Annotated in this window: 105 protein-coding genes, 7 tRNA genes and 2 pseudogenes (1 of these 114 running past the window's edge); 68 read left to right on the forward strand and 46 right to left on the reverse strand. The window is 42.8% G+C overall.

All coding sequences use genetic code 11. The features are described 5' to 3' along the window. Positions 1-247 (forward strand): annotated as a pseudogene (locus FTU00_RS06450) (IS982 family transposase); the annotation flags it as partial. An 84-nt stretch (positions 248-331) separates the two neighbouring features. Here the strand turns inward: FTU00_RS06450 and ruvX are convergent. The 4 genes and pseudogenes from ruvX to recN all read right to left on the reverse strand — a co-directional run bounded on the left by ruvX (position 332) and on the right by recN (position 3913). Then, the gene (gene ruvX, locus FTU00_RS06455) at positions 332-775 is read right to left on the reverse strand and encodes a Holliday junction resolvase RuvX (RefSeq protein WP_034705889.1); all 444 of its coding nucleotides are present in this window, start codon (positions 773-775) and stop codon (positions 332-334) included. After that, positions 768-1322: a YqgE/AlgH family protein gene (locus tag FTU00_RS06460; RefSeq protein WP_004787233.1), complete on the reverse strand. Its 555-nt coding sequence runs from the start codon at positions 1320-1322 to the stop codon at positions 768-770. Before FTU00_RS06460 ends, ruvX begins: the two co-directional genes overlap by 8 nt. Before the next feature lie 415 nt (positions 1323-1737). Continuing rightward, positions 1738-2034 (reverse strand): annotated as a pseudogene (locus FTU00_RS06465) (IS982 family transposase); the annotation flags it as partial. Between the two features lie 217 nt (positions 2035-2251). Further along, entirely contained in the window at positions 2252-3913 is a 1662-nt protein-coding gene (recN, locus tag FTU00_RS06470; protein ID WP_180002783.1) for a DNA repair protein RecN, read from the reverse strand. 437 nt (positions 3914-4350) lie between these two features. On the opposite strand from recN, the gene FTU00_RS06475 reads away from it, so the two are divergent. The 3 genes from FTU00_RS06475 to FTU00_RS06485 all read left to right on the forward strand — a co-directional run bounded on the left by FTU00_RS06475 (position 4351) and on the right by FTU00_RS06485 (position 6527). Beyond that, positions 4351-4674, forward strand: a complete 324-nt coding sequence (locus FTU00_RS06475) for a pyrimidine/purine nucleoside phosphorylase (protein ID WP_004787221.1) — start codon at positions 4351-4353, stop codon at positions 4672-4674. A gap of 142 nt (positions 4675-4816) precedes the next feature. Continuing rightward, the gene (gene rlmB / locus FTU00_RS06480) at positions 4817-5566 is read left to right on the forward strand and encodes a 23S rRNA (guanosine(2251)-2'-O)-methyltransferase RlmB (RefSeq protein WP_005233526.1); all 750 of its coding nucleotides are present in this window, start codon (positions 4817-4819) and stop codon (positions 5564-5566) included. Positions 5567-5609: 43 nt separating this feature from the next. Next, a complete protein-coding gene (locus FTU00_RS06485; protein WP_180179368.1) occupies positions 5610-6527 on the forward strand; it encodes a DMT family transporter in 918 nt (305 codons plus the stop codon). 38 nt (positions 6528-6565) lie between these two features. Here FTU00_RS06485 and coaE read toward each other — a convergent pair whose 3' ends face one another. Genes coaE through pilB form a run of 4 tightly spaced genes read right to left on the reverse strand, consistent with a single transcriptional unit; the run spans position 6566 to position 11002 of the window. Beyond that, positions 6566-7171 carry a dephospho-CoA kinase gene (coaE, locus tag FTU00_RS06490; RefSeq protein WP_180179369.1) on the reverse strand — a complete coding sequence of 202 codons (606 nt, stop codon included), beginning with the start codon at positions 7169-7171 and terminating at the stop codon, positions 6566-6568. 1 nt (position 7172) lies between these two features. Beyond that, positions 7173-8033 carry an A24 family peptidase gene (locus tag FTU00_RS06495; protein ID WP_180179370.1) on the reverse strand — a complete coding sequence of 287 codons (861 nt, stop codon included), beginning with the start codon at positions 8031-8033 and terminating at the stop codon, positions 7173-7175. Then, positions 8033-9262: a type II secretion system F family protein gene (locus FTU00_RS06500; protein WP_180179371.1), complete on the reverse strand. Its 1230-nt coding sequence runs from the start codon at positions 9260-9262 to the stop codon at positions 8033-8035. The genes FTU00_RS06495 and FTU00_RS06500 overlap by 1 nt, the downstream gene beginning before the upstream one ends. Before the next feature lie 30 nt (positions 9263-9292). Beyond that, positions 9293-11002 (reverse strand): type IV-A pilus assembly ATPase PilB, encoded by a 1710-nt coding sequence (pilB, locus tag FTU00_RS06505; RefSeq protein ID WP_180179372.1) that lies wholly within the window; start codon positions 11000-11002, stop codon positions 9293-9295. Positions 11003-11280: 278 nt separating this feature from the next. Between pilB and tpiA the strand changes: the two genes are divergently transcribed. The 11 genes from tpiA to FTU00_RS06560 all read left to right on the forward strand — a co-directional run bounded on the left by tpiA (position 11281) and on the right by FTU00_RS06560 (position 18549). After that, complete coding sequence (gene tpiA, locus FTU00_RS06510) at positions 11281-12072, forward strand: triose-phosphate isomerase (RefSeq protein ID WP_180033709.1); 792 nt, start codon at positions 11281-11283, stop codon at positions 12070-12072. Between the two features lie 13 nt (positions 12073-12085). Continuing rightward, a complete protein-coding gene (gene secG, locus FTU00_RS06515; RefSeq protein WP_159122712.1) occupies positions 12086-12415 on the forward strand; it encodes a preprotein translocase subunit SecG in 330 nt (109 codons plus the stop codon). Positions 12416-12468: 53 nt separating this feature from the next. Then, positions 12469-12553, forward strand: a tRNA-Leu gene (locus FTU00_RS06520). A 53-nt stretch (positions 12554-12606) separates the two neighbouring features. After that, positions 12607-12683, forward strand: a tRNA-Met gene (locus tag FTU00_RS06525). A gap of 81 nt (positions 12684-12764) precedes the next feature. After that, positions 12765-12841, forward strand: a tRNA-Met gene (locus FTU00_RS06530). A gap of 71 nt (positions 12842-12912) precedes the next feature. After that, positions 12913-12989: transfer RNA gene (locus FTU00_RS06535), tRNA-Met, on the forward strand. 88 nt (positions 12990-13077) lie between these two features. Then, positions 13078-13154, forward strand: a tRNA-Met gene (locus FTU00_RS06540). A 224-nt stretch (positions 13155-13378) separates the two neighbouring features. Then, positions 13379-13903, forward strand: a complete 525-nt coding sequence (gene rimP, locus FTU00_RS06545; protein ID WP_179992192.1) for a ribosome maturation factor RimP — start codon at positions 13379-13381, stop codon at positions 13901-13903. A gap of 35 nt (positions 13904-13938) precedes the next feature. Further along, positions 13939-15423: a transcription termination factor NusA gene (gene nusA, locus FTU00_RS06550; protein ID WP_004787201.1), complete on the forward strand. Its 1485-nt coding sequence runs from the start codon at positions 13939-13941 to the stop codon at positions 15421-15423. A gap of 10 nt (positions 15424-15433) precedes the next feature. Continuing rightward, complete coding sequence (infB, locus tag FTU00_RS06555) at positions 15434-18145, forward strand: translation initiation factor IF-2 (protein WP_180011351.1); 2712 nt, start codon at positions 15434-15436, stop codon at positions 18143-18145. Continuing rightward, complete coding sequence (locus tag FTU00_RS06560; protein WP_054580942.1) at positions 18145-18549, forward strand: ribosome-binding factor A; 405 nt, start codon at positions 18145-18147, stop codon at positions 18547-18549. Before infB ends, FTU00_RS06560 begins: the two co-directional genes overlap by 1 nt. Positions 18550-18629: 80 nt before the next feature. Here FTU00_RS06560 and FTU00_RS06565 read toward each other — a convergent pair whose 3' ends face one another. From FTU00_RS06565 to FTU00_RS06615, 11 genes are all read right to left on the reverse strand, one after another. Further along, on the reverse strand, positions 18630-19028 hold the full coding sequence (locus FTU00_RS06565; protein WP_005233541.1) for a Na+/H+ antiporter subunit G: 399 nt from the start codon (positions 19026-19028) through the stop codon (positions 18630-18632). Between the two features lie 10 nt (positions 19029-19038). Continuing rightward, on the reverse strand, positions 19039-19314 hold the full coding sequence (locus FTU00_RS06570; protein WP_004787192.1) for a monovalent cation/H+ antiporter subunit F: 276 nt from the start codon (positions 19312-19314) through the stop codon (positions 19039-19041). Next, the gene (locus tag FTU00_RS06575; protein ID WP_180179373.1) at positions 19311-19829 is read right to left on the reverse strand and encodes a Na+/H+ antiporter subunit E; all 519 of its coding nucleotides are present in this window, start codon (positions 19827-19829) and stop codon (positions 19311-19313) included. The genes FTU00_RS06570 and FTU00_RS06575 overlap by 4 nt, the downstream gene beginning before the upstream one ends. After that, complete coding sequence (locus FTU00_RS06580; RefSeq protein ID WP_179992190.1) at positions 19829-21637, reverse strand: monovalent cation/H+ antiporter subunit D; 1809 nt, start codon at positions 21635-21637, stop codon at positions 19829-19831. The genes FTU00_RS06575 and FTU00_RS06580 overlap by 1 nt, the downstream gene beginning before the upstream one ends. Beyond that, positions 21637-22002, reverse strand: a complete 366-nt coding sequence (locus FTU00_RS06585) for a Na+/H+ antiporter subunit C (protein WP_004787185.1) — start codon at positions 22000-22002, stop codon at positions 21637-21639. Before FTU00_RS06585 ends, FTU00_RS06580 begins: the two co-directional genes overlap by 1 nt. A gap of 4 nt (positions 22003-22006) precedes the next feature. Next, the gene (locus tag FTU00_RS06590; RefSeq protein ID WP_180179374.1) at positions 22007-24844 is read right to left on the reverse strand and encodes a monovalent cation/H+ antiporter subunit A; all 2838 of its coding nucleotides are present in this window, start codon (positions 24842-24844) and stop codon (positions 22007-22009) included. Between the two features lie 437 nt (positions 24845-25281). Further along, positions 25282-26676, reverse strand: coding sequence for an AAA family ATPase (locus tag FTU00_RS06595; RefSeq protein ID WP_180179375.1), 1395 nt, complete (start codon positions 26674-26676; stop codon positions 25282-25284). A gap of 39 nt (positions 26677-26715) precedes the next feature. Continuing rightward, positions 26716-28218: an AAA family ATPase gene (locus FTU00_RS06600; RefSeq protein WP_180179376.1), complete on the reverse strand. Its 1503-nt coding sequence runs from the start codon at positions 28216-28218 to the stop codon at positions 26716-26718. 19 nt (positions 28219-28237) lie between these two features. Beyond that, positions 28238-29020, reverse strand: coding sequence for a bifunctional phosphoribosyl-AMP cyclohydrolase/phosphoribosyl-ATP diphosphatase HisIE (hisIE, locus tag FTU00_RS06605; protein ID WP_159122705.1), 783 nt, complete (start codon positions 29018-29020; stop codon positions 28238-28240). Between the two features lie 215 nt (positions 29021-29235). Continuing rightward, positions 29236-30123, reverse strand: a complete 888-nt coding sequence (locus tag FTU00_RS06610) for an SDR family NAD(P)-dependent oxidoreductase (protein WP_166136366.1) — start codon at positions 30121-30123, stop codon at positions 29236-29238. A 295-nt stretch (positions 30124-30418) separates the two neighbouring features. Further along, complete coding sequence (locus FTU00_RS06615; RefSeq protein WP_180016608.1) at positions 30419-31696, reverse strand: bifunctional O-acetylhomoserine aminocarboxypropyltransferase/cysteine synthase; 1278 nt, start codon at positions 31694-31696, stop codon at positions 30419-30421. Between the two features lie 319 nt (positions 31697-32015). Between FTU00_RS06615 and ettA the strand changes: the two genes are divergently transcribed. Then, positions 32016-33677 (forward strand): energy-dependent translational throttle protein EttA, encoded by a 1662-nt coding sequence (gene ettA / locus FTU00_RS06620; RefSeq protein ID WP_005233568.1) that lies wholly within the window; start codon positions 32016-32018, stop codon positions 33675-33677. A 42-nt stretch (positions 33678-33719) separates the two neighbouring features. Here the strand turns inward: ettA and FTU00_RS06625 are convergent, their stop codons facing one another. The 6 genes from FTU00_RS06625 to FTU00_RS06650 form a co-directional block, all read right to left on the reverse strand. Further along, a complete protein-coding gene (locus FTU00_RS06625; RefSeq protein ID WP_180179377.1) occupies positions 33720-34130 on the reverse strand; it encodes an SEL1-like repeat protein in 411 nt (136 codons plus the stop codon). Between the two features lie 317 nt (positions 34131-34447). Further along, positions 34448-34789: a hypothetical protein gene (locus tag FTU00_RS06630; RefSeq protein WP_004787163.1), complete on the reverse strand. Its 342-nt coding sequence runs from the start codon at positions 34787-34789 to the stop codon at positions 34448-34450. Positions 34790-34932: 143 nt separating this feature from the next. Further along, positions 34933-35008, reverse strand: a tRNA-Glu gene (locus FTU00_RS06635). A 36-nt stretch (positions 35009-35044) separates the two neighbouring features. Continuing rightward, positions 35045-35120 (reverse strand) — tRNA-Ala (locus tag FTU00_RS06640). Positions 35121-35177: 57 nt separating this feature from the next. Further along, positions 35178-36686 carry a glutamate--tRNA ligase gene (gene gltX / locus FTU00_RS06645; RefSeq protein WP_180104165.1) on the reverse strand — a complete coding sequence of 503 codons (1509 nt, stop codon included), beginning with the start codon at positions 36684-36686 and terminating at the stop codon, positions 35178-35180. Between the two features lie 139 nt (positions 36687-36825). Continuing rightward, a complete protein-coding gene (locus FTU00_RS06650) occupies positions 36826-37131 on the reverse strand; it encodes a hypothetical protein (protein WP_159122701.1) in 306 nt (101 codons plus the stop codon). A 390-nt stretch (positions 37132-37521) separates the two neighbouring features. Here FTU00_RS06650 and FTU00_RS06655 point away from each other — a divergent pair, with 390 nt between their 5' ends. The 9 genes from FTU00_RS06655 to FTU00_RS06695 all read left to right on the forward strand — a co-directional run bounded on the left by FTU00_RS06655 (position 37522) and on the right by FTU00_RS06695 (position 47973). After that, the gene (locus tag FTU00_RS06655) at positions 37522-38526 is read left to right on the forward strand and encodes a sulfate ABC transporter substrate-binding protein (RefSeq protein ID WP_180002754.1); all 1005 of its coding nucleotides are present in this window, start codon (positions 37522-37524) and stop codon (positions 38524-38526) included. Between the two features lie 242 nt (positions 38527-38768). Next, positions 38769-39788 carry a sulfate ABC transporter substrate-binding protein gene (locus FTU00_RS06660; protein WP_004787154.1) on the forward strand — a complete coding sequence of 340 codons (1020 nt, stop codon included), beginning with the start codon at positions 38769-38771 and terminating at the stop codon, positions 39786-39788. A gap of 190 nt (positions 39789-39978) precedes the next feature. Beyond that, positions 39979-40890: a 16S rRNA (cytosine(1402)-N(4))-methyltransferase RsmH gene (gene rsmH / locus FTU00_RS06665; RefSeq protein WP_180104162.1), complete on the forward strand. Its 912-nt coding sequence runs from the start codon at positions 39979-39981 to the stop codon at positions 40888-40890. A gap of 10 nt (positions 40891-40900) precedes the next feature. Continuing rightward, on the forward strand, positions 40901-41233 hold the full coding sequence (gene ftsL, locus FTU00_RS06670; protein ID WP_159122699.1) for a cell division protein FtsL: 333 nt from the start codon (positions 40901-40903) through the stop codon (positions 41231-41233). Positions 41234-41248: 15 nt separating this feature from the next. After that, entirely contained in the window at positions 41249-43072 is a 1824-nt protein-coding gene (ftsI, locus tag FTU00_RS06675; protein WP_180179378.1) for a penicillin-binding protein PBP3, read from the forward strand. A gap of 11 nt (positions 43073-43083) precedes the next feature. Then, a complete protein-coding gene (locus FTU00_RS06680; protein WP_180179379.1) occupies positions 43084-44580 on the forward strand; it encodes a UDP-N-acetylmuramoyl-L-alanyl-D-glutamate--2,6-diaminopimelate ligase in 1497 nt (498 codons plus the stop codon). Positions 44581-44588: 8 nt separating this feature from the next. After that, complete coding sequence (gene murF, locus FTU00_RS06685; protein WP_180179380.1) at positions 44589-45992, forward strand: UDP-N-acetylmuramoyl-tripeptide--D-alanyl-D-alanine ligase; 1404 nt, start codon at positions 44589-44591, stop codon at positions 45990-45992. Further along, positions 45993-47111, forward strand: a complete 1119-nt coding sequence (mraY, locus tag FTU00_RS06690; protein ID WP_159122695.1) for a phospho-N-acetylmuramoyl-pentapeptide-transferase — start codon at positions 45993-45995, stop codon at positions 47109-47111. A gap of 58 nt (positions 47112-47169) precedes the next feature. Beyond that, positions 47170-47973, forward strand: a complete 804-nt coding sequence (locus tag FTU00_RS06695; protein ID WP_180179381.1) for a putative RNA methyltransferase — start codon at positions 47170-47172, stop codon at positions 47971-47973. Positions 47974-48031: 58 nt separating this feature from the next. Here the strand turns inward: FTU00_RS06695 and ponA are convergent, their stop codons facing one another. Next, on the reverse strand, positions 48032-50560 hold the full coding sequence (gene ponA, locus FTU00_RS06700; RefSeq protein WP_180179382.1) for a penicillin-binding protein PBP1a: 2529 nt from the start codon (positions 50558-50560) through the stop codon (positions 48032-48034). 166 nt (positions 50561-50726) lie between these two features. On the opposite strand from ponA, the gene FTU00_RS06705 reads away from it, so the two are divergent. The 18 genes from FTU00_RS06705 (at position 50727) to FTU00_RS06790 (ending at position 73068) form a co-directional block, all read left to right on the forward strand. After that, positions 50727-51785 (forward strand): pilus assembly protein PilM, encoded by a 1059-nt coding sequence (locus FTU00_RS06705; RefSeq protein WP_180002742.1) that lies wholly within the window; start codon positions 50727-50729, stop codon positions 51783-51785. Continuing rightward, positions 51785-52423, forward strand: coding sequence for a PilN domain-containing protein (locus tag FTU00_RS06710; protein ID WP_180179383.1), 639 nt, complete (start codon positions 51785-51787; stop codon positions 52421-52423). The genes FTU00_RS06705 and FTU00_RS06710 overlap by 1 nt, the downstream gene beginning before the upstream one ends. Then, entirely contained in the window at positions 52420-53136 is a 717-nt protein-coding gene (locus FTU00_RS06715; protein ID WP_180002740.1) for a type 4a pilus biogenesis protein PilO, read from the forward strand. The genes FTU00_RS06710 and FTU00_RS06715 overlap by 4 nt, the downstream gene beginning before the upstream one ends. Next, positions 53136-53663: a pilus assembly protein PilP gene (locus FTU00_RS06720; protein ID WP_034169727.1), complete on the forward strand. Its 528-nt coding sequence runs from the start codon at positions 53136-53138 to the stop codon at positions 53661-53663. Before FTU00_RS06715 ends, FTU00_RS06720 begins: the two co-directional genes overlap by 1 nt. 61 nt (positions 53664-53724) lie before the next feature. Then, the gene (gene pilQ / locus FTU00_RS06725; protein ID WP_180179384.1) at positions 53725-55848 is read left to right on the forward strand and encodes a type IV pilus secretin PilQ family protein; all 2124 of its coding nucleotides are present in this window, start codon (positions 53725-53727) and stop codon (positions 55846-55848) included. Between the two features lie 36 nt (positions 55849-55884). Next, entirely contained in the window at positions 55885-56421 is a 537-nt protein-coding gene (gene aroK / locus FTU00_RS06730; RefSeq protein ID WP_005233593.1) for a shikimate kinase AroK, read from the forward strand. Between the two features lie 28 nt (positions 56422-56449). Continuing rightward, positions 56450-57529 carry a 3-dehydroquinate synthase gene (gene aroB / locus FTU00_RS06735; RefSeq protein WP_179992176.1) on the forward strand — a complete coding sequence of 360 codons (1080 nt, stop codon included), beginning with the start codon at positions 56450-56452 and terminating at the stop codon, positions 57527-57529. A 12-nt stretch (positions 57530-57541) separates the two neighbouring features. Further along, positions 57542-58393 (forward strand): hypothetical protein, encoded by an 852-nt coding sequence (locus tag FTU00_RS06740; protein ID WP_179992175.1) that lies wholly within the window; start codon positions 57542-57544, stop codon positions 58391-58393. Positions 58394-58843: 450 nt separating this feature from the next. Beyond that, complete coding sequence (gene gltB, locus FTU00_RS06745; RefSeq protein WP_180179441.1) at positions 58844-63319, forward strand: glutamate synthase large subunit; 4476 nt, start codon at positions 58844-58846, stop codon at positions 63317-63319. A gap of 72 nt (positions 63320-63391) precedes the next feature. Continuing rightward, positions 63392-64813 (forward strand): FAD-dependent oxidoreductase, encoded by a 1422-nt coding sequence (locus FTU00_RS06750; protein ID WP_180179385.1) that lies wholly within the window; start codon positions 63392-63394, stop codon positions 64811-64813. Positions 64814-65084: 271 nt separating this feature from the next. Then, positions 65085-65678, forward strand: coding sequence for a LemA family protein (locus FTU00_RS06755; protein ID WP_218945503.1), 594 nt, complete (start codon positions 65085-65087; stop codon positions 65676-65678). 37 nt (positions 65679-65715) lie between these two features. Next, positions 65716-66759, forward strand: coding sequence for a TPM domain-containing protein (locus FTU00_RS06760; protein ID WP_180179386.1), 1044 nt, complete (start codon positions 65716-65718; stop codon positions 66757-66759). Further along, positions 66753-67313 (forward strand): TPM domain-containing protein, encoded by a 561-nt coding sequence (locus FTU00_RS06765; RefSeq protein ID WP_180179387.1) that lies wholly within the window; start codon positions 66753-66755, stop codon positions 67311-67313. Before FTU00_RS06760 ends, FTU00_RS06765 begins: the two co-directional genes overlap by 7 nt. Positions 67314-67532: 219 nt before the next feature. Then, on the forward strand, positions 67533-67991 hold the full coding sequence (locus tag FTU00_RS06770; protein WP_373686179.1) for a pilin: 459 nt from the start codon (positions 67533-67535) through the stop codon (positions 67989-67991). A gap of 52 nt (positions 67992-68043) precedes the next feature. Then, positions 68044-69372 (forward strand): sulfatase-like hydrolase/transferase, encoded by a 1329-nt coding sequence (locus tag FTU00_RS06775; protein WP_180179389.1) that lies wholly within the window; start codon positions 68044-68046, stop codon positions 69370-69372. 16 nt (positions 69373-69388) lie between these two features. Beyond that, a complete protein-coding gene (locus FTU00_RS06780) occupies positions 69389-70585 on the forward strand; it encodes a serine hydrolase (protein WP_180179390.1) in 1197 nt (398 codons plus the stop codon). Between the two features lie 27 nt (positions 70586-70612). Beyond that, positions 70613-71341, forward strand: coding sequence for a TfpX/TfpZ family type IV pilin accessory protein (gene tfpZ, locus FTU00_RS06785; protein ID WP_180179391.1), 729 nt, complete (start codon positions 70613-70615; stop codon positions 71339-71341). Between the two features lie 92 nt (positions 71342-71433). Further along, positions 71434-73068 (forward strand): PglL family O-oligosaccharyltransferase, encoded by a 1635-nt coding sequence (locus FTU00_RS06790; RefSeq protein ID WP_180179392.1) that lies wholly within the window; start codon positions 71434-71436, stop codon positions 73066-73068. Between the two features lie 54 nt (positions 73069-73122). On the opposite strand, the gene bfr is transcribed toward FTU00_RS06790, so the two are convergent. From bfr to gmk, 6 genes are all read right to left on the reverse strand, one after another. Further along, a complete protein-coding gene (gene bfr, locus FTU00_RS06795; protein WP_034705394.1) occupies positions 73123-73587 on the reverse strand; it encodes a bacterioferritin in 465 nt (154 codons plus the stop codon). 226 nt (positions 73588-73813) lie between these two features. Then, on the reverse strand, positions 73814-74008 hold the full coding sequence (locus tag FTU00_RS06800; protein WP_004787097.1) for a bacterioferritin-associated ferredoxin: 195 nt from the start codon (positions 74006-74008) through the stop codon (positions 73814-73816). A 221-nt stretch (positions 74009-74229) separates the two neighbouring features. After that, positions 74230-74613, reverse strand: a complete 384-nt coding sequence (locus tag FTU00_RS06805; protein WP_180002723.1) for a RidA family protein — start codon at positions 74611-74613, stop codon at positions 74230-74232. 75 nt (positions 74614-74688) lie between these two features. Further along, positions 74689-76794 (reverse strand): bifunctional (p)ppGpp synthetase/guanosine-3',5'-bis(diphosphate) 3'-pyrophosphohydrolase, encoded by a 2106-nt coding sequence (locus FTU00_RS06810; RefSeq protein ID WP_004787093.1) that lies wholly within the window; start codon positions 76792-76794, stop codon positions 74689-74691. A 217-nt stretch (positions 76795-77011) separates the two neighbouring features. Then, positions 77012-77293 carry a DNA-directed RNA polymerase subunit omega gene (rpoZ, locus tag FTU00_RS06815; RefSeq protein ID WP_004650579.1) on the reverse strand — a complete coding sequence of 94 codons (282 nt, stop codon included), beginning with the start codon at positions 77291-77293 and terminating at the stop codon, positions 77012-77014. 77 nt (positions 77294-77370) lie between these two features. Beyond that, positions 77371-77994 carry a guanylate kinase gene (gene gmk, locus FTU00_RS06820; protein WP_180179393.1) on the reverse strand — a complete coding sequence of 208 codons (624 nt, stop codon included), beginning with the start codon at positions 77992-77994 and terminating at the stop codon, positions 77371-77373. Positions 77995-78129: 135 nt separating this feature from the next. Between gmk and ispH the strand changes: the two genes are divergently transcribed. The 12 genes from ispH to rplS all read left to right on the forward strand — a co-directional run bounded on the left by ispH (position 78130) and on the right by rplS (position 89305). Then, positions 78130-79080, forward strand: coding sequence for a 4-hydroxy-3-methylbut-2-enyl diphosphate reductase (gene ispH / locus FTU00_RS06825; RefSeq protein ID WP_180179394.1), 951 nt, complete (start codon positions 78130-78132; stop codon positions 79078-79080). A gap of 162 nt (positions 79081-79242) precedes the next feature. Beyond that, a complete protein-coding gene (locus FTU00_RS06830) occupies positions 79243-79731 on the forward strand; it encodes a GspH/FimT family pseudopilin (RefSeq protein WP_180179395.1) in 489 nt (162 codons plus the stop codon). Further along, entirely contained in the window at positions 79731-80237 is a 507-nt protein-coding gene (gene pilV, locus FTU00_RS06835; RefSeq protein ID WP_180102360.1) for a type IV pilus modification protein PilV, read from the forward strand. The genes FTU00_RS06830 and pilV overlap by 1 nt, the downstream gene beginning before the upstream one ends. 2 nt (positions 80238-80239) lie before the next feature. Then, positions 80240-81253: a PilW family protein gene (locus FTU00_RS06840; RefSeq protein ID WP_180179396.1), complete on the forward strand. Its 1014-nt coding sequence runs from the start codon at positions 80240-80242 to the stop codon at positions 81251-81253. Next, a complete protein-coding gene (locus tag FTU00_RS06845) occupies positions 81250-82011 on the forward strand; it encodes a pilus assembly protein PilX (protein ID WP_180002716.1) in 762 nt (253 codons plus the stop codon). The genes FTU00_RS06840 and FTU00_RS06845 overlap by 4 nt, the downstream gene beginning before the upstream one ends. An 18-nt stretch (positions 82012-82029) precedes the next feature. Continuing rightward, complete coding sequence (locus FTU00_RS06850) at positions 82030-86046, forward strand: pilus assembly protein PilY (RefSeq protein WP_257229791.1); 4017 nt, start codon at positions 82030-82032, stop codon at positions 86044-86046. 9 nt (positions 86047-86055) lie between these two features. Beyond that, on the forward strand, positions 86056-86517 hold the full coding sequence (locus FTU00_RS06855) for a type IV pilin protein (RefSeq protein ID WP_286396274.1): 462 nt from the start codon (positions 86056-86058) through the stop codon (positions 86515-86517). After that, positions 86511-86999, forward strand: coding sequence for a type IV pilin protein (locus FTU00_RS06860; protein ID WP_180002714.1), 489 nt, complete (start codon positions 86511-86513; stop codon positions 86997-86999). Before FTU00_RS06855 ends, FTU00_RS06860 begins: the two co-directional genes overlap by 7 nt. Before the next feature lie 142 nt (positions 87000-87141). Further along, complete coding sequence (gene rpsP / locus FTU00_RS06865) at positions 87142-87399, forward strand: 30S ribosomal protein S16 (protein ID WP_004826436.1); 258 nt, start codon at positions 87142-87144, stop codon at positions 87397-87399. Between the two features lie 21 nt (positions 87400-87420). Further along, positions 87421-87969, forward strand: a complete 549-nt coding sequence (rimM, locus tag FTU00_RS06870) for a ribosome maturation factor RimM (protein ID WP_004787070.1) — start codon at positions 87421-87423, stop codon at positions 87967-87969. A gap of 43 nt (positions 87970-88012) precedes the next feature. Beyond that, positions 88013-88762 (forward strand): tRNA (guanosine(37)-N1)-methyltransferase TrmD, encoded by a 750-nt coding sequence (trmD, locus tag FTU00_RS06875; RefSeq protein WP_034704491.1) that lies wholly within the window; start codon positions 88013-88015, stop codon positions 88760-88762. 171 nt (positions 88763-88933) lie between these two features. Next, positions 88934-89305 carry a 50S ribosomal protein L19 gene (gene rplS, locus FTU00_RS06880; protein ID WP_004787066.1) on the forward strand — a complete coding sequence of 124 codons (372 nt, stop codon included), beginning with the start codon at positions 88934-88936 and terminating at the stop codon, positions 89303-89305. 523 nt (positions 89306-89828) lie between these two features. Here the strand turns inward: rplS and FTU00_RS06885 are convergent. From FTU00_RS06885 to FTU00_RS06895, 3 genes are all read right to left on the reverse strand, one after another. Then, positions 89829-90797, reverse strand: a complete 969-nt coding sequence (locus tag FTU00_RS06885) for a triacylglycerol lipase (RefSeq protein WP_034704494.1) — start codon at positions 90795-90797, stop codon at positions 89829-89831. 169 nt (positions 90798-90966) lie between these two features. Continuing rightward, positions 90967-91977, reverse strand: a complete 1011-nt coding sequence (locus tag FTU00_RS06890; protein ID WP_180179397.1) for a triacylglycerol lipase — start codon at positions 91975-91977, stop codon at positions 90967-90969. A 505-nt stretch (positions 91978-92482) separates the two neighbouring features. After that, complete coding sequence (locus FTU00_RS06895; RefSeq protein WP_180179398.1) at positions 92483-93511, reverse strand: lipase secretion chaperone; 1029 nt, start codon at positions 93509-93511, stop codon at positions 92483-92485. A 153-nt stretch (positions 93512-93664) separates the two neighbouring features. Here FTU00_RS06895 and truB point away from each other — a divergent pair, with 153 nt between their 5' ends. The 3 genes from truB to FTU00_RS06910 all read left to right on the forward strand — a co-directional run bounded on the left by truB (position 93665) and on the right by FTU00_RS06910 (position 95948). Further along, positions 93665-94570, forward strand: coding sequence for a tRNA pseudouridine(55) synthase TruB (gene truB, locus FTU00_RS06900; protein WP_180179399.1), 906 nt, complete (start codon positions 93665-93667; stop codon positions 94568-94570). Between the two features lie 15 nt (positions 94571-94585). Next, the gene (locus FTU00_RS06905) at positions 94586-95353 is read left to right on the forward strand and encodes a TSUP family transporter (RefSeq protein WP_180179400.1); all 768 of its coding nucleotides are present in this window, start codon (positions 94586-94588) and stop codon (positions 95351-95353) included. A 127-nt stretch (positions 95354-95480) separates the two neighbouring features. Then, complete coding sequence (locus FTU00_RS06910; RefSeq protein ID WP_180179401.1) at positions 95481-95948, forward strand: hemerythrin domain-containing protein; 468 nt, start codon at positions 95481-95483, stop codon at positions 95946-95948. A 71-nt stretch (positions 95949-96019) separates the two neighbouring features. Here the strand turns inward: FTU00_RS06910 and FTU00_RS06915 are convergent, their stop codons facing one another. After that, entirely contained in the window at positions 96020-96904 is an 885-nt protein-coding gene (locus FTU00_RS06915; protein ID WP_180179402.1) for a DMT family transporter, read from the reverse strand. Between the two features lie 332 nt (positions 96905-97236). On the opposite strand from FTU00_RS06915, the gene FTU00_RS06920 reads away from it, so the two are divergent. Then, positions 97237-98367 carry a hypothetical protein gene (locus tag FTU00_RS06920; RefSeq protein WP_180179403.1) on the forward strand — a complete coding sequence of 377 codons (1131 nt, stop codon included), beginning with the start codon at positions 97237-97239 and terminating at the stop codon, positions 98365-98367. A 45-nt stretch (positions 98368-98412) separates the two neighbouring features. Here the strand turns inward: FTU00_RS06920 and FTU00_RS06925 are convergent, their stop codons facing one another. Continuing rightward, positions 98413-99279 (reverse strand): DMT family transporter, encoded by an 867-nt coding sequence (locus FTU00_RS06925; RefSeq protein ID WP_180179404.1) that lies wholly within the window; start codon positions 99277-99279, stop codon positions 98413-98415. A 126-nt stretch (positions 99280-99405) separates the two neighbouring features. Further along, positions 99406-100638, reverse strand: coding sequence for a phosphoglycerate dehydrogenase (gene serA, locus FTU00_RS06930; RefSeq protein WP_180179405.1), 1233 nt, complete (start codon positions 100636-100638; stop codon positions 99406-99408). A 354-nt stretch (positions 100639-100992) separates the two neighbouring features. Here serA and FTU00_RS06935 point away from each other — a divergent pair, with 354 nt between their 5' ends. The 5 genes from FTU00_RS06935 (at position 100993) to FTU00_RS06955 (ending at position 105995) form a co-directional block, all read left to right on the forward strand. Beyond that, on the forward strand, positions 100993-102402 hold the full coding sequence (locus FTU00_RS06935) for an FAD-binding oxidoreductase (protein WP_180179406.1): 1410 nt from the start codon (positions 100993-100995) through the stop codon (positions 102400-102402). 142 nt (positions 102403-102544) lie between these two features. Then, positions 102545-102922, forward strand: a complete 378-nt coding sequence (locus tag FTU00_RS06940; RefSeq protein ID WP_179992152.1) for a hypothetical protein — start codon at positions 102545-102547, stop codon at positions 102920-102922. Positions 102923-102994: 72 nt separating this feature from the next. Then, positions 102995-103993: a hypothetical protein gene (locus FTU00_RS06945; protein WP_218951771.1), complete on the forward strand. Its 999-nt coding sequence runs from the start codon at positions 102995-102997 to the stop codon at positions 103991-103993. Positions 103994-103995: 2 nt separating this feature from the next. Further along, positions 103996-104628 (forward strand): NADAR family protein, encoded by a 633-nt coding sequence (locus FTU00_RS06950; RefSeq protein ID WP_166138021.1) that lies wholly within the window; start codon positions 103996-103998, stop codon positions 104626-104628. A gap of 137 nt (positions 104629-104765) precedes the next feature. Next, the gene (locus tag FTU00_RS06955; protein WP_180016564.1) at positions 104766-105995 is read left to right on the forward strand and encodes an MFS transporter; all 1230 of its coding nucleotides are present in this window, start codon (positions 104766-104768) and stop codon (positions 105993-105995) included. A gap of 211 nt (positions 105996-106206) precedes the next feature. Here the strand turns inward: FTU00_RS06955 and FTU00_RS06960 are convergent, their stop codons facing one another. The 5 genes from FTU00_RS06960 to FTU00_RS06980 all read right to left on the reverse strand — a co-directional run bounded on the left by FTU00_RS06960 (position 106207) and on the right by FTU00_RS06980 (position 111516). Next, entirely contained in the window at positions 106207-106503 is a 297-nt protein-coding gene (locus FTU00_RS06960) for a DUF3817 domain-containing protein (protein ID WP_004787034.1), read from the reverse strand. A gap of 127 nt (positions 106504-106630) precedes the next feature. Beyond that, complete coding sequence (gene yccS / locus FTU00_RS06965; protein WP_257229798.1) at positions 106631-108733, reverse strand: YccS family putative transporter; 2103 nt, start codon at positions 108731-108733, stop codon at positions 106631-106633. Between the two features lie 205 nt (positions 108734-108938). Beyond that, positions 108939-109481, reverse strand: coding sequence for a superoxide dismutase family protein (gene sodC, locus FTU00_RS06970; protein ID WP_180179409.1), 543 nt, complete (start codon positions 109479-109481; stop codon positions 108939-108941). 110 nt (positions 109482-109591) lie between these two features. Further along, the gene (locus FTU00_RS06975) at positions 109592-110740 is read right to left on the reverse strand and encodes an AI-2E family transporter (RefSeq protein WP_180179410.1); all 1149 of its coding nucleotides are present in this window, start codon (positions 110738-110740) and stop codon (positions 109592-109594) included. Positions 110741-110871: 131 nt separating this feature from the next. Then, the gene (locus FTU00_RS06980) at positions 110872-111516 is read right to left on the reverse strand and encodes a ParA family protein (protein ID WP_180179411.1); all 645 of its coding nucleotides are present in this window, start codon (positions 111514-111516) and stop codon (positions 110872-110874) included. Positions 111517-111639: 123 nt separating this feature from the next. On the opposite strand from FTU00_RS06980, the gene FTU00_RS06985 reads away from it, so the two are divergent. Both FTU00_RS06985 and FTU00_RS06990 read left to right on the forward strand, forming a co-directional pair. Continuing rightward, positions 111640-112107, forward strand: coding sequence for a Holliday junction resolvase-like protein (locus tag FTU00_RS06985; RefSeq protein WP_004787020.1), 468 nt, complete (start codon positions 111640-111642; stop codon positions 112105-112107). A 26-nt stretch (positions 112108-112133) separates the two neighbouring features. After that, positions 112134-112718, forward strand: coding sequence for a hypothetical protein (locus FTU00_RS06990; RefSeq protein ID WP_180179412.1), 585 nt, complete (start codon positions 112134-112136; stop codon positions 112716-112718). Here the strand turns inward: FTU00_RS06990 and FTU00_RS06995 are convergent. After that, positions 112715-113341 carry a class I SAM-dependent methyltransferase gene (locus FTU00_RS06995; protein WP_180179413.1) on the reverse strand — a complete coding sequence of 209 codons (627 nt, stop codon included), beginning with the start codon at positions 113339-113341 and terminating at the stop codon, positions 112715-112717. The genes FTU00_RS06990 and FTU00_RS06995 overlap by 4 nt on opposite strands. 180 nt (positions 113342-113521) lie before the next feature. Between FTU00_RS06995 and FTU00_RS07000 the strand changes: the two genes are divergently transcribed. After that, positions 113522-114085 (forward strand): hypothetical protein, encoded by a 564-nt coding sequence (locus FTU00_RS07000; RefSeq protein WP_004787012.1) that lies wholly within the window; start codon positions 113522-113524, stop codon positions 114083-114085. Positions 114086-114308: 223 nt separating this feature from the next. Here the strand turns inward: FTU00_RS07000 and FTU00_RS07005 are convergent, their stop codons facing one another. Continuing rightward, the gene (locus FTU00_RS07005; protein ID WP_180032186.1) at positions 114309-114641 is read right to left on the reverse strand and encodes a HopJ type III effector protein; all 333 of its coding nucleotides are present in this window, start codon (positions 114639-114641) and stop codon (positions 114309-114311) included. Between the two features lie 165 nt (positions 114642-114806). On the opposite strand from FTU00_RS07005, the gene crcB reads away from it, so the two are divergent. After that, positions 114807-115187, forward strand: coding sequence for a fluoride efflux transporter CrcB (gene crcB, locus FTU00_RS07010; protein ID WP_180179414.1), 381 nt, complete (start codon positions 114807-114809; stop codon positions 115185-115187). 77 nt (positions 115188-115264) lie between these two features. Here crcB and FTU00_RS07015 read toward each other — a convergent pair whose 3' ends face one another. Further along, on the reverse strand, positions 115265-115343 hold the end of the coding sequence (locus FTU00_RS07015; RefSeq protein ID WP_004787006.1) for a type B 50S ribosomal protein L31. 173 nt of this gene lie beyond the right edge of the window; the window shows 79 of its 252 coding nt (coding positions 174-252); its start codon lies off the right edge, out of view — the gene reads right to left on this strand; it ends in the stop codon at positions 115265-115267.

Consider the following 115343-nt stretch of genomic DNA (forward strand, 5'->3'; position numbering starts at 1 on the left):
TGATTTAATTACCTATCATCGAAAAAATATGCAGGCTATACAACTTTCTGAGTCAGATAAATATCACTTAAAACAGCGCAATAAGATAGAGACTTTATTCAGTTTATTGAAAGGTCAGTACAATTTAGTGACAAGCAAAGCACGTAGTGTTCATGGATTTCTAGGAGGGATTTACGCGTCCTTGTGTGCATATCAACTGATCCATAAAAATAAGCCAACAATTCAAATTATGAAGTCATCGGCTTAAGCAGGATTCGGGTTAAAAAAGAGATTCTTTAATTCAAAAAAAATAGCATCTCGAAAGATGCTATTACTGATATTTAAAAGAAAGTTAAGGTTGCAGTCCAGCCGGATGCCGATACCAGCTTTCAATCAAGAGGGCAGCAGCAATACTATCCGCAGACAATTTTTTGCCACGACCTTGTGCCTGATAATGATCTAGTTCATCCCGTGCTTCACGAGTGGTCAGGCGTTCATCCACCATCAAGGTTTCAATATTGGTCTGATGACGTAAACGGCGGGCAAATTTACGTGCCCGTGTCGACAGTTCAGATTCACTATCATCCATATTCAGTGGCAGTCCCACTAAAAATAAGCCTGGCTGATGGCTTTTTACGATTTTCAGTAACTCATCCCAGTTCGGGATCCCATCTTTCATGGGGAATAAAGGGAGGGGATTGGCACTTTCAATCAGGGATTGGCCGACTGCCATTCCCATTTTCTGTGTACCAAAATCAAACGCCATAATAGTGTTTGGCGCGTTTACATCAGGCATGTCCAATCTCGGAAGATAACCAGGTTCGGTCTACGCCCATTTTTTTATAGGCAGCATCCCAGCGGTCGTTATAAGGTAAGTTAAAAATCAGGTCCATATCGGATTCACAGATTAGCCAGTCACCCCGGGCAATCTCTTCTTCAAGCTGATGTTTGCCCCAGCTCGCATAACCCAATGCGATCTGATAGCGGCCTACACCTTCATTATGCGCAATCGCATCCAGAATATCTTTAGATGTGGTAATACAAACATTTTCACCCACAGCAATAGAGGAATGCCAGGTCGGCTGACCGGTATGCAGAACAAAACCAGCCTCAGGTCGCAAAGGTCCACCTTGCAACACTTCATGGGGATTGACATTATCCGCCTCAATATCCAGATCATTCAGCAATTCTTTAATTTGAATACCAGCAGGGCGGTTAATAATGATCCCTTGAGCACCATCTTCATCATGACGGGCCAAATAAATGACCGTATGCGCAAAAAAATCGTCACTTGCATGGGGTGGCGCAATCAGACAACGATGAGTCAGATATTGTTTAGTCACCTGAGCGGCTCTCCAAAAGTCTATATCGTTTGTGATCGTGGTAGATGATTTATCAGGGCAAAAGACTGGATTTTCAATTTGCAAATTGTCTATTCCTTTATTTACTTATCCCACAAAAATGTATCACTGACAACTTAGCTTTGTAGATACTGGGTATAAAAAAACTACAAATAGGTATTTTTTTTATTTTTTCAATAAATCAATAAAATTAGTTTTATTTTATTGAATGGTAAATTCTCGGGCTTATTTATTATCGACTAAGAATATAAAATAAATTTAAGAAGGAATAAGTTTATATATTTTTAATTGTTTAATAATCAAACTAAATAATTAAATAACCCGAATCCTGCTTAAGCCGATGACTTCATAATTTGAATTGTTGGCTTATTTTTATGGATCAGTTGATATGCACACAATGTAAAGCGTGTAGAGCTAATTGATGTCTATTAATCAGATGAATCATCCGTTGGTAACAGGGTAAGCTTTTAAATAAATGATTTTTATCCTGTTTCAACCATGTGAAAAATGCTTTGAAATTAGTGAAATGAGAACATTTATACCAGATCGCGATAAAAGTGATTTCTGAGATACTCAAGTGAGCGGTTCGGACTCTGGAGAAACGACGACTTTGTTTAAGGAAATTCCAGTAGGTTGCTTCAAATTTAAGAAAGAAATCATCAATTACGCAAAATAATTCGGTACTATTAAACATCGGGACTAGAGTTTTAAGTTTTGTGTGGTAACTCAACTGATGGCTCTAGTCCTCTTATTTTTTAAGTCAATTTTTTATCCGCGATTCGAGTTAAATAGAAGAAAATATTAAATTTTATATTTAAAGCGGAGTGCTTTATTTTTTATAAGTTGTTTTAAACTAAAAGCTGTTCATAAAAAAATCCCTGCAATAGTCAGGGATTTTTATTAAGCATGATTTATGCTTGCTGAAACTTTAACTGTCTTAACTGACGTGCATGCTGCAAGGTGGTTTCATTAATTTCCACGCCACCCGTCATACGTGCAAGTTCCTGTACAATTTCACTTTCTTCCAAATTAATAATGGTACTGCTGGCCGGATCAGTCTGGCGTTTTTTCACTAATAAATGCTGGTCGGACTGTGCAGCCACCTGCGCCTGATGGGTAATACAAAGAATTTGTACATGCTGTGCCAGATCAGCCAATAAGCGACCCACGATTTCCGCAGTTCCGCCACTGATCCCGACGTCGATTTCATCAAAGACCAATACTTCAGCTTCGGTTTTTTCTGCATTCATCACCTGCATCACCAAGGCGATACGGGATAATTCACCGCCTGAAGCCACGCGTGCCAGAGGTTGTGCTGGTATGCCCTTGTTGGCAGTAAACAGAAGCTGAATAAAACTCAAACCTTCACTTGATGGATGTTCCAAAGGCTCAAATTTAAATTCAAAATGCGCTTCAGGTAGGGCAAGCTGTTTCACCTGTTCGGTCAGTTTTTTCGCCAGCGGTTCGGCTGCATCACGGCGAATCTGGTCCAGATGTTGAGCTTTGCTTAGAAACTCCTGATAAGAGACCTCGACCTGTTCAGCCAGAGTTTCTGGGTCTTCTAGCTGATGCAATTGTTCAAGTTCAGTCTGCCAGGCCTCATATTCTTCTTTCAGCAATTCTGGCTGGGTGCGGTATTTGCGTGCTAAACGGTGAAATACTTCCAGTTTGGAATTCAGTTCTTCCATACGCTCTGGATCAAAGCTTTGCCGATCCATAAACTGGCGTAAGGTCGCCGTCGCATCTTCGAGTTCGCTTTGGGCATTCAGTAAAGAGGTATAAATCTGGGAAAGCTGCTCGCTACGACCGGCATGCGATTCCATACGGCGTAAAATTGAAGCCAGTTCCTGCGAAATATTCTGTTCACCTTCATCCAGGCCATTCAGGCTATAGACACAATCCTGCATGATGGCTTCATGATGTGAAAGGCGGTCAAATTCCTGCTCAATTTCCTGATAATCCGTCTGGACGACTTCTTCCAGTTCTTCAAGTTGCAGCTCCAGAGTTTCCATACGTTGCTTACGGGTTGCTTGTGCATCCAGCGCGGCCTGATGCTGGCGAATATTTTTATGCCAGGTGCTATAAGCGTCACGTACTTCCTGAGCTGGTGCATAAAAATTGCTATAGCGATCCAGCCAGTGTTTGGGATAAGGTGGTTCTAGAAGTTGCTGCTGACTATGCTGGCTATAAAGCTGAACCAGTAGTCGGCCAATTTCTTTCAGTTCAGACAGACTACTGGGACGACCATTGATCCAGGCCTTACTGCGGCCAGTGGCAAAGATCACCCGGCGTAAATGAATCTCCCCCGACTCATCATCCAGTTCATGCTCTTTTAACCAGCTCGCTTCAGGGCTGTCTTCCTGATAACTAAAGGTTGCTGTTACATCCGCTTTTTCGGTGCCATAACGCACATAATTGGTATCGGTTCGCTCCCCCAGACAGGCAGACAGAGCATCCAGTAACAGGGATTTACCTGCACCGGTTTCACCAGTAAGAACGTTAAAACCTTTATCAATATCAATAGCAAGATGCTCGGCCAAAGCAAAATTGATCAGAGTTAAATGTGTCAGCATAAACGCATCCGGGCTGCGAAAAGTTTGAATGAAATAGCATGTCAGTTGCTTCAGTCTAGCAACGCGGCTGTTATTATAAATCAGGATAAATCGATTTCATTCTATCTTAAATTTCAGGGATTAATACACGCTTATTTGAATGTTGTGTCACAGGAACCAAGATCAGGCCACTGAAGTTGCAAAAGATATTTTCATTTTTCTGACATGCTTGAAAGTTAAATTAAATCAGGTCGGAATATATTTTGCTTATAAATGACGGGAAAAATCACGGCATTTTCCAGGATCTGCCGAAATCACTTAAACAGGCTCAAATCAAGGCAAGCAGGGGGCACCAATAATTTCATTCAAGTCCGATAAACTTCGATTGATTAGTTGCGGGTGCACATTTAAACTACAGCAATCAAAATATTACAAAATGCTTTATCTGGAGAAATGGCATGTCAGCTCAGTTTGATCATGTATCAGTACTTAAAAAATCGAATGTGTATTTTGGCGGGTTATGCATTAGCCATGTGGTGCAATTTGAAGATGGCACTAAAAAAACCTTAGGGGTAATTTTACCTTCAGAAAATGCATTAACTTTTGAAACACATGTGCCTGAGCGTATGGAAATCATCTCAGGTGAATGCCGTGTGCAAATCGCTGACAGCGAAGAAAAAGAACTGTTCCGTGCTGGTCAGTCGTTCTATGTGCCAGGCAATAGCCGTTTCAAAATCGAAACTGATGATGTGCTGGACTATGTTTGCCATTTTGAAGGCTAAACAGACCTACAGATGAGCTGTAACCGATCAAGAAATTTTGTTCTGAATCGGTTAAACTAAGCTTAATACAGAATCCTGTGAAGTTGGCTTTGCAGGATTTTTCTTTTGCTGCCTATTTCCCAATTTATTTTCGAGGTCGTTCATGGCTAAACCTGAGTATTATTATGGCGTCCATTCAGTAGAATCACTGCTGGAGCTTGAGCCTGAACGTGTCTTGACTCTTTTTACCCTGAAAGGCCGTGATGATCAGCGCCTGAAACGTGTGCTGGAATTGGCTGAGCCTTTTGGCATTAGTGTCCAGCAGGCTAGTCGTGACAAGCTGGAAAAACTGGCTGGTTTGCCTTTTCACCAAGGCGTTGTAGCGGCAGTTCGCCCGCATCCAACCTTAAATGAAAAGGATCTGGAAGATCTATTGAAACAAGATTCTCAAGTACTTCTATTAGCACTCGATCAGGTAACTGATCCACATAACCTGGGTGCTTGTATTCGTACTGCCGCAGCGATGGGTGTAGCGGCTGTGATTGTACCGCGTGACCGTTCAGCAAGCCTGACGCCGACTGCACGTAAAGTGGCAGCAGGTGGTGCAGAAAAAGTGAAGTTTATTCAGGTGACCAATCTGGCGCGTACTTTGGGTCAAATCAAAGATGAATTTAATGTACGTGTGGTTGGTACGATGCTGGATGAAAAAGCTTTACCTATCCAGAAATTTGATTTTACTGGTACAGGTGTATGCGTGGTGATGGGTGCGGAAGATACCGGTTTGCGTCCAATTACCCAAAGCCAATGTGACCAGACGGTTTATATTCCGATGGCAGGAAATCTGCAAAGTCTGAATGTGAGCGTGGCAACAGGGATGGCTCTTTATGAAGCCTGTCGTCAGCGTCAAGCTTAAGTCCTTTTTATTATTTACCTAAATACTGTTAAAGAAGAAGTCTATGTCTCCCCGAACGCAAGGTTATGCCTTTGTCTTAATTACCATGTGTATTTGGGGAGGTTTTACCTTAAGCACGCGCTTAAGTGCCCAGTGGGGGATTAGTGCCTGGGATCTGGTGGGATTACGTTTTCTATTGGCTTTTCTGATTCTGATGCCAGTCCTGATTTATAAAAAGGACACAGCCTTTTTGTGGAGTAAGGAATCCTTTCTCTTAGCCATGATTGGCGGGGTAGGGTATTGCCTGACTGCTTATACTGCTTTCCATTATGCACCTGCAGCTCATGCTGCCGTATTTCTAAATGGCTGTATTCCACTTTGTACCGCAGTGGCTGCTTTTGTGTTATTTAAACAGGGGTTTGACCGACATACCTGGATCAGTATGGTGATTATGCTGCTTGCGATTGGCAGTATGAGTTGGCTGATGTTCCGAGAGTCCGGTGTGGCCTTGGGATTAGGCGATCTGCTATTTTTCATCAGTGCAATGTGGTGGGGTGTATTCACTGTACTGCTACGTCAATGGAAGCTATCTGCTTGGCATTCTATGGCCAGTGTAGCGATCTGGTCAGCCATCGTTTATGTGCCAATTTATCTGCTATTCTTCCCCAAACATCTGGATGCTGCTGAACCTTGGCAAATGGCTTCCCAGGTACTCTTTCACGGTGTTTTTGTGGTGATTGTAGCGACACTAACTTATGTGGAAGCGATTAAGCGTTTAGGTGCATTTAAAGCGGGTAGTATCGTGACTCTCGCACCATTTATTGCTGCCATACTGGCTGTGCCGCTTCTAGATGAACGTCTAAGTCTCGCGATTGTCTCTGGTTTAGTAGGTATGGCAATTGGTGCCATACAGCCTTGGCGTTGGTTGATGCATCAAGATAGCTTGAGTCAAAAACTGGAAGAACAAAAAAAGCAGTCCTAACAAGGCTGCTTTTTATTTTAGTTTTAAATAGGTTTGGATTAATTATTTTGAGCAGCCATTTGAAGATATTTTTCATGTAATGGCGTGAGATGGGCATAAAGATGTTCCAGCTCACCATCATTCAGTACAATATCATTAGCCATAGCACACTTTTGTTCACGTGGCATTTGTGCGGCAATGATCTTCTGAATTTGCTCCATATTTTGTCCATCACGCTGTGAAGCCCGTTGAATTTGCAGTTCAATAGCAGCATCAATTAATAACGTATGTTGTGTCAGTTCATGCTGATTTGTTTCAAACAATAAAGGAGAAACTAAAATCGCATAAGGACTTTGTGCTGCATGCAACTGTTGAATAATTGAAGTGCGAATAGCAGGGTGAGTGATATTTTCCAGCGTTTTGCGTGCTTCTGGAGACTGGAAAATATGTTCACGTAAAGCACGGCGATTCAATGAACCATCCTCAAGCAAAACCCAATCGCCGAAAGCTTGCTGAATCTGCTGTAGGGCTGGTTGACCGATATCAACGACTTCACGGGCGACAATATCCGCATCTACGACAGCAATCCCTTGAGCTTCAAACCATTGGCTGGCAGCAGACTTGCCACTACCAATTCCACCAGTTAAACCGAGTACAAATTTCACTTTACTGACCTAAATAGATTTTCATGATCTGCTCACCCCATAAAAAGGCAATCCAGCCGGCAATGGCAATATAAGGGCCAAAGGCAAAGGGCTGATTTTCTTTACGGACTTTAAGCAGAATAATCCCAATAATCGCGCCCACCAATGATGACAATAATACAATGAGTGGTAGGAGCATAGGCCCCATCCAGGCACCTAAGGCAGCTAGTAATTTGAAATCTCCATAGCCCATACCTTCCTTGCCAGTCACCAGCTTAAACAGATAGTACACCACCCACAAGCATAAGAATCCAATGATATAGCCCCAGATGGCAGAATCAGGGGTAGTATAAATCGCATAACTATTAATGCCCAGGCCGAGTGCAGCCAGCGGCAGGGTATAGCGATCGGGTAATAACTGGGTATCGAAATCAATAAAGGTGAGGGCAATCAGGATATAGGTAAAAACCAGCCCAAACAGCATCTGTACTGTAGGTCCAAATATTGCCAGCACTATCAGTGCACAAGCAGCTGTGAGAAGTTCAATAAATGGATAGCGGATACTGATTGGATTCTGACAGTTACCACATTTACCACGTAATAAGATCCAGCTAATCACCGGAATGTTCTGATACCAGCGAATAGGAGTCTGACATTTCGGGCAGGTGGAAACTGGTTTGCTTAAAGTAATTTTGTTCTCATCAATGATGGGCTGGTCTGGATGCAAAAACAGCTGGCAATCTGTACGCCATTCCTGTTCCATCATTTTAGGGGTACGGTAAATGACAACGTTTAAAAAGCTACCAATACAAAGACTAAAAAGCCCAACTGCGAGATAAAGCGCAGTTGGGTTTTGACTGAAATATGAAATAAAATCTTGCATTAAACCACGGAGCCCATTTGGAAGATTGGAAGATACATGGCCACCACCAGGCCGCCGACAAGGACACCGAGAATTGCCATAATCAAGGGTTCCATCATCGAGGTTAAACCGTCGACCGCATTGTCGACTTCGTTTTCATAATGGGTTGCAACTTTATCCAGCATGGCATCCAATGCACCAGATTCTTCACCAATTGCGACCATCTGTACGGCCATAGAAGGGAATTTATCGGTGACACGCATGGCAAATTGAAGCTGTTGACCGGTTGCTACGTCTTCCTTGATTCTTAATACTGCCTCTTCATAGACTACGTTATTGGTCGCACCAGCAGTCGATTCAAGCGCATCAATTAATGGCACACCGGCAGCAAAAGTGGTGGCGAGAGTGCGGCTATAACGAGCAATAATCGCTTTATAGACCAGGTCACCAAAGATGGGGGCTTTGAGTGCGGCTTTATCAAGCAAATCACGGAATTTTTTACTACGTTTTTTTGCTTCAAGAAAGGCCGTAATCACAACACCAATCCCGAGAATTAACAGAAACCAGTATGCCTGCATCCAGTTAGACATATTTACGACCATTTGGGTAAATGCAGGTAAGTCAGCACCAAATGAAGAGAATAAGTCCTGGAATACAGGGACTACTTTCACCATCAGAATAATTGTTACGATCACAGCTACTACAATTACTGTAGCTGGATATTTCATGGCTTTTTTAATTTTTTGCTTTAAAAGCTCACTTTTTTCTTTATAAATCGCGACACGATCCAGCATGGTTTCCAGAGCACCAGATTGCTCGCCAGATTCGACCAAAGAGCAGAATAGATTATCGAAATATTGTGGGTATTTTCGTAATGCTCCCGCAAAAGTATTTCCCCCTTCAACTTCGCCTTTAATTCCAAGCACAACCTCGCGCATAGATGGATTTTCTAAACCTTCTGCAACAATTTCAAAGCCTTGTACTAAAGGCACCCCGGCTTTCATCATGGTGGCTAACTGACGGGTGAAGATGGTGATATCCAGCGTGGAAACTTTTTTCTTCATCAAACCTTCGAGAATATTTTTTTTCTTTTCCCGGATGGTTTTGATCGTAATGCCTTGTTTGCGCAAGTTCACTTTTGCCAAGGCCATATTTCGTGCCGGCAATTCCCCCTTGATCTTGGCGCCTTTGCGATCAACCCCTTCATAACTGAAGATCGGTGTCATCTGGCCTTTTTTTACTGCTGCCATAGCTTTATCCTTATTTTATATTCAGCACGATCATTCGCTGGTTACACGATTGACTTCCTGTAAAGAAGTCACCCCCTGCATAACCTTCACTAACCCTGATCGGCGTAAATTGTTAAATCCTGCACGTGCGGAAGCTTCAGCAATTTCAATGGCATTGCCATCTTCCATAATAATTCTTGAAATCTCAGGTGTTACCTTCATAACTTCATAAATACCGACCCGGCCCTTATAACCTTCACGACATTCATTACAGCCGACTGGCTCATAAATCTGAAATTCAGGGCTTTGTAAATCTGCTTCGGTAAAGCCCATCTCCAGTAAGCTTTGCTTTGGAATGTCAGCCGGTTTTTTACATTGTGAACACAAGCGACGGGCCAGACGCTGCGCAATCACCAGATTGACTGAAGTCGCGATATTGAAAGAAGGTACGCCCATATTACGTAAACGGGTCAAAGTTTCCGGAGCACTGTTGGTGTGCAGAGTTGACATCACCATATGACCTGTTTGCGCTGCTTTGATTGCAATTTCAGCTGTTTCCAGATCACGGATCTCACCGACCATGACAATATCAGGATCCTGACGCAGAAAGGATTTTAAAGCAGCTGCAAACGTCAGGCCAACTTTATTATTGACGTTCACCTGATTAATCCCTTGCAGGTTAATCTCGACTGGGTCTTCCGCAGTAGAAATATTGGTATCTTCACGGTTTAAAATGTTTAAGCCCGTATAAAGCGATACGGTTTTACCGGAACCAGTAGGACCGGTAATCAGTAACATCCCTTGCGGTTTATCTAAGGCTTCCATGAATAACTCTTTCTGCTCAGGTTCATAACCTAAAGCATCAATTCCCAGCATGGCACTAGACGGATCTAAAATACGTAGAACCAGTTTTTCGCCAAACAGGGTAGGGAGCGAGTTAACACGGAAGTCGATGGCTTTGTTTTTTGAGAGCTTTAATTTAATACGGCCGTCTTGAGGCACGCGTTTCTCAGAAATGTCCATCTGCGACATGACTTTCAAACGCGACGCCAAACGGTTTGCCAGTTGTAGGGGCGGGGTTGCAATCTGACGTAAAACCCCATCGACACGATAGCGCACCCGATACATTTTTTCATAAGGTTCAAAATGGAGATCCGAAGCGCCCATACGAATAGCATCAATCAGTAACTTATTAATATATTTAACAATAGGGGCTTCTTCACCCTTGTCTTTTTCGTCTTCTTCTTGAGTCGGATCGGCTGTATCGACATTTACATCCAGATCGAAATCATCATCAAAATCGAAAGTACTTTCTTCAGTAAAGTTTTGCTCAATCAGTTTTTCAAGTTTATTGTGTTCAACAATAACAGTTTCGATATTCAGTTTAGTCGCAAAGCGGATGGCATCCGTTGCTTCGATATTGGTTGGATTGCTCGTGGCAATATACAGAACATTGGAGTTCTTATAAATTGGCAGAATACGATGCTTGGTAATCAGCTTTTCATCAATATCTTCACGCAGGATTTGTCCCGGATCATAAGCACCAATATCAAATAGAGGCTCACCAAATTCTACTGAGATCGTTTCAGCAATGGTAGTAGGGGAAAGATTATGATGACTGACCAAATAGGCCACGATATCTGTTTTTTCCTGTTTGGCATTGGCTAAAGCAGTCCGCATATCTTCAGCTGATAATACCCCTTCATCGACCAGGCGACGAATAAACCCCGTAAATCTTGGTGACCCCTGCAATGCTGTCATGCTTCAAATGCCTATCAATTCAATTTTTTTAATTTGCTATTCTAAAATTATACGTTTGTTATACAAAAATACCATAGCTGAGAATGCTGCAATCTTCGTGATATTCAGTAAAAGCTTGAACTGGTCGGAAGAACCGGGCATTTTTTTCAGTGATAACAAAAAATAACCATTTTGAATAGTCTAAACTGAGAAATAGGATGAATAAAACTATTCTTTAAATTTTACAATTCCGTGTAGAATGTGCCCAATTCAAGATATGTCAGTGAAATAGGTTATTTATGTCGGTTTCGACGATTACCCCTTGGGTGGTGGGCAACTGGAAAATGAATCCAATGCAGGCAGATGCCCAAGCTTTGGTTCAGAATTTAAAAGACTTGCTTGAGTCTGCACCAGTTTCAACAGAGAAATGTCATTTGGGTGTGGCGCCGACAACCCTTGCCTTAACTCAAATTCAAACTGCATTTGCTTCAGCTAATCGTCCTGTATATACCGTAGCACAAGATGTATCACGTATTTCAGGGACAGGCGCTTATACTGGGGAAGTGAGTGCTGAATTATTGGCTGATAGCCAGATTCACTATGTATTGATTGGGCACTCTGAACGTCGTGAAATTTTTGCTGAAAGTTCACAGATTTTAAATACTAAAATCAAGAATGCCTTAAATGCCGGTTTAACCGTAATTTACTGTGTGGGCGAAAGTCTGGAACAGCGTGAAGCAGGGCAGGCAGAAGCGGTGGTTCTCCAACAGATTTGCGATATCGCGACTGTGGTAGAAGATGAACAGTGGAAAAATATTGTGATTGCTTATGAGCCAATCTGGGCCATTGGTACCGGTAAAACAGCTTCTCCAGAAGATGCGCAGGCCATGCATGCCCAGATCCGTCAGGGTTTGAGCCAGATTACAGGTTATGCTGCGACTATGGCAATCTTATATGGTGGTAGTGTAAAACCGGAAAATGCAGTAGAGTTAGCAGCCTGCCCTGACATTAACGGGGCATTGGTGGGTGGTGCATCACTCAATGCTGAGTCGTTCCATCAAATTGCTCAAGCATTTGCAAATACACAATAATTAGGAGTTCAGCATGCAAACTTTTGTGCTGGTAGTACATATTATCTTAGCGATTTTGATGATTGTCTTGATTTTAGTTCAGCATGGTAAAGGTGCGGATGCAGGTGCATCATTTGGCGGCGGCGGTGCGGCAACGATCTTTGGTGCCTCAGGTTCGGGTAATTTCATGACCCGTTTGACGGCAGTTTTTACCGCATTGTTCTTTGTGACCAGTATTACTTTGGCGATTCTTGCCAAGAAACAAACCACGAATGCGTACAGTTTATCGTCAATTCAATCAGCACCAACTGCGCCTGCGCAACCGGTTGAAACTTCACCAACTGCACCACAAACGACCGAATAATTTTAATTAAACCTTTCTTTTTTTCAGTGATGCGACTAGAATGCGTCACAGCTGCGGTGGTGGTGGAATTGGTAGACACGCTACCTTGAGGTGGTAGTGCTTTCGGGCGTGGGGGTTCAAGTCCCCCCTTCCGCACCAACTTATAATCCAGAATATAAGTTGGTGTATGCAGCTAAAAAAACTTCTGTTGATGCGGGATGGAGCAGTCTGGTAGCTCGTCGGGCTCATAACCCGAAGGTCGTTGGTTCAAATCCAGCTCCCGCTACCAATCAATCCTTTTTTAAAGACGCAAACTTTTAAAAGGCAGCTTAAATCTGATTTAAGTTGAGAAGAATTATTTGCATGTTGTTGCGGGGTGGAGCAGTCTGGTAGCTCGTCGGGCTCATAACCCGAAGGTCGTTGGTTCAAATCCAGCCCCCGCTACCAATCCTTTAAAGCTGCAAACTTTAAAGGCAGTTTAGTGTAAAATATTAAGCTGAATGTTATTTGTATGCTGATGCGGGATGGAGCAGTCTGGTAGCTCGTCGGGCTCATAACCCGAAGGTCGTTGGTTCAAATCCAGCTCCCGCTACCAATTTTTCAGTAACAGATAACAAATATGCAGAATGATGTGGTTGTGATTGAAAAGTTCGCATCTTTTGTATATAATTTTTGCACGTTGATGCGGGATGGAGCAGTCTGGTAGCTCGTCGGGCTCATAACCCGAAGGTCGTTGGTTCAAATCCAGCTCCCGCTACCAAGTTTCTTAAAAGAGGCTCACAACTATGGTGGGCCTTTTTGCACAGTGGGATTTGAAAAAAGTTCAAATTGTGCATTAATTGGGGCGATTTACGCCCTTTTTTATTGGCTATCGTGTAGTGTCGACAATATTTGGTCAAATCTCCATGTTTCACTACTACTATAGTTTGTATTGGTTTGTAGTGGTCAAATAGATCATAAAATCGCACCAGATGACGAGAGTAAATGAAGCTATCAAATAAAACTCAAGCACTTCAGGACTTGATTGCACCAGCAGTTGAAGCCTGTGATGTAAATCTGTGGGGGATTGAATTCCTGCCACAAGGCAAACGTTCATTATTACGGATCTATATCGACAAACCGGTCGATGAAAATGCAGCACCTGTTGTCAATGAAGATGGCGAAGAAGAGCAGGGTCGTGGTATTGGGGTTCAGGACTGTGTACGTGTCACACAGCAAGTCGGCGCGATCCTGGATGTACATGATCCAATCTCAGGTGAATATTCGCTTGAAGTGTCTTCACCAGGTTGGGATCGTCCATTCTTCCAGCTGGAGCAGATGGCTCATTATATCGGACAAACGGTTGCGCTGCGTTTGATCAGTGCCGTCGATAACCGTCGTAAATTCCAGGCAAAACTGGTTGCAGTCGACCTTGAAAATGAAATGATTCAAGTTGAAGTAGAAAAGCAACAGATTTTGGATATCGACAGTCACAATATCGATAAAGCAAACTTGGTCTATCAAGATTAATTCAATTAATAAGAATCTGAACGAATAGGTGACTTATGGCACGTGAAATTCTTACCGTCGTTGAAACGGTTAGTAACGAAAAAGGTGTAAGTCGTGAAGCAATTTTTGAAGCGCTAGAACAAGCTTTGGTTGCAGCGACTAAGAAGAAATTCTACGAGGGGACTCACTCGGAAGAAGCTCGTCTTCGTGTAGAAATTGACCGTAAAACTGGGGATTATCGTACTTTCCGTCAATGGGAAGTAGTGGCTGATGAAGATCATGAAATGCCTGCCTGTCAGGATGCGATCTCTGATGTTGATCCGGCACAATGGTCGATTGGCGATATCCGTGAACTGGAAGTAGAATCAATCGATTTCGGTCGTATTGCTGCCCAGATCGCGAAACAGGTGATTGTACAGAAGATCCGTGAAGCAGAACGTGCACTGGTTGCTGATGCTTATGAATCTAAAGTCGGTGAGCTGATCTATGGTGAAGTGAAAAAACAAACCAAAGATGGCTTTATCATTGACTTGGGTGACAACGCAGAAGCGTATCTGGCACGTGAAGAGATGATTCCGAAGGAAATCCTTCGTCCGAAACAACGCGTAAATGCGATTCTATATAGCGTTAACCGTGAAGGCCGTGGTGCACAATTATTGTTGTCACGTGCTAAACCGGAAATGCTGATTGCATTGATGAAAAAAGAAATTCCTGAAATTTCTGAAGAAATCATTGAAATTAAGGCCGCAGCTCGTCAACCGGGTGTTCGTGCTAAAATTGCAGTGAAAACCAACGACCACCGTATTGATCCGGTGGGTGCTTGTATTGGTATGCGTGGTACACGTATCCAGGCTGTACAGCAAGAGCTCAATGGCGAGCGTATTGATGTGGTAGTTTGGTCGGATGATCCTGCGCAATATATCGCAAGCGCATTAGAACCAGCAGATGTATCTAGTATTGTGATCGATGAAGATGCACGTACTGCAGACATCATTTTCGCGACTAGTGATCAGCTAGCTCGTGCAATTGGTTCACAAGGTCAAAACGTTCGTCTGGCATCTGAACTGACTGGCTATAAGCTGGACATGATGTTGGAAGAAGAGTACTACGCACGTCAGCAAAGCGAAGCACAAAAATACCTGGACATGTTTGTTACACGTCTGGATATTGCTGAAGATTTGGCGATGGCGTTGGTAGAAATGGGCTTCACCTCGCTTGAAGAAATTGCTTACGTACCGCCAGAAACGTTTGATGAAATCGAACTGGATGCGGAACTGGTTGAACTACTGCAAAGCCGTGCGAAAGAAATTGCACTTGCTGATGCATTACAACAGCAAGAAAACGTACAAGCGCCAAGTGAAGAACTTGTTGCAATGGAAGGCATGACAGCAGAGATCGCGCAAGCTCTCGCAGCTCGTGGTGTGGTAACCGTAGATGACTTAGCTGACCAAGCGACTGATGATATCGAAGATATCGAAGGTCTCGGTGCTGAGAAGGCCGGTCAACTTATTATGAAAGCGCGCGAATCATGGTTTAACTAGGAGGTAGTATATGACGGACAAGTCGATTAAAGAGTTAGCACTCAGCGTGGGTCGCCATGTTGATAAGCTCCTAGAGCAGGTTCGTGAGGCAGGTTTACCACAGCGTAAAGCTGACGATATTATTACCACCGAACAACAAGACCGCTTAATGAATCATGTGAAAAAGACACAAGGTTCGGATGGCCATGCAGGACAAATCACGTTGAAACGTAAAACGACCAGTACTGCTAAAGTGGCAAGTACTTCAGGTAAGGCGAAAACGATTAATGTAGAAGTTCGCAAGAAACATACATTCGTCAAGCCAGACCCGGAACAAATTAAAGCAGAAGCTTTAGCGAAGGCTCAAGCTGAACAGCAAGCGAAAGCAGAAGCTGAACAGAAGTCAGCTCCAGCTAAAAAACCTGCTGATGCACCTAAATCAGGTACAAACAATGCAAGCAAAGCCCTAGAAGCAATGCGTGCAGCTCAGAAACAAGAAACTGAGAAACAGGAAACACCTAAAGCAGCTGTTGTGGTAAAACGCAAATCAACTAACAAGCCGATTGTGAAAGCAGCGGTTAAACAAGTTGAAACAGCAGAACAGAAAAAAGCGCGTGAAGCTCAAGCCGCTCAATTAAAAGCAGCTGAAGAAGCAGCACGTCGCAAGGCAGCTGAAGAAGCACAACAACGCACCCTTGAGCAAATGCGCAAGATGGCGTCGAAGTATTCTTCTGAAGATACCACTGCAACTATTCGTGTGATTGATGATTCTCCACTTGCTGCTGGTCTGGTTGGCCAGGCATATGAAGACTCATTTGCGAAAGAAGACCGCGAAATTAAACGTGGTACTAACACTTCAAATACACGTTCACCGAAAAAAGGTGGTCGTCGTGGTGAAGAGCAGTCTTTCCGTGATAACTCACACAAACGTGGTTTGAAATCTAGCCAAGCGAACAAGCATGGTTTTGAAAAACCAGTGAAAAAACAGGTTTATGACGTTGAAATCGGTGAAACGATTGTCGTTGCTGACCTGGCTGCGAAAATGGCAGTTAAGGTTCGTGAAGTGATCAAGTCACTGATGAAAATGGGTGAACTGGTTACTCAAAACCAGGCGATCGATCAGGAAATCGCGGCTCTTGTGGTTGAAGAAATGGGCCATAACCCAGTACTGGTTTCTGAAACTGCAGTTGAAGATAACCTGCTTGAACAGGCTGAAGAAGCTCGTGGTGCGCAAACCACTCGTGCGCCAGTTGTGACTATCATGGGTCACGTTGACCATGGTAAAACATCGCTTCTAGACCGTATCCGTCGTGCCAAAGTGGCGCAAGGCGAAGCAGGTGGTATTACCCAGCATATCGGTGCTTACCATGTAACGACTGATAAAGGTATTATCACATTCCTTGATACTCCGGGACACGCAGCGTTTACTGCAATGCGTTCACGTGGTGCCAAAGCGACTGATATCGTAGTTCTGGTTGTTGCAGCAGATGATGGCGTGATGCCACAAACTGCAGAAGCAATCGATCACGCACGTGCAGCGGGTACGCCAATCATTGTTGCAATCAACAAGATGGATAAAGACTCAGCTGATCCAGATCGTGTATTGAACGAATTGACCACCAAAGAAATCGTACCTGAAGAATGGGGCGGTGACGTTCCTGTAGCGAAAGTATCTGCACATACTGGTGCCGGTATTGATGAACTTCTTGACCTGATTTTAATTCAGTCTGAATTGCTTGAATTGAAGGCGTCTGAAGAAGGTGCGGCACAAGGTGTTGTGATTGAAGCGCGTGTTGATAAAGGCCGCGGTGCAGTGACTTCTATTCTGGTTCAAAACGGTACGCTGAAAGTGGGTGACCTGGTACTTGCTGGTTCATCTTATGGCCGCGTTCGTGCCATGACCGATGAAAACGGTAAACGTATCAAGTCTGCAGGTCCTTCGATTCCAGTTGAAATTCTGGGTCTTCCAGAAGCGCCGATGGCAGGTGACGAAGTTCTTGTTGTGAATGACGAGAAGAAAGCACGTGAAGTTGCCGATGCGCGTATGGATCGTGAACGTCAAAAACGTCTTGAACGTCAATCTGCAATGCGTCTTGAAAACATCATGGCGTCTATGGGCAAAAAAGATGTGCCGATCGTCAATGTGGTATTAAAAACTGATGTACGCGGTACATTGGAAGCTCTGCATGTTGCATTGGCTGAGCTTTCAACGGATGAAGTAAAAGTACGTATCATCGGTTCTGGTGTTGGTGCGATTACTGAATCTGACGTAACGCTTGCTGAATCTTCAGAAGCGGTTCTTCTTGGCTTTAACGTACGTGCCGACAATACTGCACGTCAAAAAGCAGATGCAGACAGTATCGACATTCGTTACTACTCAGTGATCTATCAATTGATTGATGACGTGAAAGCAGCGATGAGCGGTAAGCTGGCTCCTGAACACCGTGAAACCATCTTGGGTGTTGCTCAAGTACGTGAAGTGTTCCATTCAAGCAAATTTGGTGCTGCAGCAGGCTGTATGGTACTTGAAGGCGTATTACACCGTAACAAACCGATTCGCGTATTACGTGATGACGTGGTGATCTTCCAGGGCGAGCTAGAATCTCTTCGTCGCTATAAAGAAGTGGTGGAAGAAGTTCGTGCCGGTATGGAATGTGGTCTTGCGGTGAAAGGCTATAAAGACATCAAACCTCTCGACAAGATCGAAGTGTATGATGTGCAATTGATTAAACGGAGTCTTTAATGGCGGGTAGTCAACGTCTGAAGCGTATGGCGGATACGGTACAACGCGAGTTGTCCGAACTGATCCGTCAGGAGCTGAAAGATCCACGTCTGGGTGGTCTGGTGACCATCTCAGCCGTGAAGGTGAGCCCAGACTTAGGATATGCTGAAGTTTATGTCACAGTAATGGGTCGTGAACTTGGTGATGAGCAAAGTGAAGCGGCAAATAAAGAAACGCTGGATGTCCTGAATAAGGCATCTGGGTTCCTGCGCCATGAACTGGGCCGTCGGATCAAGACACGTATTACGCCTCGTCTACGTTTCCATTATGACAAAACCAATGCATATGGTAACTATATGTTTGGTCTGATTGCTGAAGCAGTGAAGGATTTACCTCCTGCTGAAGACAAGAAAGATGAAGAATAAGCTTTTATAAAGCTCAATAAAAAAGCCACCTTAGGGTGGCTTTTTTATTGCTAAACTTTTTAAGTAAAACTGGCTAACTATTACTTTGAATCCTGGTCATTCATTTTCTTTTCATAAAATGCACGACGGCGGGTTTTCTGCCAAGGCAATGGACGTTCTAGTGTTTCTGGCACTTCACCACTCATCGAGCGCAAACGTAAATGCAAGGCCGCTTGCGCCATCAGGTTGGCAGATACCGGTGCAGTAATGAAGGCAAACAGGGTAATCAGTACTTCAGCAAACCCTAAACGACCATAGATAGCCGAAAAAATAATAGAAGCGATCAGAAAGCTTCCCAAGCCTAGGGTACTGGATTTAGTCGGTGCATGCAGACGCATAAACAGGTCAGGTAGACGTATCATTCCAATACCACCCACCAGCATAAAGAACGCGCCAATCAATAAAAAAATCGAAACTAGTATTTCTAAAATCAAAGGCATTTAAAAACTCCTAGTCGATGACATGGCCAGTGGTGAAATAGCGGGCAAGGGCAGCGGTAGAGACAAAACCCAGCATGGCCACCAGTAAGGCACCTTCAAACATGAAAGTGCTGCTCCAGTAAATTCCCAGAATCACCACCAGACAGGTTGCATTTAAAAATAGGGTGTCCAGTGCCAGCAGACGGTCAACGATTGAAGGGCCCATGACCAGCCGGATCAGACACAGCAACATGGAGATCGTGACAGCACCCAGACAAATCAGCAATGCATAAGGCAGAATAGTCATGCTTCAGCTCCTGATTGTGCGCTAAAAATTTTAATCAAAGGTTGTTCATAGCGCTGTTTGATGGTTTCAATTTCAGCCTCTTCATCATCCGTACTTAAGGCATGCACCAGAATATCGCCACGGTCCTGATCAATCCCCGCAGAGACTGTACCTGGTGTCGTGGTAATAATCATTGCCAGCAACGTATTCACTTCTTCATGTTCGGTATCCAGCGGTACCCGAAACCATTTGGGATGCAGATTTTTGGTCGGTCCCAGCACCAGAATCGCTACCTTAATGTTTGCGACAATGATGTCCCAAACAACGATCCAAAACAGGCGCATCGCCGGGATCCACCGGATATTCGGCGTGTAATCAATGAAAGGGGCGACCATTCGCGGAATCAAGATGGCCAGAAATAGTGCCATGAGCATTGTGCCGGCTTCCATATTATGGGCCAGCATGACCCAGCTCATCGCCACAATCACGGAAACGAAAGGATGAGGGAACCAGCGTTGAAGTAATGATTTAGCCATTAAAGTCCCTCCGCCGGTTTAAGTTGATTGTCGTCGTATTTGTTCTGTTCAATATACTGTTTATCAATCTGACGCTGTTTAAATTCAGAAATATGGTCGCCATTTAAGGTGTTTTCTGAAATGACATAAGGAATCAGATGCGCATTTGGATCAGGCGTTTCACCACCGTATTTGGTTTCTGGTAAATAACCCGGATCAAATGGCTGTACACTGATGAACTTACCTTCAGCATCACGTTTTAATAATGCTGCTTCATAAATCGGATTGGTCTTAATCTGTGCTGCGGTCTGATAATTATATTGATAAATCGGTGCAGCAAAAACAACATAGGCTGTCAGACTGAGCAATAACAGATAAATGACCCGGTCATTTCGTGCCGGTGCCTTGCTGGGTAAGGCTTCATATTTGCTGAATTCTTCAGAATTTTCATCCTGTTCCGGTCGGCTTGAACGCCAGAACAGAATAAAACCGACCCGGGTAAAAGCTAGAATACTCAGTAAGCTGACCAGTAGAACCGTAAAGATAATCAGCATTTGATGCTCAGACTGTCCTGAAGCTTGCAGGATAAACACTTTACCGAAGAAGCCACTGAAAGGTGGCAAGCCGGCCATCATCAAGGCAATGATGAAATACACAATAGAAACCAAAGTATTCTGTTTCATCTGTGGTGCAATTTTAAAGTGATCTTTAAATTCACCGCGTTGTGAAGTAATCCAGCCACACAGGATATAAAACGCTGCGCCAATCAGGGTACTGTGCACCATATAATACAAGGCACCTGCCCAGGCTTGGGTACTGTTCATGGCAATCGCAATCAGAATGGTGCCGACTGAAGACAGGATCATAAAGCCGACAAAACGGCGTAGACGTTCAGTCCCAATGGCACCGAATGCACCATAGAGTGATGTAATCACACCAATGGCCAGCAGACAGTTCATCAGGATCTGATGGCTGTATTCATCATCAAATACGGTGCCATTGACGCGGATAATCGCGTAGATCCCGACTTTGGTCATGATGGTAAACAGGGCAGCCACTGGAGTAGTGGCAACAGCATACGTTTTAGGAAGCCACAGGCCTACCGGTAACATGGCTGCCTTGATCCCGAACACCACAAATAGCATCAATCCGCCTGCAACGGCCAGCTTATGTTCATCGCCTGCCAAAGTTGGCATCAGACGAGCAACATCAGCCATATTCAGGCTGCCGACACTGCCATAAATCATCCCGAGTCCGATCAGGAACATGGCAGAAGCAAGCAGGTTAATAGCCACATAATGCACACCGAGCTGAAAGCGTGCCTTGCCTTGCCCATGCAAAAGCAGGACATAGGATGCCATTAACAGGATCTCGAAGAACACGAACAGGTTAAACAAGTCACCGGTCAGGAAGGCACCACTAAGCCCCATTAATAGAAAATGGACCATGGCATGGAAATAACGCCCGCGAATATCCCATTCTTTGCTGGCATACCAAACGATTGGCAAAGCGAGTGTATAGGTCAGTACCAGCATCAAGGCAGAGAGCTGGTCCAGGACCAGCACAATACCAAAAGGGGCGGCCCATTCACTTAAAGTGTAGACACTAATTTGCCCTTGGCTGCTATTGATCAGATAGCCAATCGCCATAATCAAACCCAATAGGGTCGAAATATGACTCACGCCACGACGCCAAGGCTGACGCCAGTCGGTAATCAGAGAACCGGAACCCGGGTTACCCAACAGTACTAGAATAAAGGCAGTAAAAGCCGGTAAAAGAATACTGAAAATAGGGGTGTGTTGATTCAAGAAGTTGAGAAGATCAGTCATTACGGCTCATCCTCACGTGGGTCATGTTGCGGTATCTCTTCTTTGGAATCAACGTGATCTGTTCCTGATTCATAACGGCTACGTAAGGCCAGCTGTACAATAAAGGCGGTGGTGGCAAAACCGATTACAATTGCGGTTAAAACCAAGGCCTGAGGTAAAGGATCGGTGACCTGCGTGGCTTCGGTGAGTACTGCAGGTGAATTCATCTGAATACGGCCCATGGCAAATAAAAACAGGTTCACTGCATAACCAATCATGGCCAGTCCGAGGACCACCGGAAAGGTACGTGCCCGCAGAATCAGATAGATCCCGGTGGCAGTGAGTAGGCCAATTGCTGAGGCTAATAAAAGTTCTAAACTAATCATTCTATTATCCTCTTGGTACTGGGCCAGTCATACTTGAGTGACGGGAGTCACCCAGAACGGAAATCATCAGCATGGTCGCACCGACTACGGTGACATAGACACCGACATCAAATAGTGCAGCAGAAGCCAGATGCATATCGCCAAGTAATGGTGGATGAACATGAATATGGGCACTAGTCAGGAAAGGACGTGACCAGAACCAGGCTGCGATACCGGTTAGGCCTGCAATAGTCAGGCCGATACCAATCCAGATTTCATAGAGACGTCCAGATTTAGCTCCCAGCATTTTTTCTGCATGATCCTGACCAATGGCAACGTATTGAATGATCAAGGCCAATGAGGTGACCAGACCGGCAATAAAACCGCCACCCGGAAGATTATGGCCGCGCATAAAGATATACAGACTAACCACCAGTGCTACCGGCAAAATCCATGATGCAGTAATTCTTAGCATCAAAGGGGAGGGGTTAAAACGGTAAGTCAGGCCTTGGGTAATGGTGGTGCCATGAGCACGCATACCATCCATCAGACTTAGTACACCAATGGCGGCAATCCCGAGTACGGTAATCTCGCCAAAGGTATCGAAACCACGGAAATCGACCAGAATTACGTTGACGACGTTTGTACCGCCACCAAGCGGAATCGATTGTTGGATGAAGAACCAGGAAATTGAATTATGGTCGCGCGTCATAACCAGCCAGGCAACTGTTGCAATTCCTAGACCCCCGCAGACCGCAATCACTGCATCTCGCCAGCGTCGGGTCGGGCTGGATTCATAAGGTGTGAGTTGTGGCAGGAGTGACAGGCTCATTAGTAGCAGAACCGTCGTTACTACATCGACTGTAATCTGGGTCAAAGCCAGATCGGGTGCCGAAAAACCAATGAAAACCATGGTGACGACCAGACCGACCGCACCGCTGATCAGGATGGCTTTAATCCGTTCATGATGGAACCACAGCATCATCCAGCAGGCTGAGAACAGCAGTAACCATAGAACGATGGCCAGAACTGGTGCATGGGTCAGTTCGCGGCTACCGGTGTCGATCCCATTGACGACGAGTGGATAGCCCACCAGACCAATGGTAAACAGCACCGTCCACAAAATATAACTTTGCAATTTGCCATTTTCAGTCGCACGGCGGAAACGTCTTGAATTCAGTAACAGATTTTTCAGGAACAGATCAAACAGTACACGGCCTTGCAGTTTGCCCAGTTTTGGATCCAGATCAATTTCCCGGATCGCACCGCCTTTGGCCAGTGCAAAATAGAAAATTGCACCGCCGAATATCGCGATGATACTCATCACCAAAGGCAGATTAATACCGTGCCAGAGGGCGAGGTGAGTTCCTTCAAAGGCGAAATTCTGGGTTGACGCTTGTGTGGTGCTATTTACAATCTTTTCGACCAGCAATCCTGGTAACAGACCAACTGCAATACACAGAAAAGCCAGTAAGATAGCCGGTGCACGCATACCAAATGGCGGCTCATGCGCATCTTTATTTGGGACTTGCTGGCCTAAGGGGCCATCAAAAAACACGCCATGTACCAGGCGAATCGAATAGGCGACAGCGAAAATCCCGGCCAGTGTTCCTGCAATAGCAGCACCGACCATGACTGGGCCACTTAAGTTTGCGACCAGTTCGGTAAAGAACATTTCCTTGGACAAGAAACCATTGGTTAATGGAATACCAGCCATGGAGGCGGCGGTGATCATAGTCAGTGTTGCGGTAAAAGGCAGCATTTGCCAAAGACCAGACAATTTTCGCAGATCACGAGTACCGGATTCATGGTCAATAATCCCGGCAATCATGAACAAGGCAGCTTTAAAGGTTGCATGGTTAATGATATGGAAAATTGCTGCTGCGACGGCTAGTGGTGAGCCAATACCCAGCAGACACATGATCAGGCCCAAGTGGCTAATAGTTGAATAGGCCAACAGACCTTTCAGATCTTCTTTAAAGATGGCAAAGAACGCTGCCACACACAGGGTAAATAACCCGATAAAAGTAACAATATTATGGAACAGTGCCGCGCCTGCAAAAATCGGCAATAAACGTGCGACTAAAAACAGGCCCGCTTTGACCATGGTGGCAGAGTGCAGATAGGCAGACACCGGCGTCGGTGCTGCCATGGCATTTGGTAACCAGAAGTGAAACGGGAACTGCGCACTTTTGGTAAAAGCACCGAGTAAAATTAATAATAATGTCGGTACAAATAGGGCATGCGCCTGAATCTGTTCGCCCATCATCAGAATCTGGTCAATCTGATAGGTACCCGTCATCTGTCCGAGCAGAATAAATCCACCCAGCATAGATAAGCCGCCCATCCCGGTAATGGTTAGAGCCATGCGTGAGCCGCGTTGGGCCGCTTCGTAATTGCTCCAGTAACCAACCAGCAGAAAGGAAGAAATACTGGTGAGTTCCCAAAAGATCAGGAGAATCAGAAGATTATTAGACAATGAAATGCCGAGCATCGCTGCCATAAACAGCATCAGCAGGAAATACAGTTTACTCAGGGAGTTTTTAGGGCTGAGATAGTAATAGGCATAGATATAAATCAGGGTACCAATCCCACTAATCAGCAGAGCAAACAGCATGCCCAAAGCATCCAGCCGGAAACTGAAATCGATTCCAAGCTGGGGTAGCCAGGACCAGGTCTGGGTAATTACCGTTCCATTAAATACAGCAGGCGCCTGACTCAACAGTAATAAGAAACTGCTGAGGCTGACGGCAATTGCTCCTAAAGCCGTTACCCCGCGTGAAAATTGCTTCAGCCACGAGACAAGGGTTGTGCCTAATACTAACGGTAACAATATAATAATTGGCAGCACACTCGTATCCATTGTCGTGATATAGGTTAAGGTCAACCTAGGGTGAATCTTTATCTTTCAAGGATTACAGGACCGCAAAGAGCGACCCAAAACTTCTCGATCTTGAAAGCCAGAATGATATTCAAACAGAATAAAACAGTTGTATTGCGCAACTTATAAACGATAGCAAATTCCGATTTTACAACGAAAATTGCAAGTAAAACCGATCATATTACAGGATAACCACAACATCAATGTTTTTATGTAGAACTTGTAGATTATACGTAAGCTTGGTTTTGATATGGGGTGCATGCTTGAACATCTCGTACAAATTTGACCGAAAATAAAGATCAAAATCCCTGCATTTATTGATAAAAATTTATAACTTCTTGATCAGAAATGCAGAAAATCAAAACCTATTCTTGCATCCTGATTTTAGTTTTTAAATTGCATTATCGTTTCAGCGCTATTTAAGAAGATTGAGGCAGGCTTTGTGAATTATCCTGACTCAACAGTTGTAAAAGTTCTTGCTGCTGTTCTGTGCTTAGCTGTTCCTGAATCAGTTGCAAAACAGACTGAGCCGTCAGGTTGACTATTTCTGGTTCCTGAAGTGCATCTTCAACTTTTTCTATCTCTGAATGATTCTGGCTCATCTCAAGCGGCAACTCTGCATAAAAATGATCATACTGAACCTGCATTGGATTTAGATGGATGGGATGCAACTGTTTATTTTCCAGTTTTAGACACTGAAAATCCTGAGCCTGCTCCAGCAATTCCGGCCGGTTTCCAGTCACAATAATCTGCAAGTTAGGAAACGCCTGATGCAGACGCGGTAAAATGACGGCGGCCATGTCCTGATCCAGTTGATGATCAATTTCATCAATCAGTAAAATGCCAGTACCTTCCTGACAGGGAAATAAGCTGTGCGGATTAAGCAGACAAAGGCGCCGTACAACATCTCCCACCAGTGCAATCCAGTTCCGGATACTGCTCGACAACTGCTGAAAGCTAAAGGTGTGATCCTGATAACGCACCATCAATTGCAGCTTGGGCTGGTAGTCCAGATAAATCTGGCTAAGTTCTGGTAGTACAATGGATAAAGCTTCACGCAAGGCAGTCAGGCTCGGTGTATGCATATGTGCTTTAGCTTTTTCAATTTGCTGGACCAGCTGATCTGCCTGTATATCATCCGATTGCTGTAGCGCCTGATCTAGAATCTGGTCAATGATCTTGGCACTTTGTGCATTTTCGATATCACTGATTTCACGAAACCATTCAAAGAAACGTGCAAAAGTCGTAAAAGGGATAGCAGTAATTTCATAGGCATGCGCAGTCTGAAAAATGGCCTGATTATTTTTGCTGAGTAAATTGATTTCATTGACGAAGCGTTCAGCCGGATAATAGGCGACCATAGGCAGACCGAGCAAAGGGTCATGTTGTCTTGCCTTTTGATAGAGATTCACCATGGCATCGAGTTGCTGGGTTTCCGCTTTGGCAAAGCCAATGCCCTGACTATTTAAGGTTTTATATAACTGCCAGGAACAGGATTGGGTAGGGGCTGCTTCTCCCTGTGCTGATTCAGGCAATGATCCCAAATCATCAGGAAAACGCACCTGGATATCAATTTTGGATTGCAGGCGGTTTTGCAGGATATCCTGATCCAACATGCTTAAACCTGCGGTACGCAAGTCACGAAAACGTGCAGAAAACCAGGTCAAAGCCTGATAACTCAAGCGCAGCAAGGTGGTTTTACCGGAACCCTGATCACCCAGAATTAAAGTCACAGGTGTTTTTTGCAGATCAAAATCGAGCTGAATATTAGAAAAGTGCAGAGCATGTTTGAGTTGTATTTTTTCGATGTGCATGGATCACCTGTGCCGTGATTTTTACATCTATGTTTTACCTTAGCCAACGGCTTGGCGCAGTGACTGTGGCATCCTGATTTTCAGTTGTTGAATGAGGTCATAAATGTGATGAATATTTAAGCTTACTTTAGCACGAGTACAGGCCACGTAAAGCAGACGTAACTCTTCGTCACTAATTTTATGGTCTTTCTCATTCAGCTTGAACTGATAGTCATCTTCAATATGCACACGATCCCATTCCAGACCTTTGGCCTTATGCGCGGTAGAGATGATGTAGTCCGCTTGTCCGATTGGGGTGATTTTGGCGAGGGCAGTTTTCAGGGGATCAGTGCCATGTTCATCGACCAGTTTGACTAAAGGCTTGATATCACTACCTTCATTGGTCTCACAGTATTCGTGCACATCATGCCAGGAATTAAACCAGGCCAGTTCAGGTACATCAACCACACGTTTGCCCTGTTTCAGTATGGCAGCCGCATCAACAAAACGGTTTAATTTAACATGATCCGCTTGCAGACTCACTTTATCGCCACGTACTAAACCGGCAAGTAATAGTTCCATAGCACGCGCATTGGTCCGGCATAGAATCGCATCGCGTAATTTAGTGTGCGGTTTATTGACGACTTTGGAGTTTAAGTGCGGATTACCGAGTAGGGGCACGGTTTCATTCAATGCTCCCAAAATCGCATTGGCATTTAACGCAATTTCAGGCCCGAAACGGAATGAAGTGGTCAGACGAGATTCGGGTAGCGGCAGCTGCTGCATGGCATTCACTGCGCCACGCCAGGCATAAATCTGCTGATGCGCATCGCCGACATAGATGACCTGAGTGCTACGCTGTTTCAGCAAAATTCCCAGCATCAGTGGGTCGGCATCCTGTGCTTCATCAAACAGCACATAGTCGGCAGGAATATTGGGCTCAGACAATGCCCAAAGTTTCAGGTAAATATCATGCCCAATCCCGGCCTGATGATTGGGATCAATTGACTCTAACCAACGCCGTTCAACTGCTGGATAAAGTTTCTTTTGCAATGCTTCAATATCATCTGGGTGTAGCCAGCTCGGTGCCTGAATATGTCGCGGGGCGGGATATTGCGAACTGGTCGAGCAGAAATAGCCGACTGCGTTCGCAACCAGACTGGCCAGACGCGAAGGCATCAGTACATATTTTTCATAACGTCCGCCCATCATCCGGCGCAAGGTCATGGGCTCAAGACGATATTCCTTGGCAATAAAGCTTGGACTTAAACGCGGTAGGCGTAGCTTATCCGTGACTCCACGTGGAACACTGCGAAAAGCCAGGGAGTGAAACGTTCGGCAGTCCACACCCCGATGAAACTTGTTTTGTGCTTCTGAGGCAATGGATTTATTAAATGCCAGATACATACCGCGCCGTTCCGGCATGGCATCACTGATCATTTGCAGGGTCGTAGTTTTACCTGTGCCCGCATAGGCAATGACTTTAAAAGATTTTCCCAGACGTGCGTTATCAATGGCAGTGGCCTGCTCATAGGTCGCTTTGGGTTTTTGCAGATCAGACACAGGTAGATTCATTCACGACTTAATGTTGACGATTGGCTTTTTCAACCAGACCGGATAGACCCTGACGGCGTGCCAGTTCATTCAGGACCAGTTGTGGATCCAGGTCGAAGTAACCGAGCATCACAATGGTATGGAACCACAGATCAGCCACTTCATAGATCAGGTCATTCTTGTTGTCTTCAGAGGCTTCAGTTTTGAAATCTTTAGCCGCGATCACGGTTTCAAAGCTTTCTTCACCGACTTTTTCCAGAATCTTATTTAAACCTTTATGGTACAGCTTGGCCACATAAGAGGATTCCGGATCGGCTTTCTTACGCTCTGCCATCATCTCGCCCAAGTATGACAATACTTCAACCTGTTCAGACTGAGCGGTTGAGGCATTCATGGCAAGCGTATGCGGATTTGTTGATTTTTCACCATAAATTGCTGCTGGATCTTTAATTTGTGCATCCACAATTTCCCAGCCATTTGGTGTCAGTTTACGGTAGAAACATGATTCACGACCAGTATGGCAGGCAATACCACCATGCTGTTCAATCTGTAAAATAATCACGTCAGCATCACAGTCCAGACGGATTTCATGTACAGTCTGGAAATGACCAGATTCTTCACCCTTATGCCATAACTTGTTACGTGAACGGGAGAAATATACCGCCTGATTTTTTTCAGCAGTTAAAGCCAGCGCTTCACGGTTCATCCAGGCGACCATCAATACACGACCAGTTTGATGGTGCTGGGCAATGGCAGGGATCAGACCTTGTTCGTTAAATTTTACTTCATCGAGCCATTGCACGTTGTTCATAAGGGTTTCCATTAATTGAATCAGAATATAAAAAGATGGATAGGAAATATCCGTCCATAGTGTACGTGATCTCGACGCATTTGCGGCAAAAATCTGTGCCTGAAAAGACAGGATGTGTCGTTAGGCGCATTCAGATTATAAACCTGAGCGACTGAATCTCTAAAGTGCAGAAATAAAATAGCCGCCCTTAGGCGGCCAGAATATTCTTGAAGAAATTACCAGTGCTCGCCCGGGAAGATCCGCGCATAGGCCTTTTGTACCCAGTTCAGTTTTTGCGGCTGACCCACTGATGCTGAAGAGCTTGGGAACAGGTTATAACCGATCGACATCAGGACATTGTTAATGTCTGGTGCAATCGCATAGGTAATCGAAGCCAGACGTCCCAAATTGGTCGCCACTTTCTTCGGACGTTTCACAATCGCATAAGCAATCAGTTCGGCTGCCTGTTCCGGAGACAGGGTAGGCACATATTTATAGATCTTGGTCGGTGCAATCATTGGCGTACGAACCAAAGGCATATAAATCGAAGTGATCGCAATTTTATGTGAATGGACTTCTGCAGACAGACAGCGGCTGAAAGCATCCAGTGCGGCTTTAGATGCGACATAAGCCGAGAAGCGGGTAGCATTCGCCAATACACCAATCGAGCTGATATTGATGATATGACCTGCACGGCGAATCATCATTTGCGGCAGGATATTCATCACCAGACGTACAGCACCAAAATAATTTAGCTGCATGGTACGTTCAAAATCATGAAAACGATCTACTGATTCATGCACCGCACGGCGAATCGAGCGGCCCGCATTGTTAATCAGGATGTCGATATGATCGACTGAAGCAATAATCTGTTTGGACACTTCATCAATGGATTCCATGTTGTTGAGATCACATGGAAATACTGAAGCTTTACCGCCCTTGGATTCAATTTCTTTTTTTACTTGTTCTAGGGTGTCTTTGGTACGCGCGACCAGTAAAACATGTGCGCCAGCATCTGCCAGCTGATGTGCCGTCGTTAAACCTATACCACTGGATGCGCCTGTAATAAGGACAGTTTTACCTGCAATACGTTTTTCCAATTGTTTCTGTAGTCTAGTTTTCACGTTTGTTATCCCTAATTTGAAGACTGCGTTCAAATTATTTTTATTAAAAAATCAAAGATGGCTCTAACAGAGATAAGAGCGAAGATGAGTACTAATATGATAACTAATTATTTAAGAAAATCTATACATTAAACTATTGAAAATAAAATAAAAATTAGAGTAATTGCTCTATTTGTGTTCGCCGTTTCAATTGATTTTTATCATGAAAATAAATCACAAAGCAAGTGATTGTATTCAAAAAATAAATAAAAAAACTCCAGCATTTTTGCTGGAGTTTTTTGCTTTAAAATGGCGCTTAAACTGCTGCGAGAGACTGTTCCAGATCCGCAATCAGGTCATCAATGTGTTCAATCCCGATCGATAAACGTACCATATCTTCACTTACACCAGCCGATTTGAGCTCTTCAGGATTAAGCTGGCGGTGGGTGGTGGTTGCCGGGTGGCAGGCCAGACTCTTGGCATCCCCAATATTGACCAGACGAGTGAATAATTGCAGGGCATCGATAAAACGGGCACCGCCTTCACGACCACCTTCTACACCAAAAGTCAGAATGGCAGACGGTTTACCTTTCACATATTTTTGTGCCAAAGCATGCTGCGGGTGATCTTTCAGACCGGCATAATTGACCCATTTTACTTTTGGATGTTGTTGCAAATATTCTGCAACCTTCAGCGCATTTTCGGTATGACGTTCCATACGCAGGCTCAAAGTTTCCAAGCCTTGCAGAATTAAAAATACATTTTGCGGGCTGATCGCTGCCCCGGTATTACGCAGAGGTACGACACGAGCACGCGCGATATACGCCGCTTCACCTAAAGCTTCAACATAATTAACACCGTGATAACTCGGATCAGGTGTATTCAGAGCAGGGAAACGCTCGGCATGTTGACCCCATGGGAATTTACCGCTATCCACGATAATGCCGCCAATCGAATTCCCATGACCACCAATATATTTGGTCAGTGAATGCACCACGATGTCGGCACCGAAATCAAAAGATTTCTGTAGGACTGGTGTCGCTACAGTATTGTCGACGATGACTGGTACGCCATATTCATGGGCAATTTTGGAAATCGCTTCGAGGTCAATAATATTACCCAGCGGGTTACCAATTGATTCCACAAAAACCAGTTTGGTCTTGTCATCAATTAGGCCACGTAATGCTTCCGGGTCTTGATAATCAAAGAAGCGAACTTCGATCCCTTGTTTAGGCAGCGTATGCGCAAACAGGTTATAGGTGCCACCATATAAAGTGGACACCGAAGCAATATTGTCACCCGCTTCAGCAATGGTCTGAATCGCATAGGTAATCGCAGCCATACCCGAAGCCAATGCCAGCGCACCAATCCCGCCTTCCAGAGCTGCAATACGTTGTTCTAGCACCGCTGTGGTAGGGTTCATAATGCGGGTATAAATATTGCCCTGAACTTTCAGGTCAAACAGATCGGCACCGTGCTGAGTATTGTCAAAGGCATATGAGGTGGTTTGATAAATTGGCACTGCCACAGCTTTAGTAGTAGGTTCCGGGCTATAGCCTGCGTGAATCGCTAAAGTTTCTGCTTTATGAGTCATGATCGTTGGTCTTCTTGTGTTTTTAGCTGTAATGAAACTGCTCAAATATTAGCACTTGAAATATGAAGAAAAGTGCATATTTATTCAAATGAATATCTTAATTAACGATATAGCATCAATAAAATAATGCAAGTTTAGGTGTCAGAAATGCTGTTTGAAAAATAAACAGGATTAAACTTGTAACAAGGCATTAACTTCACGTGAATGGCTTATGTTTTGAAGACTTTCTGCGTATAATAGCCGATTATTTTTTCGCTCATGATTGAGCAGGGGGAGTTTGTTTCTTCCCCCATTTGGTTTTTCAATTGAGGAGTCCTACGTGGCCCAATATATTTATACGATGAACCGAGTGTCCAAGATGGTTCCGCCAAAGCGCGAAATCCTCAAGGATATCTCCTTATCATTTTTCCCAGGCGCAAAAATTGGTGTGCTTGGTCTGAACGGTGCAGGTAAATCTACTTTGCTTCGTATTATGGCGGGCGTAGATAAAGATTTCTCTGGTGAAGCACGTGCGCAACCGGGTATCAAAATTGGTTACCTCGAGCAAGAACCACCACTTGATCCAACCAAAGACGTTCGTGGCAACGTTGAAGACGGCGTACGTGAAGCACTTGATGCATTAGAGCGCCTTGATCAGGTATTTGCAGACTATGCAGATCCAGATGCAGACTTCGATGCACTAGCAAAAGAGCAGGAAAAACTGGAAGCAATTATCCAGACTTGGGATGCGCATAACCTGAATAACCAGCTGGAACAGGCTGCAGCAGCATTAAATCTGCCTGCATGGGATGCAGATGTAACCATGCTTTCAGGTGGTGAACGCCGTCGTGTTGCATTGTGCCGTTTGCTGCTGTCTAAACCAGACATGTTGCTTCTTGACGAACCAACCAACCACTTGGATGCAGAATCTGTATCTTGGCTGGAACGCTTCCTGAAAGACTTCCCGGGCACTATCGTGGCGATTACGCACGACCGTTACTTCCTGGATAACGTGGCCGAGTGGATTCTGGAGCTTGACCGTGGACATGGTATTCCTTACCAAGGTAACTATTCTTCTTGGCTGGAACAGAAAAATGCGCGTTTAGAACAAGAGAACAAGCAGGAAGAATCTTTTGCTAAAGCATTGAAAAAAGAACTTGAATGGGTTCGTTCAAATGCGAAAGGCCAGCAGAAGAAAAACAAAGCACGTATGGAGCGTTTCGAAGAGCTTAACTCTCGTGAATTCCAGCAACGTAACGAAACATCTGAAATCTATATTCCACCTGGTCCGCGTCTGGGCAACAAGGTGGTTGAAGTTGAAGGGATTAGCAAATCGTTTGGTGACAAACTGCTGTATAAAGACTTGTCTTTCACAGTACCACCAACAGCGATTGTCGGTATCGTAGGTCCAAACGGTGCAGGTAAAACTACATTGTTCCGTATGATGACGGGCGAACAGCAACCCGATACTGGTACAGTGACTTTGGGTGATTCTGTAAAAGTTGCTTATGTGGGTCAGATTCGTGACACCCTGGATGACAATAAAACCGTTTGGGAAGAAGTGTCTGGCGGTCTGGATATCCTGAAAGTGGGCGATTACGAAATTGCATCTCGTGCTTATATTGGGCGCTTTAACTTTAAAGGCCAAGATCAGCAAAAACGTGTAGGTGAATTGTCAGGTGGTGAGCGTAACCGTTTACAACTTGCGAAAATCCTGCAACAAGGTGCGAACGTAATCCTGCTCGATGAACCATCAAACGACTTGGACGTAGAAACTTTACGTGCGTTAGAAGATGCAATTCTGGTCTTCCCGGGCTGTGTGATGGTGGTATCGCATGACCGTTGGTTCCTGGACCGTATTGCGACTCACATCTTGTCATTTGAAGATGAGACTCCAGAATTCTTCACCGGTAACTATACCGAGTTTGAAGAGTATCGCCGTAAGAAATATGGCGATGATCTGGCAGCGAAGCGTCAGAAATACCGAAAAATTGGTGCTTAATCAAAGCGCATAAAAAAACCAGCCTTTGGGCTGGTTTTTTATTTAATATTGGACACTCATTTGGCTATAAGTATTTGATAACAGCCGCGCAGCTTTTAAATGACCTTGCTGTTTAGCCTTATTCAGCCATTCTTCAGCATGAAAATAATTCTGATCTAAACCCAGACTACCTTTAAGAAAGTGTTTACCCAGTCTATATTGTGCTTCGGCGTGACCACGTGTTGCTGCACTTAAGTAATTCCAGAAAGCATTGCGTTGATAATTTTCTTGCTGCTCTAGCTGCGTAATTTGAAATTGTTCAGCTTGGCGTTGCTTTAAAATATGGCAAAGCTTTTCAAACTGTACAGCTTCCAGATAATAGGTGTCTGCTTCAGAAATATAATTTTCCATTTCTGAACCTGTTGGCTCATCATGAGAAAACAGAAAATGTATGACTTTTTTAAGTTTAAGCATTTTTATTCCTCACCTTTGCCATTATTAACAATTAATTAAACTATCCACTAAAGACTACAATATAAAGCGGTTTTATTTCGGTAATGAATTACATGCATTTAGTCTCATATTGATATTTTTGTGTATTTAATGAGCAAAAACAAGCAGTAGAAATAAAAAAACTTCATTTTAAAAGTGAAGCAAATTGGAAGAAATATGAATTTGTTGTTCTAGTCGACACTTTAATATTGGATGGTAGAAAATTTAGTTTTACTAATAAAAAAATCTTGCATAAGCATGCAAGATTTTTAGCTTTGAAAATGAGTGAACTATAGAAATCAGATTTCCCACTCATGATTGCATTCACGGCATTTCCATTTCTTTTGGCTTTGCATGAAAGCCTGCATAGAAATTTTAAAATCAGGCAAATCTTTATAGAACATGAAGCCTGCGATCAGACAGATAATAAACACGATCACAGTGGCGGTCTGTAAAGTCGTACCTGCACCATCTCCAAAAATCCACATCGCGATGCTAATGATGACCAGCAGCAATAATACAAACAGGGCAGGCACCAGCATGATCAGGCTTTTAGGCACGACAGGACGCGCCGCTGGTTGACCTGGCTGAGCCACAGGCATGATTTTTGGGCTTTGACATTTAGGGCAACGATATTGCATTACAACTCCAAAATTCTAAATTACTGATTATTTTATCGGAAGATACGCAAAAACCGAAATACCGCCAATATAAAACAGACAGACAATAAAAAACCCAAGTCACAATGCTTGGGTTTTTTATTAAGATGTTGCCATCTTGAATATGGCGTCCCTACGGGGATTCGAACCCCGGTTACCGCCGTGAAAGGGCGATGTCCTAGGCCTCTAGACGATAGGGACAAATGAGGCAAATACACAGGTAAAGCAAGACTTATTTGGTGGAGTCAAGGAGGATCGAACTCCTGACCTCTACAATGCCATTGTAGCGCTCTACCAACTGAGCTATGACCCCAGTCTGTGTGAGCGCTATATTATGGATATAACGCTCAGCCGTCAACTAAAAAATAAATTAAGCTTGATCAACTGCTTCATTTTTCGGCAGTTTCAGACTCTCATTTAGTTTTTCCCAAGCTTTTACTTCTTTCTTGCTAGGAGCACCGACCACTTCCAGCGCGTGGCGCAGACGGGCAAAAGTTAGATCCGGACCAATAGTGACCATGGTCTGCATGACTGGGGTAGAAGCGGTTGAACCGGCAATCGCAATAAAGAACGCTGGCATAAAGTCACGTAATTTAATGCCCATCTGATTCGCCAGATCCATCAACGTTTGGCTAACAGTGTCATTGTTCCAGGTGAACAGGCTTTCTAGACGCCAGATCGCAAATTGCAGGCTTTGACGCACTTGTTCTTCAGAAAGTTTTTTGCTTTCGAACTGTTCTTTAGTCAAAGTCGGGAAATGGTTGAAATAATGCGCTGACCAGTTCACTGCTTCAGACAGCAGATTGATCCGTGGTTGAATTGCAGCAGCGATTTCTTCCAGTTTGGCACGGTCTGCTTTCCAGGCCAGTAAGGTATCTAACAGTTCAGCAGGAGAGAGGGCTTTAATCCATTGACCATTCAACCAGTTGAGTTTTTCAACATCAAAGATTGGACCACCTAGAGAGACACGGTTAATATCAAAGTGTTCAATCATTTCAGCCAAAGTGAATTTTTCACGCTCATCTGGCATTGACCAGCCCATACGGCCCAGATAGTTCAGCAATGCTTCTGGCAATACGCCGATATCTTTGTAGTAGTTAATTGAGGTCGGGTTCTTACGTTTAGACAGTTTTGATTTGTCCGGGTTACGCAGTAGAGGCATGTGGCACAGGACTGGCATGTCCCAACCAAAGTATTTGTACAGCAACTGATGTTTCGGTGCAGATGGAATCCATTCTTCACCACGAATCACATGGGTAATTTGCATCAGGTGATCATCAACCACGTTTGCCAAATGGTAAGTTGGCAGACCATCCGTTTTTAGCAGAATTTGCATGTCAACTTGCGCCCATGGAATTTCTACTTCACCACGGAGCATGTCATTAAAGGTACATACCCCTTCAGTCGGCACTTTCATACGGATCACGTGCGGTTCACCAGCTGCCAGACGACGTGCCACTTCTTCTTTAGACAGTTTTAGACCGCGGCCATCGTAGCGTGGAGTTTCGCCACGAGCCTGCTGTTCAGCACGCATTTCATCCAGTTCTTGCGCTGTTGCAAAACAGTAGAAAGCATGACCTTTATCTACCAGTTCTTCTGCGTATTTTTTATAGATGCTCATTCGTTCTGACTGACGGTACGGTGCATGTGGACCACCGACATCTGGGCCTTCTGACCAGTTCAGGCCTAACCAGCGTAGGGAGTCCAGAATCATTTTTTCAGATTCAGGAGTAGAACGCAGCTGATCCGTATCTTCAATACGAAGAATGAATTCGCCACCGTGCTGTTTGGCAAAACACAGGTTGAACAGGGCAATATAGGCAGTTCCCACATGCGGGAAACCGGTAGGAGAAGGTGCAATACGAGTACGAACAGTCATAACCGGATCTAATCTTAAATATAAAATTGCAGCTATTATAACGAAAAAGCCACATCACTTAATGCTTTATTCAACATTGAATGATGCGGCTTTTCAGGATGAGCAAAATATAACGAATGTGGAGAACTAAAACTAAGTCTTATGAATTGCTCGGAGAAAAGATACTTTGCACAAAGCGGGTAAAGCGCAAGTTTTGAGCTGCAAAAAAGCTTTGAGTCGGATTTGATTTGAACGCAGTCAGCGCTTTAAGTTCATCCTCAGTATGAAAAGCATTTTTATCAGCTTTATGTTGCTGAATTGCTTTTTCAATTGGTGAGGTTTTCACTTCAATTGCACTTACAGAGGCTTTAGGTAGCTCTGTTTTCACAACTACGGCATGGCCAAGTTGAATCGAGAACAGCGTGATAAGACTTAGGATGCTGGCTGTAAATATTTTAAATTTCATATCCAAACTTCCTCCTTGGCTCTGGTTAATCTTGTTTTGTTAAAAATGTTGTTATAATACTGGCTACAATCTAATCACATTCAGATATGAAAAAGTAGAACCAAGTCACATTTTTTACAAAAAACTAATATTTCTCTGTGGAAAATTCCTAAATCTCAGGATTTCCACATTTAAGTTGCCTATTTGTAACAGATAACTGTGTAGAGATCGTGAAGAACTGTCTTATATTGTAGCAGGATATTAAATTTTTAGGGGAAAATGTATCCGAAATGAATTGTGAGCATATATATCAAAAATAGAATATGATTGGATAAAATATTATAAACACATGATTGTTAAGTAATTTTTTTGTTTATATAGTGCTGAGTAAATTAGCAATGAGTGCCCATCATGAAAAAGATAATAACTTCTACTATTTTAGTATTACTTGGCGGAAGTGCCATTCCTGGCTATGCTGCTAAAGACTTTCTCAATGTTTCCTATGATCCGACCCGTGAATTCTATCAGGAATATAACGAAGAGTTTGGCAAGTTCTGGAAACAGAAAACCGGGCAAGCGGTCAATTTCAAACAGTCGCATGGCGGTTCAGGCAAACAGGCACGCTCTGTGGTGGATGGTTTGCAGGCCGATGTAGTCACTTTGGCACTGGCCAATGACATCGAAGAAATTGTCAATGCAGGCTTAATTGAAAAGGGCTGGCAGAAAGAGTTCCCAAGTAATTCGGCTCCTTATACCTCTACGATTGTATTTCTGGTTCGTAAAGGCAATCCAAAACAGATTAAAGACTGGAATGACCTAACCAAACCAGGCGTTGAAATTATTACGCCAAACCCAAAAACTGGGGGTGCACCGCGCTGGATTTATTTGTCGGCTTGGGGTTATGCCTTGAAACAGCCGGGTGGTAATGATGCCAAAGCCAAAGAACTGGTGAAAAAACTCTATGCCAATGTCAAAGTACTGGATTCAGGTGCGCGTGGTTCCTTAACGACCTTTGCTGAACGCGGAATCGGCGATGTATTGCTCTCTTGGGAAAATGAAGCGTTATTGGCTACGCAAGGTCTGGGTAAAGATAAATATGAAATTGTTTATCCTTCAATTTCTATTCTGGCTGAGCCTTCAGTGGCGATTGTCGACAAGACCGTAGATAAAAACGGCAACCGCAATTTGGCTAAAGGTTATTTAAACTATTTATATTCACCAAAAGGGCAGGAGCTGGCAGCGAAATACTACTTCCGTCCACGTGATGCCAAAGCAGCAGCAAAATATGCGGCGCAATTCCCAAAAATCCAGACTTTTACTATTGATAAAGTCTTTGGCGGCTGGGCAAAAGCGCAGAAAACCCATTTTGTGAATGGAGCCATCTACGATCAAATCTCTGCGGAAAACCGTAAATAATTCTAATTACTGAACCATAAGTAGAAAGCGGATAATTTATTATCCGTTTTTTTTATATCTAAAGCATAAAATGCTATAAAAATAGAATAAGCCTTTAATCTAGATATTTTTATTATATAAAACATGAAATTAAAACAAAAAATAACTAAATATTACCCTGTATGCACTTTGTTTGCTCAATTGCGAAAAATAACTTTATTTCATATAGTTATATCTAATGAAGATAATCTCCCGATGCTCTTATGAAAACTCAATTAAAATCACTGGTTAGTGCTGCCTTATTGGCAACAGGTCTGACATTTACTGCAACTGCGAGCCAAGCCGCGGATCGTGAATTCCTGAACGTTTCTTATGATGCGACCCGTGAATTCTATGACGAATTCAACAAATCTTTTGGTGCCTACTGGAAAAAACGAACCGGTATTGATGTGAACTTTAAACAGTCTCACGGCGGTTCAGGTAAACAGGCCCGTTCTGTGGTCGACGGTTTAAAAGGTGATGTGGTTACTTTGGCATTGGCAAACGATATTGAAGAGATCGTAAGATCTGGTCAGATTCAGCCAGGCTGGCAAAAAGAGTTCCCGCATAATTCTGCACCTTATACTTCAACGATTGTCTTCATGGTGCGTAAGGGTAACCCTAAAGGAATTAAAGACTGGAAAGATCTGACTAAGCCGGGTGTAGAAATTATTACACCGAACCCGAAAACTGGTGGTTTGCCACGTTGGGTCTATCTGTCAGCTTGGGGTTATGCAGAGAAACAGCCAGGTGGTAGCAAAGCAAAAGCTCAAGAATTTGTCGGCAAGCTTTATAAAAACGTAAAAGTGATGGACTCTGCTGCACGTGCATCGATGACCACATTTGCTGAACGTAATATTGGTGATGTGTTGTTAACTTGGGAAAATGAAGCCCTAGTAACACAAAAAACTCTCGGTAAAAATAAGTTTGATATCGTTTATCCATCTTTGACCATTCTGACTGAACCCTCTGTAGCCATCGTAGATCGTACAGTGGATAAAAATGGCAATAAATGGTTAGCTAAAGGTTATATCAACTATCTTTACTCTCCACTTGGTCAGGACATGGCAGCACGACATTTCTACCGTCCACGTAATGAGAAAGTATTAGCCAAATATTCATCACAGTTCCCAAAAATTAAAACCTTTACCATTGATGAAGTATTCGGTGGCTGGGCCAATGCACAGAAAACTCACTTTGTGAATGGCGCAATCTTCGACCAGATCTATAACTCGAAGCGTTAATCTGTTGATTAGAAAATAAATTTAAAATATAAAAAAGCTTCCTCGATGGAGGCTTTTTTATCGGCTGTCGAAAAATAAAAACGGTTTTCTCTATAGAAATTAATATTTATCTACAAAAAGTCGTTTGGAGCTTTAGCTAAACAGAGTGATAATGTGCAGTTAAATTTTTCGCCCTATTGATTGAGTTTTTATGTCACATATTTCTGTATTACTTCACGAAACGATTGATGCCTTACTGGCTGGTCGCAATACGGGAATTTATGTGGATGGAACCTTTGGCCGCGGTGGGCATACACGTTTATTGCTTTCCAAATTGGATGAAAATGCACGCGTCTACGCCTTCGATAAAGACCCGCAAGCATTGGCTGTTGCCGCAGAACTGGAACAGGAAGATTCACGTTTTAAAATTATCCATGCCAGCTTCGCTGATTTAAAACAGGCACTGGCTGAGCAGGGGATTGAAAGCGTGGATGGTGTGATGGCTGACTTAGGGGTGTCTTCACCGCAGCTGGATCAGGCAGAACGTGGGTTCAGCTTTATGAAAGATGGTCCGCTGGATATGCGTATGGACAACTCGCAAGGCCCGACTGCAGCAGAATGGCTGGTGGATATTGAAGAGGAAGCACTGGCCAATGTGATTTTTCAATATGGGGAAGAGCGTTATAGTCGCCGTATAGCCAAAGCGATCAAGGCTGCCGGATATATTGATACCACAGCCAAACTGGCGGAAATTGTGAAAGTTGCCCATCCAAAATGGGAAAAAAATAAACATGCTGCCACCCGAACTTTCCAGGCAATTCGTATTGCTATTAATAAAGAATTAGAAGATATTGAAACTTTCCTCCCTCAGGCGGTTGAGATTTTAAAACCGGAGGGACGTTTGGCTGTGATCAGTTTCCATTCACTGGAAGACCGGTTGATTAAACAGTTTATTCAAAAAGAATCAACGCTTGAAGAAGATTCAGGCTGGGGAATGCCGCAACAACAAAAGGATACGCGACGTTTAAAGAAAATCGCCCGGGTCAAGGCAAGTGATGAGGAAGTTAAAGCCAATCCTCGTTCACGTAGCGCATGGCTGCGCGTGGCAGAACGTTTAGCTTAATAGGCACATCATGAAAACTGAAGTGGTTGATAAAAAAACAGAAAAGTTATGGCTGAAAAAAGTCATTATTTACCTCATATTGATATTGATGGTCTTTATCAGTGCGGTATTTGTCGTCTTCCAGGTCTTTGAATACCGTCAGGATAACCGAAAACTAAGTACCTATCTGCGTGAACGGGATGATTTGAATGCAGAGTGGGGACGTTTGCTGATTGAACAGCAGACCTTTGGTGCGACCGCGCAGATTGGTACCCGTGCAGTGACCCAGTTAAGGATGTATTCACCTCCGATTTCACAGAGTGTCGTGATTTCCTTACCACAACCTTCAGATGAGAAAAAATAAGGCTAGCGCTCGAACATGGTAGACAAGAGAAAGAAGCAACCGGTACGTAAAAAGCAGTCCGTCACCGAGAAAAATGCCTTAAATGTTTATATCAACCGTTTTTACATCATGTGGGCCGTGGTGCTGCTGTGTTTTGTGACACTGATCGGCCGAGCTTTCTATGTGCAGATTATCAATAAAGACTTTCTGCAAAATAAAGCCAATGCCAATATTTTACGAACCAATACCATCAAGGCCATGCGTGGCGTAATTTATGATCGTAATGGTATTCCGCTGGCGATCAGTACGCCGATTATGAAAATCGTGATTGATCCACGTGACTATTTTGATAATAAAAAACTCTATGATGAAACCATGCTGGCGCTACAGAAAGAGCCGAACAGCCGTAAACTGAAACGCCAGCTCCCAGATAAAAACCTGAATCTGAATGAGCTGGCTGATGCAGTGGGTATGGATCGTGCTGAATTGCGTAGAAAGATGGAAGAGCGCCCACGTTCACGTTATCTGATCCTGAAAAAAGAAGTGCCGCCACAACAGGCGGAACTGATCATGAAGCGTAATTTTCAGGGTGTGTATACCGAGAAAAACTATAAGCGCTATTATCCGCAGCCGCAGCCAAACTCCCAGATTATTGGTCTGACCAATAGTGAGGGAATTGGGATCGAAGGTCTGGAGATGCAGCTGAATACCCGTCTTGCCGGTCAGGATGGTGAACAGCAGATTATCCGTGACAAAAAAGGCAACCGCGTTAAAGAACCGGAAGTGATTAAAGAAGTTGAGCCAGGTGAAAACATTACCCTGAGTATCGACTCACGTTTACAGTACATTATGTATCGTGAACTGACTGCAGCAGGCGTCGCCAATAATGCCCGCTCCGCAACAGCGATTGCAGTCGACGTCAAAACCGGTGAAATTCTGGCAATGTCTTCTTGGCCCTCTTATAACCCGAATGACAAGAATGGCTTATTAAATAAAGACGCAATGCGTAATCGTGGCGCTGTCGATTCCTTCGAGCCGGGTTCAACCATGAAGCCGCTAACTGTGGCGATGGCTCTAGAGAGCGGGAAATATACGGCCAATTCGGTCATCAATACGAGTCCAGGTAGTATGCGGGTCGGAAACCACACTATTCGTGATACGCATAACTATGGTCAGTTGACGTTGGGTGGGATTATCCAGAAATCATCAAACGTCGGGGTAGCTAAATTAGCTCTGTCACTGCCGTATGAAACTTTACCGACTTTCTATAAACGTCTTGGTTTTGGTCAGCGTTCCGCAGTGAAATTTCCGGGTGAAAGTTCCGGTCTGATTCTGCCGCCAAGTAAATGGAATGTGTCTGAAGTAGCAACCATGGCCTATGGTTATGGTCTGAATGCGACTGTGCTGCAACTGGCTGATGCCTATGCCATGCTGGCGAACAAAGGTGTGAAAGTGCCTTTAAGCCTGTATAAATTAGAAGAACAGCCACAAGGCGAGCAGATGATTGATCCACAAATCGCAGAACAGGTTCTGCTGATGATGGAAACAGCAACTTTGCCTGGTGGTACAGCAACCCGTGCAACCGTACCTGGTTATCGTGTTGCAGGTAAAACGGGTACTGCGCATAAATTGCGTGCCGACCGTAAAGGCTATTCAACCAGTGAATACCGTGCCTTATTTGCCGGTGTAGCACCCGTGAGTGATCCGCGTATTGCCATGGTGGTGGTCGTGGAAAATCCACAAGGGTCTTATTATGGTGGCATGGTATCTGCACCTGTCTTTGCCCGTGTGATGCAGGAATCTTTACGCCTGCTGAATGTCCCGTTAGACAAACCTTTAGAATCTCCCAAAGTCCAGTAAATAGGTGATCAATGTCCATTACATTTCAAGATCTCTACGTCGTTCAAGAACCTGCTGAGTGGATGCGACAATCCTTTCAGGGTTTCGAACTGGACAGCCGCAAAGTTAAACTGGGGCAAATTTTTATTGCCCTGACTAGCTTGTCTCAACCTGAAAAAACCGCAGAATATGCCAAGAAAGCCCTGTCATTAGGCGCGTTAGCGGTGATTTCTGAGCAGGAGCTAGGTGTTACTCCAGCTTTGGTAGTACCCAATGTCCGTCACTTGATGGGCGATTGGCAGAAGCGCTATCTGCAAGCGACTCAGCCAGTCAAGGCTGCCCGTATTCTGGCTGTAACCGGTACCAATGGTAAAACCACGATTTCCCGTCTGGTTGCTGAGTTGCTGATGTTGCAAGCTAAAGCCTGTGCAGTTATGGGGACTACAGGGAATGGTATTTTACCGAATCTGGAAGCCTCTTCTCATACCACACTGGATGCCCTGCAATTGCAAAATGCCTTGCATGCCTATGCACAGGCTGGTGCGGAATTTGCTTCAATTGAAGCGAGTTCGCATGGCTTGGAGCAGGGCCGTTTGAATGGTTGTGCGATTGAAATTGCGGCTTATAGCAATTTAAGTCGTGATCATCTCGACTATCACGGTACGTTGGAAGCTTATGCAGAAGCAAAATCGCGTTTATTCAGCTTTGAATCTCTGAAATTTGCAGTCATCAATATTGACGACGCACACGCAGAGGTGATGCTGAATGCTGCAAAAGCCAATCCGAATCAGCCGAAAATTCTGACTTATTCTTTGTCACAATCAGCCGATTATCAGGTTCAGGATATCCAGTACAGTATTTCCGGTGCTGAATTCAAACTGATCACTGCACAAGATACATTTACTGTGCATAGTCCTTTGTTAGGTCATTTCAATATCGAAAATCTGGTTGCGAGCCTGGTTGTGGCAGAGCAAGCCGGTTTTGCATTAACCGATTTAATCGCAACTGTGCCCGAGCTGAAAGGTGCCCCAGGCCGTATGCAGGTCATTCGTGATGATGAACGTCTGTTTGTGGTGGATTATGCACATACTCCAGATGCCCTGACTCAGGTCTTGCTTACGCTGAAGCGTCATGTCAGCCAAAAACTCTGGGTTGCTTTTGGCTGTGGCGGTGATCGTGATCGTGGCAAACGTCCGCTGATGACTCAGGCGGCCCTCGAAGGTGCTGATATTGCAGTGCTGACTTCGGACAATCCGCGTACTGAAGATCCAAACCAGATTTTTGCTGACATGAAGCAGGGTATCGATTTTTCAGGCAAAACCTATCATGAAATTCATGACCGTCGTGAAGCAATCCGCTTTGTAGTCGACCAGGCGCAGCCAGGTGACATTGTGGTGATTGCCGGTAAGGGACACGAAAATTATCAGGAGATTGATGGGGTGCGACATTGGTTTGATGATGTGGTCGAGGTACAGGCCGCAATTGATGCCCAGCATCACAACCGTGATTTAGCATTTCCAGCGCATTAGGATTTTACATGCATACTTCAACAACAAGTACCGTGCCTTTAGAGCCATGGACAATTGAACAATTACAGCAAGCCACTCATGGTTATTGGCTGAATGATAAAAAACCTGAAGGCCAGATTAAGCGGATTTTAACTGATTCCCGTCATGCCGAAGCAGGTGATGCTTTTCTGGCATTGAAAGGTGAGCGTTTTGATGCGCATGACTTTATCGCACAAGTGGCTGAAAAGGGCTGTGGAATCGCGATTGTCAGCCAACCTGTTGATGCAGAGATTTGCCAGCTGGTGGTTGAAGACACTCGTCTGGCACTGGGTCATCTTGGCGCTTATCGTCGTCAGCAAAACTCACAGCTTAAAGTCATTGCTTTGACAGGCAGTAGCGGTAAAACCACGACCAAGGAAATGCTGGGCAGTATCTTGTCGCGTCTAGCTCCTACTTTGGTGACTCGAGGCAACCTGAATAATGATTTGGGTGTCCCAATGATGTTACTGGAACTGCGTGCTGAACATCAGTATGCGGTGATGGAGCTGGGTGCGAGCCATCAGGGTGAAATTGATTACACTTCCAATCTGGTACAGCCGCATGTGGCCGGTATCATTAATATTGGTACCGCACACTTGGGTGAGTTTGGTGGCCGTGATGGGATTTGTCGTGCCAAGTCTGAAATCTATTCGCATATTTCTGAAACTTCGATTGTGCCTGCAGCGGATGATTATGCCGAGAAGATCCGTACAGCCGTCAAAACCGAGAAAACTTTGAGTTTTGGTCAGGGCGGTGATGTCTACGCGACTGACGTAGAACTACATCCGCAATCTGCGACTTTCACGCTAAATACACCGCAAGGAAGTAAAATCGTAAATCTGCCATTTGCTGGTGAACACAATGTGCAAAATGCAACTGCGGCAGTGGCTTTCTCTTTAGCGATTGGTATTAGTTTGGATGATATCGTGGCTGGCCTTGAGCAGGCCGTTGGTGCTAAAGGTCGTTTGAACTTTATTCCGCACAAAGATTTTTTATTTATTGATGATACCTACAATGCCAATCCAAGTTCGATGCGTGCAGCGGCTGAAGTTTTAGCGCAGCAGCAGGGCATTCGGGTAATGGTGACCGGTGATATCGGTGAACTGGGTTCATCTGCCGCGATCGAGCATTATAAACTCGGTCGGGATCTGGTATCGGTCAAAGGCATTAATTTTGTGGTGGCTGTGGGGGAATTTGCTCCAGCTGCACAAGAAGGTGCACGTAGTACGCAATATGGTAAGAAAATGCAGGCTTTCCTGAATCAGGAGCAGGCTTTACCGTTTTTAATTGATTTGATTGAAACACATCATCCCCAGCCAATGTCTTTCCTGTTCAAGGGTTCACGTTTTACCCATATGGAAACATTAATGGCTGCATTGATGGAGAAACTCTAAATGCTGTTATGGCTATTTGATCATCTGGCGGGCTTTGATAGCACGTTTCAGGTGGTTCGTTATTTAACTTTACGTGCTTTGCTCAGCGTCTTGACCGCAATGACCATCGGTTTGGTTTTGGGTCCGATCATGATCCGCAAATTGCAGGCACTAAAATATGGTCAGGCAGTAAGTTCGTTTGCTCCTGAGAATCATGCCAAGAAAATGGGTACACCGACTATGGGTGGGGTATTAATCCTGCTCTCGATCGGGATATCCACCTTACTATGGGCAGACCTGACGAACCCTTATGTCTGGATTGTGCTCTCGGTGATGGTGATTTTTGGCGCCGTGGGCTGGGCAGATGACTGGATTAAAATCCGTTATAAAGACAATGCTGGTTTACCTGCACGCAAGAAATTCTTTTGGACGTCTGTAGGTTCAATCGGTGCTGGTATTGCACTGTATGTGATCGCACAGCAGCAACCGAATCCGGTAGTGACTGCCAATATGCTGGATGTGCTGATTCCATTCTTTAAGGATCACACCATTCCATTGTCTGTGATTCCGCTGGGAATCGGCTTCATTATTTTCACTTACTTCGTGATTAATGGTGCATCCAATGCCGTAAACCTGACTGATGGTCTGGATGGTCTGGCGATCATGCCAATTGTTCTGGTTGCAGCAGGTTTAGGGGTATTTGCTTATCTGGCAGGCGATGTACGTTTCGCTAACTACTTACATATTCCTTATGTGAAATATTCTTCCGAACTGGTAGTTATCTGTGCTGCGATGATTGGTGCCGGTCTGGCATTCCTCTGGTATAACGCTCACCCAGCTCAAGTGTTCATGGGTGATGTGGGGGCGTTATCTTTAGGTGCAATGCTGGGTACGATTGCCGTGATGGTGCGTCAGGAAATCGTGTTTGCGATTATGGCAGGTGTATTCCTGGTGGAAGCCATTTCTGTATTCTTGCAGATTGGTTCATTAAGAATGCGTAATAAACGGGTATTCTTGATGGCACCTTTGCATCACCATTATGAAAAGAAAGGTTGGCGTGAAACTCAAGTCGTCATCCGTTTCTGGATTATTACGATTATGCTGGTAGTTTTGGGTCTAATGACCTTAAAATTACGCTAAGAAATGCATTTGAAAAAGTCGGCGCATGCCGGCTTTTTTGTTTTGGAGAAATTAAAAAATGAACCTACTGATGTGTCCTGTTTGTCGTGAGCAGTTGCGCTTAAATGAACGTACATGGCGCTGTGACAATCAGCATAGCTATGATGTGGCCAAGCAGGGTTATGTGAACCTGCATGTGGTGCAGCATAAACATAGTAAAAATCCGGGCGATACGCCTGAATCTGTGCAGGCACGCCGTGCATTTCTGAGTGCAGGCCATTATGCGCCTTTGCAACAGGCTGTGGTCAAGAAAATCTGTGAGCTGCGGATTGAAAATCTGCTCGATATTGGTTGTGGCGAAGGCTATTACACCAATGCCATGCAGGCTGAAGTCATGCAATGTGTCGGCGTAGATATTGCCAAAAATGCAGTTCAGGTTGCAGCTAAACTGAATAAAGAAATTACTTGGGTGGTAGGAACAGGGGCGACCTTGCCGGTACTGGATCAATCCATTGATCTGTGTACCAGCTTATTTAGTCCGATTCCGAAACAGGAAATCTTACGGGTATTAAAGCCAAAATCTTATTTGATGGTAGTGACACCTGCACCACAACATTTGTATGCGATGCGGGAAGCCTTATTTGAGGAAGTGAAAGCGCATGAACCACATAAATTTGTCGAACAGTTGCAGGATGCATTTAATTTAGTGAGTGAACAGATGATTGATGCACCAATGAATTTGGCCCAAGCAGATTTAAAAAATCTGATTGCTATGACTCCGTATGCTTATAAAGCCAAACCTGAACGCCGTTTGTCACTTGAGCAGCAGAATCAATTCGATTTAATGGCTCAATTCCAGGTTTATGTATTTCAGAAGAAGTAAATCGGTTATTTAGAAATAAAAAATCCCTCAATAATGAGGGATTTTTTATTGGTTCAGATTATTCAATTTCTTCAATCAAGTTTTCCAAAGGATCCACCACCCGATTTGGTTGTAGTGGCTGGTCTCTTGGCGCCACTCTTTCATCATCCGGTATGCGGATTTCCTGATCAGGCAAATCTTCAAAATCATTGCTTTGTCGCTTAGATGCTACAACGGGGGCAGGGCGATACAGAGGCGTCGCTAAAGGTGGAGAAGACGGATCATGCTGTTCCTGCTCACCTTGCACTACCTTATTACGGTTAATTGGTGCTTTAGCATTACGATCCAGGCGAACCCAAGCTTCTGGTGTGCCTTTTAAGGCATTCCCCATAAAGTCGGTCCAAATTGGCAAGGCTGCTACGCCACCGTATTCACGTCGACCTAAACTCTTCGGCTGATCAAAACCGACCCATGCAACGGTGACCAGTTTGCCATTAAAACCTGCAAACCAGGCATCTTTGGCATCATTGGTGGTACCGGTTTTACCCCCAATATCGCTACGACCAATTCTTAAAGCAGCACGCCCCGTACCATGTTGAATCACATCACGCAGGATATTGGCCATATCATAAGCAGAGCTAGATTTTAGAATACGTTCTGCCTGACGGTAATTACTGTCTTCAGCCGAGATTTTTGGTGTCTCTGGTTTCTGTGCTAAGGTTTTGTTATTGATTTCAATTGCTTCATCATCAGGAGTGAGTGCGCCTGTTGGTTGAGGACTTTCTTCCTGAGCATTAATACACGAGATGCAGGCATATTCAGGCTTAGCCTCAAAAATAGTCTTGCCATAGGCATCTTCGATCCGCGTAATAAAATGTGGCTGAATCCGATAACCGCCATTGGCGAACGTAGCATAACCAGTAGCCATCTGGATTGGTAAAACCTGAGGCGTGCCTAGAGCAATGGTGTAGTTACGTGGAATCTGGTTATCCTGCAAGCCAAAATCCATAAATAACTGACGGGTACGTTCAATACCGACGGTTTGTAATAGACGAACTGAAACCGTGTTACGTGACAGATATAAAGCACGACGTAAAGGAATCATCCCTAAATAACGGCCATCCGAATTACGTGGACTCCATTTACCAATGGTAATAGGTGCATCATTCACCATGGTATGTGGAGTCATACCACGTTCTAAAGCCAGAGCATAAACAAAAGGCTTAATGGTTGAACCCGGTTGACGCCAGCCTTGAGTCGCGCGGTTAAATTTGGATTGATAAAAATTATAACCACCCACAATGGCTTCAATCGCACCATTATTCGGGTTCAATGCAATTAATTGGCCCTGTACCTGAGGTGTTTGTACCAGTGCCCAGGAACTTTTATTCTCGTTAGGTCTTAAACGAACAATATCTTTAACTTTGACAATCTGTGAGGTTCTGCTTGGTGCAGCACCTACACTATCTGCACTACGATAAGGACGGGCCCAGGACATGCCTGACCAAGGCACAGTTACGGTTGTACCATCCTGCATCAACGCTTCAAAGCTATTATTATTGACCTTGGTCACTTCAGCAGGATAAGTATTGGCATAGACACGGAAATTTTGCAGGGGCTGATCATGAGCTTCGGCACCTCGCCAGCCATGACGACGATCATAAGCTTCTAAACCGTCCTGTACCGCCTGTTCAGCATAAGCCTGACGTTCACTATGGATCGTCGTGTAGACTTTATAACCTGAATCTATGGCCTGTTCACCAAAATTTTCTACCAGTTCAGAGCGAACCATTTCACCGACGTAGGGAAATTTGTTACGCGTACTGCGGTCAGGCATATCCAGGTTAATCGGTTCAGCAATGGCTTCCTGATATTGGCTTTGATTCAGATACCCCAATTGCAGCATGCGACCTAAAATCCAGTTACGGCGTTCTAATGCACGTTTAGGGTTGGCCACCGGATTATAACGAGAAGGTGCTTTAGGTAGGCCAGCAATCATTGCCATTTGCGCAATCGAAAGCTCATCTAAACTTTTGTTGTAATAGATTTTCGCTGCTGCCGCGATGCCATAAGCGTTTTTCCCTAGGAAAATTTTATTGACATATAAAGTCAGAATTTCTTCTTTACTTAAATTCTGTTCTATTTTACGTGCCAGGAAAATTTCAGTCAGCTTACGCTTTAAAGTACGTTCGGGACTTAAATAGTAGTTTTTGGCGACCTGCATGGTAATGGTCGAACCGCCAGTCTGTACATCAGAGCCGGTAATAGTTTCACTGACTGCACGTCCTAAGCCTTTAAAGCTGATCCCGCTGTGTTCGAAGAAACTAGAATCTTCTGCAGCGAGGAAGGCGTGAATAAATTCTTTCGGAATCTGTTCATAATTCACAGGAACAGAAAGCTTGCCACCATACTCTGCAATGAGCTCATTATCTGAGCTAAAAACTTGTAAAGGCTTTAATAAAGGTGCCTTTTTAAGCGTAGACATTTCAGGCAAAGATGGGGCAATATAGAGATACATGCCATAGAAACCCATCGGAATTGAGATCAAAATAATGATAATGATCAAAAAAAATGGATGAACAAGGCCTGAACAAGATAGCTTTTTCATAACAAGTAAGTTTTAATAAGAGCTAATGGCAAACTAATTACCGGTCAGTATATCCTGTAGATATACATATTGTTAGATGAGTTATTGTATCTGTATAAAATTATAGGCCGGCACAGATTGGTGAGTTTGTTTTTATTGGGGATAAAAAAATAATAGGAATTGTATTGTGCGCAGGTTATATCGTAAGCCAAATAAGGGGTTAATAGGAGTCGATATTAGTTCGACTTCTGTTAAAGTTTTAGAGCTCTCTGTAAAGAACGGTCGGTACTGGGTAGAAAGTTATGCTTTAGTCCCATTACCAGAAAGTAGTGTCGTTGAAAAAAATATTTTAAATCCAGAAGCGGTGGGTGATGCGTTGGGGCGTGCGATTAATTTGGCCAATACCCAGTCCAGTCAGTCAGCCTTTGCGATTCCAACTTCTATGGTCATCACCAAGATCATCGAAATGGATGCCGATATGTCGGATGATGAACGTGAAATTCAGATTCGTGAAGATGCCGAACAATATATTCCTTTCCCACTTGATGAAGCCAGTCTGGACTTTGAAGTTCTGCCAGACCGTTTAACCAATCCGAACCGGGTCAATGTCCTGTTGGTAGCGACCCGAATCGAAAATGTTGAAGCGCGTTCTGAAGTACTGCAAATTGCCAACCTCAATCCAAAAATTGCAGATGTCGAAAGTTTTGCATTAGAAAATGCATTCAAGGTGTTTTCGGATACCTTACCGATGGGGGTAAATACTGTCGGGATCCTGGATATTGGTCATAGTATGACGACCTTATCCGTCATGCAAAATAACAAGATCATTTATACCCGTGAGCAGGTTTTTGGTGGCAAACAGCTGACTCAGGAAATCCAGAACCGTTATGGATTGTCTTTTGAGGAAGCAGGGCGTGCTAAAAAAACCCGTGCCTTACCGGATGATTATGACATCGAAGTGCTGGAACCTTTCCTGGATGCAGTCGTGCAGCAGGCAGCGCGTTCATTACAGTTCTTCTTCTCTTCATCTCAGTTTAACGAGATTGACCATATTTTATTGGCAGGGGGGAATGCCAATATTCCAGGTCTGGCAAAACTATTACAGCAAAAACTCGGCTACCGGGTCACGATTGCCAATCCATTCCTGCAAATGGGCTTTTCTCCTCAAATTGATATTAAAAAAATTGAAAATGACGCGTCCTCACTCATGGTTGCATGTGGTTTGGCATTGAGGAGTTTTGATTAATGGCAAAGATTAACTTACTCCCTTGGCGCGATGAGCTAAGAATTAAAAGAAATAATGAATTTGTAGCGATTTGCGCAGGGGCACTTTTTCTAGGATTGGCAGCAGCAGGTTCAACCTGGTTCTATTACGATCAAAAACTTCAGGATCAGGAACAGGCCAACCAGCTGGTGGTCAGTACTAACCAGAATCTGGATGTACAGCTGAAAGCATTGGATGGTTTACAAGACCAGCGTAATGCAATTGTTGAACGTATGAAGCTGATTCAGGGTTTACAGACTCAACGGCCGATTGCAGTTCACCTGATTGATGAAATTGTACGGGTCACACCAGGCAATATGTACATTACAAAATTCCAGCGTACCGGCGATAAATTCACCATTGAAGGTAAGGCAGAAAGTCCGAATACAGTGGCTGAATTGCTACGTAATCTGGAAGCTTCCACCTGGTATCGTAATGCATTTATGAATGCTTTTCTGGTTACTGAAGAGCCAAAAGATAAAGCGCCATCCTCAGTGATTCCTCGAGTAGAAGAATCTTATGGCAGCTTTACGGTCACGGTTGATCTGGATCAAATCGCTGAGCCAACACTTAAAGAAGGACAAACACCAGCCACAACTACAGCGGAGGCATCATCATGAGTAATGACGGATTCGATGAATTAAGCCAAGACGTAGTGGCTGTTCCTAGAAAAAAAATGACAGTTGAGAAATTCTTTCAACAATTCAATACACTAGATCCAAATAATTATGGTAGCTGGCCATTATCAGTCAAAATTACCTGCTGGATCTTTATTGTTATTCTGGTTTTTATGCTGGGGTATTTCGGGTTTATTCGCGGCAAGATAGAAGCAATTTCACAAGCCAGTGCTCAAGAACAAAACCTGTTAAATGAATTCCGGGAAAAGGAATCCAAGCTGCGTAATTTACAGCAGTATCAGATTCAGTTGCAGGAGATGGAAGCACGTTTTAATCAGCAATTGGAACAATTGCCGAAAGAAACTGAAATTCCAGGTCTGGTGGAAGATATTAACCTGAGTGGAGTGAACTCTGGACTGAAATTTAAGAATATTCGTCTTGAACCTGAAATCAAGCAGGAATTCTTTATTGAACAGCCAATCGCGATTGAAGCCACTGGGGATTATCATGCCTTTGGTTCTTTTGTGAGCAGTATTGCAGGGCTTTCGCGCATCGTTACACTGCATGACTTCATCATTACAGGAACTGAAAATAAAGAAAAGAAATCTGAAATTCCTGTCATTGATTATGTGGTAAAAGCAAAAACCTATCGGTATGTAGGTAATGCAGATGCTTCATCTACTCCGGCTACAACTGATATGCAGGGAGCTCAGTAATGAATATCATTAAAATTACTTCAGCTTTAACGCTCGGATTTTTATTGGTGGGCTGCGAATCAAGAATTGATGCAGTCAATCAGGAAATGGCCAATATTCGCAATCAACCGCCATTACCGATTGAGCCGGCACCAGATTTTATTCCGACAGAAATGTTTAATTATGCAGCTCATCAGCTGAAAAGTCCTTTTCTGCCGAGCTCTTTAGCGGCTGAATTGAAAATTATGGCAGGTAAGCGAGTTTATCCGAACTTGTCACGCCAATTACAGCCTTTAGAGAGTTATCCACTAGAGACCTTAAGCATGAAAGGCAGTATGCGGAATCAGGCGGGGCAGATTCTGGCTCTAATTCAAACGCCTGATGGGGAAATTGAACGGATACAACGTGGCAGCTATATGGGACTTAATCATGGTCGTGTAACGAGAATTACGCCGACACAGATTGACTTGATTGAGATTATTCCAGATGGCCGTGAGGGATATGTGGAACGACCACGAAGTCTGGTTTTGATTGGGCCAGCGCCATAAGTTTTAAGGAATAAAAATGAATAAGAGTATTAAAGAATTTATTTTTGGGGATGCTAATACAATGAATCATGTGTTTCGTCAGTTTTCTATGGGGGCTGTCGCGATTGCTGTGATGCAAGCAGCGAGTGCGCAAGTTTCAATGACCAATGTAGTGCCAATGCAAATTCCTGGACAGGGAACTGAAATCCGGGTGATGTTTAACGGTCTGCCACCTCAGCCTCAAGCTTATCAGCTTGAATCTCCATCACGCCTGATTCTGGATTTTAATGAGGCCCAACAAAATCTAAAACAGTCTAGTATTCCAGTCGCAACTGCTGAAGCCAGTTCAGTGGATGTTAGCTCAGATGCACAGCGTTCTCGACTGACGGTGAATCTCGCTAATGCAGGTGCATTTACGACGCGTGTGGAAGGCAATACCTTTATTTTAAAAATTAATTCTGCTACTCCAGTCGCTATTGCTCAGCCTGTACAACAACAGGTCGCTCAGGGGATTACTAATATTGGTTTCCAGCGGGGTGCGCAAGGTGAAGGACTGGTGGTAATTGATCTGGCAGGTCAGAACACACCAGTCGATGTACAGCAGCAGGGAACCAAAGTGATTGTGCGGACTCTGGGCTCCAAGATTCCGGCACATTTGACCCGTCGCTTAAATGTGAATGATTTTGCTACACCAGTTTCGAGTGTAGACGCAGTCAATCAGAATGGCTCAGGTGTAATTACCATTCAATCTGCGGAAAGCTATGAATATATGGCTTTTCAAACTGATAATAAGCTGACGATTAGTTTGAAGCGTCCAGAAGTTAAAGGGCCTTTACGTCCTAAATCAGTCGCTTATACAGGCAAGAAAATTTCCCTCGATTTCCAAGATATTGAAGTCCGTCGAGTTCTACAGTTATTAGCCGATTTTACCGATATCAATATGGTTGCTGCAGATAGCGTACAAGGTAATATTACCTTACGCCTCAAAGAAGTGCCTTGGGATCAGGCTTTAGATATTGTGTTAAAAACTAAAAATCTGGATAAACGCCGTAATGGTAATGTGATCTGGATTGCACCAGTGGCAGAACTAATTAAGGCCGAAGAAGAAGAAGCGAAAGCACTAGCACAGAGTGTTAAGCTTGCACCAATTCAAACTGAATATATGCAGCTCAGTTATGCAAAAGCAGCAGATATTGAAAAACTGATTACTCAAAATAAGAGTGCATCAGGATCAGGGAGCTCGAATAGCACAAGTAACGGTGATGATAGAGAAAGTTTACTAAGTTCACGTGGTTCTATCTCTATTGATGCTCGTACCAATACCATTATTGTGAATGATACCCAGCCTTTCATTGATAAAATTCGCAATATGGTGGATCTGCTGGATGTCCAAGTGAAGCAGGTCATGGTTGAGGCGCGTATCGTTCGTGCAACCACTGACTTTACCAAAGAAATGGGAGTGAAGTGGGGAATCCTATCTCAAGGGATTACCAATAATAATCACCTTCTTGTTGGTGGTAGTGATACGACTCTTTGGGATCTTAGGGAGCCTGAGTTTGATAGTGAGAGAGGGGGATGGAGTTATGAAATTCAAAGACCAGATAACCTGAATGTGGATTTAGGTGTCACTAGTCAAGGTGCAAGCCGTATTGCTTTTGGCTTAATTAGCCTTTCTGATTTTATGCTGGATCTTGAACTTTCTGCGCTACAGGCAGATGGTTATGGTGAAGTGATTTCTACGCCAAAAGTGCTCACTGCTGACAAACAAAAAGCAACCGTTGCCTCCGGTTCGCAAATTCCATATCAGTCTGCAGAAGGTGGTGGTGCTAATGCAGTGTCGACTACATCATTTATTGATGCAACTTTAAGTCTGGACGTTACACCAAGTATTACTCCAGATGGTAAGGTGCAGATGGAATTGAATATTACCAGTGACTCACCAGGAAACCCGACCCCAACTGGACAGTTAACCATTAATAAAAATCAGATTAACACTAATGTACTGGTTGATAATGGTGAAACAGTAGTACTTGGTGGTATTTTTGAGCAAGAAACTCGAAATGCACAAACTAAAGTTCCTTTCTTGGGCGATCTACCTTATTTAGGCCGTTTGTTCCGTAAAGATGTAAAAGCGGACAACAAACGTGAGTTACTGATTTTTGTTACACCTCGAATTGTTAATGACAGTGTTTCAAGAAATCATTAATATATTTTGAATTTAACAAAATGAATAGGTGACTCCTTGCCAAGCAAAGAGTTTGAAACCCTGCCAAATATCTATTTGGTAGGGCCGATGGGGGCCGGTAAAACAACAGTAGGACGACATTTAGCAGAACTGTTAGGACGAGAATTTCTGGACAGCGATCATGAAATTGAGCGGAAAACAGGGGCTACGATTCCCTGGATCTTCGAAAAAGAAGGTGAAAAGGGTTTTCGTCATCGTGAAACTGTTGTAATTGATGAGTTAACCTCACGTCCACAGCTGGTACTTGCGACTGGTGGTGGTGCAATTACTCAGGCTCCTAATCGGGATTATTTAAAGCAGCGAGGCATCGTTGTTTATCTTTACACTCCAGTTGAAATTCAGCTTCAGCGAACCTATCGCGACAAAAACCGTCCCTTGTTACAAGTTGAAAATCCTGAACAGAAACTTAGAGATCTGCTTGCAGTGCGGGATCCGTTGTACCGGGAAGTCGCACATTACATTATTGAGACCAATCAGGGAGCTGCACGAGATCTGGCGCAGCGTATTCTGAATCTCATCCTTCCGAAAAAATAAGTTCAGTTGAAAAAGTGGTCATTCCTTCATGAAAACCTTATATGTCGAACTCGGTGAACGTCGTTACCCTATTTTTATTGGCAGTAACTTGAATCCTCAGGAATTGCTTGAGCCCTATATTCATGGCAAGCAGGTGATGATTGTCAGTAATGATACGGTGGCACCACTCTATCTGGATCGCTATAAGGCTGCATTGGAAAATCTGGGTAAAACTGTGGCGACCTGTATTTTACCGGATGGCGAGAAATACAAAAATATTGAGCATCTAAACCTGATTTTTGATGCATTGCTTGAGGCGGGTTTTAACCGCGATTGTACAGTTCTGGCACTCGGTGGTGGTGTTATTGGAGATATGGCCGGCTTTGCTTCTGCCTGTTTCCAGCGTGGAGTATATTTTATTCAGGTGCCAACGACGTTACTCTCTCAAGTGGATTCCAGTGTGGGGGGTAAAACCGGCATTAATCATCCACTGGGTAAAAACATGATTGGTGCTTTCCAGCAGCCACAAGTGGTGCTGGCAGATATGTCACAGCTGTCAACTTTACCAGATCGTGAACTTTCTGCAGGTTTGGCTGAAGTGATTAAATATGCTTTGCTCGGAGATGAAGAGTTTCTGGTCTGGCTAGAAGCCAATATGGTAGGTCTTATTGCCCGTGATGAGCAATTGCTGGCCGAAGCGGTTTATCGTTCTTGTGCGCATAAAGCCCGTATTGTAGCCAATGATGAAAAAGAGCAGGGTGAGCGTGCTTTACTTAATCTCGGTCATACATTCGGTCATGCGATTGAGTCTTATCTGGGTTATGGTGAATGGCTGCACGGAGAAGCGGTAGCAACCGGTATGGTGATGGCAGCAGATTTATCCCATCGCATGGGCTGGATTTCATTAGAAGACCTTGAGCGTACAAAAAAAATCATTTCTCGTGCGCAATTACCTATTGTTTGTCCTAAAATCCCACTTGACGATTTCCTGGCTTACATGGCTCACGACAAGAAAGTTTTAAATGGGCAGCTTCGTCTTGTATTATTGCAGCAACTTGGAAAAGCGGTCATTACTCGAGACTTTGATGTCGAGTTGATGCAACAGGCGATTTTAGCTCATCAGGCATAGGTTTAAATTTTTATGACAGCATTACGTACCCCTTGGCAAAAGATTCAGCATTATTTCTGGCTGGTCTGTGGCGTATGCTGTCTATTTGCTGCCTTGGTTTTTTGGGCTATTACCGATACAGATGAAGTGGTAGAAGTAGAGAAGAAGCCGGAAACGGAAGTTGAATTACAGATTCAACCAGAAAAAGTGGCCTCAATGACCCATCTTGGTGCACTTTCTGATGAGGTTAAGCCTCTTGCTCTCAATACTCGGATTGTTGTCAATGTTAGTCATGAGCCTGAATTCCGCGGAACCAAATATATTGGTGAAGTAAAGAAACAGCATGCGATTGAGCTATTTCGTGTAGGTAATGAAGCCATTCTAAAAACCTTCCTGAAAAAGCAGCAGGATCGTAAGCCTTTTGTTTATTTAAGGCTTTCGGGTGAGAACCAGCCTGAACAATATGTATTGTTATATGGTCTGTATAAAACCGCAGCAGAAGCTCAACAGGCTTTATCAGTGCTCAATCTGAATCTGCCTAAATCCGTCCAGCCTAAAGTTGTGGCCATGCAACAATATGCCAGTCTAGTCAACAGTATGGGTTCGGAAGAACTGGCAAGTAATCAAAAACTTTATGAAATTCAGTTGAAAAATGTACCTTTACCGAAAGTCGATGAATCCGTACAGATAAGACCGAAAGCTCAACCTTCAGCACCTGTGGTCACCCCTAAAGAAAGCACCACGAGTACCACGATTGTTCGACGTGATCAGGAAGGTAATGTAGTAGATGTACAGAAATCTCAAAGTCATGTCGAAGGAAGTCCACGCTCATCAAATGGCAATTCTCGACCTCAAGAAAACGAGATTAGTGATCCATTTAACTAGGCCGGTCTAAAATAGCGCACGGACACTTTATCTTTATTATAAATGTGCGCTTTTGGTGCAAAAAATACGCACCATAAATAATCATAATTTTCCTTTTGTAGGCTAAATCTTTGTCATTTGTGTTGTTTTGATTTTTGCTCCTTAAGTTGGCATGAAATTTGCTTTATTGGTGCATGAATTGAATTAATCTCCCTGTTTTGGCGCGAAAATGATTCGATGAATAGGCGTAATTGTCATCTTTGTTGCTTATTTTTATCTTATCCATCAGCAAAATGAATGTTATTTTTCATGCATTCCGTCTGAAAAAGGATTATGTTGAAAAGATACTCAATGATATTTTGCTCTATAAAGCTGCTTAGCTTGCCGAGTAAATCAGACAGTCACGCACAGCAGAATTTAGATTGTTTAATAGCCTATCGGGCTTAGTGAAAAGAAGGGTACGCTATGCACATGCCATCGCCTAATAATGTAGCTCCCGCTCAAGGTTTATACCAACCGGATGAGTTTAAAGATAACTGTGGTTTCGGTTTGATCGCCCATATGCAGGGTGATGCCAGTCATGATCTGGTCAAGACCGCAATTCATAGTCTAAGTTGTATGACCCACCGTGGCGGTATTGCTGCTGATGGCAAGACCGGTGATGGTTGTGGTCTATTGCTGGCAATGCCTAAAGAATTCTTCCGTGAAGAGGCCAAACGCTTAAGTGACATTACCTTAAGTGAGATTTTTGCTGTGGGTACAGTATTCCTGAATCTGGATCCAGCATTAGCCGCACATGCAAAACAAGTCCTGACGAAAGAAATTGAAGAAGAAGGCTGTCGCGTTATCGCATGGCGTGTTGTACCGACGAATAATGATGCGCTCGGTGAGATTGCAATGCAGTCTCTACCAGCTTTTGAACAGGTCATCGTGAACTGCCCAATCGGTGTGACTGAAGTTGAATTCAACCGTAAATTGTTCCTTGCGCGTCGTCGTGCTGAACAGCAGTTAACCAGTGATCCCTACTTCTATGTGACGACCTTATGCTCAACTGTAATCAGCTATAAAGGTCTGATGATGCCAGCAGCGATTGCTGACTTCTATACTGACCTGGCTGATGAGCGTCTGGCATCACATATCGTGGTCTTCCACCAACGTTTCTCTACCAATACATTGCCACGCTGGCCACTAGCTCAGCCATTCCGTTACCTGGCGCACAATGGTGAGATCAATACCATTACGGCTAACCGTAACTGGGCAATGGCGCGTACGCCTAAATTTGAAAACCCGTTACTGCCAGGTCTGACTGAGCTGAGTCCAATCGTAAACCGTACTGGTTCAGATTCATCTAGTCTGGATAATATGCTGGAAATCCTCGTGGGTGGTGGTATGGATTTGTTCCGTGCGCTACGTATGCTGGTTCCACCTGCTTGGCAGAACGTTGAAACGCTTGATGCTGACTTACGTGCATTCTATGAGTTCAACTCTAAACATATGGAAGCATGGGATGGCCCTGCTGGTTTAGTTATCCAAGACGGTCGTCATGCGATCTGTATGCTGGATCGTAACGGCCTGCGTCCGGCACGTTGGGTCATCACTAAAAATGGCTACATCACACTGGCGTCAGAAATCGGTGTATGGGGTTATGAACCTGAAGATGTCATTTCTAAAGGACGTGTGGGTCCTGGCCAAATGCTGGTGATCGATACTTATACCGGTAAAGTACTAGATACTCAGGATGTGAATAATCACCTGAAACGTATGCGTCCGTACCGTGAATGGTTACGTGAAAATGCTGTACGTCTACAAGGTAGCCCTGAGCTGGAAGAATATCTATGTGAGCGAGGCTTGAAAGGTGACAACCTGAAAGCGGCACAGAAAATGTTCATGGTGACTTTCGAGGAACGTGACCAGTTACTGCGTCCAATCGCTGAAAGCGGTCAGGAAGCTGTGGGTTCTATGGGTGACGATACACCGATGGCGGTTCTGTCACGTCAGGTACGTCATGTATCAGACTATTTCCGTCAGCAGTTCGCTCAGGTAACAAATCCGCCAATCGATCCATTACGTGAATCGATTGTAATGTCACTAGAAACCTGTTTAGGTCGTGAACAAAACGTTTTCGAACAGGGTCCAGAACATGCAGACCGTCTGATTATTTCAAGTCCGGTCCTGTCTAATTCAAAAATGCATCAGATCCGTACGCTAGGCCGTACAGGTTATGAGATTGCAGATATTGATCTGAACTATGCTGAAACTGAAGGTCTGGAAGTTGCGATTGCTCGTATTTGCGAAGAATCAGCGCAAGCGATTCGTGACGGCAAAACTTTATTGGTACTTTCAGACAAGAAAATCCGTGAAGGTTTCTTGCCAGCCAATGCTGTGATGGTCACTGGTGCAGTACACCATCATCTAATCAATACTGGTCTGCGTACTGATGCGAATTTGATTGTTGAAACCGGTTTCGCCCGTGATCCACATCAATTTGCCGTTCTGCTTGGCTTTGGCGCGACAGCAATTTATCCATACCTGGCATATGACGTGATCAATGATCTGGTGGCTAAAGGTGAATTGCTGGGTGATCCGGTCTATGCGCAAAACAATTTCCGTAAGGGGATTGAAAAAGGCCTGCTGAAAGTCCTGTCTAAGATGGGTATTTCAACCGTTGCTTCTTACCGTGGCGGTCAGCTGTTTGAAGCAGTCGGTTTATCCAATGAAGTTGTGAATAAATGCTTCGTAGGTGTTCCGAGCCGTATCCAGGGTGCAACTTTTGCTGACCTTGAAAATGACCAGAAACAACTGGCAGATTTGGCATGGAAAAACCGTAAGCCAATCGATCAGGGTGGTATGCTGAAATTTGTCTTCGGCAAGGAATACCATGCATTTAACCCGGATGTGATTAATTCACTGCATAAAGCAGTACGTTCTGGTAATTATGCTGACTTTAAAGAATATGCAGAGCTGGTAAACAATCGTCCAATTGCAACCATCCGTGACTTATTCAAGCTGAAAACTGACAACTCAATTCCAGTGGATCAGGTTGAGTCTGTAGAAGATATCCTGCCTCGTTTTGACTCCGCGGGTATGTCTTTGGGTGCACTATCTCCTGAAGCACATGAAGCGATTGCGATTGCCATGAACACCATCGGTGGTCGTTCTAACTCTGGTGAGGGCGGTGAAGATCCAGCGCGTTATGGCACCATCCGTAACTCGAAAATCAAACAGATTGCATCCGGACGTTTTGGTGTAACTCCAGCGTACTTAACATCAGCAGAAGTACTGCAAATTAAGGTAGCTCAAGGTGCAAAACCAGGTGAAGGTGGTCAGTTGCCAGGTGGTAAAGTGAATGGCTTGATTGCCCGTTTACGTTATTCAGTTCCGGGCGTGACTCTGATTTCGCCACCACCCCACCATGATATCTATTCAATTGAAGATTTATCACAGTTGATCTTTGACTTGAAACAAGTTAATCCACAAGCGATGGTATCGGTGAAACTGGTATCTGAACCGGGTGTAGGTACGATTGCAGCAGGTGTTGCGAAAGCATATGCCGATTTTATTACCATTTCTGGTTATGATGGTGGTACAGCAGCATCTCCATTGTCTTCGATTCACCATGCGGGTTCGCCTTGGGAACTTGGTCTAAGTGAAGCGCATCAAGCACTTCGTGTAAACGACCTGCGTGGCAAAGTCCGTGTACAAACCGATGGTGGTTTAAAAACCGGTCTGGACGTTGTGAAAGCAGCAATTCTGGGTGCAGAAAGCTTTGGTTTTGGTTCAACGCCAATGATCGCATTGGGTTGTAAATACCTGCGTATCTGTCACTTGAATAACTGTGCGACCGGTGTTGCAACTCAGCAGGATCATCTGCGCCAAGAGCACTACATCGGCGAACCTCAAATGCTGATCAATTTCTTCACTTTCATTGCTGAAGAAACTCGCGAATGGTTGGCGGCACTTGGCGTATCTAGCCTGAAAGACCTGATTGGTCGTACCGACTTACTGGAAATCCTGCCAGGTGAAACTGACAAACATGCTCACCTTGACCTGAGCAAACTGCTAGAGTCACATCCAGCAGCAGAAGGTAAAGCACAGTACTGTGAAGTACAGGGTAATGAACCATTCGATAAAGGTATTCTGGCTGAGAAGATGGTAGAAGAAATTCTGCCAGCGATCGAAGCAGGTACAGGTGGTGAATACAGCTTTACCGTAGGTAACTGTGACCGTTCGATTGGTGCACGTCTGTCAGGTGAAATTGCCAAACGTTATGGCAACCTGAGTATGGAAGCACATCCGGTTAAAGTAAATCTGACTGGTACAGCGGGTCAGTCACTCGGTGTCTGGAATGCCGGTGGTCTGCATCTGAAACTGGAAGGTGATGCGAACGACTACGTGGGTAAAGGTATGGCAGGTGGCCGTATCTCGATCTTCCCGCCAAAAGGTTCTCCGTTCCAGACTCAAAATACTGCGATCATTGGTAATACCTGTCTGTATGGTGCGACTGGTGGTAAATTGTTTGCTGCAGGTACTGCAGGTGAGCGTTTTGCAGTTCGTAACTCAGGTGCCTTCGCCGTGATTGAGGGTGCAGGCGATCACTGCTGTGAATATATGACTGGCGGTATCGTGACTGTCCTGGGTAAAGTAGGCCATAACTTCGGTGCAGGTATGACCGGCGGTTTCGCTTATGTATTGGACCTGGACAATGATTTTGTAGATCATTACAACCATGAGTTGATTGAACTGAACCGTATCTCAACTGAAGCGATGGAAGAACATCAGACCTTCTTGCTTCGCATTTTAGATGAACATATTGCAGAAACAGGTAGTGCTTGGGCGTACAAGATCCGCCATGAGTTTGATTTCTATAGTCGTAAGTTCTGGCTGGTAAAACCAAAAGCAGCTAACTTGTTGACCTTGTTGAAAACCACTCAAGCTGATCCACAATAATTCCACTACTGCAGATATAGGCAGACCTAAGGTAATGCGAATAAAGCCTTGGGTCTACCCACGGAGAGAGAGATGGCAGAGCGCCTAAATAATGACTTTCAATTCCTGGATGTCGCACGCCAAGATCCAGAGAAAAAAGAGATTGACGTCCGCAAAGCAGAATTTGTGGAAATTTATAAACCTTTCACAACAGAAGTGGCTGCAAATCAGTCACATCGTTGTCTAGGGTGTGGTAACCCATACTGTGAATGGAAATGTCCGGTTCATAACTACATCCCAAACTGGTTGAAGTTACTGGCAGAAGGCCGTATTTTCCAGGCAGCAGAACTGTGTCACCAGACCAATACTTTGCCAGAAGTGTGTGGTCGTGTTTGTCCTCAAGACCGTCTATGTGAAGGTGCTTGTACCTTAAATGATGGTTTTGGTGCGGTAACAATTGGTAACGCTGAGAAATATATCAATGACACCGCTTTCGCTTTAGGCTGGCGTCCAGACATGTCTCATGTGAAATGGACTGATAAAAAAGTGGCTATCATTGGGGCAGGTCCTGCCGGTCTAGGTTGTGCTGATATTCTGGTACGTAATGGTGTTAAACCTGTTGTATTTGATAAACGTCCTGAAATTGGTGGTCTGCTGACTTTCGGTATTCCAGAATTCAAGATGGAAAAAGACGTGATGAAACGCCGTCGTGAAATCTTCACGGGTATGGGTGTTGAATTCCGTCTGAATACTGAAATTGGTACCGATGTTACTATCGACCAGTTACTCGCTGACTATGATGCTGTCTTTATGGGTATGGGAACATACACTTATATGAAAGGTGGCTTTGCTGGTGAAGATCTGGATGGTGTATATGATGCACTGGATTTCCTGATTGCTAACGTGAACCGTTGCCAGGGGTGGGAAAAAGATCCATCCGAATACATCAGCGTTGAAGGCAAAAAAGTGATTGTCTTGGGTGGTGGTGATACCGCGATGGACTGTAACCGTACTTCAATCCGTCAAGGTGCTGAGTCAGTGGTTTGTGCTTATCGTCGTGATGAAGCGAACATGCCGGGTTCACGTCGTGAAGTAAAAAATGCGCGTGAAGAAGGTGTGGAATTCCAGTTCAACCGTCAACCTGTCGAAATCGTGGGTGAAAATGGCAAAGTGACTGGCGTAAAAGTGGTAACGACTCAACTGGGTGAACCAGACAGCCGTGGCCGTCGTAGCCCGGAACCAATTCCAGGTTCAGAAGAAATTCTGCCTGCAGATGCGGTATTGCTGGCATTTGGTTTCCGTACCAGCCCAGCAGACTGGTTCACTGATGTAGAAATCAACCTGGATGGTTCTGGTCGCGTACTTGCAGCTGAACAGCAGCAATACAAATTCCAGACTTCGAATCCAAAAATTTTTGCTGGTGGTGATATGGTTCGCGGTTCTGATCTAGTTGTGACTGCGATCTGGGAAGGCCGTCAGGCTGCAGAAGGTATTCTGGATTACCTTGATGTTTAATCTAGGTTAATCATCTATTTAAAAAAACCCGCTACGGCGGGTTTTTTATTTTTCTTCATTTTACTAATTTATTCAGCTTAGTTCTAAGTAGTTATAATAAATATGGATTTAAACTTATCAATATATCCAATATTAATTCGTAGCTCTGAAGCAGAACAGAAGGAATAAAAACGATAAAAGTAAAAAATTATAAAAATTAACAAAAAATGAGAAAAATATGTTTAAAATCAAATTTATTAAATAAATATCAATAAAGAATTGAGGAGAAAAGATGATTCCTGTATTAAAAAAATCTTTCATTGCTCTGATGTTAGCCAGTACCCTGACGCTTACAGGTTGTGGCTATAATACCTTACAAGTTAAGGATGAGGCGGTGACTGCGGCATGGTCTGAAGTACAAAACCAGTATCAGCGTCGTGCTGACTTGGTGCCGAATCTGGTCAATGTCGTCAAAGGCTATGCCGCACATGAAGAGCAGGTATTGACTGAAGTGACTCAGGCACGTGCCAATGTTGCAGGTTTGAAAGTTGATCGTGAAGTGCTGGAAGATCCTGAACTGTTCCAGCGCTATCAGGAAGCTCAAGCACAAATGACCAGTGCCTTATCGCGTTTATTGGCCGTAACCGAGAATTATCCTGATCTAAAAGCCAATGAGCAGTTCCGCGATTTACAGGTACAACTTGAGGGTACTGAAAACCGTATTGCGGTAGCGCGTAACCGTTATATTACGACTGTACAAGATTTTAACTCTTATGCACGTCAGTTCCCGCAGGTGATGACGGCCAAAGTGATTGGAATGGATACCAAACCAAACTTTAGTGCAGAGCAGAGTGCGCAACAGGCACCTAAGGTTTCATTTGAATAAGCCTGATCTTGGGTAATCTGCTAATAAGGTGGCTGCAATGATGCATATAAGCGCTGTAAAACTTTGTACAGGTATATTTCTCAGCCTCATTATGAGCCTGATGAATCCTGCCTGGAGTGAAACAGCAACGGCAACTGATACAGAAGAAGTCATTGTTGCACGTGAAATTTTGCAGCCTAAGACGAATACTGCAGATCAAAATGCTGAACCTACAGCGACCGCACCGCAGCCACAAATTGCCAATGATATGGCAGAAGGTCAGGTTCAGCGCGACTTGCCCAGCATGAATGAGCCAGTCATTGATCAGGCAAATTTATTAACGGCAGCAGAAAAACAGCAACTTAGTCAACGAATCATTAATCTCTATGAGGCTGGTAAGGCTCAGATCGGCGTAGTGATTGTACCTACCACGGGTCAGGAAGATATTTTTGACTATTCCATGCGTGTGGCAGATCGCTGGCAACTGGGATCAAAAGAACATGATAATGGTCTGTTAATGACCATTGCAGTAAATGATCATCGTATCCAGATTTTAACTGGATATGGGTTAGAAGGCGTTCTGCCGGATATTGTGGCTGGACGAATTATTAATAACAAAATTACACCTTTGTTTAAGCAGGGGCAGTATGCGCAAGGGATAGATGCTGGGCTGGCAGAAATCGAGCGTATTCTAAATCTTGATCCTGAGATTGCAGCTCAAGCAGCGGCTGAGCTTAAAGAACGTCAGGAACAGGCTTATAAAGCACAGCAAGCGTCTCAAGCGACTTTTGGTTCGGTTATTTTTATTATCGTCGCTGGTGTCATTGGTTCCATGATCTTTGGCAGGAAGTTGAGTGCGGCCACTGCTGCAGTAGCGGGTACCGCAGCCGGGTTAGTCAATGGTATGGGATTGGTCGCTAGCCTATTAATTGGTGCTGGAGTTTTCTTTTTGCTCGTGACCTCAATTGCTCAGTTGATCCTGCATGCCTTTATGGCAGGTGGAGGCCGTGGCGGTGGTAGTGGGCGTGGTGGTTTTGGAGGCGGCGGCTTCGGTGGTGGCGGTGGCGGTTTTGGCGGAGGAGGAGCATCAGGCTCATGGTAACAACTACAGATACAACAGATATTGTCACGCAGCCTAAGCTGGAAGAACATGCTCAACCAAGTTTTAAGCGCTGGCTTAAGCACTTCTTTTATATGCCTGCAACCAAGCGGTTTTTCTCCAAGCAGGATCAGCATGCGATTGCATTAGCTGTAGAAGAAGCAGAGCATGGGCATGTAGGAGAAATTCAGGTGGTGATTGAAGGGTGTCTGCCTTCTCGTTCTGCTTATTACCAGGATACGCTTTGTCGAGCCCGACAACTTTTTGCTGAACTCGGGGTCTGGGATACAGAACATAATAGTGGCGTGCTTTTATATTTGAATCTCTGTGATCATAAGGTTGAAATTGTGATTGATCGGGGAATTAAACAGGCAACTACACAAGATGTATGGGATCAGATCTGTGAAAATATTATTCAGCAGCTGAAGCAACAGAAGTATAAAAATGGGGTGATTTTGGGTATTAAACAGATTGGAGAAATTTTAAATCAATACTATGATCGTAAAATAGATGATTTAGAGAATGAATTGGGAAATAAGCCCATCATTCTAGGGTGACTTTAGTCAAATAAATGACAATTTTTGTCAGTTATCTACACAAAATGAAACCTAAAAATAACAAATTGAAAAATATTTTTTTAAACTGCTGTTTTTTCTGTCAAAATTATTATAATAAAAGTTGGCACATTTAGTGCTAAATACAAAATAGGCTAAATTAGCTTTTGCTTAAGCTTATAAATAAACAAAAAAACATTTGTGGAGAATGTTATGAAAACTATGCAAAAGGGTTTTACCCTTATTGAATTAATGATTGTTGTAGCAATTATCGGTATTTTGGCTGCAATTGCGATTCCTCAATACCAAAACTACATCGCTAAATCACAAGTAAGTCGTGTAATGTCTGAAGTGGGGGCGGTAAAAACTGCAGTAGAAACTTGTTTGAATGATGGTATTGCAGAAGCTGACTGTGAATATGGTTGGACTGCTAGTAATATTCTTGGAGCAAAAGCGTTGCAAGGTACTGATGGTTTAGTTGCTACTTTTGGTGGAACTGATGCCAATACAACTTTGGTCGGAAAATTTGGTGGAAATGCTGCAGCTTCAATTGCTGGATCTACATTAACGTGGACTCGTTTCCCGGCAACAGGTACTTGGGTATGTTCTACAACTGTTGCGGCTAAATATCGTCCAGCAAGTTGTGCTGCTTCTACTGCAACAAACCCTAATGCCAACTAATAATTAAGAATAAAAAAGGCCTTATAAGGCCTTTTTTATTCTTCATAATATTATGAAATTACTATTAGTTTTAATTTTTACAAATTTTTTAATTTTTTTTGTCGTAAATTATTTATCTCTTCAGAGAGAGTTGATAAATATTGATTATTTTTTTTGTCTATTACTTATAGCTTTAAAGTTAAGAAAGTTAGCAATTATTTTATTTTCCATATTTTTTTTATCAGATTTAGTTTTAGTTTCTAGGCAAATTTTTCCATTTTTTAGAGTCGATGATATTTTATATATATTAAAATTTACTTTTATATCTTCTTTTTATTATAAAATAATATTATTTTCTATAATGATATATATTATTTTTATATCTTATTTTTTGTATAAATCGAAAAGAAATAATATACAAATTTATATAGTTTTTATTTTGATTATCGCCTTTTTGGTTCAAAATATTTTTAATGTAGTTTATGAAAAAAATAAATCTTGGTTAACAAGTCAGGTTACAAATTTTATTGAAATACAGACTCATGGCTTTAGTCAAAATTTGCGTATGAAAGCACAGGAAATGCAAAATTTACCTTATAGTCCCGCATCACAACACTTATTTAGTGCATTAAATAATCAAAATAAATTGAATCATGATGTATTATTTATAGTTAACGAGTCTTTAGGTGTGCCTCAAGATCAGGTTGTTTTAGATGAAATTTTATCGCATCTTTTCAAAAAAAATAATTTTATACATGATCTAAAAATTTCAAAAACTGGATATGTGGGGCCAACGGTATATGGTGAATTACGTGAGTTATGTCATTCTCAACCACAAAATTTTAACTTAAAAGATTTACAAATTGGGTTTGAAAATTGTCTTCCCTATTTATTTAAGAAGCAAGGTTATGAGACCAAGGCGATACACGGTGCTTTAGGTATTATGTATGATCGAAAGTATTGGTATCCTAAAGTTGGATTTGATCAAATAACTTTCTACGAAAGTCGACAATGGGAGCGGCAATGCTATTCTTTTCCTGGAGCCTGTGATAGAGAAATTGCACAATATATTAAGAATTATTTTAAAGATAATAATAAATTTCAATTCGTTTATTGGTTAACATTAAACTCTCACTCGGTATATGATGAAAGAGATATTTTTTATAATGTTTTTGATTGTAAAAAATTTAACATACAATCAAATACAGAATCTTGTAGAAATTTAAGATTACAAGCTCAGTTTTTTTATGTTTTGGCAGATTTAATAAAATCAATCCAGGTTAGTAAATTAGAAGTTGTTATTGTAGGGGATCATGCACCTGTTATTTTAAATAAAAGGGAACAAGATAAGTATTTTAAAAAAGATGACGTATTAATGATTAATTTTATGGTTTATAAATAGAATTGGTAGATAATGCATGTTTAAGAAAATAAGACTCATTGATATTGCTTTTGTATTTTTTACTACTTTAGTTATAGCATTATCTGCGCATTTTTACTTAATTGATCGTCTTGGATTTTGGCGTTTAATTTATCCATTGCAGGCACAAATTGCTTCAGTGACTAGTCGATGTAGTCCTCAAGCACCCGCATGGATGAATGAAGCCATGCGTTATGCTATTTATGAGCAAAAAAACCTTTCCAATCAATTAGCATACATAGATGCTCAACAAAATTTACATCATTGTGAAAGTGGTTGGCGTGGTACAGCCGTATTTTCAGAAAAATTACAGCCTGAACACCGCTTTCGTTATGCAAGCTTGACTAAAATACTCACTTCTCATGCTGTATTAGATTTAATACAACAAAAACAGTTGTTCTTAGGTACACGTTTTATTGACTTATTTGAAGAGTTAAAACATACAGATTACCTAGACCCGCGTATTAAAGACATCACTATAGGGCATTTGTTGGAACATCGTTCTGGTTTTGACCGTATGAAAAGTGAAGATGTTGTGTTTGCGACAGATAAAAAGTCTTGGTGTCCAAATGACTTAAATGCATTGACTAAACAGCACTTGGATTTTGAGCCAAATGCTAAATATGCTTATGATAATCGCAACTACTGTTTATTAGGTGCCGTGATTGAACGACTATCTGGGCAGTCCTACCGCAACTATATGGCACAGCACTATCCCCTTGCTCAGTACAATATGAAATTTATAGATGGAGTCTACTTCGCTGATGAAGTGAAATATGATTTTCGTAATAATGACTTTTGGATGCCAATCCATGATAACCAATTTGATTTTAAAGTATTAGTATCATCTGCTGGATTATCGGGAAGTGCAACGGCTTTGGCAAAAACCTTAAATACCTTTGTACAGGATTCACATGTGAATATATTGGCGATCAGTTCAAATGCAAAAGCCAACTGTCAACTTGATCGCTTTGAATCATGTAATGGTTATACGATGTGGCAATATCAGCCAAATACAGCACAGGCACCTATGTATTTTCGACGTGGTGGATTACCCGCAGTAACGTCTCTTGCTATGATTACCCAAGATAAAGAAGTGATTGTCTGGATGGGTAATGGTGCAATAAGCTATAAAAAACATCATGATCAGCATCATTTAGAAAGATATTTTTATCAACTTCTGAGCCAGCAATAAAAATTATTTAGTAATAAGGACATTAATGTGTCAAAACGTATCCGATTTTTTCTTGGGCATTTACTGATTTCAGTATTGATTGCTTTGGTGGCAACTTTCCTTATTTTTAAAGTATGGTACCCACAGCCTTTAGATAAAGCACTAGGGGTAGGCTTTATCTTTATGATGATGATCGCCATTGATGTGATTGTTGGACCTTTACTTGGCTTGGTGGTGTATAAGGAAGGCAAGAAAACCCGGAAAATGGATTTGTCCGTTATTATTGGAATTCAGGTGTTAGCATTTATTTATGGTATGTACAATCTGACTCAGGGTCGCCCGGTTTGGCTGGTGCAAAATGGTCATGTATTCGAATTGGTACGCCATAGCGATGTGCTTGCACAAGCCAATGGTCATCCAGATTATAACAGTTATACGAATTGGACAAGGCCAAAAGTAGTGGCGATTAACTATGGTAAGACTTCTAAGGAAAAGAGTGATTGGTTCTTGAAAGATATAGTAGATGTGCCAGCTACTTATCGGCCATCGCGTTATACCTCATTACAACAGGCTAAATCGGATATTCAAGAACAGAAACAAAGCTTAAATCAACTGGTACAATTCAATGATACCGCTACAGTTGAACAAGTTAAAATGAAATATGTAAACGCAGATGCATGGATGCCTTTACGGGGTGGGGATATTGATATGGTGGTATTAATCAATAGCCAAGTTCCTGAGGTGGTGGCTATTGTTGACTTACGCCCATGGAATTAACACGATTTTCAGAGTATTTTTCAAAAAAGCAGATTACCCTTTAATCTGCTTTTTGTTTATCATGTGCCAAACTTCTACCGCCTGATATTTCCATGAAATTCACGCTTGCCCTTATTGCAGCAATATTAATCTCCCTCGCGTGGCTTATGCCTATACATTACCGCCCATGGGTGACTTATACAGGGGAGCTGTATGCATTCTTGGCACTATTTGCCTTGGCTGCAATTTGCCTAAAAGAAAAGCTAAAATTGCCTGTAGTAAGTTTGCCATTATTACTACTCGCCTGTGTGCCGCTTGTACATTTGTTGGCAGGGCAGGTGTTTTTCTTTAGCACTGCCCTGATGGGCTTTATTTTCGTGTTTAGCTTTTGGCTGGCAAGTGTACTGGGTTATCACCTTTCAACCGGAAACTATAGCCGAGAAGAAACCTTTACTAATCTGAGTTATGTATTCCTTGCTTCCGGAACGATTACTGGTTTAATCGCATTGTGTCAGTGGTCTAATCTGGATTCTGTGCTGCCAGGCATGGTGAATATCAGTGGCAATCAGCGGCCGTATGCTAATTTCGCTCAGCCCAATAATATGGCAACTTTTTTAGTCATGGCATTGATGAGCTGCCTTTACTTATATGAAAAGAAAAAAATTCAGACCAAGTGGCTATTTGCCTGCGCTGCATTAATTGTTATGGGGGTTGCTTTAAGTCAGTCACGTACGGCCTGGGTAGCCGCGATCGCGATTATCCTGTATCTAGGTTTTTATCAATATAAAAGCGTTATTCGCCTGAAATGGGTTTACAGCATTGCTTGGTTCATTTTCTTTATTTTCTGCATTGTGGCTTTTCCATTACTCAGTCAGCTCGCTGCACAAGCGATGAATACGGACGTCGTACAAAGCAGGGATGTGGTATCGCGTGCCACCGGCGATATGTCTCGTTTAGCGATCTGGCAGCAAATGCTAGCGGCAATTCAGGCACAGCCATGGTTTGGATATGGCTGGTATCAGACCAGTGTTGCCTTTGTCTCAATCAGTGATACAGTGCAGGGTCCAGTCTGGATTCGCAGTGCACATAACTTTATTATTGATTTCTTACTATGGAATGGACTGCTTACTGGTCTGCCTTTCTTGGCTTACTTCGGTTATTTAGGTTATCAGCTACAAAGATGGGTGAAAACTCCTGAGTCGGTCATTGGTATATTGATGATTGGAGCTTTTCTTACCCATGCCATGTTTGAGTTTCCTCAGCATTACGCCTATTTCCTTTTACCGGTTGGGTTTATTATTGGTACGGTTCTAGCACAAAATCCAAATATCAAAACCGTGACCTTGCCTTCTATAGCGATGAAACTCATTTTTGGATTTGGGCTGCTGTTATTGATTGCGATCTATCGGGATTATGATGTCGCTGTACCCAAACTTGGCCAAAGTATTCGTTATGAGCAACAGCCTGAAAAAATCACCAATCAACAGCCAATCTATTTGTTAACAGAGTTTAATCATCGTATTGACTGGATTCGTCTTAATCCTTATAGCAAAGCCTCCCCTGAACGGATTCCAGCAGGTGAGCAGATGGTATTAAGTTATCCAACTAAATATAACCTGATCAAATATGCCAAACTCCTGGCTTTTAATGGTTATGAAGAGGAAGCCAGGCATCAGCTGCAACGCTTAAAAGTTATTCAGAAAACCGAACTTAGTTATGAAGAATTGATTCAGGATATGCCAAGATAAATTCCATATAAAAAAGCCAGCAAGAGCTGGCTTTTTTATGGATTCATTTTAGGTTTAGAGCTGGCTTTGAATATAGTTTTCGATACCAATACTTTCGATGAGATCTAGCTGAGTCGTAGTCCAGTCCAGATATTCCTCTTCTTTTTCCAGAATTTCTCGCACTAAATCACGAGTCACATAATCCATCTGTGTTTCTGCCAAAGCTACAGCCTGCTGAATGACTTCAATATTTTCTTTTACTTTGCGTACATCACAATGCAGTACTTCTTGAGTATGCTGGCCAATATATAATTTGCCAAGATGTTGCAGGTTTGGTAAGCCTTCCAGAAATAAAATACGTTCAATGATTTTATCGGCGTGCTTCATCTGGCGGATGGATTCTTTATATTCTGCCGAACCCAGTTTTTCAATGCCCCAGTCATTAAACATGCGTGAATGCAGGAAATACTGGTTAATCGCTGTAAGGTGGTGATACAACACCTGGTTCAGCTGATTAATTACATCACGATTGCCTTTCATTGTATCACTCCATATAGCCTGTTAACCCATTTATCGCTATGGGTTTTTGATTAACTTATCTTAAATCAATCGAGCGAGCAATGGCGAGTAATTTATTGAACTGCAAATGAAAATCGCAATCAAAAAGCTTCAGGTGAAATATAAAGCAATAAAAACCCGCCAGAGTCAGAGGCGGGGGAGGAGTAATGATACGAGACCATTGATTTTATAATTATCGTTATCCGCTTTAGGCAGCAACCGCTAGCCGTGCAGCAATCTGGGAAATTTCATCACTGATGATCATACGGGCTTCAGGAGCACAACGACCACAACACGTCCCTAGATCAAGCATTTCGCGTACATCACGGTAACTTTCGGCGCCATTTGCAATAGCATCTTTAATGTCTTGATCTGTAATGCCACGGCATAGACAAACGTACATAGGATACAACCACAGTGAATAAATAAGATAAGAGATATTATTGATAATTGTTATCGTTTGTCAATAAAAATCATTTGAAAATGCTTTTTATAATGATTGATGATTCAGATAAAAAAATAACACCTGAGCGGAAATCCGAGTGCTACTCGGATTTCTGCGCAAGAGCGATTTATAATTTAGAATTAAATATTGCAGGCTGGAGATTTGGTGATTTTTATAACTTATTGATTTATAACAACGATGCCATCCATCTCAACTAAAGCACCTTTCGGTAAACTTGCAACCCCTAAGGCAGCACGTGCCGGATAAGGTTGAGCAAAGTATTCACCCATAATCTGGTTAACGAGTTGAAAATGAGAAAGGTCGGTCAAGAAGATATTCAACTTTGCGATATCAGCTAATGAGCCACCCGCTGCTTCACAAACCGCTTTCAAGTTATCAAAAACACGGCGAATCTGACCTTCGATGCCTTCAACCAGTTCCATACTATATGGATCCAGACCAATCTGGCCGGATAAATAAAGCGTATCCCCGACTAGAATTGCTTGTGAATAGGTGCCTATGGCAGCTGGGGCATTTTCAGTATGGATCACTTGGCGGGACATCAATTTCTCCTTTTATCATCAACATACATCATATTAGATCAATTCAACTGACAAAAGCATTATCGTTTTAAATGATTAACTGGCTTTAGAGGTTTCAGCAATATTGAGCGGTTGTTCTAAGCGGGTAATACGTGGAAAACCAAAATGCATGCGTAAATCACGAATAATCTTGGCAATCTGTTTACGGTTATGCACCACAATATTTACATAAGTTTTGCCATCATAATTACGCACCATCTCTACACCTGTATGGCCTTTACGACATTGATAAATCAGATCGGAAATCTGTTCATCGTCCATGGCCTGATCAATACAGAGATAGGCAGTAAAGCTGACATCATCCAGATCTTCAGTCGTCCATTGTAGAGGCATAATATTTTCAGGATGCATATGTTGTTCCTGCAATAAATTATGGCAACGGGCACGATGTACAATTAGGCCGCGACGAGTCAGATGACCTTGAATTGGATCACCAAGTACCGGGTTGCAGCAATGCGCGTATTTAACATCTACGCCTTCTGTACCTTGAATAAGGCGACCTGAACTATTTGCATTTTGATGCTGGTCATGTGCGAATAAATGGTTGGCAACCAGTTGAGGTAATAAGTCACCTACAGCAATCTGTTCAAATAGTTGCTCTTTAGTCGGGACATGACGCCATTCCAGTACATTTTTCCAGTCAGCTTCGGTCAGATCACGAATAGAACACTGAAAAAGTTTTAAGGCACGGTTAAGGGCTTGTTGACCCACAAGGCGCTGTTCATCAATATCCTGATCGCGCAAAATATTCTGAATGGCACGACGGGCTTTTTGGGTATTAATAAAGCTGAGCCAGTCCGGGTTTGGGGTTGCAAGAACATCAGTGATGACTTCAACCACCTGACCACTCAATAATGGCGTAGAAAGCGGTTTGGTTTCACCATTAATTTTGGCGCCAATAGCATGGTTACCGAGGAACAGGCTGGCGGCATAGGCAAAATCAACAGCAGTCGCACCTTGCGGCAACTCATGCAGATGACCGTGAGGGGTATAAACCCAAATTTTTTCCTGATGCAGATAATCCAGTAATTCGCTGAACGTAGTTTTGGCGCATTCACCATCAACCAGTACGTTCAGATTTTGCATGGATGCTTGAATGGCAGAGCGGCAGGCTTGAGGGGCATTTTCACCAAGTACGACGCCAAAGCGTGCAGCTTTACGCATCAGTTCAGTTTGAATAGTCAGTGACAGGGTGGTCTTTTCGCCTTTTAATCGCATGGTTAATGACTGGTTGCCGCCGGGCAGAGGGCGACGGATATTGTCCTGATAATTTTGAACCGTAAAACTTTCAGTCAGAATATCTGCGAGACGGTCACAATCGGCAATACTCTGTAAGATAATTTCAAATGCGTGGCTATGTGTAAGTTCCTGCAGATCAATATCATTTTTTACAAAATGGCGTAATAGCTCGATATTATTGTTTTTCTTTTTAACCCGGCCTTCAATGGCATATTGCTGTAGTAATTCGTTAAGTTTCTGTTCCCACTTGGCCTGATATTCACAGCGTTTAGGCTTGGTTTCTAAAAGGGCAGCCTGGACATCATTGTACATATCCAGATCCAGATTCTGATAACAAAGATGTTCCAGATTATCAGCCATTTCATTCATGCCGACCAAGCGTGCCATCGGAACAAAAATTTCAAAGGTTTCACGCGCAATACGGGCACGTTTATCCGGGCGTAGCGCTTCCAGCGTAGTCATGTTGTGATAGCGATCTGCCAGTTTCACAATAATGACACGTGGATCCTGTAAAGTTGCTTGCAGGATTTTACGGAAAGAGGCCGCTTTATTATATTCTTTATCGCTGGAGTGGCTGAGTTTGGTGACCCCATCAACCAGCTCTGCAACCGTGCTGCCAAATTTTTCAGTAATGTCATCTTTATTGAAGTCGGTATCTTCAATGACATCATGCAGCAGCGCTGCCATTAAGGTTTCAGTATCCAGACGCATATGGGCCAGAATACAGCTCACCGCGATAGGGTGCAGAATATAAGGTTCACCACTTTTACGGGTAATGCCATCATGGGCAATATCGGCATAATCACAGGCCGCAAGCACACGTTCGACATCGCTTTCACTTAAGTACGCGTCGATGATGATTTTTAACTGTTGCTTAGCTTCACTGACCTGTGGGCCTGGCATAAAACACCTTTAAAACTGGATTTTTTAACAAATAAAACAGAGAAAGCTCGTATGAAATGTATAACATAAAGTGGGTCAGTTTTTTCATATCAACAAGTGAAAAATTTATACTGACTTTAGAGCTAACCCTTATGTTATAACCGTTCTGCGCAAAATATAAAAGTCACAGAACAAAAAAAGCCTAGTTTAAAACTAGGCTTTTTGGAATGGTTTATTCTTATTGGAAAGAAAAACCATCTAAATTTAGATTATTTGCAGAAAGAGCAAGATCTAAACTAGAAGTTTGATAATCTTGATCACGTTGTTTCAAAATATCTTTTGATACATGACCTGCAGCGATTTCACGTAAAGCAACTACAGTCGGTTTGTCATTGTCCCATTCCACAGTTGGTTCAATGCCTTGACGTGCCAATTGACGCGCGCGTTTGCTTGCCACTAGTACAAGCTCAAAGCGGTTGTCTACATGGTCTAAACAATCTTCAACGGTTACGCGTGCCATAAGAATTCTCGTTTTGAATAGTAAATTTCAACAGACTGCACAGTATAAAATGCTTTGTCTGGAGACTCAAGTTTTAATCACTGTTCGCTTGGAGTAATTAGAGCCTGGATCAGTTTTTCATGGCGGGTCGCTTGCTGGGAAAGGACCAGACGATTGGCGATAATCACAGATTCAAGGTCATGTAATGCTTTATTAAAGTCATCATTGATAATGATATAATCAAAGTTGACATACTGCTGCATATCTTCGACTGCACAGCTAAGACGGTGTTCAATCACTTCAACAGAGTCTGTACCACGGTTGGAAAGACGCTGACGCAAATCAAACTGGCTTGGCGGAAGAATGAAAATCTGTTTAGATTCAGGAAAAAGTCGACGAACTTGTTGTGCACCTTGCCAGTCAATTTCAAGTAATACATCATGACCTTTGGCCAGTTGTTCTTTTACAGTCGCTTGTGCTGTGCCGTAATAATTACCAAAGACTTCGGCATATTCAATAAAACCACCTTCCTCGACCAGATTCAAAAAATCTTCTTTAGTCGAGAAATGATAATGTACGCCATCGAGTTCGCCAGGTCGTTGACCGCGTGTTGTATGAGAAACAGAAACATGAAGATTGTTGACGCGTTCAAGTAATGCTTTAACGAGGGATGTTTTGCCCGTTCCAGACGCTGCAGAAACGACAAACAAGAGACCCGACATGATATTTTTCCTGATATGATAAAATATCTTCTCTATTTTAGAGTAGACCGGCTTTAAACTAAATAGTTGTACGTCGATTGTTTTACATTTATTTCAATTGTAGCGCCATAAATTGAGTGAGTATTGAGGATTTCTATGGAAATTGTTTTAGCTAACCCGCGTGGTTTCTGTGCCGGTGTGGATCGTGCCATTGCGATCGTGAACCGTGCCCTAGAATGCTTTAATCCACCTATTTATGTGCGTCATGAAGTAGTCCACAACAAATTCGTAGTTGATGACTTGCGCCAGCGTGGTGCGATCTTTGTCGATGAGCTAGATGAAGTTCCAGATGACAATATCGTGATTTTTAGTGCACATGGGGTGTCTAAGGCTGTGCAGCAGGAAGCCGAACGCCGAGGTTTAAAAGTTTTTGATGCGACCTGTCCATTGGTCACTAAAGTACATATTGAAGTGACTAAATATGCCCGTGAGGGAGTAGAAGCGATTCTGATTGGTCATGAAGGCCACCCAGAAGTTGAAGGCACTATGGGGCAATATGATAAAAATAATGGCGGTGACATTTATCTGGTCGAAGATGAAGATGACGTCGCTGCTTTAACAGTTCGTAATCCTGAGAAAGTCGCTTTTGTAACACAAACGACTTTGTCGATTGACGATACAGCGAAAGTCATTGATGCGCTTCGCAGAAAATTTCCGAATATTCAAGGCCCACGCAAGGATGATATTTGCTATGCGACACAAAACCGTCAGGATGCTGTACGTGATTTAGCTGCACGTTGTGATGTTGTGTTGGTTGTAGGATCACCGAATTCATCCAATTCAAACCGTTTGCGCGAACTGGCGGAACGTATGGGTAAATCGGCTTATCTGGTTGATAATGCAGATGAGCTAAAGCAGGAATGGTTTACCAATATTTCTAAAATTGGGGTAACTGCAGGTGCTTCCGCCCCGGAAATTTTAATTAAGCAGGTGATTCAGCGTTTACAGGATTGGGGTGCACAGGCACCCAAAGAACTGGATGGGCGAGAAGAGAATATTACATTTAGTCTACCAAAAGAGTTACGTATTTCTGTAACACAGGCTTAAATTGTTAACTATTTAACAATTTATTTTTTATTAAAAAATAAACAGATAGCTATAATATGACAGTTATCTGTTTTTTTATGCCTTTTATCTACTCTGTGTAGGTTTTGTAAAATTTATAGATATTATTTTTAATAGGGGAAAGTTTTGGAGCTGGGGAAGAGTGTGCAAAAGAATAAAGGTTTTACGTTAATTGAGCTCATGGTGACGATTGCAGTACTAGGGATTATTGCAACAATCGCTGCGCCTTCTTTCAATAGTTTAATTCGCAATCAAAATTTAACAAAAAGTACCCGTGATTTATATGGCTTAATTATGGAAGCACGTGCCCAAGCAGTTTTAGTTCGTCAGGATGTAAAGTTAGAAATTTTAGAAGATCAGGAAAAGTTGATTGAACGTTCTGATGAAATTGCTGCGGATGCTACCTTAAAAAAGCAGAGAGAAAGTAAGCTTTTATATCTTTGGGGGCCAACTGGAAAGTCGATATTGTCGGGGACAGAAACTTCAATTACGTTTGAAATGACTGGAAAAGTGAAGGGTGCAAGTTCAGATACAACAATTGTAATCTGCGATGAAGCAGATGGCGATAAATCAAAAACAATAACAATAACAAAAATGGGTTCACTCCAACCCATTAGCGAGGGAGATTGCTAATGCGCTATACAAAGCATCAATTAGGTGTTGGATTGATGGAAATATTAGTAGCTCTTCTGATTCTCGCATTGGGTGTGTTGGGATTTATTGCTCTGCAATATAGGGCAGTTGAGGCAACTTCTGAAGGGAGCTATCGAGTTCAGGCAATTAATTTATCGCGAGATTTTGCTGAAAGAATTAGGGTAAATCGTGGCGCTTTGGATAATTATGTGGATGAAATAGCAGATGCTGATGCTCAAGCTGAATATAGTAAAAACTGTTCAGCAGAAGAGTGTTCAACAGGTGAAATGGCAGATTATGACGTAGCACAGGTTGTGCAGCGTGCTAACTCGGTAGGGATGACAGTCAACTTGTTAGATTGTCAAGGTAATAGTGATGATCGTAAATGTATCTATGTTGCTTGGGGAAATACAGCAGCAACAGATGGGCAAGAAGATGCAGGAAATTGTACAACAGGGACAGTTTATGATCCGTCATCAACCTGTTTGATTATGGAGGTGTATTAAAAATGCCATTAAATTCATATAAACAGACAGGTTTTACCTTAATTGAGTTAATGATATCGCTGGCTCTAGGGTTGATTATAATGGCTGCAGCGATCATGTTATTTGTAACAGGTCAAAAAAGCAGTGCATTACAACAAGGGTTTGCAAATATTCAGGACGATGCGAACTTTGGATTGGGATACATAGCACAGGATATCAGACATACAAATCTTAATAGTCTAAATTCTGGAATTAATGATCGAACGATTCAAGGTGGGATTGTACTTACTTCTAGTGCTAATGGTTTTAAAGACACAACAGTTACACCAAATATTACTTACAGTAATTTGCCTGAAAACTTAATAGGAACAACCGTAGCAACGAACTTATTGTCAAGGGGAGCTACGGGTTTGTCTAATGTACGAGGGGAAAGTAGTGATCAATTGGTCATTCAGTATAGACCTCAATATACAAGAGTTGGCAGTAATTGGGTTGGGGGTTTTGATTGTGAAGGAGAAGAAATCAAGTTCCCAGTCATGACTGGTGGGGTTGAAACACCATTGCGCATAATCGTACAGCGTTATTTTCTTAGGGAAGATACCAATAAAGATAGCAAGGAGCCAAATACTGCTTTGGCCTTGGCGTGTGATGCTGGGTGGTACAGTGAATCGGGTACTCCGCTACCAGATAAGATCGAGTCTTTTGGTAATGATGGCGAAGTTATTATGAAGCGGATCGATTATTTTCATGTCATGCTGGGTATCCAGAATGGTGAAAAGCTTCGATATATTTCTATTAATGATTATATGGCACTTAGTGCTCCCCGACCACGTATCTTATCTGTTCAATTAGGAGCATTAGTTCGTTCTGTACAAGGTGTGGGGAATGAACCAATGATTAAAGATGATCAAGAGTTTCAAGTACTCGATAAAAAAGTAACAGTGAAAGTACCGACTAACACAACAAGCAAATATGTCCGTCAGGTGGTTTCTCAAACAGTTGCACTGCGTAATACTTTTGGGGAGAGAGGACAATGAATAAAAGTCAGCGAGGAGCAACTTTAATTGTTGTTCTTATTCTACTTGTTGCTATTACCGTTATAGGAACATTGGCAATCCGTCAAAGTATGGTGACTTTAAATATTGCAACAAATAGTCAGGCCACTCAATTAATGCTTCAGAACGCAGATGCTGCATTTTTTAATGTGGAGAAAGAAAATAATATTATTCAGTCATTAAGCAGTAGCGGAATGTTTGGGTATATTGATGGTGCAGTGAATAAAGATAAAGAACTTGTGTTTTGTTTTCGTGGTGCGGATCAAGCTGATTTTTTTGATATTACTCTTGCCAGCATCATTGAATGGAATGCGCCTGATGTAAAACCTAAAAATGATAGCTTTGGTAAAGATGGATATTGTAAAACGAATGTAAGTGGAACAAATTTTTTTACGAGTGGTCGTAAGGCTGTCATGACTCAAGTTGCTGTTAAATATTCATCAGAAGCAGAGAAAGATGCATTCTATGGGCAAATTTTAGGAACAGATGATAATACTGTGAAATTGCAAAGAAGTAAGCCAGTTAAAGTTTTTGCAGTTTCAATCATGCCGGCCTTAACTACTGCAGATAAAACAAAAATTGATGAATGTCTTGACTCTCACATGAATGAGGTTGTTATTCCGAGTGGTGTAACTCCATCTACAGGGGCGGATAAGAGTGTAACTCAGTGTTTGTCAGAACTAAATGTGCCTTTTGAATCGTCTGTCACAGAATATGTAATTGCTCAAGATTTCGTGTAATAGGGGAAGTAAGAAAAGATGAAAACGATGCAAAATAAAAATCATACTTCTTATCGTCATAAGCTGCTTGCTGCCAGTATTGCTGCATTATCTACTGTGATGATTACAGGTACAACCGTACAAGCTAGTGATATAGATATTTATCAACAAGCTCGTTCAGGTGATATTAGTTTAATGATGTTGTTTGATATTTCAGGGAGTATGGGTGCGCCACAGCTTATAGGTGATGCTGATGCTTGTGATATTCCATCTGATAAGAGCGTTGCAAGTTCAGCTAACTCACCATCGGGTACCACGCCAAGTTATACCCGCTATTATTGTAATGTACTAGAAACAAAAACTTATAAGTATCGTTATAGTAGAGGTAATAACATTAGTAATAGATGGGTGGCATGTACTAATGATGCAGAAGACCGCTCTAGTTGTACGTGGGGAGCCGCATCTAGTGCACGCCCAAGTGGAATCGATAGTAATTTAGAACCACAGTCAAGCTCGAAGCTGATTCGTGAATCTACAACTAGCTACTACTATTATTATGAAGGTTATACGAGAGAATATCCAGATCGACTCACTCGTATTAAGGATGCGATGTTTGATTTGTTACAAGGCAATGCAAGTAAAGGCATTGCACCTGTTTCAGATGATAAAATTATTGGTTTATCGGCTTACTCATTTAATGGTACTGGTAATAATGGTTATGTGCTCATGCCTGCTCGTCGTTTAAGTGATGAAGTAACGATTGGTGGACAGACCAAAACGCATCGTGAATGGTTACTTGAGGCTGTGGCCAATAAGTTATATGCACGTGGTGGGACACCGACAGGTAATGCTTATGCTGAAGCGGCTGCTTATCTGATGGGCACTAAAACATTTGATAATAGTGAGCTCTATACAGCGACTGCTGGAAAGAATGTATTTTTTACCTACACCAATAATAATAAAACCTATTATACCCAATGTATGACGTGGAATAGCAATGGTGATTGTGCATATTGGCCATCATCGAGTCATTCAAATACAGCAGCACGTGATTTTGACTTCTTGCCGATTGATTTAACCAAATATACCTCTTCGAGCTGTACAGTCAAACTTAAAGACAGCTCATCACATGGTGGAACAAACTATACAGGCACTTGTTATAAATATACTGGTGGTATTGCAAGAGACAGTGTTTACAATGGATTTAACTACTCCATCAGTTTAGCTAAAAATGCAAGTGGTACTCATTATTTAAAACCGGAATCCATGACACAAACAGCTGATATTAAGAAGTGTAGTGGTCAAGGAATTTATGTGTTGACGGATGGTGTTCCAAGTGGTCAAACCAATGAACAAAAGGCGATGCGTAATGCGTTAAACGATAATGCGTTTTCATGTAATGGAACAGGCGATGGAACAGGTTGTGCATTAAGTTTTAGTGATCGTCTGTTAACGAATAACCCAACAGGGCTACAAATTAAAACTGCAGTTGTTGGTTTTGGTAAGTCATTTAATGATATTGACTCTTTTGATCGGAATAAAACGCGTGAACAGAATTTAGCAGCTTTAGGCACGATTAATACACCAACTAAAAGAGCCGCAGAATGGGGTATTAAAGGTGGCGGTGGATGGTATTCAGGCTCAAGTTCGAAAGATGTTGTAGATAGTGTCAATCACTTTATTAATGATTTAACCACAGAAATTCCTTCAGTTACCACGGGTTCGCCAACTATTCCTAAGGACGCATTAAATCCGGCTGTATTACAGGACGATGCTTATTATCAACAGTTCCAGCCAACACCGGATAAAACATTCCAATTATGGGCGGGTAACTTAAAGAAATATTTAGTAGATGAAAATGGGGTATTAAAAGGCAAGAATGGCAACAAAATAGTCGATGATGATGGAAAGATCCTTGATAATTTTGATTATTGGGCTGAGTCAATAACACCGGCTAATGTTGACATGGATGAAAATACTCCGGGAAGTACAAAATTTGCTTTACGTGGTGGATTCTGGTCTAAATTGGCTTTAAGAACAGATCCATTAAACAATCCAGGTACTGGAACGATAAAGCGTAAAGTTTTTACGGATCGTAAATATTCTTCTGGCTCTGCTGGAGATTCTATATTTTCTGGAATTTCTAGTGGTGATTTAAGACAAGTTAAACCTACTGATTTGACTGATAATGTGTACAAGTATGACGAGTATAGAGGATATCTAATACGGTCATTAGGATATAACATTGATGCAGCAAATCCGCCAACTGATTTAAATGCTTTGATTTTAGAACCAGAATTTCGTCAAACTGGTGCAGTCATGCATTCATATCCACTTATGTTAACAAATAAAGGGAAACTTGCTTTCAATACAACAGACAAGAGAATGGATTCAACAAATCGTGAAGACTACATCTTGTTTGGTACCACACAGGGTATGTTGCATGTGGTGAAAGCTGGAGAGTCTGGTAAAGCGGGTGGAGGTGAAGAGGTCTTTACATTTATACCAAATGAGATGCTAGAAAAACAGAGAAAGGCACTTGATGTACCTGAAGCAACTAATGGCGGGATGAATAATCTGTTTTATGGTATAGATGGACCTTGGACTGCATATACTGAATATGTTATTGATGATTCTGGTAATTTAACAGTTGGAACGGGTAAAGGTGGTCAGAAGGGAGTACAGGATGTCTATGGCGGTTTACGCATGGGTGGCAAAAGTTACTATGCGTTGAATCTTCAGAATATTAATAATCCTAAACTCAAGTTTCATATAGATCCATCTGGAAATTGTAGTAATTCGAATCCATTGGGTTGTATGGGACAAAGCTGGTCCAAGCCCACTATTGGCTTTGTGAATTGGGCTGGAAAGCGTACACGTGTAATGTTTGTTGGTGGTGGTTACGATATGGGATATGAAAATCCCGCATATAACCAAACTAATAAAATTGGTGCAGGTGTATATATGTTCGCAGCCGATGATATAGGTACGATCAAAGCTGGAGATTTATTGTGGTGGGGTAGTGCCAATGCTACATCAAGTGCAAATACAACAACTAGTGGGGTAGTTGGTACTCACCACGCAGAAATGCAATATAGTGTAGTCAGTGAAATTCGAAGTGTAGATCGTAATGGCGATGATCTGATAGATCATATTTATTTTGGTGATCTCGGTGGGCAAATTTTCCGTGTAGATTTTGATAATACGCAATCTACAATTGGTAAGGTTGTAAAAGCCCCAGTTCGTCTCTTTGATGGTCATGCAAGTGGAGGTAAAAGCCCTCGTTTTTATGATATGCCAGCTTTTTCACTCTATAGTAATAATGGCAATATTTTCGCACTAATTTCTCAGGGTAGTGGTAACCGTAGTAAACCATTATTTGCAGATAGTAGTTATGAATACGATGCAATTTATAATATTTATGATAAAGACGTATCCCGCAAAGATTTATTTGGAGCGACATCTTGGTTAACTAAAGATATTGAAGTCTCAGAATTAATTAAACTTACCGATGATGATCGTAAAAATGACACTACAATCAAAGCACCTGCTAGTTCTGACGGTTGGTACTATGAGTTTACCAACTGTCTAACAGGGTATGGTGATTGTGATGATTATACCAAGCAGACAGAAAAGGTTTTTGGAACCCCAGTTGCTTTAAATAATAAATTATTTGTTTCAACATTTGATGCAAGTAAAGATGGTCTGTCTGGCGACTGCGGTGCAGGTGTGAAAGGGGCAAGTTTGATGACCACTTTCTGCTTGCCTTATGGACAGTGTAAGAGTTCAGACCCTACAGGTTCGGGACGTTCATTTATTGGTGCAGGCATTCACACCATTACTGTCGGTAACGACAATAAAAAAGGCGGTGGTTCCGGTGGTGGTTCTGGCGGTGGTTCCGGTGGTGGCTCTGGTGATGAGCGACCAACAAGTGCTTCAAATTACTGTATTTCAACTGGTGGGCGTATGACAATTACAGTAACAGGAGCAGGTGGTGCAAGCGAAGAAACACAAATGTGCTTAATTCCTCAACGCTGGTACCAGAAATTTCGTTAAGGTGAGTTTATGAATAAAATGAATAAATTTGCTGAACGAGGTTTTACTCTGATAGAACTTATGGTCGTGGTAGTAATTGTGGCAATTTTTGCTGCAATTGCTATCCCGAGTTATCAGAATTATGTTCGGCGTGCAGAGGCATCCCAAGTGCAACAAGAAATTCAAAGATTAGCCAGTGAATTGTCTAAGTGGAAGTCTCGGAATTTCAGTTATCAAGGATTCAATTTAACGCCACAAACCATAAGAAATTACACTATTGAAATCAAAGATGGAACCGATACTGCTTTTAAACTAGATGATAAAGATGGTACTGAATACAAGGCTAATGGCCAGCAATGGGTAATTAAAGCAATTCATGCAGATGGAACGAATGTCTCTTTCTTGCAAACCAGTACAGGATTAAAGTGTAAAAATAAAGCAAAGGCAAATATTACCTATAGCAGCTGTGGTACAGGGGGTGAAGAATGGTGATTAGAAACCGACAGACAGGCTTCACTTTGATTGAGTTAATGATAGTTGTTGCTATTATTGGCATTCTGGCTGCAATTGCTTATCCCTCCTATCAACAACACGTGCGTAAAACAAAAAGAACGGATATGCAGGCAAGTATGCTGCAGATTGCTTCCCAGATACAGCGTTATAAAATTGCAAATTTTAAGGTAAAAGGTGCAGTTGCTAATGATTTTGGGATTAAAGCAGCCTATCCGGAACAAGGGACTCCTCTTTATACAGTAGCTTTAAAATGGATTGATACAGATGGGAGTGTAAAAGATACGACACCTTTAGGTTCTGAAAGATGGATCTTGATTGCAACACCAATTTCGACTGCAACACAATATCGTGATGGCCATATTGGTTTGAATTTTAAAGGTGAGCGTTGTTGGACCCAAGGTACAGATAATTCTGGTACAGCATGTACTCCATCTGCCACATCAAACTGGGACGGACGCTAACCAAATTCAAAATTGTGGATAACCAACTTTTGATCTTTCATTCAGGGCAAACTTCGCGTAAAATATTGCCCTCTATGAAAGGGGTTTGAAGTGTTCCGGTGGTCGGTACATGAATAATCCGTAAAAACTATAAGGTTCTATCATGGTTGTTATTCGTCTTGCACGCGGTGGTGCTAAAAAACGTCCGTTCTATCAAATCATTGTGACTGATAGCCGTAATGCACGTGACGGTCGTTTCATCGAACGTATCGGTTTCTTCAACCCTACAGCTCAAGGTAAAGCAGAAAAACTTCGTTTAGATGCTGACCGTTTTGCTCACTGGGTTTCTCAAGGTGCTCAACCTTCTGAACGTGTTGCTTCTTTAGCTGCTCAAGCTAAGAAAGCTGCAGCTGCTGCTTAATTTTAAGGTAGCAGGTAGCCCATGACACCAACACAGAATGTTCCCGAAGATCGTATTCAGATTGGACAGTTACGTTCAGCATATGGATTAAATGGGTGGCTCTGGGTCTATTCCAATACAGAACCTATGAGCAACATATTTGACTACCTTCCTTGGTACATTGAGACCAAAGCAGGTTGGCAAATTGTCGATGTAAAACGTTGGAAACCACATGGCAAGGGCTTGGTTGTTTCGCTAAAAGGTGTGAGTGATCGTACCGCAGCAGACGGCCTGGTGGGTGCTAATGTCTGGATTTCTAAATCGCAACTGCCTCAACCAGGCGTGGATGAGTATTACTGGTCTGATTTGAAAGGTCTAACTGTATTAGGTCTGGATGAAGAAGAACAGGAAGTGAATCTCGGTCAAATCCATGAAATGTTTGAAACAGGTGCCAATGACGTAATGGTAGTTCGCGCTACTGCTGACAGCGTCGATGGCGAAGAGCGAATGATTCCATGGCATAAAGATGTGGTACAACGGGTTGATCTCGAAGCTGGTCGTATCTACGTAAATTGGGGCGTAGATTATTAATCCTTAAAAAGGGTTAACACAGCAGGAAAATGAGGAGTCTGCGGTGTTCTTTGCAGTCATTACGCTTTTTCCTGAAATGTTTGAAGCGATTACAGCCTACGGTATTAGCGGGCGCGCAGCAAAACGTGATTTGATGCAAATTCATTGTATTAATCCACGAGAATTTGCTGAAGGGAACTATAAACGGGTGGATGAACGTCCATTTGGTGGTGGTCCCGGTATGGTGATGATGGCTGAGCCATTAGCGAAAGCAATTCATCGTGCCAAAGAGCTTGCAGCGCAAGCGGGTGCAGTTAACGTTCCTGTGGTGTATATGTCACCGCAAGGAAAAACCTTAAATGAACCTGCGGTACAGGACTTCGTAAACTATGACGGATTGATTGTACTTTGTGGTCGTTACGAAGGTGTCGATGAACGTTTGATCCAGAAATATGTTGATCAGGAATGGTCGATTGGAGATTACGTATTATCGGGTGGCGAGCTCCCTGCGATGGTGTTATTGGACAGTATTATCCGGAGACTTCCGGGTGCAATGTCAGATGAACAATCACACGTGCAAGACTCATTTGTGGATGGTCTGTTAGATTGCCCACAATATACCAAGCCAGACCATTTTGAAGGTATGGATGTACCGGACATCTTGAAATCGGGACATCATGCCAATATTGAGAAATGGCGGTTTTTGCAGCGATATCAGCGCACTTTGGAACGCCGGCCTGAATTGGTAGAAAAAGTTGAACTGACCAAGCAGCAAAAGAAATGGCTAAAAGATTTAAAAAGTGGCAACAATTAATCCTGTTGTCCAAATCTGTATTTAAGCAATGTTGTTTAAATATTTAAAATAGGCTCTTTATGCATTGAAGCGGTCAAGCATAAAGGGAAAGTCAATCGGGTCTATGCGATTTAGCCTCTATACCCAGCGATAATCAGACCTCTTCTGACTCGCACATATTGGAGATACCCCATGAGCGGTAAGCATCCTTTAGTACAAGCTGTTGAAAATGCTCAGCTTAAACAAGACATCCCAGCTTTTGCACCAGGTGACACAGTAGTTGTCCAAGTAAAAGTAAAAGAAGGCGACCGTGAACGTCTACAAGCGTTCGAAGGCGTTGTCATTGCTAAGAAAAACCGTGGTCTGAACTCTGCGTTCACAGTACGTAAAATTTCTAGCGGTGTTGGCGTTGAGCGTGTATTCCAAACTCACTCTCCAATCGTTGCTAAAATCGAAGTGAAACGTCGTGGTGACGTTCGTCGTGCTAAACTTTACTACCTACGCGAATTGTCTGGTAAAGCTGCACGTATTCGTGAAAAATTGCCAGCTCGTAAACAAGGTTAATTTTAGCCTTGCTTTTAAGCAAAAAAATGCGCCTTTGGGCGCATTTTTTTATGTTTGCTTTTATCTGGATTTATTCGAAATGTTCCTGCAAAGGCAAGATCATGGCATCCAAAATATCCAAGAAAATTTTATGAATAAACATCAGGAATAATACAAAATATCCCCAAGACTGGAATCCTGCATTAAAAAGTTGAATGCAAATAAAACATTGTGTGATAGCCAGTAAAATACTGATCCATACATTTGCGATAATATGTCGATGACAAGAGGGACAATAATAAGGCTCATATTTTTTAAATTGAAAAGGATTAATCACTTTTCGTTTGCAACAGGGGCAGGTTCTTTTAAATCTGTTTTTGATTTCTATAGAAGGTATCTGCATTTATTTTATTTCACAGTTCTTTTTATATTTGATGAATATTTTATATGCAGTTTAATCATGATTAACAAGTAAATTTCAAGAAAAAATTTAGCGAAAAATAAGATGGAAAAAGCCTCTGGATGAATAGAGGCTTGTGTAGCTCTATAAACCTTGCAGTTTTAAGCGGTTGGCATGCTGGCGATAAACATCGACTGGGTCTGGAGCAAAGACATTTTTTAACCCGAGTAACTGGTTCACTTCGTCCAGGTGGTTCCAGTTGTAGTTATCCCGAATGGTTTTACCGAATTTGGCACTACAGCGGGAGACCAGACCATCATTTTCCTTGCCGCCATCAATGAGCAGGGCTGTAACTTTGAGTGCTGAATCAGGATCGAGCGGGTTGGTAACTTGGCCTACACCTGTGAATGAATAGTTGTAGATACCTTTTTGTTGATATGCACCTTCACCACAGGTGGTAGTCGGCATACCAATGGGATATCTCTGATTAAAGTTCGCAGAGCCCAATGCCGTTAAACTGCTGCCACCCGCAAGTGAATCATGCGGATAAGAGTTTGGGTCCAGGCCTTGAGCCCAGGTAATGGCTTTAGAAACCAGATTTATTGTGCCGACCAGTGGCGCTTCAATAGCAGTCCCTTCAGCTTTTAGAATCAGGTCTGCAACCGGTGAACCTTTGTGCGGTGCACCTACTGTGGTTAATGAAGCCACCAGTTTAGGTTCTGAACCTGCTACATAACGAATTGTTGGGCCACCATGTGAGTGTCCGATCAGATTAACTTTATCTGCTCCGGTAATTGCGGCAATTTCCTTGACCTGCTCCAAAAGTTGTTCACCGCGAATTTCAGATGAGTTAAAAGGGGAGACTCGCGTTGCCCAAACATTCGCACCATTACGGGCCAGATCAGGTAAAATCTGATACCAATAGTCCAGTCCAAACTGGTCAGTGCCAACCCGAATGAAACCCGCCATGCCGTGTGAAAATACAATCGGATATTTGGTTTTGGCATATTGTGAACTGGCTTTCGCCGTCACCTGACTGGCCTGGGTAGAGGCATGAGCCGTAAAGCAGGCCGCTGCCATGAGCAGACCTGTCGTTAATACTCCATATTTCATCATTATTTCCTCATTCTTGTTGTTGTGTTAAGGCGATCCTCGCCATAATGTGGGGAATAGCCAGCTGAAAAGCTGACCCATTAAGCGTTTTGAGTGTTTTATCTCCCTATTTTTTTAAGTGAAAATAACGAAAAAGCCCTTATATCCGCAGATAGAAGGGCGATGAAAATTATAGATTCTGAAGTTTTAAACGATTGGCATGTTGACGGTACATCGCCACCGGATCTGGAGCAAACAGGCCTTTAAGACCAAACATCATATTGGCCAGATCGGTATGGTTCAGCTTGTACTGATCATTAATCACCTTACCAATGAATGCACTACAACGGGCGACCATGCCATCATTGTCTTTATTGCCATAAGATAGAGGGCCAAGCTGCATCAGGATGGTATCAATATCCAGCGCATTGGTCGCTTGAGCCACACCGGTCCAAGAATAATAATAGATACCGTTGCGGTCTTTCGATTTCAGGTTTTTATTGCAGTTTTCTGTAGAGGCTAAGACACCATCCTGCACCATCTGTTTAGCCACGCTGGCATTAAAAGAGCTGGAGCCAGTTTGGGTCAGGGATTTCATGGATGCATCGAAATCAATTTCCAGTTCGGGTTTGAACTGCCCGAGTGCAATGAGCGGTCCAATAATATAATCACCGAGAATATTGAAAGCTGTGCGGGTGAGAGTATTGTTCTGAATATCATCGGCCACTTTAGAGCCATGATAGGTGCCTGCGACCCCTGTAATGGATGCAATCTGCTGCGGTCGAGTTGCTGCCACATAAAGTACTGTCGGACCACCATGTGAGTGACCAATAAGATTGATTTTCTCTTTTCCTGTAATTGCCAGCACTTCATCAACCTGATGAATGAGCTGTTCACCACGGTGAGTCGTGGTATTGGCAGGCGACAATTGGGCGGCAAACACGGTAGAGCCATTACGAGCCATATCCGGCAGAATCTGATACCAGTAATCTAAACCAATGGTATCGGTACCTATGCGTTGCCAGCCTAGCCAGCCATGCACCATCAGAATAGGATATTTGGTTTTGGCATAGTCTGATTTGGCTTTTTCAGTGACCTGAACTGCACTTGCTGCCGCCTGGGTTTGTGTTGAAAAGCCAAAACCGAGACCTGCTGCCAAGGAAAGCGCCAGCATCTGTGTTGTTTTAATAAAAGTACGCATAACCGTTCCTTTGTTCATTTTATTGATATAAAAAGCAATCATTGCTCGGGAGTATTGATGCGCGATAAATATTGAAGTGGGATACCTCGATCGTGCAGACCTAATCTTCAATCACGCGCAAAAATTATTATTTTGAAGCAGAAGCATTTTTTCATGCTGATGAGCCAATTCCATGTCATTTTGGGCCACGCCCGGTGAGCATTTATGAGTCCATAAATTTGCAATTTATATACGTATGTATTTTATTATTAACTCCTTGAAATCTAAGATTGATAAATTTTTAGGCTGAAATAGTTAGAAACAAATAACAATGTTAAAAAAAGTAATCAGCCCAAGAAAATCAAGGCTTTCAGAGGGAAATGGCTTTGTTAAACTCTCAAAATAAAGGGTCGTTGTTACTGTTTTTATATAAGAGATGAGACAAAAAAAAGGGAATAAGAGAAGATATTCGACGCCGTAGCAGTACTGTGTAGCTACGGCGTCAATGAGCAATTTTAGCTGAAAATTAATTGGCAAAGGGTAGGGTCCCACCCTGATCATGTACCTGTTCAAATGTACCTACACGAAGCCGTTCTTCAGGGCGCTGGAAATGTTTCTGACGCAACTGATCAACTGCCTGCTGTTTGGCATTTTCACTCAGGCCACTTTTTAGGATGTTATCGCGCTCGCCCAAGTAACGCGTCACACTGGATTTCCAATTCGCACGTTCATCATCAAGTTTTTCCAGACGTTGGGTTGCTTCAGGACCGACCAGATTCAGGCGCATCTGACGGATTTCTTCCGCAGAACCACCTCGGGCTTTAATATCAGCGGTGAGTTTACGCAGATCTTCCAGTTTATTCAGTTGCTCCAGATTTTCTTGCCAGTCCTGCGGTAACTGCGCAAATAGTTCTTTTAGCTTCTGGGCTTTTTCTGCTTCGCTCAGCTTTTTATCCGCCATGACTGCCATCCGGTCTAAGGTATATTCATGATAGGTATCTTCAGTGCCAAACAGTCCTTCAATTTCATAATCAGAGAAAAAGCGTTTACGCAGGTTCTGGGTGCTGGCATAGATACTGCGGTAGTAAGCTGGATCTTCTTGATCCAGACCTGCAGGTGGAGTCAGTTCTCCCAAACCTTGACGATACTGGATATAACGATCCCAAAGATCCAGAACTTGTGAGAGTGCAGGATCCTGATAATTTTGTTGAATATAGGCTTTAAAATCTCGCTGGATTTGTTCGAGGTTTTTTTCCCCATATTGGGTAATAAAATATTCAAAACAGTTACGGGTCTGTTCATTGACAATCAGGCGATTGCTGGCATCCATCTGCATCTGGCAATTAATTTCCGTATCCTGCTGGCTTGGACTCGGGAATATATTATTTACGGGGCCATTGGCCAGTGCTGCTGCCTGTTGAGCACTGCTTTCATTGGTGGATTGCGGGCCCGAGACACGTGCCTGTGCTTCATCCCTGGGCGCAAGCCATAGAATCAGGGTAATCAAGCACAAGATGATGAGCGCAATCACGATCCATAGTTTATATTTCTGCATATCCTATGCACCTTTATTTTAATTATCGGATTATTTTAAATTTTGCATTCGGCAGGATAGGAGATATTGCACCTTATATGCTGTAGAAAAGTTGTAAATAATTGGCAGGGGTTTTACCATTGCGCCAATTTATAAAATGTCTGACTTTTTGCCATGAAAGCTTCATCTCCTAAAATTCAGCGTCGTCATATCAGCGGTGTATTTCTATTAAATAAGCCTCTAGGCATCAGCTCGAATGCTGCATTGCAAAAAGTACGCTGGTTATATCGTGCGCAAAAAGCTGGACATACTGGTGCACTAGATCCCTTGGCATCCGGTCTTTTACCGATCTGTCTGGGTGAGGCGACCAAGTTTTCGCATTATCTGCTGGATTCAACCAAACGTTACCAGACCACAGTTTTTCTAGGACATAGCACCACCACAGGTGATGTCGAAGGGGACATACTGCTAGAAAAGCCAGTCCCTGAACTGAATGAAGAGTTGATTCAGGAGACAATTGCCAAGTTTATCGGTGAGATCCAGCAAGTGCCACCGATGTATTCGGCTCTGAAAAAGGAAGGTCGTCCGCTGTACGAGCTGGCGCGTAAGGGTATTGAGATCGAACGTGAAGCACGTCCAATAACCATTTATGCAATTGAGCTTTTATCTTTTACTGAGAATAGCATTACGCTGGATGTGACCTGCTCCAAAGGCACTTATATCCGGGTACTCGGCGAAGATATTGCCAAAGCACTCGGTACTTATGGTCATCTGACTTATCTGCACCGTACTCAAACCGGTCATTTTGAAATTATTCCAAGCTATACCATTGAATATCTGGAAAGCTTGACTGAGGCAGAACGTGAAGCACTATTATTGCCAGCTTATGCACCGGTACAGCATTTCCCGCAGATTCAGGCACCGGAAGGCCGTGCAGAATATTTTAGCCGGGGTATGGAAAGTAATATCGACCATCCGGCAGAGCCACAGGTGGTGGTCTTTGATGGTGAGAAATGCTTAGGTCTGGCTGAAATCACGGATAAAAAACGTCTGGTACCCAAACGTGTTCTTAATCTCTAGGCACGTTGAATAACAATGGACATCGAGATTATCCTCAGTCTGGTGCTTTTTGCCTTTATGGCCGGAGCGATTGATGCTGCCGTCGGTGGTGGCGGTCTGATCCAGATCCCGGCAATTATGAGTAGCCTGCCGCAGTTGCAACCCGCCACCGTATTTGGCACTAACAAGCTGGCCTCTATTTTTGGTACAGGCTCGGCAGCCTTTTCCTATCTTAGACAGGTCAAACTGCCCTGGGTTTTACTTGGTGTAATTGCGCTGTGCAGCTTTATTAGCTCATTTATTGGAGCAGCCAGTGTCACCTTGATTCCGGTGGATATTCTCAAGCCTTTTGTGCTGATCATGCTGATCGTGATTGCAATCTATACATTCATGAAAAAGCAGTTCGGACGGGTACATTTCGAGCAAAAGCTGAATAAAAAGATGCTGATATTGGCAGCACTAGGCAGTCTGGCCATCGGTTTTTATGACGGAATTTTTGGCCCAGGGACAGGCAGTTTTTTTATCTTTTTCTTTATTCGTTATCTGAGTGTGGATTTCTTGCATGCCTCAGCTTTATCGAAAATTGCCAATTTCACTACCAATCTTGCGGCACTGAGTTTCTTTATTCCTACAGGTCATGTGCTATTTCTGGTGGGTGCCATGATGGCAGCTGCGAATATTTGCGGTTCGCTGTTAGGAGTTAAATTGGCTTTTAAATATGGCAGCGGTTTTATCCGGATTCTGTTTCTGATCCTGGTCAGTTTGCTGATTTGCCGTATGGCTTATCAGATGTTTTTAGCCTAAAAATAGATGTAAACTATTCTCAATATTAAAGTTTTTTATACAAATTCGCCTTATAAATATTCCTGACCATTTGCCGGTTTCACTCTATGCTGAAGCAAAGGCATGACAAAAACAGGAGAACAATTACATGACCACCATTTTTGAAGCATTAAGAGAAAGTCATGAAATCCAGCGTGATCTGGCAGAAAAATTACTGCAAACTTCGGGGGATTCACCAGAACGTCGTGAGTTGTTCAAGCAGCTGAAGAATGAACTGTTTGCGCATGAAACGGCAGAAGACCGTTACTTTTATATTCCCTTGATGATGACAGATCCCGGCCTGAACATTACCCGTCATGCCTTGGCAGAACATCATGAAATGGATGAAATGATTGAGGAACTGACTGAAACTGAATTTAGTAGCCCAAGCTGGATTGCAATTGCCAAGAGACTGTCAGATAAGGTTCATCATCATCTGAAAGAAGAAGAGCATGCTTTCTTCCAGCAGGCCGGAAAAATTCTGGGAGATGAACAAAAACAGGCTTTAGCGGATCAGTACAAAACTGAATATCAGCGTTATAAAAAAATGAAAAAAGACATGCTGGTTAAAAGCTAATATTTAAATTTATTTAAATTCAAATTTTCATAACAAAAAAAGATGGCCAGAGTGCCATCTTTTTTATTTATTCAGCTTTCTATTTTCCGGGTTTTATACTGCTGCCGTGCTTCCCGCATGGTCACGCCAACTGAAGCCAGCATAATACAAACCAGTGCGACCGTTTGAAGTAGCGTAATTTTTTCACCCAGCAAGATAAAACCTACCAGTGCTGCCAGAGCTGGAGACAGACTGGAAAGCGTGCCATAACTGGTTTTATTCAAGTGCTGGAGCGCTTTTAAATCCAGCGCATAAGGAATGGCGGTTGCCAGAACTGCAATGGTAATGGCCTTGCCCCAATATTGGGTATCAACGAGCGCAGGAGCATTGTTATACAGTCCGATTGGTAGCAAACACAGGGCTGAAATACTGATAGCAATCGTCAGTGCATGCATACCGATATTTTGCTGTACCACGCGTTGCCCAAAATAGATATACAGCGCCCAGCAGAGGCCAGCCCCTAGGGCGCAGGCTGCACCAAACAGGTCAAAGTTACTGCTATTGGCTTCCCCCCAAGGCACCATCAGTACGATACCTAAAATTGCCAATAATACCCAGACATAGTCCTTACGGTTCTGAATCGAAATTAAGGCCAGTCCTAGCGGGCCAATAAATTCCAGTCCGACAGCAATGCCTTGCGGGAGTTTGCCGAGCGACATATAGAACAGGATATTCATGACGCCCAGAGAAGCACTATAGCAGAGCAGATCCCGCCATTTCAGGAATTGTAAACGTCGAATAACTTTCCAGGAACGGAACATGACACCGACAATAAGGGCGGCAAAGCAGAGTCTTAAAATAGTGACAGTGATCGGATCAAGCACCAGGAAAAGTTGCTTGGCGAAGGATGCACTGATCTGGTATGAAGTCATGGAAAGAACCATGTACAACACAGCAAGAAGTTGGACGTTTGGCATGGGAGAAACTACTTATACCAGAAGGGTATAATCGAGATACAGAAGAAAGCGGAAGTATACCAAACTGGTTAATTTTTGATGAGTAGGGCAGACGAATATTTTGTGAATGCGAAGCAGAATTTTGATCAGTGGATTTAAATTTTTGATTTTATCCCCCACCGAAAAAATTAAATTCAACGTTAATTGTTGATGAGATTGTGGTTACAAATTAATCAATTTTTAATTTGATCTTAATTTTATATTTATTAAAATGGCTTAGACCTCATGATTTGGGTCAACTTTAAAATAACAATGAAAAATAAAACGATCAAAAAATAATAAGGTAGATAATAATGAAATTAAGATTACTCTCTTGTGCTGTCTTGAGCCTTATGCTGACTGCATGTGGTGGCTCTGATTCTGATAATAACGAGCCAGTCGCAGGCCAACCAACCCCAACCAATCCTGGAACCCCGGATAATGGTGATGGAACATCAGATACGATTTCTGAATTCTATACCTATCAGTTCAACCTGCCGAATATTGATGCTTCAGATATGGAGTCGGAAAAGCTTCTATTGGCCAGTCATAAAAATAAAATCACTGACGGCATCTTGTATGCAGATGATAACCGGACTGTTGATACTGAATATGATCTTGATGAAGATATGACCTTCCCAATTTATGTTACAGAGAAAGGCGTATTCCCTGCAGATCGTGCCCGTACAGCATTAGGCTATAAACTGGAAAAAGTACTGGAAAATACCTCTGAACAATTTACCAGTCGTCCCGTCACTATTCCGGAAAATAACATCAGCAATCATCGACACCTGGAGTGGTACGACCTGTCAGGTAAAGCCTTAACTGAACGTACCAATATTGCTGTCGTGAAGATGTATGACGATACCGAGACCAGAGTTTTCTTTAATACTGATACTACCGATGCTGAGCGTAAATATTACAATCAGTTTGCTACCAATTTTGTCGGTTTGCAGAAGGCGCGTACTTTCCCGAACGGATCTAAATGTTTCCGTATTCTGGCGGAGCATCCTGAGGAAGAATTTATTGAATTTGATCCGGATATCAAAACTGGCTATCGTACACTGTCTGAATGGCAGACAGGCGAGTCTGTTCAAGAGATGGCCAAAACCATTTTAGAGGGCACGATGGCTAACCTGAAATTTAAAAAAGCCGAATATAAAGACGATGCGCAGCAATATTATAAATACTTTGGGGCGATCGAATATCAGGGTGAAATTTATTCCAGTACTTTCTCGGAACATGGAGAGCATATTGATCATGCCGATTATATTGCTCAAGCAAGAAAAGCTGCCTTGGACAATTTAAGGGAAGAGGGTGCAACTCCTCTAATGCTCAAATGGACAGATTACCTGTATGACCATCTTGCTTCGGCATGTGATGGCTATAATGTGACAGCAGCTACAGCATTAAATACAGCTATTAAGGATGCAACGCCACGCTAAAATTAAATAGGTCATTTAAAAAAGGCGCTTGAGCGCCTTTTTTATTTAATACTTTCTTCTTTGTGTCGTCACCGTACAGCCAATCGACGCACTGATAATGGTGGCCAGCGCCAGCCATTGTGTCCACAATAAAGTCTCGCCTAAGAATACAAAACCGGAGAGTGCTGCAACCGCAGGTTCTAGGCTCATTAGAGTGCCAAAACTCAATGCGGTTAAATTACGCAGTGCAATCATTTCCAAAGTAAAGGGTAAGGCACTGGCAAGTGCAGCCAAAATAACAAAATACATGAGGCTGCTTGGCTCAAACACATGAGCAGGCATTCCCGCGAACAGTGCAATCGGCATCAGCACCAGCATGCCGACGAACATGCCCAGACACACGGTATGATTCCCTGATACACCCGAAGGTTTTTGTCCGGCCACGATATACAGTGCCCAGCAGGAACCTGCACCTAAGGCAAACAGGATGCCCATCGGGTCAAGCGGTTGTGCAGCCTGATCAAAGGGAAACAACAGAACCAGCCCCAGAATGGCCAATCCTACCCAGATAAAATCAAATTTCTGCCGGGCATAAAACAGGGCAACACTTAAAGGGCCAATAAATTCAAAAGAGACTGCGATTCCAATCGGCAATCGATCAATTGCCAGATAAAACAGCATATTCATGCCAGCTAATGCCAAGCCATAGCTGATAATGGCTGGCCATCTGACCTGGCGGAAATTGATCTGCCAGACTTTAAAAATGAGCGCCAGAATCAATGCACCCAATAGCAGGCGCATGGCAGAAACGGTCAGGATCGGGAACTGGCCAAACAGATATTTGGCAAAGGAGCCGCTGCTCTGCATGCTGATCATCGCGATCAGCAGAATCAGCGGCGCTTGCACCATAGGTGCAATTTTAAGATTTGGCATGACTAAATTTGTTTCGATTTCTCGAAGAGCGGAAGAGCAGCATCAGCTGAGTAAGGCTTAAAAATAAAAACCTTTAAGCAATAAAAAAACCACAGCCCGAAGACTGTGGCTTTTTAAAAACCTGAATTAGAACAATACGCGAACGCGGATTGTACCTTCAAGGTTGTGTAAAGTATCGAGTGCTTCTTGAGATGCAGTTGCGTCTACATCCATCACCAGGTAACCCACATCGCCTTTGGTCATTAAAGTCTGACCAGAGATGTTGATGCCGTGTTCAGCAAACAGGTTGTTGATCTTAGACAGCACACCCGGAATGTTTTTGTGGATGTGAAGCAGACGGTGTTTGCCTTCAGTTAATGGAAGCGCGATTTCTGGGAAGTTCACCGCAGAAAGCGTCATACCTTTATCTGAATAAGCTACAAATTTCTCAGCAACTTCCAGACCGATGTTCGCCTGAGCTTCCATAGTAGAACCGCCCACGTGTGGAGTCAGGATCACATTTGGAATGTTACGTAATGGAGAAACGAATTCTTCACCGTTCGCTTTAGGCTCTTTAGGGAACACGTCAACCGCAGCACCCGCAAGATGGCCAGATTTCAATGCTTCAGCCAGATCTTCGATCACCACACATGTACCACGTGCCGCATTGATGAAGATTGAGCCTTCTTTCATTTGCGCGAATTGTTCTTTGGTCATGAAGTTACGTGTAGACGGAACATCAGGAACGTGAATAGAAACAACATCGGCATTTGCAAGAAGTTCACTCATTGTGCCGACCTGACGTGCATTACCGAGTGGTAATTTAGTCACTGTGTCGAAATAGATCACTTTCATACCCAGGCTTTCAGCAAGAACAGAAAGTTGTGAACCAATTGAACCGTAACCAACGATACCTAAAGTCTTACCACGAGTTTCGAACGAACCTACAGCAGATTTGTTCCAGCCGCCTGCATGTGTATCTGTAGATTTTTCAGGTACACGGCGAAGCAGAAGAATCGCTTCAGCAAGTACAAGTTCAGCAACTGAACGTGTATTTGAATACGGTGCGTTGAATACCGGAATACCGCGACGCATTGCTGCATCCAGATTCACCTGGTTGGTACCGATACAGAAACAACCTACCGCGATCAGTTTGTTCGCAGCTTCAAACACTTCTTCAGTGAGCTGAGTACGGGAACGGATACCAATGAAGTGTGCATCTTTAATCGCTTCTTTCAGTGCTTCACCCTCAAGCGCTGTTTTGCGATAGTCGATATTGGTATATCCAGCTGCATTCAATGTGTCGATTGCGTTCTGGTGAACGCCTTCTAACAATAGAAAACGGATTTTATCTTTAGGTAGAGATAGATGTTGGCTCATTACGGCTCCGCTACAAAGGCCAAATTTAGTCGCCGTATAATAGCACAGGAATGGGGCGGTTATACATTTCCTTGATGACTACAATATCAGCTATTTTTGCAAGTGATAGTAGTGAAAATGATAGAACTAGTTGAATTAAACTATCATTTTCAAAGGTATATTATCAAAATTGTCATTTTTTAAGGGAAAGCCCCAAAAATAGCTTATAATATTGCGCCATGCTGTTTAAGCTGCCAGTTTTGGTGCTTTAATCATCATGTTTCGCCTGCTTTGTATACAGGTTTTAATGCCTGAAAAATATACAAATAAACCGGCGAGGTCTTTCTTGTTTAATTCATGCTAGGTCTGCAAACGATGAATGCTCCAGTCGCTTTAACCCCAGAGTTATTGACCCAATTGACTGCAATTGTGGGTGAAAACCGTATTAAAACTGATGCGGACAGCCTCCAGAATTGGGGTCGTGATCATACCAAACACTTTGATCCAAACCCATCGGTCATCGTTTTCCCATCTTCAACTGAACAGGTTCAAGCAATTGTGAAGCTCGCGAATCAGTTCAATGTTGCAGTGACTCCATCAGGTGGTCGTACAGGTCTTTCTGCAGGCGCTGTCGCTGCGAATGGCGAGATTGTGGTGAGCATGGATAAGATGAACCAGATTCTGGAATTCTTCCCGGCAGACCGTATGGTGCGCGTACAGGCAGGTGTGGTGACTGAACAGCTGCAAAACTATGCTGAAGAGCAGGGCATGTACTATCCGGTTGATTTTGCCTCTTCTGGTTCAAGCCAGATCGGCGGGAACATCGGCACCAATGCCGGCGGGATTAAAGTGATCAAATACGGCATGACCCGTAACTGGGTGCTTGGCCTGACTGTGGTGACTGGTAAAGGTGATGTACTGCGTCTAAACAAAGGCATGATCAAGAACGCAACGGGTTATGCACTACAACACCTGTTCATCGGTGGTGAAGGTACTTTAGGTTTAGTCACTGAAGCAGAAATCAAGCTGGAACGTCAGCCACAAGACCTGCAAGTGCTGGTACTGGGTGTACCTGATTTTGATGCGATCATGCCAGTATTACATGCCTTCCAGGCAAAAATCGACCTGACTGCATTTGAGTTCTTCGGTGAGCTGGCGATGCAAAAAGTATTGGCCAATGGTCACGTACAGCGTCCATTTGAAACTGAATGTCCATTCTATGTATTGCTTGAGTTTGAAGCGCCGTTTGAGCCGATTATGGACAAGGCGATGGAAATCTTCGAGCACTGTATGGAACAGGGTTGGGTGCTGGATGGCGTGATGAGCCAAAGTCTTGAGCAAGTACATAGCTTATGGCGTCTGCGTGAAGACATCTCTGAGTCAATCGCTCCATTCATTCCATACAAAAACGATATCTCTGTACTGATCACTCACGTACCGGCATTCATTAAAGAAATCGATGCGATCGTGAATGAAAACTACCCAGACTTCGAAATCTGCTGGTTCGGTCATATCGGTGACGGTAACCTGCACTTGAATATCCTGAAACCGGCTGACCTGACCAAAGATGAATTCTTTGCAAAATGCCAAGTTGTGAACAAGTACGTATTTGATACTGTGAAAAAATACGACGGTTCAATTTCTGCGGAACATGGCGTGGGTATGACCAAGAAACCTTATCTTGAATACACCCGTTCAGCTGAAGAAATCGAATATATGAAAGCCTTGAAAAAAGTGTTCGATCCAAATAGCATCATGAACCCAGGCAAACTATTCGATCTTTAATCAGAATAGATTTACAAAAGCGCATCGAAAGGTGCGCTTTTTTTATTGCTCTGTAACTGGACTTACAGAGTCTAAATAGCGTTAAGCTGAAAAGCCCGGCATGATAATTTCTGCATAATAAAGATAATCTGGGTTAAACAATATGTTACGGTTATTGGCGGTTACAATTTTAGGTCTGGGTGTGATGACATCAGGTTGTACAACCACCCAGAAAGTGATTGCAAAAGTGCAGTCTTCTTCAGATACACCTTTGGATCAGGTGCTTAAAATGAGGCCTGACCTGCGTGAAGAACTGGCAACAGTCGAGATTCGTCAGTTCTTTAATCGTGTTGAGTCACCGACAGTTGGACAGGTGAAAGTAACTGAAACAGGTCTGATGGATGATTCGGTGAGATCGATTCAGACCATTTATCATTTTAGGAAAGAAGATAAAAACTGGAAAATGCACAATACTGAAAAGCTCTATCAGTGTGTACGAGGTTCAAATACCAAAACTTTCCAGAAAGCAGCATGTCCATAATAATGTTTGATCTTTAAACAAAACTTCGTTAAAAGCGTATCTTCAGGATGCGCTTTTTTGCTAAGAGAAATTATGGATCAATTCATAGATTATATTTCAAATAAATTGTTGACCTATGAGGGCTTCAGTGAGCCCCTAATGGATAAAAACGGAAATACTGATAAAAAGAGAATGGTAGTTCACGTATATACTTGGTTGAAACAATTTGATCCTGATGAACAAGAAAATTTAGTCAGAATTACAGCTAATCTTCTACAAAAAGCTTACATTGAAAAAAATTATGAACAGCAATTTATTGAGAAACAATTTGAAAATGAATTAATAAGAAGAGGAAACTTAATAGCTACTCCATTAACAATTCAGCGAAATGGAGAAAGTCAAAAAACTATGGTCGGTTTTTATAATAAGCTGGTGGAAGAAAAAGGTTTAGAATACGATACACAAAATTATTTGTATCTAGATGACTTCATGTTTAGTGGAGGACGAGTCTTTAATGATTTATCTAATTATATTCCTTTAATTAAAAGAAATATAACTATTATTGTTTTAGTTATTGGATGGCATACTTCCGGTCAATATTACCAAGCAAATGCACTTGGTAAAAAAATCGAAAAACATAATAAAGAAAATAATTTAAATATTGAGTTAAAGTGGCTATCTATTGAGAATTTAAGACTTGAAAATAGATTAATTTATAATAATAGATCTGATGTTCTGTGGCCAATGGAACAGACTTTAGATTTACCTGAGCTTATGACTAGAAAGATCCCAGGTTTTAAATATAGAACTGGTTTTATAGAGAGTAAAATTTTTGATAATCATAATGATAGAATTTTTCTAGAAAAAATCTGTCTTAAATATGGGTTCAAAATTATTGATAGATGTACTAATGTTCATAAGACTACAAGACCATTAGGAAATTCTAAATTTGATTATGGCTTTGGTGGATTAATATTTAATTATAGAAACTGCCCAAATAATACGCCTTTAATTTTTTGGTGGGGAAGTAATGATCCGCATCATTTTATGAGCCGACAATGGTATCCATTAATGCCAAGAAGAGTTTATTAAAAATGGATAAATTAGCTGAAAGAATTTATAACCCTAATAATGAAGATTTAGCTGTATTTAAAAAAACACATGAAGAGTGGGGGGGATATTCTAATATGGCTGCCGGTTTTCCTATTATTGTTAATAATACAATTATAAGATCATCGGAAGCATTGTATCAAGCTCTTAAGTTTACTGGTCATCCAGAAATACAAAGGAAGATTATTTCTGAAAAAAGTCCGATGACAGCGAAAATGGTTAGTAAGCCTTATAAAAGCCTTATCAGAGAGGATTTTGACATTATCAAAATTAAACTTATGAAATGGAGTGTAAGAGCTAAATTACTTTCTAATTATGATAAATTTAAAGCTTTATTATTAGATTCAAATAATAAAATCATTGTTGAAGAGTCAAGAAGAGATTCTTTTTGGGGTGCTAAAAGACAACCAGATGGAACGCTAGTTGGGGTGAATGTTCTTGGCAGAATTTTAATGGAACTAAGATATGAACTTCAAATAGGGAAGGACTTAGAGGTTTTAGGGCGATTAGATATTCCTCATTTTGATTTTTTAGGAAATCCTATTAACCCTATTTATAGAATAAATTTAAGTGAAGAGACACAGTCAAAAAATATTCAGAGTGATTTTTTTTATTGAAAATTTTTCTTAATATCTTAAAGTTTTTAATAAAAAGGCACACAGATTTTAAAAACAGACTCTGCTACACTTCGCTGAATTTTCTAATTCAAGCTCTTTTAAAGTTCTAAAAAGAGTAATTGAGTATTAACTCTTCCATGCAAAACGCCCAAACCCACAAACTGACCCGTGCCACACTGATGTTTCCTCTGGCACTGGTGCTGTTTGAATTCTCCGTCTATATCTGTAATGACCTGATCCAGCCGGCCATGTTGGCCATTACCCGTGATTTTGGCGTAAGCAGTTCCTGGGCACCATCTTCTATGTCCTTTTTCCTGTTAGGTGGGGCATTTGTTGCCGCAATTTTAGGACCCTTATCAGACCGATTAGGCCGTAAAAAAGTCCTGCTCGGTGGCGTAGCTTTTTTTGTAATCTGCTGTCTGGCGATTTTACTCACACCGAATATTCAAAGCTTTCTGTTCCTGCGCTTTTTACAAGGTTTTGGCTTGTCCTTTATTGCTGCTGTGGGTTATGCCGCGATTCAGGAAAGTTTTGAAGAACGCGATGCCATTAAAGTCATGGCACTTATGGCCAATGTCTCCTTGCTGGCACCACTTTTAGGGCCAGTAGTCGGTGCCTTTATGATTGACCATGTCTCATGGCACTGGGGTTTTATCGGCATTGCCTGTCTGGCATTTCTGAGCTGGTTTGGACTAAAAGCGAAGATGCCGAATCCGAATATCAGTATTCCCAAACAGCCACTCAGCTATATTATCGATGACTTTAAACAGGTCCTGAAAAATAAGCGTTTTGTGATTATGACCATGGCATTGCCACTGGTGAGCTTGCCCTTGATGCTATGGATTGCATTATCTCCCGTGATTCTGGTTGAAGAACTAGGCTTGAGCAGCATGCAATATGGCCTGGCTCAGTTTCCGGTATTGGGTGGCCTGATTCTGGGCAATATCATTCTGCTAAAAATTATCGACAAGATGCCGCTCGGTAAAACAGTGATGCTGGGTGTGCCATTGATGTTGTTTGGAACCATTTTGCTTTTAGTGGGAATGCTGATTCCGGATTATTTTCTGCATTGCCTGATTATCGGTACCACTTGCATCAGTCTGGGTGAAGGGATCAGCTTTTCGGTATTGTACCGGTTTGCGCTGATGTCATCTGAAGTGTCTAAAGGCACGGTTGCGGCAACGGTATCTATCTTGATGATGCTGAGTTTCTTTATCGTGATTGAAGTAGTCAGAATTGCTTATGAAGCTTTTGATCTTTGGGCTTATTGCGGTGCCTCGTTTATTTTAATTGCGCTGTGGTTTAGCTTGCCACGTATCCAGCTGAAACAAATAATGCTGGACAGAAAAGGGCGAGGAGAGTTTTAAAAGAATTCCTCCCTTTTAAATGTTTAATCAAATGAAGCTATTTACTTTATGTGCCTCAAATACAAGTATTCAATGTTCTCTCTCCCTATGGGAGAGAGTTAGAGAGGGAAATATTAATAAAATAACCTCACCCTTGCGCAGCAGTGCTGTTCATCTCCTAAAGGGAGAGGGAACGTCCATTATGGATTTAATAATGATTAGAATTCAAAAGTTAAGCTTCAGCCGGCTGCTCCAACTTCTTTAATTTCATATCAAAGATAAATGGCCCAAATGGCAGAATTGAAGCGATCAAGCCCAAAATAAACATACTCAGAGACCATTTCTGTTTTTCACATACCGCAAATAACACTACAAGAAAAAGCACGAAAAGAACACCGTGACCCATGCCGATATATTTTACCAGAATCGGGTTATCCATCATGTACTTGACCGGCATGGCAATAAATAACAGCAGCAGAAATGAAATACCTTCAAGCAATCCAACCAGACGCAAAGTTTTAATATTCACGCGCACTCACTCTTCTATGTTCTATTCAATCAGGCTTGAGTGTACCCAATCTGCCGATTTAAGCAAAATGAAATTTATAGAATAAAATGAATTATTTTAAATACTTATATCCTAGTGCTCCGCTTGGTTATTTGATTTCAACTGCCAGTAATTGCTGTCTTAGAGACAATAATTCAGGCAAGGTTTCCAGTAACAGACTGATCTGTTTAAGTACCAGCAGCAGGTGGGTGGAAATATGTTCCTGCTGACTCAGTTGCCGGATTTCTGCCAATTGGCCTTGAATGTCTTGCTGCGGTACATTTTCAGGATTTGACAGCGCAGTGGTTAAAGTTCGCTGACAGGCAGAAAGCAGTTGCAGAATTTGCGGATCAGATACCTGTTCACGATGGCTACCCAATGCGGAAATATAACTAAGCTGACTGTGACTATAAACCAGATAACGGAAAGCATTGCGAATCAGCACCGGATCGGGATTTGGTTCGGTACTCAGACTGGAAATCATATTGGAAAGGTCAATCTGGGCATTGTGGGCCAAACGACGTGCTGTCCGATAAGCAATGCTGTTATTTTTGCCATGCTGATATTGCTCCAGAATAGCCAGTAAATAGTTCAGCGTCGCTTGGGAAGATTTTTTGATGTTGCTGGAAATATTACGGAAATTCCAGTCTGGCCAGATGCAGCTGACCGCCAGCCAGGCGATCAGACAGCCAATCAGGGTATCGATAATGCGGGGCAGAATGACTGCATAGCCAGCGCCTTTCAGATTAAAAATCAGCAGTACTACTAGGGTCGCCATTAATGTAGCCATAGCATATTTCTTGGAGCGTAAATAGAAAAAGCCGACACCAAAAATCACCGTAAGCAGCAACTGGCCTTCAATACTTGGTACAAAATACAGGATTGGAATTCCCAGGATGACGCCGAGCAATGTACCCAAAGTTCGCAGTTTTAAACGGCTTTTGGTAGCGAAATAACTGATCTGGCATACAAACAGACTGGTCAGCAATATCCAGTAGCCATTTTTGGCAAAGGGCAATAGGGAAATTGCATAGCCAACCAGAAAGACCAAAGCGATCCGCACCGCATGACGAAACAGCGCCGATTGCGGTCCCAAATGGGGTTTTAATTTCAGCCAAAAATCCGCGGGTCCACGCAGGTCATCATCAAACAGGCTGGAATCATCAAAATGTTTTGGATAATCCGGACGGTAAATGGCTTGTCCATCCTGCAAATGTTGCAGCTGTTCATGCACACTCAGCAGATTGCTCAGAATGAGCTGTAAGTTTTTCACTTCAATATTCTGGGGGTGCTGCGCAATCCAGTCCTGCATAGAGGCTTCTAATGCTTTGAGTGCCAGTTGATGCTGTTCAGGAAGTTGATAAGTTTCATTACGCAATACGCAAGTAGCCAACTGCTGGCAGGCAAGCGCCTGCAAGTGAATATTTTTCTGAATCCGAAAGATCAGATCGGTACGGCTAAAATGCTGATGAATCTGCTCATAATGCAGATAGTTGGCAGTCGCCTGTTCATGGATATCCTGAGTCAGAAAATAAAGATTCAGCCAGTAAATAGTTTTATGATTCGGACGTGAGGCTTTGAGTCGGGTCAGTAAAGAATCTTTGGTGCGGTTAAAGCTTTCAATGACTTGGGTATTTTTTAAGGAAAGCTCGTAGAGCAGCGGCTCGACATTATTCTGATTATCTGGATCAAATAATTTGGCTTTGGTCGATAGCAGCTCTGCCATCTGTTGCAGGTTGATGGACAGATTTTCCTGAACCTGTAAAGTTGGACGAATCAGATAAAATAGGATAGAAGTCAGGCCATACCACAGTACACCAACTACAAAATACAGCGGCTGTTCGTACCAGTGCGCATATTCTCCCAAGCCAAACATGGTGTAAATGGACAGCAATACAGTGCCAAATGAAATGGTGGCATAACGCTGTCCCAAAGCCCCCATTAAGATAAATACGGCACTAGAAAGTGATAGCCAGAGTGCAAACCAGATTTTATAGGGATGCAGAAATTCCAGCATGCTACTGACCGCAAAAAACAGCAGCATGACCAGCCCCAGATTGCGCAGCCTTAAACTTAAACGGTCATCAAAATCGGTCAGGGCGGTGGCAATTGCCCCTAAAGTGACCGGAACAATCAAAGTCTCATAGCCGAGAAGCTTTAGACCAAAAGTCGTTCCTGAAAGCACAATGAACATCTGCAAACAGTAAGTCATCAAGGCACTGGACTGAAAAGGCAACAGGGCTTTTTTAAGTATGTGCTGAAGAGGATGCAATATGGAATCTGAGCTATTCACAAGAATATGATCCGTGGTATTTGACTGCCGGTTTTGAATGCAATTTAAGCGCCAATTTCAAAAGAAATATCTACTAAAAAACGGGCAAGAAGCCCGTTTTTGAATGCTAATAATCTGTAATAAATCAGATTACGCCACATGCAATACGTTCACCGCCACCGCCTAATGGCTGCGGTTCATCTGAATAGTTATCACCGCCTGCATGGACCATGATGGCACGACCCTGAACATCTGCCAGTTTCAGGCGTGGCGCAAGCAGAGTCACACGTGCTGTACCATCAGTGTTTACTTTAAGGGCTGGTAAGTCACCCAGATGACCCGTCATGGGTGTGCCATGATGAGGTGCCTGATTCGGGTTATAGTGACTGCCGGCAGCAAGTGCAGCACCTAGTTTGCCATCTTTTTCACCCGGTGCACATGAACCATTTTCATGAATGTGGAAACCACGCTCACCCGCAGGAAGCTGTTTCAGGTTAGTACGAATCACCAGGCCCGCCGGGCTGTCACTCAATAATACGGTACCAATCGATTCACCGACGCCCTGTGCAGAGACTGCATTCAGGGTCACGGTTTTAACATTTTCAGTCGAAGTAGAGGTTGAAGCGCAACCGGTAAAAAGTGCGGCACTGACTGCGCACAAAGCTGTAAGTTTAAACAATGAAGACATAATTATCACACCTTGATCTTTATTCTGCTTTTCGGAATCTATTGAAACAGAGCAAGACCAAAAGCACTATGGAAAATCGGTACTTAAATGTTTTAATTTGTTTAAGCCAGTCAGTCTGGTGATTTCGGTGCCTTGTTACGGCGCAGACGGAATTTTTTCTTCGGTTCAACCTCATGCGCCATAGTGGCTTTAGGCATCATCAAAGGTTCATTCAGGTTGCTTTCATGTAGCCATTCACGCCAGATGGCCAGTAGTACGGCCAGAATCACCGGTCCAATAAAGACACCGACCAGACCAAAACTGGCAATGCCACCCAAGACACCAAACATGATCAGCAGGAATGGAATTTGTGTTGCGCCTGAAATGACCAGTGGACGAATCACGTTATCCGCTGTACTCACAATACAGACACCCCAGATCATGACCCCTACGGCTTCAATGGTCTGTCCTTGCGAGAATAGCCATAGCGAAACTGCACCATAAGCAACAGGAGGGCCAAAAGGAATTAAAGCAAAGATAAAGGTGATAATGGTCAGTACCATTGGGTTCGGTACGCCAGCCACAAAGTAGCTGATACCTGCCAGTAAAGACTGGGCAATCGCCGTTAAACCTACGCCATAGACCACCGCACGTGTAGTATCCGAAATTGTAGCCAGATAATGATGAATACGTGGACCGACTACCATTTCAAAGGCTTTACGCACCTGATTTAGAATGGTATGGCCATCACGATAAAAGAAGAATAACGACAGCACGGCAAAACACAGCTTGAAGACATTTTTACTGATTTCATTCAGCACAACTTTACCGTAATTCAGATGACCCTGAATCCAGACTGAAATGGTTTGTGCAATGCTATTTGGATCGGCATTTATCTCATTCAGGGTACGGGTAATTTCCTTACCCACAAGTGGCAGGCCGCGAATAAAATCAGGAACACTAAGATGACCTGAGAATACCTGTTTTTGTAATTCAAAATACAGATTCCGGCCTTCGTGTTGCAGCATAAAAATGGCAAAGATAAAAGGCAGACCAAATACCAGAATTACACCCAGAATCATAATGGTCGCGCTCAGCGTTGGCCGATTGCCACTCATTCTTAAGATCGACTGATACAGCGGCCAGGTCATGTACGCAATAATGGCTGCCCAAACTACAGGAATGATGAAATACTTGAGTATGTGAAAACTCAAAAAAATCAGAATGAAAAACAGTCCAAATAATAAGACTTTTTGTAGTGTGGGCGCGTATTGTTGCACTGAATTTAGAAGCTCATTTTTTAGGTCGTGTCAGGCATATTAACTGAAAAAAAAGCGATCGAAAACGATAGTGCAGGAAGTAGTACGATTATTTTCCTTAGAATAAAAAGAAGAGGCTAAAAATAACAGAACTAGAACCATTGGCTTGGATCGTCAATAATGGCATTCAATAAAGGTTGCCATTGATCCTGTAATTCCCGGTACATCTTCTGCTGTTTATCAAAAATAGACAGGCCTTGCATGGCCAGTCGGCTATAGGGTGCACGTTCAGAAATCCAGGTAACCGGTTGCTGATCAATTTTATTAAAGAATTGCTGAATGTCCTGATTGCGGGCTGCATTAGGTTTGGTGCGGTTAGCGAGGAGCAGAATTTCAACCTTGCCTTTACGGATACGTTTAATATCCTGCAAATGTTTGAGAAAACGGCGCGTAGAATCAATATCAAAAAAAGAAGGCTGCAGCGGGATAATGATGGCATCCGCTTCACTAATTAGCTGTTCGGCATGATCTTCAGTCAGCGCTCCGGGTGCATCGATAATCAGATATTCCAAGTTTTTAGGCGCATCCCCAATCGATTTGGCATTTCGCCAGTCCAGACTCTGAATCGGTGCGGCATCTTTTGGGCGATGTTTCAACCATTGCAAGGTCGATTTCTGGCTGTCCGCATCGGCCAGAGCAACTTTATAACCCTTTTGTGCCAGGGCAGCTGTCAGGCTAATCGCAGTAATGGTTTTACCACAGCCACCTTTCTGATTTGCAATTAAAATAGTTTTCATGACCCGGGATGATTTAATTCTGCTCCCGCCTAGCATATCATTCTTTGCAGGCTTACTGGATGGCAGACCCTTTCAACTTCAGTCGAAGGTAGGCAGCAAAATAAAGCAGATTAGGAAGATTGAATGTCCATTGGAATGGCTATGCTGATTGGTGCCTGTATTGGAGTGGTTTTAACTACCCTGATTCTGGGCCAGACGCGAAATGGTCGAATTAAAGCAGAATATGAACAATATATTGCCGAGCTGGAGCTGGAACATCAGCAAGCTTTAGTCGCTGCACAAAAACGCAGTGTGAATACCAGTCGTGCGGTACTCAAAGGCAAAATGGCCGAGCAGTTGGCACCGATCATGCCAGAGTTTCAATATCTGCCTAGTGATGCCAAATTTTTAGGTGATCCGGTGGATTATGTGGTCTTTGATGGTTATACCGATTTTCGTGACGGTGAGGGACTGGCTGAAGATATTGAAGTGGTTTTGATTGATATTAAAAGTGGAGGTGCACGTCTGACCAAAGGCCAGATGGCAATTGCTCAAGCCATTCAGGAAGGGCGGGTACGTTTTGAGACCATCCGGATTGATTTTGAAGACTGAAGGACAGCAAGCTTCAACGCTACACTATGGATAAACTGATTATTGCCGCAGCACTGTTTGCGCTTGGACTATGGATCTGGTCGGAATACTTTCGGGCGATTCCGAATCTGGAGCAGGCCGGGGTACTCAAAAATTTTCAGGTAGAATCGATTGAGCCGCATCAGGCTGAATATCGCGTACTGGCTAAACAGTATTATGGGCCTGAGCGCCGTACCATTCATCCAGCCAGTCCGGTGGTGGGAAGTTTTAATGATCTGGCCTATGTCAGTAATATTGATCTGTTACTAGCAGTACCGGAAGTATCCAGTGCTGTATTTAAACCATTCAAGCTTGAGCAGGACAGGCGTTGTTTTAATATGACCGCTACAGACGCACAAGCCAATCCTGCGAACATTCAACCTCATTTGCTGAACCTGAGTGTGATTGCCGCCAGCGAAGTTGTTGCCAATAAGGTTCGCCGTTTAAAAGCAGATCAGCGGATCTGGCTGCAAGGGGACTGGGTACAGGTCAAATCAGCGACCAGCCAGCAAGAATTTCAGGTTGGAATAGGCAATCCAAGATCAGCCCAATGCCGTCTGTTCAGAATAACTGATTTAAAAGTACTGGATTAAAGCGGTTTATGCGCTCTAGCTAATAGCATGCGTTGCCCAATTTTTGGAATACCTTCGGCCTCGATATAATGAACTTCATCTAGTTCAAACCCAGCCTCTAAAAGAGCGGTTTCAATATCCCGGTTAAGATGACAGCCATCTGCTACTTTTTTCTGGATCGGGGTGAGTAAATGCTGCAAGCACTGAATGTTGAGATGCTCTCGGTTTAATACATGCTCAACCAGATGAAAATGGCCGCCCGGCATCAAAACCCGGTAAATTTCATGCAGACTTTGATGCAGATCCGGAATACTGCATAAGGTCCAGGTTGATACGATATTTTCCAGACTATTTTCTGCGAAAGGCAGAGCTTCTGCACGGGCCTGAATCTGTTCGACTGCAAAAGGGCTTTGACTGATGCGCTGCTCAGCCAGTTTAAAAATGTCCAGGTTAGGTTCCAGCGCATAGACTTTATCGACGGCCTGATAAAAAGGCAGATTTAATCCTGTACCGAAGCCAATTTCCAGGACTTCACCTGTAATAGTCAATAATAATTCGCGGCGAAAATCCATCAGGGATGGGGTCTGCATGACCTGATTTAGCAAATGTGGAAAAATATGTTGTTGATAGAATTTATACAGCATGGTCGCATTCAAATTATTTTTAGACAGGCTTAGATTAACCGAAAATAATCAGATTAGCTAAAGCCCTCCGCTCACCAAAATTGATCAACTTGTTACTAATTTCAACTATTTATTCATTAAAAAAATCGTACTATCAAGCAAGATATTCTTGAAAAGATTTGATGGAATAAAGACAGAATTATGTTCAAACATCTTCGATACTATGCTTTGGCGGCCAGTCTTTTACTACCGCTTTATGGTCACACTTCTGTAGACCATAATGTTGCCAAAGGACTGCCACCGATGGCTAAAGACCAATCTATTTCAGTCTTGCAGCCGTTTAAAGGTGATTTCCGCATTCTGGGATCAAAAATTTATACCGACGATGAGCAGGCCAAGTTCTCTCCGATCGATTATGCGGTGAGTTGGGGGCTGTTTGCACAACCTGAAATTGCCCGGCACATTACAGTCAACCAGTATAACCGTTACCTGAACTGGAAAATGGATCGCGTGCCAGTGCCTATTGAACAGGCTAAACAGATGGTATCCAATATGCACATCATCCCTGCCAATCCACAAATTGCCAAAGCAATTAAACAGGTAAAACGTGGGGATCTGGTGCGTTTGCAAGGGGAACTGGTGGAAGTACGTGATAAAGACCTCGTCTGGAAATCCTCTTTAACTCCAACCGATACCGGTGATGGCGCTTGTGAAGTGTTTCGGGTCAGCTCAATCAAGTGGATTGAGAAAGTGGGTAAAGGTTAAAACTGGAAAACTTATGGCTTTCTGAAAGGGTCGCTTGGAGTGTTTCAGGGTGACCAGGCTTTATTGATATTTAATTTATTTTTAGCCTTATAGTTTTTCATTTTTAAAGTGAACTACTTCTTCCAAAAAATAATTTTAATCTTAAATATGAATGTCATTTTGTTCTGTTATTTTGATATAAAAAACCGCCAGAAATAGGCGGTTTTTTATTTTAAAGACATGCTTATTTGGCAACCAGTGCTTCACCTTCAAAGGCAATGCCATCCCAGCCATTTTGCATGAACTGGCGGATATTCTGATGATCCGTTGCTTCTGGTGTGGCCAGTACAGCCGCATAGTGTTCTGCAAACAGGCTCAAGGTTTGTGCCTGATCTAGGCCATTCAGTTTGGCAAATGAAAATACTTTGGCACTGCCTTGGTTTTCAGTGGCAGCATTAGCCTGTTGGCCATTTTTAAAAGCAGTAGGTGTATGAGCATAGTGCGCATCGATATATGCAATCACATCTGCAAATTTAGCTTCGCCCGCAGCCAATTGAGCCAGTAATTCCTGAGCCATGTGGATTCCCTCTAACTTAAATCAATTTGAATGGCGTCGAATATACCAATTTTTTGGCAAAGGTCCATGTTCATTCTGCAATTTTAGGTGCATGATGTTATTCATTATTCTCGTCCCACATGGTGGCTGAGAAAAGGTTTAAGATCGAGTAAAGACGGAGTAGACATGAACTGGCTTTTGGTGGCAATGGGCGGGGCAATCGGGGCAACACTGCGTTATGGAGCAGGAATGTTGATTGCCAAGCCACAGATGCTATTTCCGTGGCCGACCTGGTGGATCAATATTATAGGCTGTCTGTTTGCCGGGATTTTCTTTGCCCTTAGCCAGAAATACAGTTTCCTGCAAACTGAAGCACGGCTATTTTTGATGGTAGGCATCTTGGGCGGCTTTACGACTTTTTCCAGTTTTAGCCTAGAAACTTTTCAGCTGCTTAAGCAGGGTGCAGTCACGATTGCCCTCAGTTATGTGATCTCTAGTGTGATTGTCGGAGTATTGATGCTGGGTGTGGGCTTCTATTTAACTCAGCTGGCTTTAGCGCAGGCATAAAAAAGTCAGGAAATTGGAGGTAATTTCCTGACATAAACCGCGATTTAAATTGAGAGTAAAAATCGGAGGTTTTAAGTTTAACCACGTTTAAAACGGGCAAAACGTTTGTTAAAGCTCGCTACGCGACCTTCATTACTGGTTTGACGTTGCTCACCG

This window comes from Acinetobacter sp. YH12041 (assembly GCF_013419975.1).
Lineage (GTDB): Bacteria > Pseudomonadota > Gammaproteobacteria > Pseudomonadales > Moraxellaceae > Acinetobacter.

What these genes read in the sequence shown, in the direction of transcription:
- FTU00_RS06995 (WP_180179413.1), bottom strand. Translation starts at nt 113,341, where the DNA reads ATGCTGTATAAATTCTATCAACAACATATTTTTCCACATTTGCTAAAT.
- FTU00_RS06495 (WP_180179370.1), bottom strand. Translation starts at nt 8,033, where the DNA reads ATGCAAGATTTTATTTCATATTTCAGTCAAAACCCAACTGCGCTTTAT.
- FTU00_RS06630 (WP_004787163.1), bottom strand. Translation starts at nt 34,789, where the DNA reads ATGCAATATCGTTGCCCTAAATGTCAAAGCCCAAAAATCATGCCTGTG.
- FTU00_RS06810 (WP_004787093.1), bottom strand. Translation starts at nt 76,794, where the DNA reads ATGCCAGGCCCACAGGTCAGTGAAGCTAAGCAACAGTTAAAAATCATC.
- FTU00_RS06895 (WP_180179398.1), bottom strand. Translation starts at nt 93,511, where the DNA reads ATGCAGAAATATAAACTATGGATCGTGATTGCGCTCATCATCTTGTGC.
- FTU00_RS06990 (WP_180179412.1), top strand. Translation starts at nt 112,134, where the DNA reads ATGGATAAACTGATTATTGCCGCAGCACTGTTTGCGCTTGGACTATGG.
- FTU00_RS06935 (WP_180179406.1), top strand. Translation starts at nt 100,993, where the DNA reads ATGAATGCTCCAGTCGCTTTAACCCCAGAGTTATTGACCCAATTGACT.
- rplS (WP_004787066.1), top strand. Translation starts at nt 88,934, where the DNA reads ATGAGCGGTAAGCATCCTTTAGTACAAGCTGTTGAAAATGCTCAGCTT.
- FTU00_RS06755 (WP_218945503.1), top strand. Translation starts at nt 65,085, where the DNA reads ATGATTCCTGTATTAAAAAAATCTTTCATTGCTCTGATGTTAGCCAGT.
- FTU00_RS06695 (WP_180179381.1), top strand. Translation starts at nt 47,170, where the DNA reads ATGAACCTACTGATGTGTCCTGTTTGTCGTGAGCAGTTGCGCTTAAAT.
- rlmB (WP_005233526.1), top strand. Translation starts at nt 4,817, where the DNA reads ATGGCTAAACCTGAGTATTATTATGGCGTCCATTCAGTAGAATCACTG.
- FTU00_RS06855 (WP_286396274.1), top strand. Translation starts at nt 86,056, where the DNA reads ATGAATAAAATGAATAAATTTGCTGAACGAGGTTTTACTCTGATAGAA.
- FTU00_RS06590 (WP_180179374.1), bottom strand. Translation starts at nt 24,844, where the DNA reads ATGGATACGAGTGTGCTGCCAATTATTATATTGTTACCGTTAGTATTA.
- ftsL (WP_159122699.1), top strand. Translation starts at nt 40,901, where the DNA reads ATGAAAACTGAAGTGGTTGATAAAAAAACAGAAAAGTTATGGCTGAAA.
- FTU00_RS06650 (WP_159122701.1), bottom strand. Translation starts at nt 37,131, where the DNA reads ATGAAATTTAAAATATTTACAGCCAGCATCCTAAGTCTTATCACGCTG.
- FTU00_RS06575 (WP_180179373.1), bottom strand. Translation starts at nt 19,829, where the DNA reads ATGGCTAAATCATTACTTCAACGCTGGTTCCCTCATCCTTTCGTTTCC.
- FTU00_RS06750 (WP_180179385.1), top strand. Translation starts at nt 63,392, where the DNA reads ATGGCAGAGCGCCTAAATAATGACTTTCAATTCCTGGATGTCGCACGC.
- nusA (WP_004787201.1), top strand. Translation starts at nt 13,939, where the DNA reads ATGGCACGTGAAATTCTTACCGTCGTTGAAACGGTTAGTAACGAAAAA.
- FTU00_RS06475 (WP_004787221.1), top strand. Translation starts at nt 4,351, where the DNA reads ATGTCAGCTCAGTTTGATCATGTATCAGTACTTAAAAAATCGAATGTG.
- FTU00_RS06985 (WP_004787020.1), top strand. Translation starts at nt 111,640, where the DNA reads ATGTCCATTGGAATGGCTATGCTGATTGGTGCCTGTATTGGAGTGGTT.
- FTU00_RS06485 (WP_180179368.1), top strand. Translation starts at nt 5,610, where the DNA reads ATGTCTCCCCGAACGCAAGGTTATGCCTTTGTCTTAATTACCATGTGT.
- FTU00_RS06950 (WP_166138021.1), top strand. Translation starts at nt 103,996, where the DNA reads ATGGATAAATTAGCTGAAAGAATTTATAACCCTAATAATGAAGATTTA.
- rpsP (WP_004826436.1), top strand. Translation starts at nt 87,142, where the DNA reads ATGGTTGTTATTCGTCTTGCACGCGGTGGTGCTAAAAAACGTCCGTTC.
- bfr (WP_034705394.1), bottom strand. Translation starts at nt 73,587, where the DNA reads ATGAAAGGCAATCGTGATGTAATTAATCAGCTGAACCAGGTGTTGTAT.
- FTU00_RS06915 (WP_180179402.1), bottom strand. Translation starts at nt 96,904, where the DNA reads ATGCCAAACGTCCAACTTCTTGCTGTGTTGTACATGGTTCTTTCCATG.
- FTU00_RS06580 (WP_179992190.1), bottom strand. Translation starts at nt 21,637, where the DNA reads ATGACTGATCTTCTCAACTTCTTGAATCAACACACCCCTATTTTCAGT.
- FTU00_RS06655 (WP_180002754.1), top strand. Translation starts at nt 37,522, where the DNA reads ATGAAAAAGATAATAACTTCTACTATTTTAGTATTACTTGGCGGAAGT.
- yccS (WP_257229798.1), bottom strand. Translation starts at nt 108,733, where the DNA reads ATGACTTACTGTTTGCAGATGTTCATTGTGCTTTCAGGAACGACTTTT.
- secG (WP_159122712.1), top strand. Translation starts at nt 12,086, where the DNA reads ATGCAAACTTTTGTGCTGGTAGTACATATTATCTTAGCGATTTTGATG.
- rsmH (WP_180104162.1), top strand. Translation starts at nt 39,979, where the DNA reads ATGTCACATATTTCTGTATTACTTCACGAAACGATTGATGCCTTACTG.
- ftsI (WP_180179378.1), top strand. Translation starts at nt 41,249, where the DNA reads ATGGTAGACAAGAGAAAGAAGCAACCGGTACGTAAAAAGCAGTCCGTC.
- FTU00_RS06790 (WP_180179392.1), top strand. Translation starts at nt 71,434, where the DNA reads ATGAAATTCACGCTTGCCCTTATTGCAGCAATATTAATCTCCCTCGCG.
- crcB (WP_180179414.1), top strand. Translation starts at nt 114,807, where the DNA reads ATGAACTGGCTTTTGGTGGCAATGGGCGGGGCAATCGGGGCAACACTG.
- FTU00_RS06905 (WP_180179400.1), top strand. Translation starts at nt 94,586, where the DNA reads ATGGACATCGAGATTATCCTCAGTCTGGTGCTTTTTGCCTTTATGGCC.
- FTU00_RS06890 (WP_180179397.1), bottom strand. Translation starts at nt 91,977, where the DNA reads ATGCGTACTTTTATTAAAACAACACAGATGCTGGCGCTTTCCTTGGCA.
- rpoZ (WP_004650579.1), bottom strand. Translation starts at nt 77,293, where the DNA reads ATGGCACGCGTAACCGTTGAAGATTGTTTAGACCATGTAGACAACCGC.
- FTU00_RS06920 (WP_180179403.1), top strand. Translation starts at nt 97,237, where the DNA reads ATGAAATTAAGATTACTCTCTTGTGCTGTCTTGAGCCTTATGCTGACT.
- gltB (WP_180179441.1), top strand. Translation starts at nt 58,844, where the DNA reads ATGCCATCGCCTAATAATGTAGCTCCCGCTCAAGGTTTATACCAACCG.
- FTU00_RS06715 (WP_180002740.1), top strand. Translation starts at nt 52,420, where the DNA reads ATGAGTAATGACGGATTCGATGAATTAAGCCAAGACGTAGTGGCTGTT.
- pilQ (WP_180179384.1), top strand. Translation starts at nt 53,725, where the DNA reads ATGAATCATGTGTTTCGTCAGTTTTCTATGGGGGCTGTCGCGATTGCT.
- pilB (WP_180179372.1), bottom strand. Translation starts at nt 11,002, where the DNA reads ATGACAGCATTGCAGGGGTCACCAAGATTTACGGGGTTTATTCGTCGC.
- FTU00_RS06770 (WP_373686179.1), top strand. Translation starts at nt 67,533, where the DNA reads ATGCAAAAGGGTTTTACCCTTATTGAATTAATGATTGTTGTAGCAATT.
- FTU00_RS06680 (WP_180179379.1), top strand. Translation starts at nt 43,084, where the DNA reads ATGTCCATTACATTTCAAGATCTCTACGTCGTTCAAGAACCTGCTGAG.
- gltX (WP_180104165.1), bottom strand. Translation starts at nt 36,686, where the DNA reads ATGACTGTTCGTACTCGTATTGCACCTTCTCCTACCGGTTTCCCGCAT.
- FTU00_RS06565 (WP_005233541.1), bottom strand. Translation starts at nt 19,028, where the DNA reads ATGCCTTTGATTTTAGAAATACTAGTTTCGATTTTTTTATTGATTGGC.
- rimP (WP_179992192.1), top strand. Translation starts at nt 13,379, where the DNA reads ATGAAGCTATCAAATAAAACTCAAGCACTTCAGGACTTGATTGCACCA.
- ponA (WP_180179382.1), bottom strand. Translation starts at nt 50,560, where the DNA reads ATGAAAAAGCTATCTTGTTCAGGCCTTGTTCATCCATTTTTTTTGATC.
- FTU00_RS06760 (WP_180179386.1), top strand. Translation starts at nt 65,716, where the DNA reads ATGATGCATATAAGCGCTGTAAAACTTTGTACAGGTATATTTCTCAGC.
- recN (WP_180002783.1), bottom strand. Translation starts at nt 3,913, where the DNA reads ATGCTGACACATTTAACTCTGATCAATTTTGCTTTGGCCGAGCATCTT.
- FTU00_RS06570 (WP_004787192.1), bottom strand. Translation starts at nt 19,314, where the DNA reads ATGACTATTCTGCCTTATGCATTGCTGATTTGTCTGGGTGCTGTCACG.
- FTU00_RS06500 (WP_180179371.1), bottom strand. Translation starts at nt 9,262, where the DNA reads ATGGCAGCAGTAAAAAAAGGCCAGATGACACCGATCTTCAGTTATGAA.
- FTU00_RS06740 (WP_179992175.1), top strand. Translation starts at nt 57,542, where the DNA reads ATGACAGCATTACGTACCCCTTGGCAAAAGATTCAGCATTATTTCTGG.
- FTU00_RS06800 (WP_004787097.1), bottom strand. Translation starts at nt 74,008, where the DNA reads ATGTACGTTTGTCTATGCCGTGGCATTACAGATCAAGACATTAAAGAT.
- FTU00_RS07005 (WP_180032186.1), bottom strand. Translation starts at nt 114,641, where the DNA reads ATGGCTCAGGAATTACTGGCTCAATTGGCTGCGGGCGAAGCTAAATTT.
- FTU00_RS06765 (WP_180179387.1), top strand. Translation starts at nt 66,753, where the DNA reads ATGGTAACAACTACAGATACAACAGATATTGTCACGCAGCCTAAGCTG.
- aroB (WP_179992176.1), top strand. Translation starts at nt 56,450, where the DNA reads ATGAAAACCTTATATGTCGAACTCGGTGAACGTCGTTACCCTATTTTT.
- FTU00_RS06845 (WP_180002716.1), top strand. Translation starts at nt 81,250, where the DNA reads ATGAATAAAAGTCAGCGAGGAGCAACTTTAATTGTTGTTCTTATTCTA.
- FTU00_RS06595 (WP_180179375.1), bottom strand. Translation starts at nt 26,676, where the DNA reads ATGCACATCGAAAAAATACAACTCAAACATGCTCTGCACTTTTCTAAT.
- FTU00_RS06660 (WP_004787154.1), top strand. Translation starts at nt 38,769, where the DNA reads ATGAAAACTCAATTAAAATCACTGGTTAGTGCTGCCTTATTGGCAACA.
- FTU00_RS06980 (WP_180179411.1), bottom strand. Translation starts at nt 111,516, where the DNA reads ATGAAAACTATTTTAATTGCAAATCAGAAAGGTGGCTGTGGTAAAACC.
- sodC (WP_180179409.1), bottom strand. Translation starts at nt 109,481, where the DNA reads ATGTCTTCATTGTTTAAACTTACAGCTTTGTGCGCAGTCAGTGCCGCA.
- FTU00_RS06780 (WP_180179390.1), top strand. Translation starts at nt 69,389, where the DNA reads ATGTTTAAGAAAATAAGACTCATTGATATTGCTTTTGTATTTTTTACT.
- FTU00_RS06910 (WP_180179401.1), top strand. Translation starts at nt 95,481, where the DNA reads ATGACCACCATTTTTGAAGCATTAAGAGAAAGTCATGAAATCCAGCGT.
- FTU00_RS06940 (WP_179992152.1), top strand. Translation starts at nt 102,545, where the DNA reads ATGTTACGGTTATTGGCGGTTACAATTTTAGGTCTGGGTGTGATGACA.
- murF (WP_180179380.1), top strand. Translation starts at nt 44,589, where the DNA reads ATGCATACTTCAACAACAAGTACCGTGCCTTTAGAGCCATGGACAATT.
- tpiA (WP_180033709.1), top strand. Translation starts at nt 11,281, where the DNA reads ATGTCGGTTTCGACGATTACCCCTTGGGTGGTGGGCAACTGGAAAATG.
- FTU00_RS06925 (WP_180179404.1), bottom strand. Translation starts at nt 99,279, where the DNA reads ATGCCAAATCTTAAAATTGCACCTATGGTGCAAGCGCCGCTGATTCTG.
- FTU00_RS06850 (WP_257229791.1), top strand. Translation starts at nt 82,030, where the DNA reads ATGAAAACGATGCAAAATAAAAATCATACTTCTTATCGTCATAAGCTG.
- FTU00_RS06955 (WP_180016564.1), top strand. Translation starts at nt 104,766, where the DNA reads ATGCAAAACGCCCAAACCCACAAACTGACCCGTGCCACACTGATGTTT.
- FTU00_RS06710 (WP_180179383.1), top strand. Translation starts at nt 51,785, where the DNA reads ATGGCAAAGATTAACTTACTCCCTTGGCGCGATGAGCTAAGAATTAAA.
- hisIE (WP_159122705.1), bottom strand. Translation starts at nt 29,020, where the DNA reads ATGAACAACGTGCAATGGCTCGATGAAGTAAAATTTAACGAACAAGGT.
- truB (WP_180179399.1), top strand. Translation starts at nt 93,665, where the DNA reads ATGAAAGCTTCATCTCCTAAAATTCAGCGTCGTCATATCAGCGGTGTA.
- FTU00_RS06615 (WP_180016608.1), bottom strand. Translation starts at nt 31,696, where the DNA reads ATGACTCATAAAGCAGAAACTTTAGCGATTCACGCAGGCTATAGCCCG.
- infB (WP_180011351.1), top strand. Translation starts at nt 15,434, where the DNA reads ATGACGGACAAGTCGATTAAAGAGTTAGCACTCAGCGTGGGTCGCCAT.
- pilV (WP_180102360.1), top strand. Translation starts at nt 79,731, where the DNA reads ATGCGCTATACAAAGCATCAATTAGGTGTTGGATTGATGGAAATATTA.
- FTU00_RS06625 (WP_180179377.1), bottom strand. Translation starts at nt 34,130, where the DNA reads ATGCTTAAACTTAAAAAAGTCATACATTTTCTGTTTTCTCATGATGAG.
- FTU00_RS06560 (WP_054580942.1), top strand. Translation starts at nt 18,145, where the DNA reads ATGGCGGGTAGTCAACGTCTGAAGCGTATGGCGGATACGGTACAACGC.
- FTU00_RS06885 (WP_034704494.1), bottom strand. Translation starts at nt 90,797, where the DNA reads ATGAAATATGGAGTATTAACGACAGGTCTGCTCATGGCAGCGGCCTGC.
- rimM (WP_004787070.1), top strand. Translation starts at nt 87,421, where the DNA reads ATGACACCAACACAGAATGTTCCCGAAGATCGTATTCAGATTGGACAG.
- FTU00_RS06585 (WP_004787185.1), bottom strand. Translation starts at nt 22,002, where the DNA reads ATGATTAGTTTAGAACTTTTATTAGCCTCAGCAATTGGCCTACTCACT.
- FTU00_RS07000 (WP_004787012.1), top strand. Translation starts at nt 113,522, where the DNA reads ATGTTCAAACATCTTCGATACTATGCTTTGGCGGCCAGTCTTTTACTA.
- FTU00_RS06945 (WP_218951771.1), top strand. Translation starts at nt 102,995, where the DNA reads ATGGATCAATTCATAGATTATATTTCAAATAAATTGTTGACCTATGAG.
- FTU00_RS06805 (WP_180002723.1), bottom strand. Translation starts at nt 74,613, where the DNA reads ATGTCCCGCCAAGTGATCCATACTGAAAATGCCCCAGCTGCCATAGGC.
- FTU00_RS06775 (WP_180179389.1), top strand. Translation starts at nt 68,044, where the DNA reads ATGAAATTACTATTAGTTTTAATTTTTACAAATTTTTTAATTTTTTTT.
- mraY (WP_159122695.1), top strand. Translation starts at nt 45,993, where the DNA reads ATGCTGTTATGGCTATTTGATCATCTGGCGGGCTTTGATAGCACGTTT.
- serA (WP_180179405.1), bottom strand. Translation starts at nt 100,638, where the DNA reads ATGAGCCAACATCTATCTCTACCTAAAGATAAAATCCGTTTTCTATTG.
- ispH (WP_180179394.1), top strand. Translation starts at nt 78,130, where the DNA reads ATGGAAATTGTTTTAGCTAACCCGCGTGGTTTCTGTGCCGGTGTGGAT.
- FTU00_RS06860 (WP_180002714.1), top strand. Translation starts at nt 86,511, where the DNA reads ATGGTGATTAGAAACCGACAGACAGGCTTCACTTTGATTGAGTTAATG.
- ruvX (WP_034705889.1), bottom strand. Translation starts at nt 775, where the DNA reads ATGCCTGATGTAAACGCGCCAAACACTATTATGGCGTTTGATTTTGGT.
- FTU00_RS06840 (WP_180179396.1), top strand. Translation starts at nt 80,240, where the DNA reads ATGCCATTAAATTCATATAAACAGACAGGTTTTACCTTAATTGAGTTA.
- FTU00_RS06720 (WP_034169727.1), top strand. Translation starts at nt 53,136, where the DNA reads ATGAATATCATTAAAATTACTTCAGCTTTAACGCTCGGATTTTTATTG.
- gmk (WP_180179393.1), bottom strand. Translation starts at nt 77,994, where the DNA reads ATGTCGGGTCTCTTGTTTGTCGTTTCTGCAGCGTCTGGAACGGGCAAA.